The 83,246-nt window shown below is 41.0% G+C and carries 73 protein-coding genes, 1 pseudogene and 3 riboswitches (1 of these 77 cut by a window edge); of the genes and pseudogenes, 17 read left to right on the forward strand and 57 right to left on the reverse strand.

All coding sequences use genetic code 11. The features are described 5' to 3' along the window. The 3 genes from uvsE to BLV55_RS05585 form a co-directional block, all read right to left on the reverse strand. Positions 1–305 carry the 5' end (the start) of a UV DNA damage repair endonuclease UvsE gene (gene uvsE, locus BLV55_RS05575; protein ID WP_176968276.1) on the reverse strand. Its footprint begins 583 nt before the window's first position, so 305 of the gene's 888 nt are visible here — the first part of the coding sequence; it begins with the start codon at positions 303–305; the stop codon falls past the left edge of the window. 47 nt (positions 306–352) lie between these two features. After that, complete coding sequence (locus BLV55_RS05580) at positions 353–862, reverse strand: nitroreductase family protein (RefSeq protein WP_093312119.1); 510 nt, start codon at positions 860–862, stop codon at positions 353–355. A gap of 155 nt (positions 863–1,017) precedes the next feature. Then, the gene (locus BLV55_RS05585) at positions 1,018–3,003 is read right to left on the reverse strand and encodes a methyl-accepting chemotaxis protein (protein ID WP_093312122.1); all 1,986 of its coding nucleotides are present in this window, start codon (positions 3,001–3,003) and stop codon (positions 1,018–1,020) included. A gap of 426 nt (positions 3,004–3,429) precedes the next feature. Between BLV55_RS05585 and BLV55_RS05590 the strand changes: the two genes are divergently transcribed. Beyond that, the gene (locus BLV55_RS05590) at positions 3,430–3,993 is read left to right on the forward strand and encodes an ion transporter (protein WP_093312123.1); all 564 of its coding nucleotides are present in this window, start codon (positions 3,430–3,432) and stop codon (positions 3,991–3,993) included. Between the two features lie 53 nt (positions 3,994–4,046). Here the strand turns inward: BLV55_RS05590 and BLV55_RS05595 are convergent. The 10 genes and pseudogenes from BLV55_RS05595 to BLV55_RS05640 form a co-directional block, all read right to left on the reverse strand. Continuing rightward, positions 4,047–4,445 (reverse strand): annotated as a pseudogene (locus BLV55_RS05595) (C-GCAxxG-C-C family (seleno)protein); the annotation flags it as partial. Positions 4,446–4,469: 24 nt separating this feature from the next. After that, positions 4,470–4,730: a hypothetical protein gene (locus BLV55_RS05600; protein WP_093312127.1), complete on the reverse strand. Its 261-nt coding sequence runs from the start codon at positions 4,728–4,730 to the stop codon at positions 4,470–4,472. 159 nt (positions 4,731–4,889) lie between these two features. After that, on the reverse strand, positions 4,890–5,921 hold the full coding sequence (locus BLV55_RS05605) for an FMN-binding protein (protein WP_093312129.1): 1,032 nt from the start codon (positions 5,919–5,921) through the stop codon (positions 4,890–4,892). A gap of 356 nt (positions 5,922–6,277) precedes the next feature. Then, a complete protein-coding gene (locus tag BLV55_RS05610) occupies positions 6,278–6,544 on the reverse strand; it encodes a YciI family protein (RefSeq protein WP_093312131.1) in 267 nt (88 codons plus the stop codon). A gap of 177 nt (positions 6,545–6,721) precedes the next feature. After that, the gene (locus tag BLV55_RS05615; RefSeq protein WP_093312132.1) at positions 6,722–7,162 is read right to left on the reverse strand and encodes an Hsp20/alpha crystallin family protein; all 441 of its coding nucleotides are present in this window, start codon (positions 7,160–7,162) and stop codon (positions 6,722–6,724) included. Between the two features lie 274 nt (positions 7,163–7,436). Further along, on the reverse strand, positions 7,437–8,324 hold the full coding sequence (locus BLV55_RS05620; protein ID WP_093312133.1) for a fructose bisphosphate aldolase: 888 nt from the start codon (positions 8,322–8,324) through the stop codon (positions 7,437–7,439). Between the two features lie 142 nt (positions 8,325–8,466). Further along, positions 8,467–11,568: an EAL domain-containing protein gene (locus BLV55_RS05625; RefSeq protein WP_093312136.1), complete on the reverse strand. Its 3,102-nt coding sequence runs from the start codon at positions 11,566–11,568 to the stop codon at positions 8,467–8,469. A gap of 150 nt (positions 11,569–11,718) precedes the next feature. Continuing rightward, a complete protein-coding gene (gene phnE, locus BLV55_RS05630) occupies positions 11,719–13,296 on the reverse strand; it encodes a phosphonate ABC transporter, permease protein PhnE (protein WP_093312138.1) in 1,578 nt (525 codons plus the stop codon). Continuing rightward, positions 13,268–13,999, reverse strand: coding sequence for a phosphonate ABC transporter ATP-binding protein (gene phnC, locus BLV55_RS05635; RefSeq protein WP_093312140.1), 732 nt, complete (start codon positions 13,997–13,999; stop codon positions 13,268–13,270). Before phnC ends, phnE begins: the two co-directional genes overlap by 29 nt. Positions 14,000–14,017: 18 nt before the next feature. Continuing rightward, positions 14,018–14,890 (reverse strand): phosphate/phosphite/phosphonate ABC transporter substrate-binding protein, encoded by an 873-nt coding sequence (locus BLV55_RS05640; RefSeq protein WP_093312141.1) that lies wholly within the window; start codon positions 14,888–14,890, stop codon positions 14,018–14,020. A gap of 196 nt (positions 14,891–15,086) precedes the next feature. Between BLV55_RS05640 and BLV55_RS05645 the strand changes: the two genes are divergently transcribed. After that, complete coding sequence (locus BLV55_RS05645) at positions 15,087–17,330, forward strand: DNA topoisomerase III (RefSeq protein ID WP_093312143.1); 2,244 nt, start codon at positions 15,087–15,089, stop codon at positions 17,328–17,330. A gap of 68 nt (positions 17,331–17,398) precedes the next feature. Here BLV55_RS05645 and BLV55_RS05650 read toward each other — a convergent pair whose 3' ends face one another. Next, positions 17,399–19,408: a methyl-accepting chemotaxis protein gene (locus BLV55_RS05650; RefSeq protein WP_176968277.1), complete on the reverse strand. Its 2,010-nt coding sequence runs from the start codon at positions 19,406–19,408 to the stop codon at positions 17,399–17,401. Positions 19,409–19,734: 326 nt separating this feature from the next. Here BLV55_RS05650 and BLV55_RS05655 point away from each other — a divergent pair, with 326 nt between their 5' ends. Continuing rightward, complete coding sequence (locus tag BLV55_RS05655) at positions 19,735–20,631, forward strand: sensor domain-containing diguanylate cyclase (RefSeq protein WP_093312148.1); 897 nt, start codon at positions 19,735–19,737, stop codon at positions 20,629–20,631. Positions 20,632–20,715: 84 nt separating this feature from the next. Beyond that, positions 20,716–22,500: a sensor domain-containing diguanylate cyclase gene (locus tag BLV55_RS05660; RefSeq protein ID WP_093312150.1), complete on the forward strand. Its 1,785-nt coding sequence runs from the start codon at positions 20,716–20,718 to the stop codon at positions 22,498–22,500. Between the two features lie 16 nt (positions 22,501–22,516). On the opposite strand, the gene BLV55_RS05665 is transcribed toward BLV55_RS05660, so the two are convergent. The 5 genes from BLV55_RS05665 to BLV55_RS05685 all read right to left on the reverse strand — a co-directional run bounded on the left by BLV55_RS05665 (position 22,517) and on the right by BLV55_RS05685 (position 26,666). Then, positions 22,517–22,945, reverse strand: coding sequence for a DUF6773 family protein (locus tag BLV55_RS05665; RefSeq protein ID WP_093312153.1), 429 nt, complete (start codon positions 22,943–22,945; stop codon positions 22,517–22,519). A 1-nt stretch (position 22,946) separates the two neighbouring features. Next, positions 22,947–23,156 carry a helix-turn-helix transcriptional regulator gene (locus tag BLV55_RS05670; RefSeq protein ID WP_330386578.1) on the reverse strand — a complete coding sequence of 70 codons (210 nt, stop codon included), beginning with the start codon at positions 23,154–23,156 and terminating at the stop codon, positions 22,947–22,949. A gap of 141 nt (positions 23,157–23,297) precedes the next feature. Beyond that, the gene (locus BLV55_RS05675; RefSeq protein WP_093312156.1) at positions 23,298–23,702 is read right to left on the reverse strand and encodes a hypothetical protein; all 405 of its coding nucleotides are present in this window, start codon (positions 23,700–23,702) and stop codon (positions 23,298–23,300) included. Positions 23,703–24,026: 324 nt separating this feature from the next. Next, positions 24,027–25,448 carry a YfcC family protein gene (locus BLV55_RS05680; protein ID WP_093312158.1) on the reverse strand — a complete coding sequence of 474 codons (1,422 nt, stop codon included), beginning with the start codon at positions 25,446–25,448 and terminating at the stop codon, positions 24,027–24,029. A gap of 39 nt (positions 25,449–25,487) precedes the next feature. Next, positions 25,488–26,666 carry a M20 metallopeptidase family protein gene (locus BLV55_RS05685; protein ID WP_093312161.1) on the reverse strand — a complete coding sequence of 393 codons (1,179 nt, stop codon included), beginning with the start codon at positions 26,664–26,666 and terminating at the stop codon, positions 25,488–25,490. A gap of 350 nt (positions 26,667–27,016) precedes the next feature. On the opposite strand from BLV55_RS05685, the gene BLV55_RS05690 reads away from it, so the two are divergent. Continuing rightward, positions 27,017–29,044, forward strand: a complete 2,028-nt coding sequence (locus BLV55_RS05690) for a sigma-54 interaction domain-containing protein (RefSeq protein ID WP_093312163.1) — start codon at positions 27,017–27,019, stop codon at positions 29,042–29,044. Here BLV55_RS05690 and BLV55_RS05695 read toward each other — a convergent pair. The 6 genes from BLV55_RS05695 to BLV55_RS05720 all read right to left on the reverse strand — a co-directional run bounded on the left by BLV55_RS05695 (position 29,031) and on the right by BLV55_RS05720 (position 38,958). After that, complete coding sequence (locus BLV55_RS05695) at positions 29,031–29,894, reverse strand: DUF368 domain-containing protein (protein WP_093312166.1); 864 nt, start codon at positions 29,892–29,894, stop codon at positions 29,031–29,033. The genes BLV55_RS05690 and BLV55_RS05695 overlap by 14 nt on opposite strands. A 178-nt stretch (positions 29,895–30,072) precedes the next feature. Further along, on the reverse strand, positions 30,073–31,887 hold the full coding sequence (locus tag BLV55_RS05700; protein ID WP_093312168.1) for a heme NO-binding domain-containing protein: 1,815 nt from the start codon (positions 31,885–31,887) through the stop codon (positions 30,073–30,075). A 133-nt stretch (positions 31,888–32,020) separates the two neighbouring features. After that, a complete protein-coding gene (locus BLV55_RS05705; protein ID WP_176968278.1) occupies positions 32,021–34,129 on the reverse strand; it encodes a PAS domain S-box protein in 2,109 nt (702 codons plus the stop codon). Positions 34,130–34,477: 348 nt separating this feature from the next. Beyond that, positions 34,478–34,539: riboswitch (cyclic di-GMP riboswitch) on the reverse strand. A gap of 7 nt (positions 34,540–34,546) precedes the next feature. Next, positions 34,547–34,639, reverse strand: a riboswitch (cyclic di-GMP riboswitch). A gap of 133 nt (positions 34,640–34,772) precedes the next feature. Continuing rightward, entirely contained in the window at positions 34,773–35,576 is an 804-nt protein-coding gene (gene proC, locus BLV55_RS05710) for a pyrroline-5-carboxylate reductase (protein WP_093312171.1), read from the reverse strand. A gap of 81 nt (positions 35,577–35,657) precedes the next feature. Continuing rightward, positions 35,658–38,039 carry a trans-4-hydroxy-L-proline dehydratase gene (gene hypD, locus BLV55_RS05715; protein ID WP_093312173.1) on the reverse strand — a complete coding sequence of 794 codons (2,382 nt, stop codon included), beginning with the start codon at positions 38,037–38,039 and terminating at the stop codon, positions 35,658–35,660. A gap of 4 nt (positions 38,040–38,043) precedes the next feature. Further along, positions 38,044–38,958 (reverse strand): glycyl-radical enzyme activating protein, encoded by a 915-nt coding sequence (locus BLV55_RS05720; RefSeq protein ID WP_093312175.1) that lies wholly within the window; start codon positions 38,956–38,958, stop codon positions 38,044–38,046. Between the two features lie 440 nt (positions 38,959–39,398). On the opposite strand from BLV55_RS05720, the gene BLV55_RS05725 reads away from it, so the two are divergent. After that, positions 39,399–40,037, forward strand: coding sequence for a helix-turn-helix domain-containing protein (locus BLV55_RS05725; protein ID WP_330386579.1), 639 nt, complete (start codon positions 39,399–39,401; stop codon positions 40,035–40,037). Between the two features lie 137 nt (positions 40,038–40,174). Here the strand turns inward: BLV55_RS05725 and BLV55_RS05730 are convergent, their stop codons facing one another. Then, complete coding sequence (locus BLV55_RS05730) at positions 40,175–40,822, reverse strand: HAD family hydrolase (protein WP_093312176.1); 648 nt, start codon at positions 40,820–40,822, stop codon at positions 40,175–40,177. A gap of 177 nt (positions 40,823–40,999) precedes the next feature. On the opposite strand from BLV55_RS05730, the gene BLV55_RS05735 reads away from it, so the two are divergent. The 4 genes from BLV55_RS05735 to BLV55_RS14755 all read left to right on the forward strand — a co-directional run bounded on the left by BLV55_RS05735 (position 41,000) and on the right by BLV55_RS14755 (position 44,523). Beyond that, a complete protein-coding gene (locus tag BLV55_RS05735; protein WP_093312178.1) occupies positions 41,000–41,509 on the forward strand; it encodes a sigma-70 family RNA polymerase sigma factor in 510 nt (169 codons plus the stop codon). Continuing rightward, positions 41,506–42,408, forward strand: coding sequence for an anti-sigma-V factor RsiV (locus BLV55_RS05740; protein WP_093312181.1), 903 nt, complete (start codon positions 41,506–41,508; stop codon positions 42,406–42,408). Before BLV55_RS05735 ends, BLV55_RS05740 begins: the two co-directional genes overlap by 4 nt. 216 nt (positions 42,409–42,624) lie before the next feature. Then, positions 42,625–44,103: a flavocytochrome c gene (locus BLV55_RS05745; RefSeq protein ID WP_242870041.1), complete on the forward strand. Its 1,479-nt coding sequence runs from the start codon at positions 42,625–42,627 to the stop codon at positions 44,101–44,103. Between the two features lie 39 nt (positions 44,104–44,142). Then, positions 44,143–44,523 (forward strand): FMN-binding protein, encoded by a 381-nt coding sequence (locus BLV55_RS14755; protein WP_242870042.1) that lies wholly within the window; start codon positions 44,143–44,145, stop codon positions 44,521–44,523. A 102-nt stretch (positions 44,524–44,625) separates the two neighbouring features. Here BLV55_RS14755 and BLV55_RS05750 read toward each other — a convergent pair whose 3' ends face one another. From BLV55_RS05750 to BLV55_RS05900, 31 genes are all read right to left on the reverse strand, one after another. Beyond that, positions 44,626–45,189 (reverse strand): zinc ribbon domain-containing protein, encoded by a 564-nt coding sequence (locus tag BLV55_RS05750; RefSeq protein WP_093312182.1) that lies wholly within the window; start codon positions 45,187–45,189, stop codon positions 44,626–44,628. Between the two features lies 1 nt (position 45,190). Next, the gene (locus BLV55_RS05755; protein ID WP_093312185.1) at positions 45,191–45,745 is read right to left on the reverse strand and encodes a zinc ribbon domain-containing protein; all 555 of its coding nucleotides are present in this window, start codon (positions 45,743–45,745) and stop codon (positions 45,191–45,193) included. Between the two features lie 134 nt (positions 45,746–45,879). Continuing rightward, positions 45,880–47,046, reverse strand: coding sequence for a 1-propanol dehydrogenase PduQ (locus BLV55_RS05760; protein ID WP_093312187.1), 1,167 nt, complete (start codon positions 47,044–47,046; stop codon positions 45,880–45,882). Positions 47,047–47,063: 17 nt separating this feature from the next. Further along, complete coding sequence (locus BLV55_RS05765; RefSeq protein ID WP_093312190.1) at positions 47,064–47,516, reverse strand: cupin domain-containing protein; 453 nt, start codon at positions 47,514–47,516, stop codon at positions 47,064–47,066. A gap of 18 nt (positions 47,517–47,534) precedes the next feature. Continuing rightward, a complete protein-coding gene (gene eutH, locus BLV55_RS05770) occupies positions 47,535–48,629 on the reverse strand; it encodes an ethanolamine utilization protein EutH (protein WP_093312193.1) in 1,095 nt (364 codons plus the stop codon). Positions 48,630–48,657: 28 nt separating this feature from the next. After that, positions 48,658–48,951, reverse strand: coding sequence for a hypothetical protein (locus BLV55_RS05775; RefSeq protein WP_093312195.1), 294 nt, complete (start codon positions 48,949–48,951; stop codon positions 48,658–48,660). Positions 48,952–48,975: 24 nt separating this feature from the next. Then, positions 48,976–49,536 carry a BMC domain-containing protein gene (locus tag BLV55_RS05780; protein ID WP_207646030.1) on the reverse strand — a complete coding sequence of 187 codons (561 nt, stop codon included), beginning with the start codon at positions 49,534–49,536 and terminating at the stop codon, positions 48,976–48,978. After that, positions 49,536–50,858: a 4Fe-4S dicluster domain-containing protein gene (locus tag BLV55_RS05785; RefSeq protein WP_176968279.1), complete on the reverse strand. Its 1,323-nt coding sequence runs from the start codon at positions 50,856–50,858 to the stop codon at positions 49,536–49,538. Before BLV55_RS05785 ends, BLV55_RS05780 begins: the two co-directional genes overlap by 1 nt. A gap of 14 nt (positions 50,859–50,872) precedes the next feature. Further along, positions 50,873–51,184: a EutN/CcmL family microcompartment protein gene (locus BLV55_RS05790; RefSeq protein WP_093312200.1), complete on the reverse strand. Its 312-nt coding sequence runs from the start codon at positions 51,182–51,184 to the stop codon at positions 50,873–50,875. 4 nt (positions 51,185–51,188) lie between these two features. Beyond that, positions 51,189–51,788, reverse strand: a complete 600-nt coding sequence (locus tag BLV55_RS05795; RefSeq protein ID WP_093312202.1) for a hypothetical protein — start codon at positions 51,786–51,788, stop codon at positions 51,189–51,191. Positions 51,789–51,823: 35 nt separating this feature from the next. Next, positions 51,824–52,471: a phosphate propanoyltransferase gene (gene pduL, locus BLV55_RS05800; protein WP_242870043.1), complete on the reverse strand. Its 648-nt coding sequence runs from the start codon at positions 52,469–52,471 to the stop codon at positions 51,824–51,826. Continuing rightward, positions 52,452–53,240, reverse strand: coding sequence for a cobalamin adenosyltransferase (locus BLV55_RS05805; RefSeq protein ID WP_207646031.1), 789 nt, complete (start codon positions 53,238–53,240; stop codon positions 52,452–52,454). The genes pduL and BLV55_RS05805 overlap by 20 nt, the downstream gene beginning before the upstream one ends. Before the next feature lie 138 nt (positions 53,241–53,378). After that, a complete protein-coding gene (eutM, locus tag BLV55_RS05810; protein WP_093312208.1) occupies positions 53,379–53,669 on the reverse strand; it encodes an ethanolamine utilization microcompartment protein EutM in 291 nt (96 codons plus the stop codon). A gap of 2 nt (positions 53,670–53,671) precedes the next feature. Then, complete coding sequence (locus BLV55_RS05815) at positions 53,672–55,141, reverse strand: acetaldehyde dehydrogenase (acetylating) (RefSeq protein WP_242870044.1); 1,470 nt, start codon at positions 55,139–55,141, stop codon at positions 53,672–53,674. Then, positions 55,131–55,706, reverse strand: coding sequence for a BMC domain-containing protein (locus BLV55_RS05820; protein WP_093312210.1), 576 nt, complete (start codon positions 55,704–55,706; stop codon positions 55,131–55,133). The genes BLV55_RS05815 and BLV55_RS05820 overlap by 11 nt, the downstream gene beginning before the upstream one ends. Positions 55,707–55,715: 9 nt before the next feature. Continuing rightward, positions 55,716–56,369 carry an ethanolamine utilization microcompartment protein EutL gene (gene eutL, locus BLV55_RS05825; RefSeq protein ID WP_093312212.1) on the reverse strand — a complete coding sequence of 218 codons (654 nt, stop codon included), beginning with the start codon at positions 56,367–56,369 and terminating at the stop codon, positions 55,716–55,718. A 9-nt stretch (positions 56,370–56,378) separates the two neighbouring features. Then, positions 56,379–57,275: an ethanolamine ammonia-lyase subunit EutC gene (gene eutC / locus BLV55_RS05830; protein ID WP_093312214.1), complete on the reverse strand. Its 897-nt coding sequence runs from the start codon at positions 57,273–57,275 to the stop codon at positions 56,379–56,381. 16 nt (positions 57,276–57,291) lie between these two features. Continuing rightward, a complete protein-coding gene (locus BLV55_RS05835; protein ID WP_093312216.1) occupies positions 57,292–58,656 on the reverse strand; it encodes an ethanolamine ammonia-lyase subunit EutB in 1,365 nt (454 codons plus the stop codon). 29 nt (positions 58,657–58,685) lie between these two features. After that, positions 58,686–60,122: an ethanolamine ammonia-lyase reactivating factor EutA gene (eutA, locus tag BLV55_RS05840; protein WP_093312218.1), complete on the reverse strand. Its 1,437-nt coding sequence runs from the start codon at positions 60,120–60,122 to the stop codon at positions 58,686–58,688. A 109-nt stretch (positions 60,123–60,231) separates the two neighbouring features. Continuing rightward, positions 60,232–61,650 (reverse strand): sensor histidine kinase, encoded by a 1,419-nt coding sequence (locus tag BLV55_RS05845; protein WP_176968280.1) that lies wholly within the window; start codon positions 61,648–61,650, stop codon positions 60,232–60,234. Between the two features lie 2 nt (positions 61,651–61,652). Next, entirely contained in the window at positions 61,653–62,228 is a 576-nt protein-coding gene (locus BLV55_RS05850; RefSeq protein WP_093312223.1) for an ANTAR domain-containing response regulator, read from the reverse strand. Positions 62,229–62,258: 30 nt separating this feature from the next. After that, a complete protein-coding gene (locus BLV55_RS05855; protein WP_093312226.1) occupies positions 62,259–62,681 on the reverse strand; it encodes a EutP/PduV family microcompartment system protein in 423 nt (140 codons plus the stop codon). Next, on the reverse strand, positions 62,678–63,025 hold the full coding sequence (eutS, locus tag BLV55_RS05860) for an ethanolamine utilization microcompartment protein EutS (protein ID WP_093312228.1): 348 nt from the start codon (positions 63,023–63,025) through the stop codon (positions 62,678–62,680). Before eutS ends, BLV55_RS05855 begins: the two co-directional genes overlap by 4 nt. Before the next feature lie 365 nt (positions 63,026–63,390). Then, positions 63,391–63,577, reverse strand: a riboswitch (cobalamin riboswitch). Between the two features lie 111 nt (positions 63,578–63,688). Continuing rightward, positions 63,689–65,935, reverse strand: coding sequence for a sigma 54-interacting transcriptional regulator (locus BLV55_RS05865; protein ID WP_176968281.1), 2,247 nt, complete (start codon positions 65,933–65,935; stop codon positions 63,689–63,691). A 193-nt stretch (positions 65,936–66,128) separates the two neighbouring features. Next, complete coding sequence (locus BLV55_RS05870; RefSeq protein ID WP_093312234.1) at positions 66,129–66,641, reverse strand: ECF transporter S component; 513 nt, start codon at positions 66,639–66,641, stop codon at positions 66,129–66,131. Positions 66,642–66,706: 65 nt separating this feature from the next. After that, positions 66,707–68,419, reverse strand: coding sequence for an NADH-dependent [FeFe] hydrogenase, group A6 (locus BLV55_RS05875; protein ID WP_093312236.1), 1,713 nt, complete (start codon positions 68,417–68,419; stop codon positions 66,707–66,709). 13 nt (positions 68,420–68,432) lie between these two features. After that, complete coding sequence (locus tag BLV55_RS05880; protein ID WP_093312239.1) at positions 68,433–69,623, reverse strand: NADH-ubiquinone oxidoreductase-F iron-sulfur binding region domain-containing protein; 1,191 nt, start codon at positions 69,621–69,623, stop codon at positions 68,433–68,435. Between the two features lie 274 nt (positions 69,624–69,897). Next, positions 69,898–70,725, reverse strand: coding sequence for a DUF169 domain-containing protein (locus BLV55_RS05885; protein ID WP_176968282.1), 828 nt, complete (start codon positions 70,723–70,725; stop codon positions 69,898–69,900). A gap of 16 nt (positions 70,726–70,741) precedes the next feature. Next, positions 70,742–71,584, reverse strand: a complete 843-nt coding sequence (locus tag BLV55_RS05890) for a MetQ/NlpA family ABC transporter substrate-binding protein (protein WP_093312243.1) — start codon at positions 71,582–71,584, stop codon at positions 70,742–70,744. A 13-nt stretch (positions 71,585–71,597) separates the two neighbouring features. Further along, positions 71,598–72,275, reverse strand: a complete 678-nt coding sequence (locus BLV55_RS05895) for a methionine ABC transporter permease (RefSeq protein ID WP_093312245.1) — start codon at positions 72,273–72,275, stop codon at positions 71,598–71,600. Then, a complete protein-coding gene (locus BLV55_RS05900; protein ID WP_093312248.1) occupies positions 72,265–73,260 on the reverse strand; it encodes a methionine ABC transporter ATP-binding protein in 996 nt (331 codons plus the stop codon). The genes BLV55_RS05895 and BLV55_RS05900 overlap by 11 nt, the downstream gene beginning before the upstream one ends. Before the next feature lie 387 nt (positions 73,261–73,647). Here BLV55_RS05900 and BLV55_RS05905 point away from each other — a divergent pair, with 387 nt between their 5' ends. The 7 genes from BLV55_RS05905 to BLV55_RS05935 all read left to right on the forward strand — a co-directional run bounded on the left by BLV55_RS05905 (position 73,648) and on the right by BLV55_RS05935 (position 83,069). Continuing rightward, a complete protein-coding gene (locus BLV55_RS05905; RefSeq protein ID WP_242870045.1) occupies positions 73,648–74,469 on the forward strand; it encodes a copper amine oxidase N-terminal domain-containing protein in 822 nt (273 codons plus the stop codon). Between the two features lie 100 nt (positions 74,470–74,569). Continuing rightward, positions 74,570–76,264, forward strand: a complete 1,695-nt coding sequence (locus BLV55_RS05910; RefSeq protein ID WP_093312251.1) for a histidine kinase N-terminal 7TM domain-containing protein — start codon at positions 74,570–74,572, stop codon at positions 76,262–76,264. Between the two features lie 247 nt (positions 76,265–76,511). Continuing rightward, the gene (locus BLV55_RS05915; protein WP_242870046.1) at positions 76,512–77,045 is read left to right on the forward strand and encodes a phage tail protein; all 534 of its coding nucleotides are present in this window, start codon (positions 76,512–76,514) and stop codon (positions 77,043–77,045) included. A 68-nt stretch (positions 77,046–77,113) separates the two neighbouring features. After that, complete coding sequence (locus BLV55_RS05920) at positions 77,114–77,602, forward strand: phage tail protein (RefSeq protein WP_207646033.1); 489 nt, start codon at positions 77,114–77,116, stop codon at positions 77,600–77,602. 15 nt (positions 77,603–77,617) lie between these two features. Continuing rightward, positions 77,618–78,139 carry a phage tail protein gene (locus BLV55_RS05925; RefSeq protein WP_093312254.1) on the forward strand — a complete coding sequence of 174 codons (522 nt, stop codon included), beginning with the start codon at positions 77,618–77,620 and terminating at the stop codon, positions 78,137–78,139. Positions 78,140–78,190: 51 nt separating this feature from the next. Continuing rightward, the gene (locus BLV55_RS05930) at positions 78,191–81,949 is read left to right on the forward strand and encodes an S-layer homology domain-containing protein (RefSeq protein ID WP_093312256.1); all 3,759 of its coding nucleotides are present in this window, start codon (positions 78,191–78,193) and stop codon (positions 81,947–81,949) included. A gap of 19 nt (positions 81,950–81,968) precedes the next feature. Next, positions 81,969–83,069, forward strand: a complete 1,101-nt coding sequence (locus BLV55_RS05935; protein ID WP_093312258.1) for a response regulator — start codon at positions 81,969–81,971, stop codon at positions 83,067–83,069. Positions 83,070–83,246: the final 177 nt, after the last annotated feature.

Raw genomic sequence — 83,246 nt, forward strand, 5'->3', positions numbered from 1 at the left:
CGCATGGAATGAAGCTTTGCATATTCCTTGATTTTTTTGCAGGCCTTTCTGATTTCTTCGTCCTCCTGCCAGGTATAGGTCATCGCCTCATGGGTTGCTAAGGGAACCAAGTCACTGGAAACCCGAAAAAAGAAAATCTGATGCGCCTGATTCCATTCCAGACAGGTCATCACATAGTTCAGATTGTGAAGAATAAGTTCTTTTAGATAAGACGCTCCTCTTTCCTGGTATGTTTTTAGGCGTAAAGATTTCATTTTCATCGGAATACTGGTATTCAAACAGGCATAACCCAATTCAATAGACACTGTCATTCCTCCATTCCGAGATAGGCCCCTGCCTAAAAAAAGATATCTTAAGAATAAGTCTCCCAATGAATTCTGGCATCGTCAAATCGATCCTTAAATCGATTTTTATCCGAGTAGCCAACAGCAAACAACCCAAAAGCTTCCACTTCTTCCGGCAGTGTGCATATTTCTTTTACCTTTTTCTGATATTCCTCGATTGGCGTGATTCCCATCCAAAGAGTGCTAAGACCTAAATCTACGGCCTGTAACATCATATTTTGAACAGCTGCCGAAAGATCCTGCTGCCAGAATGCCTCTACTTTTAATCGGTTACGGTTCATCAAAGCCACTACGCAAGCTGGTGCACCAGCCAGAGGGGCTGTATACTTGTGAACCTGCGACAATTTCACTAATGTTTCCGGTTGTTGAATTACCAGAAATTCCCAGGGCTGTTGATTATGAGCTGAAGGAGCTTGCATTGCTGCTCTCAGCATTTCTTCCAGTTTTTCTTTTTCAACAGCTTCCTTGTTGAAAGTTCTAGCACTGCGTCTCTGCTTAATCCCCTCTTTTAATTCCATCAAAATAGCCTCCTTCTGTCTCTTTTCTTCTTTCCTTACTCACTACTTATACCCAATCCAGTACCCATTAAAGCCCCCAGGGCATATTCATTCCCTAAGGGCTTTTATCACTTGGTAATGCTTCATGAGAAACTAAAGCTTCTGTTTCTAGTTTGTTATAGCTTAAATCGTTGGATCGCCTGATTCATTTCTTCTGCTAAAGTAGATAATTGATGACTAGCGTTGGCAATTTCCGTCATTGATGCTGTCTGCTCTTCCACTGCCGCCGATGCTTCTTCCGTTCCTGCTGCATTTTCTTCTGCAATAACAGATATTTTTTCAATAATACCAAGCATCTCATCTCGCTTATTTTTCATGGTATCACCCGAAAGGTTAAGATCCTTCAGGGATGATTTCATTTCTTCCAAAGAATCTGCAATTCCTCGGAAGTGCTCACTGGTCACTTTAACTTGCTCTTCCTGCTTGATCCCCACTTCGTTTACCTGATTCATTGTTCTTACAGCATCCTGCACTCGTTCCATCAACTCAGCAATAACCGTTGCTATTTCGTCCGTAAAATTATTGGACTGTTCCGCCAGTTTTCGGATTTCTTCCGCTACCACCGCAAAACCACGACCGGATTCACCGGCTCTAGCCGCTTCAATAGCAGCATTAAGGGCTAGCAAATTCGTCTGCTCAGCAATGCTTCGGATCATCCCACTGGCCGTATCAATTTTTTCAGCACTGGCCTGAGTTTCATTAATAACACCTTGCACACTCTGTGTAGCAGCTCTATTTTCTGAAGTAGTGCTTAACAGTCCATTCATCGATTCATGGCCCTTTGACTGGTATTCTTCCACTTTAACCAACTCTTGATTCAAGGATTTCAAGCAAAGCTGATTGTCACCGATCACATCTCCCAGTTCGCTGACTGCCTGAGCACCTGTTGCGGTATCACTGGCCTGCTCTGTAGCACTTTTCGCCATTTCTTCTATGGTTTTAGCCACTTCATCCGCCGCCTGAGAAGACTGATCGCTGGTGGTATTCAAATGTTCTGCTGAAGATGACACGTTTTTTGATGCGGTTAGCACTTGCTGCAATAATTCTACAATATTTGTCTGCATCCTAGTACTCGACCTGATCATGTCACCAATTTCATCTGAACGGTTTTGGTGTTTGTTTACCGAATCCTCTTCCAGACTTCTTAAATCATAATCCGCCATTTTCTCCAGTTTTTCAGCAACGGCTTTTACCGGTTTAATCGTATTTCCACTAATCCACAGGCCTGCCATGACGCTTAAAATAACGGCTACTACCATGATTCCCATCACCGTATTTCTAAAAGCCGCCAGTCCAGAAAACAGTTGAGCTCTAGAAACCTCAACCATCAAATGCCATCCCGGAGTTCCTTCAATGGGTGAATGAAGCAGAATCGTCGTCTGTCCATCTACCTGGATTTCCTGAGATGCTGCCACTCCCTGTTCGATACCGGATAAATCCATATTTCCGTAAGCATCAAGAGAAGACAGGGCTTGTCCTACATATTCCTCCTTTGGATGAGCCAGAATATTTCCATTTTCCGAAAGAATCCATCCAAAACCGGCATCCCCTATATTAATTGCCTCCACCATATCCGTTATATAAGAAAGGTAAATGGATCCGGAAACAGCTCCTACCCGATTCCCGGCATGATCATCAATTCCATGAGCAATAACCGTCAACATTCTTCCATCAATAGAGCTTGGAAAAGGGTCTGTTATGTAATGATCCATCCCTTGCTGAAAAATCGGTTCCATATAGGCACTGCTACTAAAATCGTAAACATTTAAGTCGCTGTCATAGGCCGTCCCATCAGGAAAAACCATCGAAAGAGTTCCATAATCCGACCTTTCAAGTACGGTTTCAATAAATCTTTGTGCCCCTTCCGGGTCCATGTTTTTCACATCTTCATTTTCTGAAACAATCATCCCTTCAGAAATTTTTCTCTCCAACAAGGATTCAATATTCTGAGAAAAACTTCCCATCATTTCTTCATTCAGTTCACCAGCCACATCACTGACCATACTCGATGCCAGATAATAAAGGATAAACCCGGCCCCCAGAAGCAAGGTAATGCTGGTGGCTAAAAAAGTAAGCATCATTTTTGTTTTTAAGCTTTTCATCCCTCTCGTCCCCCTTTATTCAATACACTTATCCGTCACTAAGATCTTACCCCAACACAATCTTGTTTCTTATTTTTACCCACTCCACTTTCCGTCACACAACTTTCCTTTTAAGACAAGCTGTCCACCAATTAGATTAATCAAATTTTTCCATCTAAAATTATAAACCAAATTCGCTTTGCAAAGTATGTAAAAACAACACAATTTCACTGAAATGTTCATTAATTAGGAGTTGCTGCCTATAGAATCCCTGTCTTGCGACTATTTGATCCTTGAAAGGGTATGTGTTATCATCATATAGACCGACCTCCAGATTCCAATCGAATAGCATACTCTTTCGTGACGAATAAATTATTTCAATGGGATCAGGGTTTTATCAGATCTATCTTTTCCTTATCTAAATTTTCGATACAGAAAGGTGCTTTCATGGAAAAAATATGGAAGTTTCTTCATCAAAAAATCAAAGATATTTTTCGTGCGTACAAAACATTGCTCACCATCATTACCGATATTTCAGATAAAACAGCAATCTACGAAACAGTGATGGCGCTATTGATCGTGCTGGTGTTAGGTTTGTCTTTTCTGGATATTTTTGTCATAGACAATCGCCGTTTCAGTCTTTATGTCGAAACCTTCGATCTGGCCGTCTGCGCTATTTTTGCCATCGACCTTTCTTTGAGGTATCGGGCAAGCACTTCTAAAAAATCTTTTTTCAAAAAATCTTGGATTGAGATTCTTGCTATTATTCCTTTTGACGTGGTTTTTCGAGCTTTTCGGATTGTTCGCATTGTCCGCGTTGCCAAAATTACAAGAGCCAGCCGAATCGGCCGATTTGTCAATACCTTTACAAAAGTATTCCGAAACATTGAACGGTTGCCAATGATTGCTAAAATGGCAAACCCACAATATTTTCGCTATAAACGATTCAAAAAATTACTTTTTGGATATGGAAAAAGCAAGTCAGAAGATTCTCCTTCAAAAAAAGAATAACCGCTTAACTTCTCACCCTACGGTGAAAGCCTAAGCGGTTTTTTTGCTCTGTTTTATGCAAATTCCCGGTTAAGAATCATAGCGGTTTGCCTTACTACTTCTGCTGATACTCCTGCACAGCGACTGGATCTTTCTGGAGAGTTAAAAGCAACTCCTTCTTTTTGAATAAATTTAGAAACCGATTCATAACAAGAAGTTGACTCTGCCACCGTTACCTCATGATCCGGAAATTCAGGGTTGTATACCGGTAATTCAGCTTGCTTATACCAGTTAAACAGTTCTTTTACCAACTCATTTTGTCTGTCTTCTGTAAAGAGTCCAATAAATCCAGAAGCTACTGCCAAAGTTCCACAAAGAGAGGCTTCCAAAGCAAACCCTCCAGCAAAGGAACGATACATCCTTGTCGGAATCTTATTATAGGGATAGCCTTCTGCTTCTGCTAAATAGCCGAAAAGACCTTCGGCTGTACCAACACCTCAGCCGCCCTGCTCTTTGTAGTATTTATAAGCTCTCTCTGCCGCCGCATCTGGGTCAATCCGTTTATAAGGTAATGGATGCACTACCGGTTCCATATCCACTCCCGCTGATTCTTTCGCCTCTGTCACTTCCGCTGCACTGGTTTCACCACAGGCTGTAAGAATACCACCTACACCACCCAAAATTGAAACACTTGCCAATGTAGTCCCCATTTTTTTCAAAAAATCTTTACGCGTTATATGATTCATTTCAGCACTCATTTTTCATCCTCCTTTTCCCAAAGCATCATCTTTATCCGATCCGATTCTCCCGTTATCCGTCAGAAACAACAAACGATTAATCCTGCTTATATTTCTTAGATTCCTCATGTTTCCATTTGTTTTCAATATCTACGACCGTAGATTTTAAGTGGATTAACCTCAGCCACCCGCTGCAGGAGCCGGGCCTTCCTCTTCCTCAACTTCCTGTTCTGTAAGATCAATACCGGCTTCATCAATCGCTTGTTGTACAAGTTCTATAATCGCCGTCGAAGTCCATGTGGCTCCTGTTTGCACATCAACTTCTGTGGTCTGCTGATTGACAATTCTTTCCGGCACTACCCGCAAAGCACCATCTCCAAAGCCTTTGGTCTCATTATGCTGGATCACTCTAATTTCTACCAATTCGCTTCCTTCAAAAATAACGTCCAGATACATATCATACCGATCCTGAAAACCTTTTCCAGATACTAAAACACCTTCTGGTTCATAGGTTTCCAGATCATATTCTGCCGCAGGATCTGCCGGCGCTTCGCTCTTAGACACATTTTGACCAGCAGCTTCTGCCACCGCTTTTATCACAGCTTCCGAAGAAACCGTTGCACCTGTTTCGACATCCACATCGGCGCTTTGAGCCTGAAGAATTTTATCAACCATCGATTCGATGGCTACATCGCCAATGCCTTCTGTTTCTTTATGATCTAATACCTTAATGTCCAGAATATCATCACCATCCATGATCACATCAAGAACAATATCCCCACCATAGCCAGGTGCCATGGCAAGAACCCCTTCTGCTTGATAGTCGCTGGCTGATGGTTCTTCTGAATCTTCGCTGGCACTATCCTTCCCCAGGGCCTTATTTACCGCGGCGATCACCGCATTAGAGGAAACGGTAGCACCACTGTGCACGTCAACTTCCGTCGATTGAGCTTCCATTATTTTTGCAACCATTTCTTCAATCGCTACATCGCCAATGCCTTCCGTTTCATTTTGCTCCATCACCCGAATATCAACCACCTCATCACCTTGAAGGTATACTTCCAAATGAATCGGTCCGCCATACCCATCGGCTGTCACTTCATGTTTTGTCGCATCGGCTAAAGCATCATCCCCCATTACACTGAATCCAAAAAGAATTCCAACTGTCAGAACAACAAGAACCAAAGCTCCCGACATTTGTTTTTTGTCCATTCTTCCCCATCCTTCCTCTGTTGATCTTTTAGAAAAAGCTTATGGTAGCGCTAAAGCTTTCCTGCCATCGATAAGTCTGTACGCAATCCAACGCTGGTAATATGTTTTCGTTAAAACCTTATCAAACTTGCGTACGGCTATTCATAAGCTTAATAGTACTATTATTATACCACATAACGCTGAGAATATTCTTATAAAATTTTATTAATTTGTAAAATCATAAAAAAAGTGATTTTCATCTCTTCCACAAGGACATTTATCCCGAAAGAAACAAGCACAAAAAAAGAGCTTGGTTTCAACAGGATATTGAAACTAAGCTCTCCTAAGAATTGTCTTTTCTTCTTACTGACTAATCATCACTCTGGAAACGTGCTTTTCCATTCTTTTAATATCATTTTTCTCGATTGATATTTGATCACCGGATCTTCTTTAGCAATGGCATAAGCTTCTTCTTCATCTTGTACTTTGTAAATAATCAGCCCACCACTATGATCTAAAAAAGGTCCTTTGGCATATATTTTCCCATTGTCCAAGTATTTTTTCAAATAAGCTTTATGCTCATCAAGTAGTTCTGCATCCTTCTTTTTATCAACAGTTTCTAGAAATGCAATAAAATATGGCATTCTTGGGCTCCTTTTCATTTATATTTTAATTTCATCCTATTTTACCACAGGAGCCCCACCAATCACAAGAAGCATCTTGTCAGCGTCTATGCCTTATCAAACCAAAGGCTTACTACTCTAACCAAGTTCCCAGTAATGATTTTCATCGAGAGAAAAAAGGTAACAGGGTAGTACTTGTTATTTAATTTCAATTTGTTTTCTTGTTTCCTTTTGCGGATCTTTAGGGATTGTCACTTTCAGAATACCATTTTCATACTTTGCTTCAATTTTTCCCGGATCAATATCTTTGACATGAAAACTTCGGCTAACCCTTCCCATTTTCCGTTCCCGGCAAATATAGTTGTCTCTTTCTTCGTTCACTTCATCTTCTTTTTCAGCAGAAATAATGAGATGATCATTGTCGTAATGAACATTAATCTGTTCTTTGTCAAATCCTGGAATTTCCGCTTCCATCAAGTATTGATCGTCCTCTTCTTGAATATCCACCTTAATGCCGGACTGAATCGCCGGTGCCATTCGATGATCTCCAAATATAGGATCATTGAAAAACCGTTCAAACAGAGTATCCAAATCCCGTCCTCTTCTTTGATTTCTGAATGGTACCAAATGGTTCATCATAAAAGATCTCCTCCTTTGTTTTATTTTTCTTTTTTGTTTGATTTTATTATAGCGCCAAAGGTCAAAGATAGTCAAAGTTTGCGATCTGGGAATAATTCCTACTATTTATTCTTATCATCATTCTTGAGGATTTATATGGATAATTCTCTTCTATCCTCTTTATTCCTCTCTATTTCATCCTTTTTCAATTCGGTCCCAAAAGAGGATGCTTTGTCCGCAAAAAAAATCCCTTCTGAAATCAAAGGGATTAAGACGTATTGGTTTGGGTTATTTTTTATGTGATCGATGCTTGATATATTTTTTCTATCGATGTATGGAGGACTTGGTCAAAGGCTTCATCGCTTTGCTGTGCTGCCAATCCTCCCAACAATGCCCGTGAGAAACTGGCAATCACACCCGGGTTTTTTTCCAAAAGTTCTACCGCTTCGTCACGGCTATATCCGCCCGAAAGAGCAACCACACGTAAAACCTTTGGATGGTTTACCAGTTCACTGTAGAATGCGTTCTGGCTGGGTATAGACAGTTTCAACATAATTTCTTGTTCCTCTTCCAGCATATTAAGATGTTTCAGGATTTGGGTCATCATGATTTTTTCTGATTCTTCCTTATCCGGGCTGTGAATATCTACCTCCGGTTCTAAAATAGGCATCAACCCAGCATCGATTATTTGTTGACCGTATTCAAACTGTTGACTGATCACCTTTTGAATGCCTTCTGGATTTGCTTCCTTAATGACGGAACGCATTTTTGTTCCAAAAATATTTTTTTCTCTTGCCCGTTTCAGTTGCTTTTCCAGTTCAGGGATCGGTTTCATTAACTGAACCCCTTCGCTTAATGGTTCCAGTCCTTTATCTACTTTTAAGAAGGGGAGAATTCCTTTTTTCTGCCATAAGTAATCCGGCGTTGGCATATTCTCAACTTCCCGCTCCATGGTTTGCTCAAACAAGATCACTCCTACCACTTTATCGCCGGTAAAGGATGGGCTGGTCATCACACGGGTTCGCATCTCATGGACCAAATCAAACATTTCTTCTTCATTTCTGTAGGCATCTTTCTGAACGCCATATTCAGCCAATGCTTTCGGAGTACTGCCTCCACTCTGATCCAAGGCTGCAATAAACCCTTTCCCGTTTCGCATTCTTTCCATTTGCTGGTTTTTCACGTTTCCACCTCGCCTTCTAGTTTTACACTTCACTTATATCCTACTGCTACTATATATATCCTTAATTTCGATCTTCAAACGAGAGGATCATTACCAGATTAACCTCTGATCACCAAAGAAAAGCTTCAATCTGTTCCCCTTTTTATCCGGTGTTTAACTGATTCCTAAACATACCTTCTATTTCTTCTGCCGACATGGGCTGATACAGGTAATGACCCTGAGCTTCATCACAAATTCTATCCGCTAAAAAGGCTAACTGTTCTTCAATCTCCACACCCTCTGCAATAACTTTTAATCCAATGCTTTTAGCCAGATTAATTACTCCTACGGCAATGGCTTCATCTTTTGGTCCTTTTGTGACCGCATGAACAAATTGCATTGCCATTTTAATCCGATCGATAGGCAGTTCCCGGAGTCGGCTCAAAGAAGAATATTCCGTCCCAAAATCATCAATAGAAATCGCAACTCCCAACTCTTTCAGGTCATGCAAGGTTTTGACAATATACTCCGGCTCTTTAATCGCTGTTGTTTCGGTGATTTCCAGCTCTAATAAAGATGGATCCAGTTCTGTTTTTTCCAAGGTTTTTTTCACTACTTCCACCATATTATCTTTACGAAGCTGCTCTACAGAAAGATTAACACTCATAAACATCTTGCCATTACCCATTTTCTGCCACTGTTTACTCTGAAAACAAGCTGTCTCTAACACCCAACGCCCAATCGGTTTAATAAGGCCTGTCTGTTCCGCTAAAGGAATAAACCGCCCTGGCGCTATAAGTCCCTTGGTGGGATGCCGCCACCTAATCAAGGCTTCCAATCCAACAATTTCTTTGGTAGCCACACTCACTTGAGGTTGATAGTGCAGCACAAATTCCTTGCGATCTAAAGCATGGTGCAGGTCTTGAATTAATTCGGCTCTTTCATTAATCTTTTCCTTCATTTCCGGGGTGCAAAAATGAATTTGATTCTTTCCTTGTTCTTTTGACGTGTACATAGATAAGTCTGCATTTTTAATGAGGGTATCTGCCTCTTTTCCATCGAGAGGGTAAATCGAAATTCCACCACTGGCGGTTACATAAAAGGGATGCCCTTCTAATATGACAGGTTGTTTCAAATCATTGATTATTTTTTCTGCCGCTTGCATCACCTGAGTAGCATGATCAATCTGTGGAAACATAATCAGAAATTCATCGCCTCCAAAACGACACACCGTGTCATGCTCTCTGACTCTTTCGGAAATTCTCTTAGCTATCTTTTTTAGCAACTGATCTCCTTTATCGTGGCCCATGGTGTCGTTAACGGCTTTAAATGCATCTAAATCCAGGAACAATACCCCAATCATTTTTTGACTGCGGGCGGCCATTGAAATAGCTTCCGTCAGACGTTGCTTGAACATTCTTCGATTACAAAGGCCCGTAAGGCTGTCATAATATGCCATTTGGCTAATTTCTTTCACCGCTTTCACCTTAATCAGTGCATCGGATATTAAATTCGCCAATATTTGAAGTGCTTCCTGATGGCCTGGTTCCCATTCTTTATGCTCTTTCACAGAGTCAAAACCCAAAAACCCGGTTGTTTTCCCATGGCTACTGACCGGTAAAGACAGTAAGGATTTAATATGTTGCATCTCCAGAATTTCTTTTTCGGCCTGAGCTTCCGGAGGCATTTTGCTTGTGTCCGGTATATAAACAGACCGGTTTCTTTCCAATTGGTTTATCCACCAGGGTACATAAGAAACCGGAAGGGTTCCTATCTGCTGGATTGCTGGCTCAATTCCTTCAGCACACCATTCGTGGGTATAAGTAACGGTACATCCATCTTCTGAAAAACAGAACAGATAACAGCGGTCTACCTGAAAGAAAATCCCTGCTTTTTCCAGCAACCTATTAATTCTTTTATCTAAATTTTCCGGATGGACACTAACAAAATCCAGAGATAGCTCCGCGATCATACGCTGCAGGCGTGTTTTTTCTTCGTTTTCTTTTAAGCGCTGAGCATAGACACGATTAACATATAAGGCTACCACAGCACCTAGCAGATAAATCGTTACCCGCGATAGATGGTCACCTGTGTTCACCATCACTAAATGAGAAGGAACTTTCGTCCAGAAATAGAGTTGACTGATCAGCGCCGAAATCGTAATCATGACCAGCATCATTCTTTTGGTAAACACCGCTGAGATCATCATAAATATCAGCGGTGCCGGCCATATAATATTACTGGACGAAGAATGCAGATAATACAGCATCATCAACGGGATGGAACAGGTCACTAATGTCATCATAACAATGTCTTTGCGATGATTCGCCAGCTCTGTATGAGGCAAGAGAAGGATCGCAATTCCAAAAAGAAATAAAATCCCGCTAAAAAAATTCACCGATAGAAAAGATTCTCCTTTGAATAGATAATCACCATAATTCAAAAAACTCCCTATGATAAAAGCCGTACCCATCATGGTATAAAACTGTACCCGTCTTTTTTCACTCAGTATTTCACCTTCTTCTGCGATACTTGATTTGGGCCGATTTACCATCAGCCCATGCTTTTTCACCGCATAAAAAAACGCTACCGTCATGAGCAGTGCAACCACTGTCCCCAATTGAGGAATTTCATAACCGTAGTATCGACTAAATAATACATCTATTACTGTACCCATTAATATCGTGATTCCAAAAGAAAAAATGATGACCATTACTGTTTTTCGTGCATCTGGATTTTGTTTTGTTTTTTTCCATTTCCAAAGAACCCAAATTCCCGTCAGCGAAAAAATCAGATAATGGGAATGAAAAAAGAGATCCGCTGTACCAGGTTCTGATATGTTTATCCATCCATATTTTGAATATATTAGGTTATAATAACGCTGTGCCCAGGGACTGAAAATCCCAAAAATCCCAATATTGACCAATGCCGGAAGATACAGCGCCACCATCACCCATCTTTTTTTCAACCATTCTTTATGTTCTGTCAACTCGAAAAAAAAGTGCAGTAACACACTATAGACAAAGGCCCAACCAAAAACCCCTATGCGAAACCAGAAATAGGCCGTTTGTTCATTTGGTGCCGAAAAAGCCAAGGCATACGAAAAAGACCATAGGGACAACAGGCTGCATACCACAAGAAACAGCTGATTTAGACGCCCCTTTGGACTTAGGGTCAAGGTATAGGTTCCAAAAATCATGTACAACGCTGCTGAAAAAAGTAACCCTGTCGAAAAAAGGTTTGCTAACGTAAGGGGATTACCCATACTGAGTCCACCTCATATCTTTCCACTCCAGACCTCCACGAACCACCTAAGAACAATAAACGTTTCCTCATGATGAGCCTTTGCTTCTCTTATTCCATAGCCACATAATACCATAAAATAAGAATGGAAGTAAATTTTTTCTATTAATGATTATTTTACCTTTTGACGAAGGTAATTGGAAAGTCGATCAATGAAAATAATCATTATTGATACCCCCAGCAGCAGAAGGCCTACCCTTTCCCAGTTTCTCCAACTAATATTGGTCGTAAGGGCTGTTCCTATACCACCGGCTCCAATGATCCCCAGAATGGTTGAATTCCGTATGTTAGACTCCATTCGATACAATAGCAGGCTAATAAAATTAGAAAATGTCTGTGGAAAAACACCGTGCCGATAGGCTTCCAACCGACTGGCTCCTGTAACCAAAACGCTGTCCCGTACATTGATTGGCATGTTTTCTAGCACCTCGCTGTACATTTTTGTCAGCACGCCAGTCGTATAAATACTAAGAGCTAAGGCACCTGCCAGCGGTCCTGGCCCCACTCCACGAAAAAAAATAATGGCCATGATAATAGGTGGAAAAGTGCGCATTATATTAATGAGTCCTTTTGTCAGCAACGACGCTAACCTGTTGGGAGCTATGGAAGAGGCGGCAAAAAAAGACAGCACCATTGCCAAAAAACCACCCACTATGGTGGCAAAAACAGCAATCATAAAACTTTCCAGCAACCCTTCAAACAATCGGGGATAATAGGAAAAGTCTACCTGCAGCATCCGAAAAACAATGTGACTGCCTTGCCGATATCCGATCATTAATCGTTCCTGAGTAATATTGAGCTGATTAATAATTACTGCGATCAACCCTAAAAATCCTAAAGGAATCGCCATGGATTTTAGAATTTTTCTTTTCCGATAATGCTCAAGACTTTGATCCTTTGGTGTATGCCGGACTAAAAACTTTCTCACTAAAAAACTAAGGGTATCAATGAATAGAATGGTAGCAAACAAGGCCAAAATAATAGTTGCCAAATTATCATATCGAAGATGATTTAAGTCCCGCCACATAATCTGTCCAATACCACCAGCCCCTACCAGCCCCAAGACAGTCGCACTTCTGATATTAGTTTCAAAAACAATAAAAAACACCGATACCGCCATTCCCACCATATTAGGCAATATACAATACCGGAGAACTTCCAGCGAACCAGCACCTACGGATCTAGTAGAGTTGATCTGGTTTTCATTAATAGATTCAATATATTCCCGAAAAAGCTTCAAGGACATTAAAAACGCAATAATGGTAAGCGCAATGATGCCTGAAAATTTGCCAATACTAAAGACAGATACTAAAAGAGCTGCCCATATTAAACTAGGGATCGTTCTAAAAAAAGCAAAAATGGCATTTAATCCTTTGCTTAAAACTAGGCTAGGACTAATATTTTCTGACGTTAGCAGAGAAAAAGGAATGGCCATCATCACACCTGCCAGAGAAGATAAAACGGCAATTTCTACGGTTTCACTGATTTTTTCTAACACTTCTCCCATATAGGAAAAGTTCGGATGAGCCATTCGCCGAAAAAGATCTGCCATCCCTGGCAGGCCAGCAACTACCTTAGCAAAACTGAACTCTACCTGATGCCCCACCAACATCATGATTAAAAACGCTATCAGCAACGAAAGGAGCCGATTCCGGCTCCTCTTATGCATATATTCTTTTAAGGATATCATCTGTTAACTCACCTGCTTTCCCGTCAAAAACCAAGCTTCCTTTTTTAAGCCCGATAATCCTGGAACAGTACGTTTTTGCCAGCTTCACATCGTGTAAATTAATAAGAATCGTAATGTTTTTCTTTTGATTGGCTCGACGGAAATATTCCATAATCAAATGAGCAGTGGCTTGATCCAAGCTTGCTACCGGCTCATCAGCCAGCATTACTTTAGGGCGCTGGCATAAGGTTTTTGCAATGGCTACTCGCTGTTTCTGTCCACCACTTAACTGATCCGCCCGTTCATACATTTTTTCCTCTAGAGCCACATAAGACAACGCTTTTTGAGCTCTCTCATAATCATCTTGGCTAAAAATCCGAAATAAGGACTGAAAAGGAGTTTTATAGGAAAGTCTTCCTATTAAAACATTATCAATAACCGTCGACCGATCGATCAAATTATAATCTTGAAAGATAAAGCCTATCTCTCTTCGGATTTCCCTCAATCCTTTACTCGTCAAACTCATCAGATCCCGGTCATCAAGGCAGATTTTCCCTCCGGTAGGGCGTACTAAGAGATTCATGCATTTTAGCAGCGTAGACTTTCCACTGCCGCTGGAACCAATAATCCCTACAAATTCTCCATGCCCCACCTTCAGGTTTATATCCTGAAGTGCCAATGTTTTATTATCGTATATCACTTTCAGATTCTCTGCCTTAAGCATGCCTTCACTCCTGCTTCGTTAGTTTCCTGCCCTTAAATCAATATTCATAATTTCCGCTGTATCCCGGATCACTTGATAGTCAGCATCTGTAGCCATCGCAAAGCCGTGCATATTAAATAATTCCTGTAACAGCTCTTTTCCTTCTTCTTTTTCAGCAATTCTTAAAAGCGCTTGCTGAATTTCTTCGCTTCGCTTTGCTTCCATAGAACCACTGACAGTGACGCTGATATTTGGTATTTTATCTGTGTATCCTAAAATGCGGCTTTTATCCATAGCCTCAGGAAAATCCTGGCTATACCGTTCCCGGGCATCTACAAAGGTTGCGGCCACATCCACATCTCCATTCAATAATAGCTGCAAGGATTGATCATGGCCCCCGCTGTAACTATACTGAATATCCCTTTCCAGGTCAATCCCTTCTGTCACAAGAAAAGCTCCTGGAAACAGATAACCGGAAGTAGAGGATGGATCAACAAATGCTACTATTTTTCCTTTTATATCCTGAAAATCTTCTATCTCACTATCTTCTCTTACCAAAAACTGAGACTTGTAGAAAGCCTCTCCACTTCGATTCAGAGACGTCAGTATTACCTCAGCATCGCTCTCCTGATTTGCCAGCACATAGGCTAAAGGGGGAATAAACCCAAAGTCTACCTGGCCGGATCCCAGCCCTTCCACTACACCTACGTAATTGGTCGCTGTAAACCCTTTAACCGTTACTCCCAGTTCTTCAGAGAGCATAGCCGTTAGAGGCTCCACGGATTCTATCAGCGCATCGCCATCCCTCATAGGAACAAATCCCATGGTAATTACTTCCTCTTCCTCGTTTCCACAGGCTGGTAAGGCTATCAGTAACGCTATCAATAGTCCTATCGCAATGATTTTTTTCATTTTCTGTTCCTCCCATTTCTTTTTATGATAGAATTGTTTCGTATGATTCTCTTTTAAAGATACTATAAACCATACGACTTATCAATACACTTTAGATACATTTTTTTCATATCTAAAATTGTATGGGTTCGGTTCAGAAAGCGAAATCAAAAAAATCCAAAAGCATCACTAAGAATCAAGAAAGGACTGTTTTTTAATGAGTAAATCATTTGTACTAGCCGAAAAACCTTCTGTCGCCAGAGACATTGCTCGGGTACTAACGTGTACTCGAAAGGGAAATGGATTTCTAGAAGGCGATAAATACGTTGTTAGCTGGGCCTTAGGGCATTTGGTAACGTTAATGGATCCGGAAGGCTACGACAAAAAATACCAACAATGGCGTTTAGAGGATTTGCCGATTCTTCCTAAAGACCTTAAATTAGAAGTGATTCGTCAAAGCCGGCAGCAGTATAACGCTGTTAGCAATCAATTGAAACGTAAAGATATCAAGGAAATTATTATCGCTACGGACGCCGGAAGAGAAGGCGAATTAGTAGCTCGATGGATTCTTGAAAAAGCAGGAAACCGAAAACCTATCAAACGTTTATGGATTTCTTCCGTTACAGACCAGGCCATTCGTCAAGGTTTTCAGCAGTTAAAAGAAGGAAAAGCCTATGAAAACCTCTATGCTTCTGCCGTTGCTCGTTCTGAAGCCGATTGGGTAGTCGGAATCAATGCAACTCGAGCCCTCACCTGTAAACATAATGCTCAGCTTTCCTGTGGCCGGGTACAAACACCAACTTTGGCGATCCTGGCTGATCGACAAAAGGAAATTCAACAGTTTCAACCCAAAACCTATTATGGGCTTTCTGCCGATGCACAGAACCTAAAACTCCTCTGGCGAGATCCTAAGACTAACTCCACCAGAAGCTTTGATCAGCAAGGAATGGAACAAAAACAACAGTCTCTGCTTGGTAAAAAGGCCCGCATCACTTCTGTCAAAAAAACAGCTAAAACAACCTTAGCACCAGGACTTTACGATTTAACCCTTTTACAACGAGAGGCCAATAGCCGCTTCGGCTTCTCGGCCAAAGAAACGCTCTCCTATTTGCAGAAGCTTTACGAAGAACATAAAGTACTCACTTATCCCAGAACCGATTCAAAGCATCTGTCTTCCGATATGATCGGAACCTTAAAAGAGCGGATTAAAGCTTGTAGTATCGGTCCTTATGCCACCTTTGCCGGCACTATTCTTCGCCAAGGAATCAAAACCAATAAGTCTTTCGTTGACGATCGCAAGGTAACGGACCATCATGCCATTATCCCCACAGAAGAAAGCCCTTTTCTGTCTGAACTTAGAGACGGAGAACGAAAGATATACGATATGGTCTTACGCCGGTTTTTATCCGTCTTTTACCCGCCTTTTGTTTATGATGAAACTTTAGTAGAAGCTTCTATCGGAGACGAAACCTTTATTGCCCGAGGCAAGGTAATCAAAGACCTTGGTTGGAAGTCTGTAATGGAAAAAAACAAATCTGGAAACTCCTATGACTCAGATGATCTAGAGGAAGAATCCCTTGAAACGGCTGATTCCTCCAGCCACTTTTATCCAGAGCAGGTATTACCAGTCCTTGAAAAGGGACAGGAATTATTGGTCAAACAGCTTAAGTTAACCACCGGAAAAACCAAGCCACCACCTTTCTTTACAGAAGGAACCTTATTGGCTGCCATGGAAAATCCAGGTAAATATATGGTTTCCAGCGATAAGGATCTAAAGAAAACCTTGCAGGAAACAGGTGGTTTAGGTACAGTCGCTACTCGAGGAGATATTATTGAAAAACTCCAAAAAAGCTTCCTGATGGAAAAACGAGGAAATGCGCTTCACCTTACCTCCAAAGGAAGGCAATTATTGGAGCTGGTGCCGGAAAAAATGAAATCACCATTGTTGACAGCTCAGTGGGAACAGCGCCTAAGTGCCATTGCCAGCGGGAAATTGACAAAAACCAGCTTTGTCAGTGATATGAGGGAATACGCAAAAACCATTGTAAGGGAAATTGGCCATAGTACAACTGTTTTTAAGCATGATAATGTATCCCGAGAAAAATGTCCAGAGTGTGGGAAATACCTTCTTGAAGTTCAGGGAAAAAAAGGAAAAATGTTGGTATGTCAAGATCGGGAATGCGGTCACCGAAAATCTGTAGCGTTGGTTACCAATGCCCGTTGTCCGGAATGTCGAAAGAAATTGGAACTACGTGGCGAAGGAGACGGGCGTATCTTTGTTTGTCGCTGTGGTTACCGGGAAAAACTAAGTGTTTTTGAGGCCAGAAAGAAAAAGCAGGGGCATCAGAAAGTCTCTAAAAAGGAAGTCAACCGATACTTAAAAGAACAGGAAAAGAAAAAGGACGAGCCAATTAACACTGCTTTGGCCGACGCCCTTTCGAAGTTTACTTTTGATGATTAGTTTTTTTGTATCCCCTTTTCATTTCTTTAAGCCCTTTTTGATTCGCAATGTTTTTCTATCAATTGCTTTTATGCTTTGAATTTATATATTTCTTCCTGCAATTCTTGGGCAATGGTTGCCAGTTCACTACTGGAATTGGCAATCTCGTCCATGGAAGCCGTTTGCTCTTCTACAGAAGCCGACGCTTCTTCCGTGCTTGCCGCATTTTCCTCTGCAATTGCCGACAGGTTTTCGATGACAGAAATAATAGAGTCTTTTTGTTTTTCGATTGTCTTTGTGGACTCGTCGAGGGCTTGGATAGATTCCATGGTTCTATGAATGGCTCCATTTATTTCGTTGAAGGTCTGACTGGTGTTTTCAATAGCAGAATCCTGCCTTTCTGCTGCAACTTCCACTTTTTCCATGGTATGAACCGCATCTTTTGTATTCATTGTCAGTTCATCAACGACACTTCCAATATTCTGAGAAAACTGGCTTGATTGCTCCGCTAATTTTCGAATTTCTTCCGCAACTACGGCAAACCCTCTGCCTGCTTCACCCGCACGGGCAGATTCAATAGCCGCATTAAGTGCCAGTAAATTCGTTTGTTCCGCAATGCTATTAATCATTTTACTGGCCTCATGAATTTTTTGACTGCTTTCTTCTGTTTCCCGAATCATGGTTTCAATGCTTTTGATCGCCGTTTTCATTGACTCCGTTTCTTCCAATACGCCTTTCAGCGTTTCAATCCCTTTATCTTTTGAAAGAATGACATTAGATGCCGATTCGTTTAGTTCATTCATTTGAGAAGTATTCATCTCTATCTGACGTCCCAATGCCTCTACATACCCGGCTCCTGATTCTGTATCCTTCGCCTGGTCTGTCGCTCCTTTCGCAATTTCTTCGATGGTTTTGGCCACTTCATTGGCTGCCATGGAAGATTGCTGACTAGTAGCCGTCAACTCTTCCGAAGCAGCCGCCACCTGTTCTACGTGACTGCTGGTTTTTACCAGGAACTCACTGACACTAATTCGCATTTTTACTAGTGCATTAAGCATAATGCCAATTTCATCTTTTCTTTGTAGGTACCGATAACCTGCCTGGTTTTCATCCTTCGCAAAGTCCAGTCTTGCAAATTTTTCAATGGCTGCTGTCGTAGCCACTATCGGTTTTGAAATAGAATTGCTCACAAAATAAGTAATAACGAATCCAAGAAGTAGCGAAATAAGCACCGCCATCATCAAACCATTTCTCAAACTCCCTATTCCTTCCAGTATTTCTTCCGTATGAATCCCCACAGCTATGGTCCATGGCGTGCCTTCGATGGGAGAAAACCCAAGTATTTGATCCACTCCTTGATATGGATAAGCACCAGAACCCGTCTTTCCTTGAACCATTTCTTGTAACACAGCTCTTCGTTGACTTTGCGTTTCGTCCTGAGCCGCTTCCTCTAAAAGATTTACCTGTTGAAGTACAAGATCAATGTTTCTGTCGGCTACAATTCTACCTTCCTGATTGACAATATAAGAAAAACCGGTCTCTTTATACTGCATATTGCTTACAACCTCTGACATTACTTGCGCTGTCCTTCTTCCGTATAGGACTCCCACAACCCGTCCATTATCTTTCACCGGCACAGCATAGTTAAAAATAATCTCGCCACTCTCTACGCTTGCCAAAACATCAGAGACTACCGAATTTCCAGCCATTGCCTCTTGGAAATACTCCCTCTCCCCTACATTTCCACGCTGGTCCACATGATCCATTGACCGAGCACTGCCGTCCGGTTCAACATAAACAAACGCATCATAGCCAGCTCGCTGAGCTTCCCTCACCATAAACTGACTGCGTTCTTCCCAGGATAAGGTTTCATCCATAACGATCGGGTTTTCTGCCAAACCTTCCATATAAGCCAACTGACCTTCTATTAAAGCCTGTACATACTTGGCCTCCGAAGTTGCTACTGTTTCAATTTCTTCAAAGGCATTTTCCATCAGCGCATTCTCTGCAATCCTTAAAGCGTAAAATCCTGTTGCCGCAATCAGTACGATAATAAGTGCTGTAAATACGGCTAATAGTCTTACTTTAATCGATTTCATTTGTATCCTCCATTTTTTTGTTTTGTCTGGTCTCATCGAAAAACTCTTCCTATCATTATTTCCAGACTTGCTTTCCACTCATTATGTAAACACAGATAATTGATATTATATCAGAATTCATTACATTTGAGCACTATGATAGTAGAATTATAAAGAAACACCACCCCAGACTTATTTATTCGCACTTTTCATTTTATTCAGTTTGAGATCCAGAGGTATTTTCCGAATATATGGAATTTTTGGGTTTCTGCTTTTTAATGTGGTATAAATAAGATAATACGCGAAAATCCTGTTGATAGAAAACCAACTTACAAAGAGGTGATCCCGTGAGCACAGAATGGTACCGTCATCGAAAAGAAATATTTTTGGAACAATTGTTTCAACGGTCGCTTTTTGCCACCGCCATATTGAATCGACAGGAAGTCGTTTTAGACATCAATATCCGTTTTACTGAATTATTTGGTTATACGAGAGAGGAAGCTCTTGGCGCTTATATTAACGATCTCATCGTCCCATCAAGATACGAGCTAGAAGCCGGTCGTTTTAAAGCCGTTGTTCTTAATCATCATACGATGCGAGATAAAACAATGAGAAGGCATAAAGACGGAACATTATTGGAAGTTGAGGCCGTTGGTAGTCCGGTCATTATTGATGGAGAGTCTTATGGTTTTTTTGCCATGTATCGGGACATACGAGTAGAAGAAGCTGCATTGAGGGAGATGAACCGTCTATTAAACACCGACAGCCTAACGGGTCTTTTTAACAGGAAGTACATTTATGATCGAATCCGCCATCTTAGTAATCAGTCTCATCAACGGTTTATTATTTACTATTTGGATTTAGATCTTTTTAAAGAAGTAAATGACCTTCATGGTCATGAAGCCGGAGACTATGTGCTTCAAGAAGTTGCCAACAGACTGCTGTCGGTCTTAAAAGATTGTGGTGAAGCCGCTCGGGTAGGAGGTGATGAATTTCTTATATTAGCAACGGACAGTCTTCACTGTTCCTGGGTTGAATTGGAGAACAACATCCGAAAATCTTTGCAGCCTTCTTACTGGTGGAAAGGTCAAACATTAACAGTTCCTGCAAGCCTTGGAATTGCAGTTTTTCCGGAAGATAGCAAGGATGGCGATGGTTTGATTTCCGCTGCTGATAAACGGATGTATGAAGAAAAAAAACAACGAAGAATTCGTCGTATTCCCCTTCGGCAAGATCCGAAGTAATTTGTTCTTCTGCATAGTCAAAGAAAAACTTTTTATGCTATACTTGGTAATAAAGACCTATTTTGTTTTCGGGAGCTGGAAATAATGAAGATGTTCAATATCATTTATCGCCCTGGCGATCACCTTGCCGACTTGCTTCGCAAGCATCACATTACGGACAATCATTTAGCCATTCTGATTTTTGCTGATTTTGAGTTAAAGAAAAAAGCTTCTCTTCAGAGTGAACAAGCTGAAGTTACTCAACTCATCCACCAACTATCAGCACTTTTGCCAAAAGCCGTTATCGCCGGCGCTACCACGGCCGGTGCTTTTAATCATGCCAATATTGAAGATGAACGAATCGTCATTTCCTTCCTTGAATTCGACGCTATGCAACCTATAGGTAGCAGTTATCCCTTGGAAAAATTCCATCCCACCCACATGGCTCGTCAGATCAAAAAGGACCTTATTGTCCCTGAAACAAAATTATTGATCCTTTTCACCGATGGCTACCATACAGATGCTCATTTGTTGCTGGATGAATTGTCACGTTTAGCTCCCCATGTGCCAATTGCAGGTGGCAAAGCCGGTGATGGGCTTCGTTTCAAACATACCAGCGTGTTTTTTGAAAACAAAGCATTCCAACAGGGCGCTGTTGCCATTGCTCTCAATGGTGATTCTCTTAGAATTCATCAATTTTACCGTTTGAACTGGAAAAAAATTGGAAAGACCATGACAATTACAGATGCTTCAGAAAACATCGTTAAGACCATTGATCATGAACCTGCCATCGAAGTATACCGTCGCTATTTAGGACATGATGCTTCGGCTAAACTGACAGAACATGGCGGCTCCGAATTCCCCCTTTTGCTAAAACGTAACGGAATGGTCATCACCCGTAGCGTTATCGGGCAAGGCGAAGACGGAAGTGTCCATTATGCCGGTGATATTAGGCTTGGTGAACGGGTTCAGTTTAGTTATGGTCATATTCCTTTAATCTTCGAAAGCCTTGAAGAAGATTGTCAACAGGCAGCAACTTTTGACCCACAAGGCATTTTGGTATTCTCCTGCGTTGCCAGAAAATCACTTCTCCAGAAAAACGCAGCAACAGAACTTATTCCTTTTGCACGACTCGCTACTTTAAGTGGTTTTTTTACCTATGGAGAATTTTTTCATCTTAATCAGCAGAACCATTTGCTTAATATAAGTATGACCGTAACCTTACTATCTGAAAAAAATGTTTCTTCTAACTTACCTGCAACCGATACCTCGTCTTTAAACATACCGACCGATCGCCAGTATATCCGCATTGTCAAAGCCCTCACTAACTTAGCGGAAGCTGTCACCGCCGAACTGGAGGAGAGCAAACAACAGTTAGAAGAACAAAATTACCTGCTTTCTCAACTGCTTAAGATCGACGGGCTCACCAGGCTTTATAATCATAAGCATTTTCACCAAGCTCTGGAATGGGAAACCAAAGCAGCCCTCCGATACCAGCGTAGCCTTTGCGTGGGAATGTTTGATCTGGATCTTTTTAAGGAAATCAACGACACTTATGGTCACGGCGTTGGCGATCAAGTGCTTATAGAACTAGCTGACTTAATCAAACAAAGCTGTCGAGAAACTGATATTGTCGGTCGTTATGGTGGAGATGAATTTGCCGTGATTCTGCCCGAAACCCGCCTCCAGGAAGGAACCCTTGTTTTCGAACGAGTCAGAGAAAGAGTGGCGTCCTCTTGTTTCAGTGTCCATCAGCTTAAAATTACTTTTAGTTGTGGCATTGCTCAGTTAGATCCTTCCCAGCCTAACGAACTTCTCTCTACTGCCGACAAGCGGCTTTATATTGCCAAGCGAAAAGGAGGAAACCGGGTGATCGCCGCCGATGAGTAAGCAGGCGAGGAAAAAATTATTCCTCCATCTTTTTTTCCCAATAATGAACAATAGTGTTATAAATGACAAAAAGGATGAAGGTTGCCATAAACGCACCTGCAAAGCCACCGATTACTCGCTTGTATCCAACATCTTCCTTTAAAAACATCAATATCATAGCTGTCATAAAACCAGTTGCAAGAGGAAAAATCACCACAAAGTATCTTTGTTCCTTTTGGTTTGAAACAAAAGGATAGGTGATGGGAATCCCTCTTGTTGCCAATGAAAAAAACTGTGCCATTGATGCGATTAACCAAATTGCAAAAACGTCCAAAACCTCTATTAAACTCTGTCCCAGATAAAACCACCGAACTAGCAAGGCACCAAAAATTCCAAACCAGAAAACCGAATACCCTAAACTATTAGCTTGCTTCACATCACTTGTAATCCGTTCATCATTTTTCATTCTAATCCTCCTCTATCCAAAATAACTCCTCTAAAGACTTCCCCAAAACTTTACTAAGGCTAAGGCACAATGCAATGGTTGGGTTGTATTTCTCCTTTTCAATTAATCCAATCGTTTGTCTTGTCACTCCAATTTTTTCCGCCAACTCTTCTTGTGTTATCTGAATCTCTATTCGACTTTTTTTAACCGAATTTTTTATTATCAGACCCACCCCCTAATGCAATATATATGTTACAATTCAATGTAATATATATATTGCATTTTGTCAAGCTTTCCTTATTTAAATCAATACAAAAAACCGCCACTTTTCCTTAAACGAAACAATGACGGTTTTTAACCAGTTCTCTGCTATTTACTTTTTCATTTGATTCCGACAGGCAGGACAAACAACTTTTATCACCTTTTTGCCCTTGTTTTGTGGAACTCGTAACTGTTTATGACATTTCGTACAAACATAGTAGCGGTGACTATGTGCTTGTTTTGTATTTCCTCCTATGCTCTCCACCCAGTGCTTCAGTTTGTTTTTAACAGGGATACTCCTCCGAAGGAATTCACTGTTTTCTCGCCGACGACTCATCATATCTTTGGAAAAAATTCGATAAAACCCTATCCCCATCAAAAGATAGCCTATCAACATAAATAAGCTGACGCCTGTCATCCGTCCTATCCACATAGCAAGGATTGACATTATTAATAAAAAGGCCGAAAGTTGATCTGCCCCATGTCTGCCCACCATAAACCGCTGTATTCGTTTCATCCGAAGCCCTTCTCTCTTTCTGTTTTTGAGTTCTTCCTATTTTTGAGTTCTTCCTAGGTGAACAAACTAACCACCAGTCACCAAACGATACCTTCGGACCATCTCTTCGTCTCGATAACACAACTAATCTTTTGATAGTGTTAACACTCCACGAAAAGCCATAAAATCCGTTTATTTTTAATCAGTTAGTCATGTTTTGTTCGCATCCATTTCCGAAGCACGAATCATTTTATTTCACATTACCATTATGATATAGGAAGAGCAAATACGCAAGCACCTTTCTGCTCTCAAAAGAAAAGAAGAAATTCTCAAAGATATCAACACTTAGAAGGGTCCATAATTGATATTAATCGCTAAAATAATGAATAAAATTTGAAAAACAAATGCAATACCTAAAAAGGGTAATACAAATTTGTAGTATTTGTTCAATGGAATTTTACTCAGAGAACAGGCAATTAAAATAAAACTTGTTGGCCAGATTAGATTCGAAAAACCATCACCAAACTGAAATATTAGTACAGAAATTTGGCGGTTCATTCCAATCAAATCGGCCAAAGGCGCCATAATCGGCATAGATGTTGCCGCCTGACCACTTCCAGAAGGAATTAGAAAGTTTAATAAACTTTGGACAATTAACATTCCTATCCCGCTAAGATATAGCCCAAAATTGGTTAATACACTGGAAGCTGAGTAAATGATGGTGTCCAATATATTTCCTTTGCTGATAACAACCAATATACCTCGGGCCACTCCAACCACTAAAGCTGACAATACCCCTTTAGAAAGTCCTTCTACAAAAACTTCAGCTATTTTATTAGGACTCCATCTGTTAATCAAACCCGAAACAATGGATACAGCCACAAAAATAGCCGCCACTTCATTGATATACCATCCCTGAGTACTAAGGCCATATGCCATGATTCCAACACCAAGTAGCAGCGTTAGCAATGTCATTTTTCTGGCTGTTGTAAATTCTGTAGAAAGTCTCGCTTCATCAATTTCCAATTCACCAAAATCGATTCCAGCAACAATACTTTTCGATGGATCTTTTTTGACACGATTCGCATACCACAGTACATAAACAACAGTCAATGTACTCATCACAGCTAAAATGATCAGTCTAAGAGCAATTCCCGAAAACAGCGGGAGTTCGGCAATCCCTTGAGCCACACCGATAGTGAATGGATTTACAGTAGAGGATGCGAACCCCATCCCTACAGGCAAAAAAGACATTCCTAATCCAACCAAAGGATCATAACCCAAAGCAATAGCAAGTGTACAAAAGATCGGAATAAAGGCTATTATTTGTTCGTAAGAAATTGTTCCTGTAGATCCCCAGGCTGCTAATACGTATATAATGAAAGCAATGGTTATGCTCGAAAGCTTTTCATTCTTTTTTGTTTTCCTAACCATCAAAGCAATACTCGCATCGACAGCGCCTGTTTCTTGAACCAAATATAAAGATGCAAAAGCCATAAACACCAAAAACGTTATAGGAGCTGCTTGGATCAAACCTTCTTGTACGCTTAGTAGCATAGCAAAAGGTCCCACCGGCGTCTTTTCAACATATTCAAAGGATAATGGATCTATAATCGTTTGCCCTGTCGCTTCATCAACTATCCTTTCATAGTTTCCCGCAGGTACAATATAGGTTAATACCGTAGCAATAATGATCACACTCATCAAAATCACAAACAAATGTGGAAAACTTCTCTTTTCTTTCTTCTCTTTTTCTTGCAATACCATCAGTTCCACTCCTTTTCTATATTTCCCGTGATCTACACTTTAATTCCACACATCCATCAGTGTTTGTATAAAAATTTTCGTTCCATTAATCAAAGCTTTTTCATCAAAATCAAACTGCGGATGATGCATCACATAGTCCATTCCTTTTTCTTTGTTTCCAGCGCCTATCCAATAAAAAGCACCAGGTACTTCTTCTAAGTAATAGGCAAAGTCTTCCGCTCCCATATTAGGTTTTTCCAGAATAAAAACCTTCTCTTTTCCCAGCACTTTTGTTGCTGCATTTTTCACCATCAAGGAAGAGGATTCATGATTTACCAGTGGTGGTAACCCTCTTTCAATTTGGACATTGCAGCGCCCTCCTTCGCTTTCTGAGATGAAATTCGCTTTATCTTCCAATTGCTGAATAATTTTTTCACGAATATTTTTCGACTGTGTTCTTACCGTTCCTGTTAACACCGCTTTATCTGCTATCACATTAGTTGCAACTCCACCATTAACCGTCCCTACGCTAATGACCAAAGGTTCTAACGGATCATTATTCCTACTAACCATCAACTGAATTTCCTGATACATTCTAAAAACCAGAGCAATTGCATCAATGGATTCATGAGGCAAGCCTGCATGACCTCCTTTTCCAATCATTTCTATTGAAAAATTATCCGTCGAGGCCATCATATTTGTCAGATTGATGCCAGCGGTCCCCACTGGATATAGGCTGTGTAAATGCGCTCCAAAAATATAATCGACCCCTTCCAAAACACTTTCATCAATCATCGGAGCTGCGCCCCCTGGTGATGGACCTTCTTCCGCTGGTTGAAAGATAAACTTGATGCTTCCTTTCAAAAATTTGCGATGAAACGCCATTACCTTGGCCACTCCCAACAAAATAGCCATATGTCCATCATGAGCACAAGCATGCATTTTTCCAATGTTTTCTGATTGATAGTCCGTTTCTTTCGTTTCCGTTATTGGCAATGCATCCATATCCGCTCTTAAGGCAATTGTTTTCCCTTCTCCACCTTTGAGAAAACCTACCACCCCTGTTCTACCTACATTTTTCGCAACTTCCAGACCCCATTCTTCCAGATGCTCAGCGATATAGTTCGCCGTATTTTCAACTTCAAATCCTACTTCAGGATACCGGTGAAAGTGTCTTCTCCACCTAATAATATTTTCCTCCTCTTTTTGAACAGCTTCTAACAGTTCTACTTTTTCCATCTTCTACCTCCTTCACTGTTTTAATGATATATTTTCCGAATCATCATTATTAAATGCAAATCACATGCCATCCAAAAATGAATTTTCTTACTTTTTATACATTTCATCCCATAAGCGTAAAAGTCTTCATTTTAGAACATTCTTACCATCATCTTTAATAGGTGCACGAATGAACTATTTGTGATAAAGTGGCTTTAATAGGTCTTTTATTCCATATTGTCCCATTTCGTCCATTTTTGAGTATTCTAGTTTAACTATGGTCTTTTAGTTAGCAATCCTTTGATACCGTGCTGCTAGCATTACCCTAAAACACACTAAGCCTAAGAAGAGAACCCAAAAGGAGGATCATCATGAAGCAGGAAATTGCCATCGGAGCCAAATACGACTATTCTAGATATTTCTACGAACATCTACTAAAAGATATATTAGGTCCAGATTTCAATATTTCTTCTTACAACTTGTCAGAACCACAAAATCATATTATTCACCCAGATATTTTCCTAATATCCACACCTTTTATCGCTAACGAAATGAAGCCACTTATTCATCCTAAAACAAAAGTAATCGCTATTAATCGTACTTTTTCTAGAGAGAGCTATCGTTTACTAAAAACAATTCCTTCTGATAAAGACATACTCGTTGTCAACAACGGTATCGACGTTACCTTCGAAACTATTTCATTAATCTATGCTTTAGGATTTAATTTCAAGCTATATCCTCATTATCCCGATGCAACTAAGCCCTTAGACATCCAAGTAGCCATTACGACAAATGAAACGCACCTGGTGCCAGATTCCATCTCTCAAAGCTACAATATCGGACATATGGTTTATTCTTTATCAACTATCAACGAAGTGCTAGAAAACTTAGACATCGAACAATCAGTAAAAAACAAAATACTTTATCGATATGAAAAGCAAGTCGTTTCAAATGAAACAGGTGTCTATAAACTTTTAGGCAAAAATGTCGCTAGTCAATATGAGTTACAGGCCGTTCTAGACTTAATTGAAGAAGGGGTTATTCGCATCAATACCCAAGACAAAATCACAATGATTAATAATAAGGCGCAACAAATCCTAAATAGGCCGAAAGAATTTCTATATCAGAAACCTTTAGCGGATATTCTTCCATTGCCTTTCAAAATATCAGAAGCTCCTATTCATAATTATTTTTTAAGTATTGGTAACGAACAATTGATTGTTTCTTCTCAACCTACTCATATTTTTGACAATCGAGTTGGTAGTATTATTACCTTAAAAAAAGTAACTGAATTGCGTAAACTAGAAGAACAAGTCCGTCAAAATAACGCTAGAAGGGGCCATACGGCAAAATATACTTTTGACCATATCTTAGGATCCAGCCCACCAATTCTTCAGGCCAAAAAACAGGCACAAAAAATGGCCGTTATCAATTCGACCATTGTAATTATAGGTGAAAGCGGAACAGGAAAAGAGCTTTTCGCCCAGGCTATTCATAAACAAAGCCATCGAAGCAAATTTCCATTTATTGCTATTAACTGTGCCGCTCTGCCAGAAAGTTTAATCGAAAGTGAGCTATTCGGATATGACAGTGGCGCTTTTACCGGTGCTTCCAAAACAGGCAGGTCCGGCTTATTCGAAGATGCCCATTTAGGCACCTTATTCCTTGATGAGATTGGTGACTTAAGCCTTCCCCTCCAATCAAAATTATTAAGAGTATTAGAGTCTCAAGAAGTCATCCGTTTAGGCAGTAATAAAATCAGAAATGTTGATGTTCGAATTATCGCCGCCACTAATAAAGATTTACGTCTTTTAGCTGAGCAAGGTGATATGCGATGGGATTTTTACTATCGATTAAACGTGTTTCCGCTTCGCATCCCACCTTTAAGAGAACGCAAAGAAGATATCAAATTGTTATTTCACCATCTTTTACACAACTTTCATTGTCATAAGTCTATTGCTCCCTCTTTGTTAAAAGTTTTTTTCGACTATGACTGGCCTGGCAATATCAGAGAACTACGGAACATCACCGAGTACTTATCGCAAATGAGCGAAAATTCCATTCAAGTTGACGATTTACCACCAGACTTTGGCGGCTTTATTCTCGAACCAACGAAGCAAAAAGAAAGCCTTAATATTAGTCACTGCATACTAGTACTTCTTCTAAAACGCGAGGAGCAAGGCCTTCGAACTGGTCGTAAAAAAATCCTTCACACTTTAAACGATTGTGGTTTTTTGATCACAGAAAGAATCATTCGCAACCATTTAAAAGATCTCGAAAATCAAGGTTTGATACAGTCCGGCAAAGGCAGACAAGGCTCCTTTTTGACAAAAGACGGAAATCAATTAGCCTTCAAATTATCTCAAAATGAAATTTTTGCAAAAGTTACTCATCCTTAGCATTCTTTTTGATTGTACTTTTTATTCCTTTGATGGTTCTGGCCATTAGGGGGCTATTTTGTCTGTATTTATAATTTCCCCACCGATACACAATGCCCACACCCATTAAGAAGAGCATTGCTGATGAAAGGTTTATTGTTTCCGGAAAAATCATTGTAGAAGATCCAATAATAAGGCCAGAGAAAAAGAACAATACTTCTGACTGATGCTTTTCAAATACGGTTTTCAAGAGTTTAGCCAGTAGAACAGCACCAATCAACGCTCCCAAAAGAAAGATCATTAAATAAGGAACATTCATTTCATTCACTATTTTCAACATGGATTCGTACATTCCTAAAACAATAAGAACCGAACTGCCGGAGATTCCTGGGATCATCATCGTTCCACTAGCAATCACACCACCAAAAAATGTTTCGCCCAGCGACAAATTCTCGCCATCCACCAGTGTAGGCATTTTAGTCAGTCCATAGGCCAGCAGCATTCCCATACCTAATAAAAGCATGTTTTTTTTGGTGCAACCACTACTTCTTTTTAAGATAAAAGGAATCGACATCCATAAACATCCTAGCACAAACGCCTTGGTAGGATTTGCATAAAAAGCAAAAAGATAGGTAAACAAAAAACTGCCAAGAAACACTCCTACCGTCGTGCCTGCAAACATCACAAAATACGGCTTAAAATGCCGTTTCCATATATCTTCTAATATTTTCTCGTAAATTCCAAAAGCAATTAAAATAGTGCCTCCGCTAATTCCCGGCACAATAATACCCATACCTAAAATAAGCCCTTTAATAAATAAAAGGCTTTGATTTCTGCTAAAGGCTATCCCTTGTTCCATCATGCTTTTCATGGTAATAATCTCCTAAACCCATATTTCCTTTTCTCTTTCCAGAGTTAAGTATTCTTTATTATAACAGTTCGCTTTAATGCATCGCAACATTAGAAGCAAAAGGCCATAAAAAAGCCCGAAAAAGATTGCTGACTTCTTCGGGTTTCTCTAATGCTTAGCCTTTATTTATGGCTCCGTATTATATTTGATATCGCTCCAACTCTTTTTTCAGAAACAGTACTACTTTTTCCAAGTCTTCTATGTTATCAGTCAGCACCCTTATTTCCGAAGAAAAACTGGTAACATTAGCACTCATTTCCTCAGAGGTAGCCGAATTTTCTTCGGCAATAGCTGCTAAGGTGTTCATATTATCAAATACTTTATTGATTCGGTTTGTCTCATTAGAAAGACGATTAGAAATATCCACGATAATATCGGATACTTCTTCGATACGGGTAGAGGCTTTACGACTTTCATCCGTGACATGAATCATGGTTTTCGTACCTTCATCTAATTGAATAAACTGTTGGTTTACCTGATTCACCATCTGATTCACTTCTTCAATAAACTGATTCAGACTATGATTAATTGTGCTAACCGCTCCCTTGGAATCTTCTGCCAGTTTGCGGATCTCTTCAGCAACCACGCTGAATCCTCTCCCCATTTCACCAGCCCTAGCCGCTTCGATAGAAGCATTTAATGCCAGTAAATTGGTTTGTTCAGCAATGCTTTCCACGGTACTAACAATCGTGATAATATCTTTTACTTTATGCCCTAAAGCGGTTCCCTGCTCATTAACATGGGCAAACTGGTCTTTCACCTGGTTCAGGTTTTCTGAGACAGCTTCCAGATCTGTAAAGGATACTTCTATTTGATTCACAGCAGCTTCTAAGCTGTCTTTCCCCTCTAGCTCCTGTTGGCTAATTTCGTTAAGAGTTTGAATGTTCTCGGATAAAAGAGCAACGGAACTTTCGGTTTCCGTAGCCTGATGCACAGCACCTTCTGCTACTTCCTGAACCGCATCGGCAATGGTATTGGCCATATCGCCCATATTATTAGCCACGCCGCTAAATTTGTCAATAAACGAATATAAGTCATCCATTCCACCTTTATAGTAGGTGAACTCTTCTCTTAAAGCTTCTTTCACATCTGTTGTTTTCTGATAAAGGGTTTCAATTTCATCACCAGTCTTTACTTTAAGGCTGTTAGAAAAATTCATGGCTTTCATCGATTCTAATTCTTGCTGCATTTCCAGCATTGGTTTTGTTACCACTGTGCCGGTCCACAAGCCGGATAATAAGATAATTCCAGGCACTCCTACCAGTAAGGGAATGCTTTGCATCCCATTAAACAGAAGCACAAAAAGCACTGATACTACTGTTGGAATTAAAACAATCTTAAAGGAAAGATTCTTGAAAATCCCAAAGGACAATAACTGAGAAAAAGGATAGTTTTTGCGCTGTATCGATGATTTTTCGAATTCAATATGAAGTTTTGCTTCATAGGTTCCGTCCTGTGCCCGGTCTTCGCTGACTACTTCTGCAGACAGCCTTTCACCAAAATGCTCAGCTACTCCTTCTAAAAGTCCCAACAAGTAATGATGCAATCCCCTTTTTGACCGATAAGTCATCTCCATCGTATGGTCATCAATCATTTCTGGAATCAGTCGGGGCGGATTTGCCCCAGGAATCATTTTTGTCAGTTGAATATGTACTTTATCCATTAAAAGTAGGAAATTCATTGCGCTACTGGTGCCAAAGTAGGAAGGAAACCAGTCATAAAAAGCCGGGATATTATTTTGCCCTAACTTCCGCCACTGTTCTTCCGGGGATATCCCTTCATTTTTTGCAAAGGCCGCAATCAAATCAAATATTTCCCGATCTTCTATTTCTTCCATCGGGGTAATCACCTTTTGCGGATTCCACCCTTGTTCTGTTAGTATTCTATCTTTTGTATCTTCACCATAAAGCTTCTTCATTGTATTGATCCAAACATTAACAACCGTACCTTTCACTGTCCTCACCCTTTCTTATCAATATAGCTTCTTTCCGGTAATGCTTCACTAGCCTATCCTTTGATTATACTTCATCTAAGAGTAGTAATCAATGAAAGCTATCTCCAAATGCAACAGCAGTTATTACCAGAAGTTAAACATCCCTTTTGTCATTGCCTTCTAACGGCTTTGACAGGTCTATTGCAAAGGAAACACGGGTGCCTTCTCCTTCCTTACTACTAATTTCCATTTTTCCACCCATCATTTCTACAAAATTTTTGGATATTGGCAGCCCCAGACCTGTACCTCCATATTTTTTTTCAATTCTCGAACTGCTTTGAACAAACGGTTCCATAATAGCTTGCAGATGCTCTGGAGGCATTCCAATGCCTGTGTCTAAAACGTCAATGTTCAGCCTTAACATATTCCTGCTAACCTCTCTGCAACTGATGAAAACCTCTACTTTTCCCGTTTCTGTAAACTTTATAGCATTGCTGATTAAATTGCTGATTATCTGTCGGATTTTAATCGCATCTCCCACCACTTCCCGATGACACAGACCGGTTTTATAGGATTGCTCCAGCTTAATCCCTTTCAACTTTGCCTGAGCGCTATAGGATTTAACCGCCGTATCAATACACTGATGCAAGTTAAAAACCGTTTCATTCAGTTCCATTTTTCCGGATTCAGCTTTGGAAATCGTCAATACATCATTAATAACACTGGTCAGAACTTCTGATGCTGAACGCATATGCTCCAAGTATTCTCCTTGTTCCTGATCCAGTTCTGTCATTTCTAAAAGCTGAATAAATCCAAAAAGACCATTTAATGGCGTCCTGATCTCATGACTCATGTTTGCAACAAATTGACTTTTCGCACGATTCGCTTCTTCTGCTTTTATTTTTGCTTCCACCAGCTCTTGCTCTGCTTTCTTCAAGTCGGTAATATCCCTCATTTGTGCAAAGACTCCGATTGGTTTGTCATCCGAGTTGGTGATCTGAGTCATTATCATCCAAGTCGGAAATTCATAACCTTCTTTGGTAACATGCCACACTTCATCACTATAAAAACCTTCTTTTTTTACTTTTTTAACAGAAGGCATTACCTGTTTTTCCAGTTGGGCTCGAGTATGAAATAAAGAAACATGGCGCCCTGTCAGCTCTTCCGAATCATATCCATGCATTTTCTGCCAGGAAGGATTAATAAAAACGACATGCCCATCCATATCAGCAAAGCAAAGACCATCTACCGATTGTTGCAAAGCCGTCATATAAAGCCTAAGTTCTTCTTCCATTTTTTTCCGTTCTGAAATATCCACACAGCTACCTCGGCAAGCAACCATTTCTCCCTCTGTATCAAAGACAGGAACACCACTCGCCATTACCCATAACGTTTTTCCTTCCTTTGTTTGCAATGGTATTTCCAGAGAACGGAAACTTTTCTGTTGAAGAAAAAATTGGTTTATCTGTTGTTCTTCCATACCATTTTCTTTTTCCATCAATTCCAAAAGACTTTTCTGTCCAACAACTTCTTTTTCTGAGTATCCTAAAACCTGTTCAAATATTTCATTAACATACCGAATGACACCATTTTGATCTGTTTCCCAAGTTATGGTTCTGCTTTGTTGGTTGGCCTGACGATACCGTTCTTCGCTTTCACGTAACTTTATTTCGGATTCTTTCAATCTTCTTCTGCTTTTTTCCAGCTTCATAAGTAAAAGCGACAAGATAACAGCAAAAATAACAGCTCCTATTAACATTCCTCTTGTCCGCCATTGTAGTAATGCAGCCGCTCGCTTGCTTGCTGTAATATCCTGAACCGTAAAAATAACCCCTTGTGACAAATCTTCCTGATTAAGAGGAGTGGAGGAAAGAATGATATCTAGTTTTCTTCCATCTTTCGTCAGCCATTGGGTTTCCACACTACCCGTTCCTTTAATACCTATCTGACGATATTTTTCTTCACCAACAAACATATGAGTTTCGTCGTCAGGATAAAGAATGCGAGCATCTTTTCCTAATAACTCGGCTTCCTCATATTCCATTAGTTCAATAATATAATCATTTACCATCACCATCACCCGATCCTCCACCATCCCTATGCCTGTTGGTGCTGTCTGAAGAATGGTTTCAATCATTCTCTCCTGATCAGATGTGTCGGCGTCATTCGTCTTTATATTTTCAGCATAAACAGGCATACTCATTAGTAAAACAAGTACACCCACCATCCATATTGACAACCTTCTCCCAGGTTCATTTTTCATGACTTCACTTCCTTTTAGATGCATCCCCACCCAGCAAACAGGATCTTTATTTACCTCTTGCAGAAGAGAAAGTCTTAGCGGTACTCATCAACGGATAAACAACGTTTTTTCTTAAAGTTTCCTTAATCCTTTACCCATTCTTCCCTATTCTAACCATTGCTTTTCTTTAAGCTTCCTTTATTTTTGAGCAAACAAAAAACCCTTCTCGGTTGCTGGCTATCCTATACAGATCCATCTTTTCTCGAGAAATACTTTTCTTTCTCTTTTGAGAAATACTTTTTCTTTCTCTTTTGAGAAATACTTTTTCTTTCTCTTTTGAGAAATACTTTTCTTTCTTTTTTGAGATGTTTCTGTACTTAGACCCTTTAGTTTTGCGTCCTATTCTTTCGAATAGTTTGCTATTGTACCGAAAGGTTTTCAGGTAGTCCGTCCACCTTACAACTATTACTTTCCGTTGCTTAGGCCGTAACTTTGCGTCCTATCTTTTCAAATAGTTTGCCTTTGATTATAATATACCCGGCGTTGAAAGTTCTAAACATAAATGTTGGAAAATATTTAATATTTCGATAAATACCAAAGCACCACTAATCCTCTTCTTTTACAAAAGAGAGTTTCGCAGTGCTTTATCTCGAGATAAGCGATCCTAATCTTTTTCCATGTTCTGAGATTTTTCAGCGCATGCTGCCATTGCTTCTATAATGCCACTTCGAAAACCTTCAGCTTCCAGTTTTCTAACCGCTTCTATCGTTGTTCCACCTGGCGAGCAAACCATATCTTTTAATTCCGCCGGATGAAGTCCTGTTTCAAGGACCATTTTCCCGCTGCCCATCACGGTTTGTGCGGCAAAGATCCGTGCTTCTCTGCGGCCCATTCCTTTTAGGACAGCTCCATCTGCCAGTGCATCTATTAACATAAATACATAGGCTGGCGCACTACCACTTACGGCCACTACAGCATCCATCATATATTCAGATACCATTTCCACACGTCCAAATCCTTCTAAGGTTTCTTTGACTTTATGAATCTCTTTCTCGGACACCTGATCGTTGGCACACATCGCTGTCATTCCTGCACCTACCATTGCCGGAGTGTTTGGCATTGTTCGTATGATTTTCACTTTTTTTCCAAATGCCCGCTCTACCTCTTCCAGCGTTTTTCCAGGAGCAATTGTAACAACAACGGTTTCTTCCCCAATAACCGAAGTGATCTCTTGAATAACTTCATCATAAAAAACTGGTTTTACGGATAATATGAGTATTTTACTGCTTGATGCAATCTCTTTATTATCGTCGGTAATCTTTATCCCTAACTGCTCACCTGCTTTTTCCAGGTTCGGACGATGCTTATCAGAAGCGATGATCTCTTTTTCCGACACAATCTTAGCTTTGATCACTCCAGCAATCATCGCCTGTGCCATATTTCCACAACCAATAAATCCTAATTTCATTCTAAAAACCCTTCTTTCCTTATCCTATTCTTTTCTTAATGATATCCTTTTATATCACTCATTTTATCAATGACTAGCCTTTTATATTCCGTCAAAAGATTGCTCTGTCCGGCCAATAATTTCATCTTGCAACACTTTGCTTAAGTTTCTAAAATGATCACTATAACCTGCAACACGAACAATCAGATCCTGATATTCCTCCGGGTTTTTTTGCGCTTTAATTAAAGTTTCTCTATCGGTTATATTAAATTGAATATGATGCCCTTCCATATTAAAATAAGCACGAACCAAACTTGCCATATTGTCCAGCCCCTCTTCACCCTTAACGACGGACGGGGTGAACTTCTGGTTTAGCAAGGTGCCTCCCGTACTAAGGTGATCCATTTTCGCTGCTGAACGAATAACCGCGGCAGGTCCAAGGGTGTCCGCTCCTTTTTCTGGCGAAATACCTTCTGAAAGTGGTTTGTGCGCTAAACGTCCATTAGGGCTGGCTAGCATAACTTCACCAAAGTATACATGGCAAGTGGTTGGAAGCATATTAATTCGATATTCTCCCCCTTTCATATTAGACCGTCCATTAACGGTTTCTTTATAAATAGTAAATATTTGTTTCATCACTTCGTCCGCATAATCATCATCATTTCCATATTTAGGTGTTTTGTTTTTCACGAGATGCTTAACCAGATCATGGCCTTCAAAATCATCGCTTATCGCCGCCATCAGTTCTTCCATCGTGCATTTCTGATGATCGTAAATATTATATTTGATGGCTGTCAGTGAATCCGTAATCGTGCCAATCCCGACGCCCTGAATATAGTTAGTATTATATCTGGCACCACCGGCATTATAGTCTTTGCCTTTCGCTATGCAATCATTAGTAATGACCGATAGAAAAGGAGAAGGCATGTATTTTGCGTAGATGGTCTCTATTACATTAGAACCCTGTATTTTGATATTGATAAAATGCTCTATCTGTTTCTTGTATGCTTCTAATAACTCTTCATAACTCTTGAAATCTTCCGCTTTTCCCAGGGCTAATCCCAGCTGCTTTTTTCCTACAGGATCATAGCCATTATGCAGGGTGATTTCCAATATTTTAGGCAAATTGAAGTACCCTGTCAGAATATAGGCTTCGTTGCCAAAAGCTCCCGTTTCTACACAACCACTAGTTCCTCCCAGTCGTGCATCTTCGATGGTTTTGCCTGCATTTAACAGCTCTTGCATGATGGCTTCGGTATTGTAAAAAGCTGGCTGTCCCCACCCTTTTCTTGACACTTCACAAGCTCTCTTCAGAAAGTGCTGTGGTGTTTTTCGGCTAATCTGAACATTGGAGCTTGGTTGTAAAAGTTTCATTTCGTCCATGCAATCCAGTATCAAATAGCTGACATCATTAACACCATCCTGACCATCAGCCGTGATCCCACCCGTATTAATGTTTGCAAAATCTGTATAGGTCCCACTTTCTTTTAAGGTTATTCCTACTTTGGGCGGCGCTGGTTGGTTATTAAATTTAACCCATAGGCATTGCAACAATTCTAAGGCTTCCTCTTCCTTCAAACTTCCTGCTTCCATTTCCTTTTGATAAAAAGGATTTAAGTGTTGATCTAACCTTCCGGGACTAAAAGCATCCCATGGATTCAACTCTGTGCAAACGCCCAGATGGACAAACCAATACATCTGGATTGCTTGCCAATAGGTTTCTGGCTTGTTAGCCGGAACTACCTCACAGTTTTCAGCGATTTGCAGAAGTTCTTTTTTTCGAGAAGGATCCGTTTCCTTTTCAGCTAGTTCTCTGGCATATTGAGCGTATCTTTCTCCCAAAATCATGATAGCATCGCAGGCAATGTCCATTGCTTTTAAGTTTTCTAACTTGCTGTAGGCTTCCGAATCATTCATATAATCTAAGGAAGCGATTCGCTCCTTTATGATTTTTTTGTAATCTTTGAACCCTTTTTCATAGATGGCACCAGAACCTACGGTATGTCCCGGACCTCTTTGCTCCATAAACTCAGTAAATATTCCCAGTTCATAACAATCTTTCCATTCATCAGTCATCGCATCCAGTATTTTTTTTCGAATGGAGCGATCTTTCCAGTAAGGAATTATTTTTTCTTCCTGCAGCGTAAAGTCTTCTTCGCTAACTTTGAATCCAATAAGTTCTCTCTCATTCATGACCTGCATGTCTTCTATCGTATGACAGCATAGCTCCGGAAAGGTTGGTGTTTTTTGGGGTCCATCACCTTTTTCGCCCACAATAAGCTCCCCATCATTAATGCACAGGGTTTTGTTTTCCATAAAATACTTAAAGGCAATGGCTCTCATCTCGGGAATAGAAACAGATCCATCATATTGTTGATAGGCATCTGTCATCAAATCAGCTCGTTCCATGTAAATCCTCGGTTCCGTTGTCACACTTTGCTGCCTAAGCTTCCTTACTCTTTCATTGATTCCTCTAAGCTCCATTTCATCAGCCTCCTATACTAATATTTTGAAACCCATGTTCTATAAAAATGTTTTTTATTGCCTCCATTTTTTCAGGAGAAGGAACACTCATCTTTTTCTTCTCGTAAGAACGACCTAACCGCTGATATTTTATAGACCCTGCTTCATGATACGGTAGCAAATCTATTTTTTTTACTTTGATTTGATTCATCACCAACCATTGAATCATTTCTTGTATTTCCTTTTCCCTATCATTAAACCCGCCAATAACAGCCACCCGAATGGTAATAATCGCATCCATCTTATTGATTTCTATTAAATTATCGAGAATAGTCTCTAACCCATCTCCCACAAATAGTTCATGTTTTTGTTGGTCGATGGTTTTTATATCATACAAAAAAGCGTCCACGTAGGGAACCAACTGTTGATAGGATTCTCTCGGCGCAAGACCACAGGTATCTATGGTAATATGGATGCCCAACCTTTTTAGCTTTTTACATAGTTCCAATAAAAACCCTATCGACTGAGACATAACTTCACCACCAGACAGAGTAACGCCACCTCCTGATTCTTCATAAAGCATTCTGTCCCTTTTCACAATCTCAACCAGTTGATTTGCTGTATATGGTTTCCCCGCTATTTCCAATGCATTATAAACACAATAGTCCAGACAAGTTCCACAAGTATGGCAGTTTTTCCGATCCAATTCGATCTTTCCTTTTACCTCTTTAATCCCTTGATGGGGACAAAAGTTCATACAGGCTTTACAATTTTTACATCTTTCTTCATAGCGTATTATTTGTTTTTGATAACTTTGACTTTCTGGATTGTGGCACCATTTACAATGCAGTCCGCAACCTTTAAAGAATACGGTACTTCTAATCCCTTCACCATCATGGATCGAAAACCGTTGTATATTAAAAACCAAGGCCTCTTTCATCGAAACTCACAACCTTTCTCCTTAGCTTCTTTGTGGCGACCTTTTGGAAGGCGATCTCCTGCTTTGCTCCAATAATAACTTGTTAATTATTTGTCATTTTCAGTATCTCTTAGTTATATGAAAAAGTCAATCCTTTTTGCCTTTTTTATGAAATTATTTTTCTAATAATGTTTTTATCGTGAAATTTATTCATATAAATTCATTTACATTGATGTTTCTTCTTTTAAAAGCAGTCTTTAAGCGCCCTATTTATTTTCAGAACTTCTTAAGCTTTTTAATAATCCCTTCTCTTTTTTGTATGACTTTTCCGTGATTATGGTATAGTATAATGACAACTACAGGTTTTTTCCATTCAATGGATTGTTGACAAAAGCCTTAGCGGCACTAGTCATCGGATAATAGAGGCTTTGGAGCCTAATTTTTCGGCAAGGAGAGGTTAGATGCTTAAAATCGAAACTCAGATCGGCGCAAAAGCAAAGCAATTGCGGCAAGAAAAAAAAATAACGCTGAAGGAACTCAGCGAAAAAACAAACCTGTCTGTTGGATATCTATCCCAGTTTGAGCGAGGAATTAATACCATTGCTATCGATACACTTGCTAAAATCGCTGATGTTTACCAGGTCCACTTAAACTATTTTTTACCTAGTCAGATGGGAGAAAATGCCATTGTCTTAAAAAGCTATGAACAGGAAGTATTAGATGTTATTGGCGAACACTACATCGTTACTTCTCTTGGTACCAACAACTCAAAGCATATTTTATATCCAAGACTCATCGAGATCCTACCTTCCCTAAAAAAAGAAGAACGCCTTCAAACCTATCCTCACAAGGGTGAAGAGTTCATTTACATTCTGGAAGGTATTCTTACACTTTTATATAAGGATGAAAAGCATCATCTTTATCCTGGCGATTCTGCTCAATACGCTTCGGACATTCCTCACAACTGGGCGAACGACACGAACAAAAATGTAAAGTTGCTTTGTATCTCTGTTCCAAACCCTTTTAATGAAAACAATCCTAAAGATAAGGTCGAAGACGATCATCTCCATCAACATATAGGCAGCACCTTAACGGATTAATTGTCTTAAAACTACAAATACCAATAGTGATGAAGTCTTAAGGCCTCTTCCCTATTGGTATTCATCTTCGTTATCTTTTTTATCCTTTTTATCTCTTCTATCCACTTTATACCTTTTTGTCCTACTCTTTTTCAAGATTATCGCAAAATCGTCTCCAGCTCTTCTACTTGGCGAACAATCATTTTTGCACCAGCTTTTTCCAATTCATCCCTATCTCCATACCCATATAACACACCAATAGAATCTACTCCTACCTTTTTCGCCCCTATCATATCATGTTTTCGATCCCCTACCATCACCGCTTTGGAAAGATCTTTCACACCAGCCCTTTCCAGCACATATGCTATCACTTCATTCTTCTGTACCCTGCTGCCATCAAAATGACTTCCTGCCACAAAGGAAAAGTAGTGATGGATTCCAAAATGTTTCAGTATCTGGTTAGCAAAGATTTCCGGCTTTGAAGTGGCTACCAAAAGCGTCTTTTTTCGACTGGCCAACTTTTCCAGCAAAGCCGGGATTCCTTCATAGACTTTGTTTTCAAACAAACCTTTCTCTCTATAATACTCACGATAATACTCTACCGCTTGTTTCGCTTCTTCTTTAGAAAACCCGTAAAAGCTCTCAAAGGATTCCATAAGTGGCGGTCCTATAAATGGATACAAGGTTTCTCTGTCCTCCACTTTAATCCCATATTTTTCCAGAGCATGCATCAGGGCATTGGTAATCCCCATCCCCGGGTCTGTCAAAGTTCCATCTAAATCAAATAAGATGCATTGATAGTTCATTGGTATTCCTCCCATTAATTTCTTTATATTATCCCTCTATTACCATTTTCTTTTTCTTTCCTTACCCTTTTTGACTCAAAAGTATGATATTCTTTTTGAAACTTTTTTCCTCTTTCATACGTTTTACCTATGTCTGACATTATTGGTGCGCACCAATTTCTCTGAAAGGAGCAACAAATGAAGAAAAAAGAACTTGCATCTGAAAAAGAAGTAGAAGCTTATTTGATAGAAAACCAATTAATGCACTATCGCTTAGCTTATAGTTATGTTCGCAATCAGGAAGATGCCCTGGACATTATTCAGGAAGCTTCGTATAAAGCTATTGTACACATAGATTCCTTAAAAAGCATCCACCAAATGAAACCTTGGTTTTGTCGAATCCTCATTAATACAGCCCTGGACTTTCTGCGTAAACGAAAACGACTTCTTGTAATGGACGAAGAGACAATGGAGGCTTTCGACAAAGGATCCGAAGACCGTTATGAAGACATTGATCTTCACCAGGCACTAAGAGAAATGCCGGATCAGTATCGCAGTATCCTTATCTTGCGTTTTTTCGAAGACTTAAAAATTGAAGAAATTGCAGACATCTTAAACGAAAACATCAGTACCATCAAAAGCAGGCTTTATCGTTCCTTAAAAATGCTTCGCCTTGAAATCAAAGAAGATCAGGAGGTTATCCAATGAAGAAAAATCATCTTCACTCTATAAAAAAAGACTATATGAATCCACCTCTCCCTAAGGATATAGAAAGTAGCATCCGAAAAGGAGTGGCACAGGCACAAAGAGAAAAACAGCGTCATCGATTTCAACGTGGAATCAAAAAAACAGCTAGTATTGCCGCTGCTGCATCTATTCTTTTCACCGTTGCCCTTAACAGCAGCCCTGCCTTTGCTTCTTCTTTTTCAGAGATACCTCTCATCAATCGTGTGGTGCAGGTACTTACAGTGAAAGATTATCAATTTGAGCAGGATGGATATACTGCCAATGTCACTACTCCAGCTATTGAAGGGCTTGAAAATAAAAATCTTGAAACCTTATTAAATAAAACCTATTTAAAGGAAAGCAAAGAACTTTACCAGGATTTCTTAAAAGAAATGGAGGAGATGGAAGATTCCGGCGGCGGTCATCTGGGCCTTCATAGTGGTTACGAGGTTGTTACGGATAATGAGCAGATTCTTTCTATCCGACGTTATGTGGTTAATACCGTGGGATCTTCTTCCACAACTTATCAATATGATACCATTGACAAAGAAAACGAACTGTTTCTTACCTTACCGAGCCTGTTTAAGGACGATGCTTACATCGAAGTGATCTCTCAGTCCATCAAAGAGCAAATGATGAACCAACATCGTCAAGACCCTGATCAAATATATTGGCTGGAAGGAATGGTGGAGGATCCGGATCTTGTTGATCTTTTCCAGAAAATTGATCCTTCGCAGAACTTCTATATTAGCGAAGACGCCACTCTGGTCATTTCTTTTGATAAATATGAAGTAGCTCCCGGCTACATGGGAGTAGCTGAATTTCAAATCCCTACGGATATCTTAAAGCCATTGTTAGTCAATAATGAGTATTTGAAGTAAGGTTTCTATCCACTACCAATTGCTACCGAATGCTACGGATTGCCCACCTTTCTGGTGGGCATTTTTGTCTTCAGTCTATCCAGACACACCTGTCAAAGGTTGAAGATACCCAATAATACCAATATTAAAAAAAATTGACAAGGCTTACTTTGCTCTATATAATATCTCTGACCATCTATTAACAAACAACAAGAAAGAAAGAGGAGGAATTGAACGATGATAAAGAAACACAAAAAATGGTTTTCCCTTTTACTAACCCTTCTGCTTACATTAAGCATCTTCACTGGATGCGGAAGTACAGCAGACGATGAGGCAGAGGAAGTAGCTGAAGAAGCTGCAGAAGAAGCCGTTGCGGAAGACTTTACTGATCTTACTACGGATGTATTAGTTGTTGGAGCTGGTGGTGCTGGTTTAGCCGCCGCCATCGAAGCAAGCGATGCAGGCAAAGAAGTAATCGTTATTGAAAAAATGCCAATGGCTGGCGGAAACACCCTTCGAGCTACTGGTGGGTTAAATGCAGCCGGAACTTCTTCACAAGAAGCTTTAGACATTGAAGATGACGCTTCTATTCATTACGAAGATACAATGACTGGTGGTCATGAGTTAAACGACCCTGAACTGGTAGAAATCCTTACTAGCCAAGCAGCACCAGCTGTAGAGTGGCTTATTGAATTAGGTGCTGACCTTTCAGATGTTGGACGATTAGGCGGTTCTTCTAATAACCGTACTCACCGACCAACTGGCGGTGCCCCTGTAGGTGGTCATTTAGTTCAAGTATTACAAGAAGCAAGCCAAGAACGAGGTGTTGAAATTTTACTAAACACTACCGCTATCGAATTACTGATGGAAGATGAGGCTGTCAACGGAGTGCTTGTAGAAGCAGAAAACGGTGAGACTTATTCTATTTTCGCAGACGCTGTTATTTTAGCAACTGGCGGATTTGGTGCTAACGCAACCATGATCGCTGATTTAGATGAAGGCCTAGAAGGTTTCGGAACCACTAATCATCCGGGAGCTACTGGCGAAGGAATCACGATGGCTCAAGAAATCGGAGCTGCTTTAGTGGATATGGTGGAAATCCAAACACATCCAACGGTTGTTCCAGAGATTGGTTATATGATTACAGAAGCCGTTCGTGGTAATGGAGCTATTTTAATCAACCGTTCCGGTGAACGATTTGTTGATGAAATGGGTACCAGAGACGTTGTATCAACGGCTACTTTAGAGCAAGAAGGACAAACCGGTTTCTTATTCTTTGACGAAGAAGTTCGTGAAAGTCTGAGTGCCATCGAAGGCTATATTGAAAGAGATTTAGTAATCGAAGCAGAAAGCTTAGAAGCCTTGGCTGAAAAGATGGAAATGGATATCGATGTATTACAGGCAACTGTAGACAGTTACAACGAAGCGGTTGCTTCTGGATCTGACGAAGCTTTCGGAAGAAGCGACATGCCTGTTAGTCTTGAAAGTCCATCTTTCTATGTGATCGAAGTTGGTCCAGCGGTACATCATACCATGGGCGGCTTACACATTTCAGCTAATGCAGAAGTATTAAACGAAAATGGTGAAGCAATTCCAGGATTATTTGCAGCTGGCGAAATCACTGGTGGAATCCACGGCGGCAACCGTCTGGGTGGAAACGCATTAACAGATCTTATGGTATTTGGTCGAATTGCTGGACAGTCCGCTGCACAGTAAAAATAATTTTACAGGTATTTTTTAGGAGGTACTACGAAAATGATGTCATTCATTCAAAGTAAATCATTCAAATCAGGCATGGCTATCTTGTTTGCATTGCTTCTTGCTTTTACCGTAACCGGTTGTGGGGATACAAGCACAGAAGAAGAAGCACCTGCTGCTGAGCCTCATACCTTAACTGGTTCTGGCGAAGGTTATGCCGGTACCATCACCGTTGAAGTTGAAATGCTGGAAGACGAGATTCAAAGCATCGAAGTAACTGAGTCTTCAGACACTCCAGGTATTGCCGACGGAGCTTTTGATGCGGTTATCGGTAAAATCATCGAAAACCAAGGCACAGAAGATGTTGACGTAGTTTCCGGAGCTACCGGATCAAGCCAAGGTCTTTTAGATGCTGTGGAAGATGCACTTGCTCAGTAACACAAGATGCTTACGGTTTATTAAGCTGTATTGATTGCAGCAAAGTAGAAGCCCTGCCATTGGATCATTCCAAAGGCAGGGCTTTTTTATGGATTCATATGTTTACGCTTCTTTTTTGGCTCCACAACTGGTGCAGAAAATATCTGTTGCTTCTTGCTGACTTCCGCATTGGGTGCAGAATACCTTTGATGTATCGATAGGGTTCACTTCTTTCTTCTCCTCAATCTTCCTGCTTTGATTCTTGTCTGCAAAATGATAATACAGAAAAATACCGCCAGCTCCTATTAATAACAATAAAGCAAGCCAATATCCGATTCTCAGCCTAACAATGGCTGGATAAAATTGCATGGCACTTTCATTGACGCGAGAACGAAACATTAGTAATGAAATAACCCCTATGGCGCCAGCAATTCCAGCAAATAGGTATTTTTTTGAAATCGCCGCAATCAACCCTACCACTACTACGATCACCGTTACTACTATTTCCGGACTTGGATCTACTCTTTCTGCCGCAAATCCGGTTCCCACCTGAGATCCAGTCATTAATTCAACACCCGATAATCGAGCAATGGTTTCTCCTTCGCAGGAGACAGTGATAAAGGGTAGTAAAAAACAAATCAACACAAGGCCAAATAAGGATGGAGATATCTTTTTATACTGATTCATTTTAATCCTCCTTTTGGTCTGAGGAGTTAAAAAAATGTTCTACATTATTCCCGCAACCACCACAAAACTTAGTTCCTTCATTGATCATTTTTCCGCAACTACATTTCATCGATGCACTACTGCTTTCTTCTCTAGTCTCATTTTGCTTTAGAACTTCTTCCACCTTAGCACCACAATGATTGCAAAAAAGAGCTTCCGGATTTATATTTTTTCCACACTTACAGGTTTGAGGTTTCTTTCGATTCATCAGATCCTGCTCTTCTTTATGTATCTTTTCGATTTCATCCTCTTTTAATTGAATCTCCTGGTCAATGGCCTTAATGTTTTCACAGATGGTTTGCAGACGGTTTTGAACATCTTCTGTCTGAATTTCCTCCATGGACCATCCTCGGTAGTATTGAACGCCTAGCTCATTTAACCGAGATTCTTTTTGTCCTTGTAATGTCGAAATCCGGTTCCGTATTTTGGTTGTTTCTATCAAATTTTTTGATTTTACACTGGCGATGGTCACGCCCTCATCCATTTCTTTTCTTAGTTTCTTAAAAAAATCTGCCATTCCTTTCCCTCCCGTTTGTATTGATCTTTAATGATCGTTTTAGTGTTATGCTTTCATCTGAAATTATATCATATTCCTTCTTGTTCTACCAAAAAAACAGCTAAAACCATCCTCCGGACAGTTTTAGCTGTTTTTTAAGTTTTCAGCTCTCCTGAGTAACTCTGGAGCAACAACGTTTCTAATTCTTTTTGTGTCACTTCTCTTGGATTGTCCTTGGTACACACATCTTTGAGGGCTAATGTCGCCATTGATGCTACGGCTGCTTTATATTCACTCTCATTAATCCCATAGTGTTGAAAAGAATCTTCAATTCTCAGTTCTTTTCGATACCTCTCAACAATTCTTACTAATGCTTTTACTTTGTTTTTTGTACCAATATCCGGTATACCTAAGTGAGTCGCCAGTTTTCCGTAGGCTTCCCCTTCCGGTGTAAGTTCTTTATCTGTCAAACCGGCATTATAAGCAATAATGTGAGGTAACAGAATGGCATTGGCCCGTCCATGGCTAATTTTAAACCTGCCGCCAATGGCATGAGCCAGGCTGTGATTAATTCCCAGTCCAGCATTCGTAAACGCCAGACCAGCCATGCAAGAAGCTTCATGCATTTTTTGCCGGGCTTCCCTGTCACTTCCATCCTGATATGCCTTCAATAAGTAGTCAAAAGCTACCTGAAGGGATTTTTCCGCATATACCTGAGAGAACTCGCTGGCTCTTTTTGCCAGACAAGCTTCCAAGGCATGGGTGATCACATCCATGCCAGTGTCGGCTGTTACGGCCGGCGGAACACTGAGGGTCAGTGTGGCATCTAGGATTGCTATATCTGGTAGCATCAGTGGATCTGTTAACGCTACTTTTGTCTGAGTTTCCTCATCTGTAATAACAGAAAAGGAGGTAACTTCCGAACCCGTTCCACTCGTAGTGGGAATGGCAATGAATCGTGGCTTATGAATCGCATCCTTATCTACCAGCATTTCTTTTGATTTGATGCAAAAGTACATCATAGCTTTTGCCGCATCAATAACCGACCCACCACCTAAAGCTATCAACGTGTCTACTCTGTTTTCAACCATCAGTTTCAAACCTTTTTTTACCGTTTCTACCTTAGGATTGGCTTCCACTTCCCGAAAGAGATGATAAGGAGTACCAGCGGACTTCAAGTAATCTTCCAATTGTCTGGCCACTCCAATGGAAACCATTGTCTCATCGGTTACCAGAAACACTTTTTTTGATGGCCATTTATTTACATGAGCCAGTGCATTAATTCCAGACACTATTTCTGTTTTCATTCCAAAAGCCTTCATGCTGTTTCATCTCCTATTTAAGCGTTTTCTGACCAGTTTGCCGGATAGGCTACATATAAGAATCGTGTATGGTGAGGAGTGGAAAAGTGTATCTTGCTGCCTTTGGGAATAAAAATCACATCACCTGCATTTCCTACTACTTTTCGACCTTCAATCAAAATTTCTAAAGTACCTTCAATAATATAAGTCACTTCATCATAGGTCAGCAGCCATTCAAAGCTTGTATCTTTCAGTTCCATAATTCCTGCCCCTAATCGCGGACTCTCTTCCAGAGAAAGAATGTCCGTAATCGCAACCTGGTCACCAGGTTTTCCTGTATCAAAAGGAGCTGGTTGCACTTTTTTTGCCTGAATACTGATGATACCACTTGGATCTACCTGCCGATTATGATCTTGAGCTGCCTTTCCCATTTGCTCTTCGATGACTTTGCGGACAATTTCTTCAATTACTTGCGTTGATATTTCCTGCATATTGATCTCCTTTCCCTGTTATGCTTTTGCCCCTTTTTTCTCCATCAGTTTCAGGAAAAAGATAGCTACCATAACAGCGGTCACTCCACCAACAAATTTCCCGACAATCATTGAAAAAATCATTTCTCTTTCAACACCGGCGGTATACCCCAGATGATCTCCCAAAATAAAGGAAGCACTAACGGCAAAAGCGACGTTGATTACTTTACCTCTCTCGTCCATATCTTTCATCAAACCAAACATAGGGATATTATTCGCAAGGGTAGCAACCATTCCTGCTGCCGCTGCATCGTTCATTCCTAACATTTTTCCCATCCGCATCAGCGGTCGATTCAGTACTTTTGTGATCACATGAACCATTGGAAATGCTCCGGCTAACACAATGGCAATTTCACCTACAACAGCAAATCCTTCGGAAATCGGATCCATCCCCTGAATCACTACAATGCCTGTCAGGGTTTCGATAATGATGGCTGCCAAACCAATGGTAATGACAATCACCACCCCTTTTCCAAAGATGACAAACCCATTGATCATTTTTTGAGGAATAATGGCTAATCCTACGGCTAACAGTCCGGAAACAATAATAATGGGTACTAAGTTCGCCATAATCATTCCAAGAGAAAAGCCTGCTGCCACCCCTCCTGCAAAACAACCTATTGGAATAGTTATAAGTCCTGCTAACACGCCTTTTGCTAAGGCTTTATGATCATCTTTCGAAATAATTCCTAAGGCTACAGGAATGGTAAAAACAATGGTCGGGCCTAGCATAGCACCTAATATAATCCCTGCAAACTGACCTGCTTCCGGTGTTAAGGCTAAACTCATGGCTAAGGGATATCCACCCATATCATTTGCCAGTAATGTCGTGGCAAACATTGCCGGATCGGCCCCTAGTGCCGTATATAGCGGTACCACTACCGGCGATAACCATCTTGCCAGTACAGGAGCCATAGAAATAACTCCGACCATAGCCACCGCTAATGCACCCATAGCCATGATACCTTCTTCAAACTTTTCTCCTAAGCCAAATTTATTGCCAATAATTCGGTCAATGGCTCCTAACACCATAAACCCTACCATAATATACAAAATAATATCGTTAATACTCATTTTTCAGCCTCCCTCAGTCTTTTCATTTTTATTGGCTGTGGATTTTTTTCATTACAGCCTTGATTACTTGTTGTTGTAACTGTGGATCTTTTATCTGAAAATCTTGAATCACTAGTTTCTTTACTTGTTCTACTAAGCACTCTTTCTCTGCTTCTTCTTTTGTTGAACAGATTCCTTGTTTCAGATCAATGGTATATCCTTTTTGACGCAGGTAATCTTTCGCACCGGAGGTGAGAAGCATCTCTTTGTCCATCATAAAACTTTTGCTTTCCGGTTCTAAATACGAATGAATATTATGAATGGTAATCAGCTTTTTTGCCATTCGACTTCCTCCTTTTTCTTCTCCCTACACCAAAGAATCCATCACACCTTGATGAGGACGCGGGATAATCACTTGATTTACCAGAAGGCCTGCTGTCTCGGCTGCATCAGTTCCCACTTCAACAGCTGCTGTTACAGCGCTGATGTCGCCTGTTAGCGTCACAAATGATTTTCCACCTACCGCAAAACCAAGCCTTAGTTCAATCAATTCTACCTGAGCTGCTTTCGCTGCTTGATCGGCGGCGGCAATCCCGCTGACAACTCCGAAAAATTCTAAGACGCCCAGAGATTCGCCCATTTCCATCTGACCGGTGCCAGTAATGGCCGGAATAATTCCAGGATGAATGTTAGCAATCGTTAAATGATCTACCACCCATCCGGCACCTGTTTCCAAACCAGCGCTCATAGCCGCTTTCACGCCGCCTACATCTCCACTGATTAAAACAAGGTATTTCCCGGGACAAATAGAATGTGCTTTCACCAGATCCACATTGCCGGCTTTCAGCATTGTATCGGTAACTAAATAGCCTTTGGCAATACTATTGAGTTCTATCACACCTAAGGTTCGAATCGTCATCGTATGCATCAACTTCTCTCTACCATAATATAATCTTTCTCTACTTTTTTTACAGTTCCATCAAGACTGCTATGGATTTCCGATCCTAAGTCTGTCCCTACAGACGCAATCAGCTGACCAACCACTACTTTGTCGCCATTTTCTACCACTGGCTTCGCAAGCACACCAATATGTTGCTTTAAAGGAATGACCACCTTGTCCGGCGTGAGGCTTTGAAGGGTTTCCGGTACATCTGTTTCATAGATGGATAACCCTAACCGTTGAATTAATCTTTCTGTAGGAATTTTTCGGTAAGACCGCTGAGGATGAACTTCCTGAAAAGCTTCCTCTGTATTAACCCACTTAACGCCTCCCTGCATCAGGGTGGATTTGACAGATTCATTAATCATTTTGGGCGACAAACCCATAGGACAAGCAAAATGTTCACATATCCCACAAGCGCAACATAAAAGGGCTGATTTACTGCTTTCCATGGTTATCTTTCCAAAGGCAACGGACCGCATCACCAGGTGCGGATGCAATGGATGCCCGTTTAAGTATCGGGGACATAAATCGGTACACATACGACACTGAATACACACACTTGCCGCCCGTTTTAGGCAATGAGAAATGCTTAGATGGTGATGCTGGATAATCGGATGATGACTGGGAAGTAGAATAAGGCCTCCCATGGTTTTCGTCACATAGGTACGACTCAACTCAGACCTTGGGCAAAGTTGTCCCATCATAGGACCTCCGGTTAAAGCATGATAATCAGAGATCTTGGGCCCACCAGCCGCTTCAATGCAAGACTGCAGATCTGTTCCAATAGGCACTTTGATCAGACAGGGCTGGTTCACTTCGCCTCCTATGGTCATTACCCGATGCGTTACCGGCTGCTGATGAACAATATCCAGTACGGTTGCGACATTGGTTATGACAACCCCTTTTGAAAGGGGAATCTTTCCCGGAGCTACCGTCTCTGCCATCACTTCCCGAACCAGCATTTGCTCATCTCCGGCTGGATAAAAATCACCTACAGGATGTATTTTAAGCGAAACTTCTCCTGGTTTTAGGCAGCGTTGAAGCTGTTCAATCTCTTTCTTGTTTTTTTCTTTAATCGCAATTACAATGTCCTGTGCCTTTAGATGTTTTCCTATGGCCAAAGCTCCTTGGATAAGTGCTTCCGAAAACCGTCTTATTAAAAACTTGTCAGTCTTCAATAAAGGTTCGCATTCAATCCCATTAATGATCAGGGTTTTTGCCTGGGTATCTAATTTGATATGGGTCGGAAATCCAGCTCCACCGGCACCTACCACCCCGGCCTTTTTGATTCCTTCTAAAAACGTCATCGGAACCGCCTCTTTCACGAACATTCTTCTACTATTTCACATGCATCAATAATGCCAACAATAGTTGCATCAACAGCTTTGCCGTCACCTTCTATGGCTCTCCTGGCAGAACTGCCTGATACCACCAGGACATCATCTCCTATCCCGGCTCCTACAGCATCTGCCGCAACCATTCGCCGGGATTTCTTTTTAGGAAGATCAGAATCTTCCCGGTCAGAGATCTCTATCTGATTTTCAACAACTTGCACCACCAATAATTTTAATCCATTTAAGGATGTTTCCTTTTTTGTTGCCCATACATTTCCTATGACCTTTCCAATAATCATGCTGTCACTCCTTGCACCACTTTATCTGACCTTCCCGCAAAACATCGGCTGCCAAAGGTGTCACAATAGTTTTGGGGTCAATCATTACTTCTTTGACGGCTTTTTGCTTCCAGTTGCGGGCTGTTTTTTCGTTCAGTAATTTTTTTCGGTAGTAAAGAAAGGATTCCGACTGGTCTTTTTCCGCTTCAAAGGCGTTATTTTCCACCAGTTTTAATCCGCTCCCAGTTAGTAGCTCCAAAGCCTCTGTGTGTTTCCGAAGCAAAGGTGAATCTTCATGATTTTCCGGAAGGAAGGTCAGGTCTTCACGCCGAAGGCATACCGTAACTCCTTTAAGCAGGGCTTCCAGACACCAGGTACTCACCCTGTCATCAGGCAATCCATTAGCAATGCTCATCATCTGATAGCGTGTCATACCGGGGAGCCATAAAGTCATTCCTTTTTCCAAGGTTTCAATATCCCTTAGCCATTGAAGATAGCCGGCATTTTTCAAAATTTCTGACGGATATTCCACTTCTTCGATCACAAATGCTTTTTGAATTTTTCCCAGGCGATAAAGTACTTCCTGAACAATCTCATCCATGCTGTTTCCCTTTTCCTTTGTCACTTAACCACCTCACTTCATCACTCAGCATAGCCTTGTTAGGCTTTTTCTCTTTCACCTGTTGATATTATTTTTCCATAAGTGTTTTTTCCCAGGCCAACAGCATTGGCTTCGTCATAATCGATGTGCATTCTTAGCTGATAACGGGGATTTACCCGTACCAACACATCTTCAAAGGTGATTTGTCGCTGGCCATATACCCGCACCGCCACGGTTTCTCCATCCTGTACCTGTAGATGAGTCGCATCCTCCGGTGTCATATGAATATGCCTTTTTGCTACCATTGCTGACGATTTCGCTTCAATCATCTTGTTTTTATACTGAATCCAAAGATCTGCACAGTTTGTTAAATCTCCCGATTCTTTAAGCACCGGTGGTATTCCTAACGCCCTGGCATCGGTCATGGATATTTCTACTTGTGTTTTTTCTCGCAAAGGCCCCAGAACGGCTACATCCTTAAAGCTTCCTTTAGGTCCTATCAAATTCACTTTTTCTTTTGATAAAAACTGTCCCGGTTGCGACAATTCTCTTTCCGGCGTAAGGGTATCTGTTCCGAAAAGTTGTTGGGCATCTTCTTTGCTTAAATGAACATGCCTCCCTGACGCTTCTACTTGCAGGCATTTATCTTTTTTTTCCAGTTCCCGAATCACTTGATTCACAAGATCATCAATCATTTGTTTGTCCACGATTTTCACCTCGCATCCGACACATCAGAATATAGGCGGCACTGCTCATACGATTCAGCACTCGCAGTAAGTCTTCCCTTTCTATCTTCGACCCATTTCTGAACGCATTTATTCCCACTAATTCCAATTCTCGTAAGGACGATCGCAACTGATTGATCAATACCATTTCCTGACCCATTTCCACATTCGGAACAAAATGTTTGATGCCATAATATTTTTGTGGATGATGAGAATGGGCCCGTAACTCCTTGTCCTCTAATCCAAAAAGATTTTTTATTTCATAGGGCGTTTCCATTACTTCTGCTTTTAAAATTTCCCGCATTACCTGAAGCATTTCGTCCAGATTTTCTAACAACCAAAGATACTTTGTATCTTTTAATTGATGCATTGTTACCAGAATCTGACTTTGGATACTGTCTAGTTTTCCCCGGAAAACAATCCTAGAATCATCTTTGTAAACCAACTGATTTCCTGATAAGTGTGTCATCCATTCTGGTTTTTCCTGATAATAGCCTCCATCGTAGTAAGAAACAAATTTCGGTTGAAATCCTGTGTCCACGACTTCAAAGGGTCGGTATTCATTTTCCTGAACCCGAACTTGTTTCACTTCCTTTTTAGGGGTGCTTTCCTCATGACACTGATAGCGTTTCTGTTCTCGAAGGTATTCTTTTGCCGATGGTGTCAGCTTATCTGATTTGTTGATTTTCAGTGGCTGATGAGGATTTTTTTTATCATGTTCTCTTAATAACGCTTCCGTAATTACGCTCATCATATGACGCCTCTCTTAAAAAATAGATGTATTAAACAAGGTCCTATAAGGGATTAAGGGAGTTTTCGCTCCCTTAACCTTTTCTCCTCCAAATGACAGGCTACTTTTAACAGCCTTCTGTTTTTTACCGCCTTTTCGTTATTCCGTTATTTTGCTTTTAGGCAGTATCACTTCCACTTCGCTATGAGGTCTTGGAATAACATGAACAGAAAGTAGTTCTCCCACTCTTTCAGCCGCTGCAGCGCCTGCATCTGTCGCTGCTTTTACAGCACCTACATCGCCTCGAACCATTACGGTTACTAAACCACCACCTACTTGTTCCTTCCCAAGTAATTGAACATTTGCCGCTTTCACCATTGCATCTGCTGCTTCTACGGCTCCTACCAACCCTTTTGTTTCAATCATTCCTAATGCATTTAAAGTTGCCATTTTTATTTTCCTCCTAATGATATATTTTTATTTTGTAATGCTTGCATCACTTGTTGACAAATCTGATCAATATCTACCGTTGCATCTGCTTGCCTTTGTGCTTTGGTTCCCAAAGACTGGTTCATCTCTAAATCATAAGCCATCCACCGGACATTTAATAAATGGAGTGGCGTGACATTATCACTGGTTGCACTGCCGCCTACCGTTCCACAACCCAAAGTCAGTGAAGGTGCCAGTCCCGTAGATAAACCAACGGCTCCATGAGTAGAGGGTGTATTGACTAAAAACCGCGAAACCGGTTTTTCCAACGCAAAAGCCTGGATCACTTTCTCATCACGGGAGTGTATGACTAAGGTATGGCCTAACCCTCCATTTTCAAGAAGTTGATAAGATAAAGAGCATCCTTCTTTCCAATCTTTCACCACATAAAAACCCATCAATTGAGTTAATTTTTCTTTCGAAAAAGGATATTCTTTTCCAACGCCCGGCTCATCGCTCAGTAAAAGCGTTGTGCCCTGTGGTATTTCAATGCCTACCAAGTTTGCAATATAGGCAGCCGAACGGCCTACAATGGCTGGATTCATAGCACCGTTAGGTCGCTCCATAATTCTTTTTACTTTTTCCAAGGCTTCTCCGGTTAAAAAGTATCCACCACGCTGAGTTACGGCTTTCCTGACGTCCTGCTCAATAGGAGCATCTACTACGATAGCTTGTTCAGAGGCACAAACCGTTCCATAATCGAAGTTCTTGGAACGAAAGATTTTTTCTACCGCATCTTCGATATCCGCACTTCTTTCAATAAAAGCTGGCACATTTCCAGGGCCTACACCAAGAGCCGGTGTTCCGGAACTGTAAGCCGCCTTTACCATAGCGGTGCCTCCTGTAGCCAGAATCATATTAATGTCTTTGTGCTTCATGAGTGCTTCGGTTGCTTCCATGGTTGGTTTTGTAATGCAACTTATCAAATCTCTGGAAACACCGGCTTTTTCCAAGGCATCCTGAAGAACTCTAACGGTTTCAGTAATGCAGTTAAGCGCGGACGGATGAGGACTGACAATTAAAGCATTTCCTGCTTTTATCGAAATCAACGCCTTGTAAAGTACCGTAGAGGTAGGATTGGTAGACGGAATTAACCCGGCGATCAACCCCATAGGAACGCCTATTTTCACTACCTTTTTTTCAGTAATGCTTTCCATAATTCCAATGGTTTTCATGGATTTAATGGATTCCCATAAGTCTTTACTGGCTAAGATGTTTTTAGCCATCTTATCTTCCCATTTTCCAAATCCAGTCTCTTCATTGGCCAGCTTTCCTAAGGCTTCGGCATGATCATAGCCGGCCAGGTACAACTGTTCGGTAACCCGATCAATTTGATTCTGATCCAAAGCCGCCAACTGCTTTTGAGCTTTTTTTGCACGTTCTACTAAGTTGCGCACTTCTTGAATAGAAGCTAAATCCCTATCAAGAATCATCATGATCCCCTCCTTTCATATGATGCCTTATGGCATTCACCAGTTGATATTTACTGGCATTTTGTATCCGACGACCGTCAGCCGGTGTAATCCCCAACTTTCTGGCTATTTCCCGGAGAGATGCCACCTTTAATTCATCAATACCGCCTTTTTCAAAGACAGCATAGTTTTCGCCTTTCAATGAAACATAGGCGGACTCTTTGGTGGGCTCTTTGCTGTCTTCCGGCGCCGGCGTTTCTACTTCTTCCTTTTCTATTTCTTCCTTTTTCGCTTCTTCCTTTTCTGGTTGCTTTTCTTCGATCACTAACATAGCTCCTACTTCCGGCGTGATTCTCGGAATCACATGGCTGGTAACTGATATTCCCAGTTTTTTCACCGCTGCTTCGCCAGCTTCGATGGCGGCTTTTATAGCCCCTACATCTCCTTCAAAAGAAAGAGTCACCAATCCTCCGGAAGGACAATTTTTCGAAACTAGTGTTACCGATGCTGCTTTTAATGCCGCATCCGCTCCTACGTAAGCACCAAGAGCTCCGTAGGTTTCCAATAATCCCATTGATGTTCTCATTGCCTTCACCTAATATTTCAAGGGTTGATCGGCTACCTGTATAACAGCGTCCGCAAAGGCTTCACAAGCCGCTTTACACGCTGATTGCGAACCTGTTAAAAGGCCACCGCCAAAGTTGGTTTCTGAGGGAGGGCCGAAAAAAGTAACTAGCTTCACATCGGCGGCTTTCAATGCCGCATCCATGGCATACATAGCTTCGATGGGAGGAGCAATCAAGTAAGCCAGTGGCTCACCTTCCTGTATGTTAGCCGTTTCTGAAAGATAGCTGCCGGTTCGGGAGACACAATGGGCATAATAGGCAATGGAATCATCTTCATTAGCACTATAGAAGCATGCATCCCCTTCAATAAAGTCGATGGCCGCATTTAAGCCACTTTTCACTTCTGCCGGACTGGGACCGGAAATAATTCCGATGAATTCACCCGCCAATTTTGTGCTGGCATTCGCCGCACCGCCATAAAATGATTTTGCATAGACTACATTGATTTCTGCTTTTTTGGTTGCTTCATCCAGTGCTGTATAACCTACATCATCGCAATCCGTTGTAATCATACCAATGGCTCGATGGGCATCTTTCACCCCCAGATTTTTACGCATTTCTTCATCGACATTTGAAATCATTTTGACACTTAAAACATTGACTTTAATCGGATCGTATCGCATGGTAACCTCCTATAATTTTAAATCCACGCCACTTTTTTTCTCATGAAGGATTTTTTGAATAATCTCGGCAATATGTGCTCCTGCTTCCACCGCAGGCGTACCACTTTGATGAATATTACTGATCACTGTTCTGCTGGACTCTGGATTTCCCACTTTGCCCTGGTAAATCATATAGCAGCTCATGGATTCTCCTGTGGCAAGCCCAGGTCTTTCTCCTATTAAAACAGCTGTGACCTGTGCACCCGTAAGTTCTGACACCTGATCCATGGATGGCACCCGTCCATATTTAAGGAAAAAGGGTACTCCCATTTGAATGCCTTGATTTTTCAGCCCCATTTCAATGGTTTTCAGAGCATCTACGGCGTTTGTTTCAATAGCTGTTGAAGACAATCCATCCGCTACATACACCTGAACGGTAGGTGGAGTTGCATTAAGCTTTCGTAAGGCTTCTACCGATTCTTCATCCAGTTTTCTTCCTAAGTCTGGTCTGGTCAGATATTCATCTTTATCCGCTACAAGGGTTTGAAGTTTTTGCCATCCATTGGCTTCGATTAATTCATCACAAACATCGGTAAAAACAGCGTCCTGAGCCACCGCATGATCTGCCCGAAACCTTAAATACGTCGGCGTTGTATAACGGGGACCTGCCCGCCAAATACCAACTCTGGCTGGCGTTGACTTTTTATAATTGGCGTAGGCTTCTTTGTTTTCCGGATCAGGAACCACTAAATAGTCTTCTATCCGGTAACCGGTCACGCTGTCTTTTTCCTTAATGGTTTCAGGAATTTCTGTCATTACTGGCTGAACCGGTGCTGAGGAATGACTTTCTTCCCGACCTGGTTCTTTGCTTAACTGATGTTCCCGAATTACTTCTTCAATAATGGATTTTAATTGATTTTCGTTCATTGTTAACACCACCTTTCTATTTCATAAAAATAGATGCATCGCCAGCTCGTTTAGTCAACTTACCGTCTTTAACAATTTCCATTCGTTCCAGCCATTCTCCAAAAGCTTTAATAGGCTTTTTCCCGCTGATACTTCTTAAGCTGTGCGCGTCATGATAACCGGTACATTGGTAGTTAAGCATAATATCATCCCCTGCGGGTATGGCCATAAAGTAGTTGCATCCGGCCATCGTCAGTAATACCGCTAAGTTTTCAATGTCGTTCTGATCTGTTTTCATATGGTTGGTGTAGCATGCATCGACTCCCATTGGCAATCCATGGAGTTTTCCCATAAAGTGATCTTCTAAACCGGCTCGTGTTACTTGTTTGCTGTCATAAAGATATTCCGGTCCAATAAACCCAACCACCGTATTCACCAGAAAAGGCTTGAAATGGCGGGCTAATCCATAGCATCTGGATTCCATGGTTACCTGATCGGTATCATGATGCGCTTCACTGGACAGCTCAGATCCCTGCCCTGTTTCAAAGTAAAAATAGTTTGGCCCGGTGGCTGTACTATGTTTTTTCATTAAGGATTCTGCCTGCCGAAGCGTATCCACCGTAAATCCAAAAGCTTCATTTCCCTTTTGAGATCCAGCAATGGATTGAAACATTAAGTCTGCCGGTGCACCTTTTTCAATGGCTCCCATTTGCGTGGTCACATGGGCCAATACACAGGTTTGTGTCGGTATCTCCCATTTTCTTTTAAACTCATCGAACATTTTCAAAATGTTTCCAACACTTTCTACGGTGTCAATCACCGGATTCAGTCCTAGTACAGCATCTCCCACTCCGTAGGAAACACCTTCCATCAAGGACACCATAATGCCATCTAAATTGTCGGTGGTATGATTTGGCTGCAATCGGAAAGAGAGGGTTCCCGGTTCTCCGATGGTGGTATTGCAATGAGCCGTTACAATCATCTTTTGGGCTCCCAACACCAAATCCATATTGCTCATTAATTTGGTTACCGCTGCAATCATTTCGGAAGTAAGGCCACGAGAAACACGTCGTATCATATCATTGGTCGTGTCTTCATCCAGAATCCATTCTCTCAGATCAGCCACCGTCCACTCCTTAATCTCTTCATAAATGGGCATGCTGAGATCATCGTAAATTAAACGGGTCACTTCATCTTCGTCGTAGGGAACGGACGGGTGATGATACAGGGTTTCTAAGGTCAGCTGGCTTAACACTTCTTTCGCCGCCACTCGTTCGGTCATCGTTTCCGCTATAATTCCTGCCAGTGCATCTCCTGATTTTTCTTCATTGGCTTTTGCCATCACTTCTTTCACACTTTTGAACAGGTACTGCTGTCCAAACAAAGATGTTCCTAATCTCATTCAACCTAACCTCCTATTCTTTTCTTAGCCTAGTAACCAAAAAGTAAGGTTTTGATTACAATCGGCACTACTTGCCCCTGTGCAATGGGAACTCCTATGTCAATATAATCTCCATTGTCCGCATTAATTGAATCGATACAGATCAGCCCTTGCCCTTTGGGAATCATGCTTCGCAGGCAAAGCCCCAGCGACTTACCGAAGTCACTTTCCAGGATTACTACTAAGGGGTGATCCGATCCATTAATTTTTTCACTGACCATGGCGATATCCTTGGCTAAGGCTTGGATTTCATTAAAGCCGTAACCTCGTTGACCTCTGATTCCTAATGCAACCAAAGAGGTATCGCCTTGTTTTTGAATCCACTCCATTTTTTCACTCATTTTTTGCTGTCGATCAGCCGACGGTAATGCTTCTTCTTCCTCATCCAGTTTGATAAGCGGTATATTCTTTAAGGGCAATAATTCTCCGTCATAATGAACCGTACTGCCACTAACATCTGTACTATGATTGCCGGCACCCACCACCGTTGCTCCTATGGTTTCCGAGCCGTAAAGGATCTGATGGTTTGTTTCGGATGCTGACTGAGCAATGGCATTTCCCAAAAGGATGCCTATATCTCCGTATCTCAACCAGTCGTCTTCCTCAGGGTTTGCAGAGGCTACGCAATCAGCAACGCCGCCAGATAAAAAAGCTTTGTCAATGGAATGGTTTTTTCTTAAACCATGATCTGTAATAAGTAGTTCTTGTATAGGAGAACGGGTGTCAGCATTCATAATTTCTACGATGGTTTCGGCCATTCCCTGACAAAATTGCTTTAAGGCTGTCATCGAAGGTCTTTTTCCTAAAGCTATTTCTAAGCCTAAATGTTTGATCAGAGCCTCCGCCTTTTGAGAAGTATAGGTAATGTGTTGATCTTCTGAAAATTGAATAAGCCTTCCACCAATGTCATAACAAGCCGTATCGATTAATTTTCCATTTTGAAATACAGCTACATTGGTTGTCCCTCCTCCAATATCAAGATTCATTACCGTTGCATTGTGTTCTTTTGAGTAATCACAGGCTCCAGAACCCTTTCCGGCCAACACGCCTTCCAAATCTGGCCCGGCTGTGGCTACTACAAAATCTCCGGCAAAGCCACTGAGCATGGTAAGTACCTGCTCCGCATTTTCTTTTCTTGCTGTCTCTCCGGTGATGATAATGGCTCCTGTATCTACTTCCTCCGGTTTCATTTTTCCTTGTTGATATTCCTTAGCAACGATGTCTTTCAATGCAGCTGCATCAATCACCTCAGCACTGATTAGTGGAGTAAAATATATTTCACTACGATAGATCACTTCCTTATGGGTAATTTGAACGGTAGGAACGGTCCAGGCAGCCGCTGTATTTTCTACGGTTATCCTGGAAAAAACCAATTGAGTCGTGCTGGTACCGACATCGATCCCAACACTTTTTAGCTGTTGTGCCACCGCAAAATCTCCTTTGCAAAAAAATAACGTTAAAAAACTCTCTTGCTGTTCAAGAGTTTTTTAACGTCTTTGTTAAAATACATTCAGTATACATCATTGTATGCTGTTGTTATTCACTTGTCATCTTAAAGTCAAACATTGCCTTTGTTCCCCCTTCTGTGGAAACAAGGGTAAATCGGCCTTTTAGCTTTTCTTCCACCATGCTTTTAACAATACTTAGACCTAAGCTGCCGGAAGTACTGGTTTCGGCATCAAATCCAAAGCCATCATCTCTTACCACCACGCTGGAATACATAATACCCTTTTCAATATTGATCTCTATAAGGCCTTTTTCACGTTCCCGAAAAGCATATTTCATGCTATTCTGAACCAGTTCATTGACAATCAGCGCTACCGTTGTTGCTAAGTCAGAACTTACTTGAAACCGACTGCCTGTAATCTTCAAGGATATCTCACAGTCCTCTTCCAGAGATCCAAAGGTATTAGATACGGCCCGTTCGATGATGGTACGAAGATCTACTTCGTCTACCCCGCTCTGAGCCAGAATTTCATGGGTAGCTGAAATGCTTATCACCCTGCTGATGCTGTCTTCCAAGGCTTGTTTTGCCTTTTGCGAGTCTGTTCGTCTGGACTGAAGCCTTAACAGACTGGCGATGGTCTGTAGATTATTTTTCACACGATGATGAATTTCTTTCATTGCCACAGACTTGGTAATCAATTTTCTTTCAATGTTTTTCTCTTCTGTGATGTCTTTCACAATCATTAATAAGCCACTGAAGTGATCCTTCTCATCTGATAAGGGAGCATATTTCACTTCCATCATCATATCTCCCCGCTTAATTTCCGAGGTTTTCAGATGGATTGTCTCCGCCAACTCCTTAAACCGACTTCCATCCAGAGCCAGATTATCAAAAGGAATACCTACCAGTTCTTCCTGATACCCTAAATAGCGGTACATCCGTGTTGCCACCGGGTTCATTTTCTGTGAAATGCCTTTGCCATTAAAGACAACAATTCCATCGTTCAGATAAGGCTGTAGTAAAATATCTTCCTGTAAGGTGTCCACCAAGGTCTCCGTTAGCTGTTCCGTGGTTTCCGTCAACATTTTCATCTGAGCATTTTCTTTTTCAGCCTGAGAAATGTCATTTTCCATAATTAAGCAGCCAATGGTCTCCTTTGCTTCATTAAAGATAGGTACCACATGTTGTCTTACCCGTTGTTCTTCTTGTGTGATCGCTCTTAAATCTCTGGTGGGCATGCCTATTTCCAATGTTCGGATCGCTGCCGGTTCATGATGTCGGTATGCCAGTTCACCTACTACCGACCTCTGGTAGTTGGATTTTCCCTGACTTGGTTTCGCTTCCGCCACCACCACTGCCACCCCGGCTTCCCTGGTCATTACATCGATAAAGATGTCTCCACCAGACAAGTCGGCCATCAGTTGCAATTGTTCCGCTACTTTTTCCAGTTGTATGATATCGTTTTCATTTAAACAGGTATGGGTTTCACATAATTGTCTTAGTTTCATATTCATCCTTCTATGCTCATTAAAATAGTACTTGCTATTTCTTGCATGCTGCAACGTTTGTCCATGCTCATTTTTCGAATATAATTATAGGCGGCTTCTTCTGACATCTCATTTTGTGACATTAAGGCACTTTTTGCCCGATCCACCAATACTCTTGCTTCCAAACGTCTGGCCGTCTTTTCATGAGCTTTCTTAATGTCTTCAATTTCTCTTCCTCTATGCATCGCAATTTCTGCCGCCGGCAAGAGCGATTCTTTTGTCACTGGCTTTACAACATAGGACAAGACTCCCGCCTGCTTTGCCTTTTCTATGAAGGATTCGCTGCTGTAAGCAGTCAATAACAATACAGCTCCTGCTAAATTTTCCTGCGTTATTTTTTTTGCCGCAGTAATCCCATCCAGAAGAGGCATTTTCACATCCAGAATTGCCAGATCCGGTCTTTGCTTTTTACATATTTCCACAGCATCAAATCCATCCGAAGCTTTGCCTACCACATCGTAGCCTGCTTCTTGCAGCATTTCTGCTACATCCATTCTTGTAATCGGTTCATCGTCAGCAATGACTATCCTCTTACTCATATTAACCTCCGATTTGTTGGGTGATTGTTTTTAAAGGATCTCGGCAACCTGCCCTATCCCTGCACCGGAATAGGCACTTACCTGATAAACAGTGGTTACTCCTGCTTTTCTCAGCCAACCTTCAGAGCGAACTACATCTGCTTCCGAATGATCCGTCTTGGTGATAATTCCCACTACTGATTGATTAAACATGCTGGCAAACTGTGGCGGAAAGTAGTTGTCTCTGGAGGTACTATCATGCACAAAAGCGACTATTTTCGCATCAAAAGATAAGGTAACAATGGCATGATAATATCGTGGATTTTCCAGGTATTCACCTGGAGTGTCGATAATTTTCGGGTGATATTCTACGGCTTGGGTTTTTCGATACACCATTTCGTCATTGGAAAGTCGTTGAATTAAAGTGGTTTTACCTGATCCCTGAGTTCCAACCAGTATCATTGATTTTTTCATGAGCGAGTCATGACGGTGGTTGTGAAGTGAAGTACTTGCCCCAACATGTGAAGTACCTCCTGAATCGCTTCTTCCACGCTTCCTACATCGCCCACTAACACTAGAGATCCGCTAAATCGATCTAAAAACCCTATGCGTACATCAGACGCTTTGGTAGCTACATCACCAGCAATGATCGCCCCCTCGCTCGGTGTAATGGTCAGAATTCCCACGGCACCTGTCTCACTTTCCACTAAACCCAGTTTCTGACATACATCTTCTCTTGGATTTGCAATTAAATGAGCTAATGTCACTTGTTTGCCAGGCACATATTCCTGTACCATTCTTTGCTTTTCATCCTGCATAACGACGCCCCCTACACTAAAAAAGCTCGCAGTCCTCCCTTTGTAACGAAAAAAGGAAACTACAAGCTTCATCGCTTATTATGTTCGTACGCCGTTGTACTGTTTTTGATTATAGCACGACAAAAAGCATTATTCAACCAATTTTTTTGATTTCTCGAAAAAATTGATCAGATAACGCACCCATCCGCTGTTTAGTCACATTGATACATAACTTCTTTCCTTACTCTTGAGCCTAATATATTGAACATAAAAAATCTCTCCAGTCCCACTGAAGAGATTTAAGTAATTAATTTCACCATCACAAACAAGACAAAACGGCTTGTTTGTTTCACATATCACTTATCCCCTTCCTATCTCCCGTAGGAACTTCGGAGTCTTACATGGCAGGTCTCCTGGCTCTGCTTCTCCGTCTTCTGTATCCTTCCCATTGCCTGTGACAACAGTGGTAATTACAGAGACTCAGCATTACAGTGGCGGGACCGCGGAGGAATTACACCTCTCTTCCCTTTTCAACCATTTGAAAAAATGGTCACCATACAAGTATTATTTAGTTGTTCCCATCTTATCATGAAGCGGACCCACCGTCAAGCCAGCCTTTTGCCAGTTTCTTTGTTTTCGAAAGATGTGCCCGAGGCGACAGATCCCAGGACGGTCTTAGGCTGATTAATCGATTCCATATTTCCTAAGTTTTTCATAGAAATTAGATCGTGATACCCTCAATAGATTGGCTGCTTTTGTTCGATTATTATTAGTGCTCTTCAAAGCATTGAGAATGGTTTCCTTTTCTACTTTTTCCAACAAATTTTCCAGAGGCTGCACTTCATTGGCCAAAGGATTAATATTTTCATTTTTCCATAAGTGCAGCGGCACATGTTTCTCTCTGATCTGACTCCCCTCCACCATATTGAGCAGCCTTTCCAATAAATTTTCCAGTTCCCGAACGTTGCCAGGCCATTTATATTCGCATAAAACTTTCATCGCTTCTTTGCTAACGGTTTTAAGCGGTAATTGGTACTTTTTCGTCAGCTTATCCATCAGATACTCTACTAACAAAGGAATATCCTCCGGTCTTTCTCTTAAAGAAGGCACCGTAAAAGTCAGGACATTGATGCGATGGTATAGATCCTCCCGAAAATTTCCTTTCTTGATTTCTTCCTGCAAATCTTTGTTCGTTGCCGTAATAATTTTGACATCCAAAGGAATGGTCTGCTGCCCACCTACCCGTTGTACTTCTTTATCCTGAATAACCTGCAATAGTTTGGCTTGCATGGCAGGACTCATATCAGCAATTTCGTCGAGAAAAATAGTTCCTCGGTCTGCCTGCTGAAATTTACCCGTGCTGCCACCTTTTCTGGCTCCTGTAAAGGCACCTTCCTCATAACCGAAGAGTTCCGCTTCAATCAACTCTTTTGGAATCGCACTGCAGTTAATATGAACAAAGGCTTCATTGCGTCGTTCCCCACAAAGGTGAATGTTATTGGCAATATAGGTTTTTCCCGTTCCACTTTCTCCTAACAGCAAGACATTGGAATTTGTTTTTGACGCATTGACAATAAAATTTTTAATGGCTCTGATCGCATCCGAATGCCCTATGATCCGATCGTCAATCTCCTTAACGCTTTCCATAAAGTTTTCCACTCTTTTTTTATAGTAATACACTTCGTTTTCCTTTTGGCCTAACAAATAAGGCAAACACATCTGCAGTTCTGCGATTCCCCGATAGACAGCAATCGCTTTTTCACGACAGGTTTCATAACCACAAGCTTCACAATTCAACTCATCTTCTTTGCTATACTTCTGGCTTTTTGCCAGTATGTCTCGTATTTCTTCTTCACTTGGGATTGTTCGTTGTTGCTGAAGGGTTTTGTAATACACCCTTCTGGAAATTTGAACTTTATTCTTTTTTACCGGTCTCTCCGGATCGCCGGCTCTTTTGGCGATGCTTTCATTCGCAAATTCGATGACTTTTCTTTTCCGGTATTGAAGAGAGCTGTTATCGTGAAAAAAGTCCGGCCCATCAATACATCCTTTGCAGTAAAGAATATCAATCAGCATTGGTTCCAACTTACCTTCCTCAATAGCCCGAAAAGTTTCCAGCACCTCTTTTTTGCCTTCTACCACCGTGATTTTATTATTCAGTATATCCGTGCTGATTTCAGCCGCCTTTAACAACCCTCCTGCCACAGGAAAAACCTGCCCACGACATTCTTCGTAAAAGTGATTAAAAGCAGCCGGCCTTACTTTTCCCGGATCTATCTCATTTTCATCAAACATCGCTTTCAATTCCGAAAACAAGAGGACATAGTCTACCGTATTTTGGGCGTATTCTTTATCAATTTCTGTTTTTTTCGCAACACAAGGCCCAAAAAAGACAATATCTGAACTTACTTTTTGTTGTTTCTTAATGTAATCGGCCACCGCAATCATCGGAGAAACAATAGGCGCTAAATGATGAATCAATGATGGATAATGGCGTTCCACCATATTGACAATAACCGGACAGGGCGAGGTGAGCATCGGTTTTGAGATGGGCTCCCGATAGAGTTTCGCATATTCCCTTGCTACCATTGACGCACCCTGTGCCACTTCATAAACTTGATCAAAGCCCAATTTTTTTAACGCTCCCACCAATCGATTCGGTTCTTCTTCAAAAGCAGCTACGATAGATGGTGCTAAAATGGCAATGGTAATATTTCTTCGGTTTCTCAAAGATTTTTCAACGGCACTCCTGTCTGATCGAATGACTTTATTTTTCTGAGAACAGACATTGACACAAAATCCACACTGAACACATTCTTCTTTCATTAACTCCGCCTGATCCCCCTCAAAACGTATGGCATTCACAGGACATCCCCGGACACAGGAATAGCATTTTTTGCAAGTTGTTTTTACGTCAGAAACAATCGGCATTAAAACACCTCCGGTACAGCGTATCTTCCAGAAAAACTTATTCATTATATTTTACCACAATTCTTGCAATTCTATCAGAAGCAACGACGCTTTACAAACGACGCTTTACATCTGTTATCATTGATACCTGGTTATTTCCTTACCTGCAAGAAAAGCCCGCTACCCATGGGTAGCAGGCGCTCAGTTGCTTTTTTCAGCTTTTGATATTTTGAGGCAGGTATCGATAAACCACTAATGCCATACCTCCACCAATCATTGCTGTATAAAACTGAGGCATGGAAAAAGCGGCAATCAAAGGCGTTGGAATACCAGAAAAAAAGGTAAAGGCCATTAATCGAATCAATACAGCCATCATAAAAAACTTTCCAACACTGGCAGACAGCACGGCCAGCCACTGATGTTGGGGGTAAAGCCCCTGAAAAAGCAACACCAGCGTTATATTTCCACACATCACCACCGGCAATAAAGGAAATAAGGGCATAATCCCTAGCAGGTAAGCGGCTAAAGGTGTGATGCATCCAATCGTGATGGCTGCTCCAGGACTTACCAGTAATACCGAAAGCATTAGTGTCATATTAACCAAAGGGCCTACCACCGGTTGAGCAAAGGACGCAAGTCCAATTTGAAACATAAGGGTTAAAGCAAGTAATACAGCTGTTTTAGCTAGCGAAGCTGTTTCCGTTCTTCGTTCTGTTATCGTCGACATTGTCCCACTCCTTCTTTTCCTTTTTCAGAAAACAGGCCCCAAAATCAATTTCTTCCGATCTACCTTCAATGTGTATGCAGCAATTCATGAGCTTTGTGCCCACCTGGTTCACCTAAATAGTTTTTATATATTTGCATTATCAGTGGGTTTTCATGAGACCGCCTAATCGCAGCATTTTTATCCATCTGATACATGCCTTCCATCCGATCTTTTATCATTGCCATAGAGTCTTTTAAGGGCGCTCCACCACCATTGATACAGCCACCCGGACATCCCATCACCTCTACAAAATGATAGGCTTTTTCGCCAGATTCAATTTTTTCTAACAGTTTTTTCGCAGCGGCCGTTCCATGAACAACAGCTACCTTTACTTCCATACCAGCTATTTCCAGGGACGCTTCTTTGGCATTTTCCAGACCCCGGACAGCTTCATAGTCAAGGCGGTCAAAAGCTCCCTCTGTCAAGGTCCAAGCTACGGTTCTCAAAGCAGCTTCCATCACACCACCTGTCGTTCCAAAAAGACGGCCGGCACTGGTGTGTTCACCAAGAAAGTCATCATAAGGTGCATCGGCTAGTTTTTTGAAATCTATTTTTTCTAACTTAATCCATCTGGCCAGTTCCCGGGTTGTTAACACCGCATCCACATCCTGTATCCCTTTCACTACCATCTCTTCCCGTTGCGCTTCATATTTTTTTGCGGTACAGGGCATCACCGATACCATAAATATTTTTTTAGGATCTATGCCTTTCAAGCTGGCATAGTAAGATTTTGAAAGCGCTCCCATCATTTGCTGCGGTGACTTGCAGGTAGAAAGATTCTCTGTAAACTGCGGATATTCCGTTTCCACATAACGGATCCAACCGGGAGAACAAGAGGTAAACATCGGTAATTTCCCACCATTTTTTACTCGCTGAATAAATTCAGTTCCCTCTTCCATAATAGTAACATCGGCTGCAAAATCTGTGCTAAAGACTTGATTGACACCTAATTTTTTCAGGGCTGCATTCAGTTTTCCCGATATATCCGTCCCCGGTTTCATTCCAAAGGATTCCCCCAAGGTGTGTTTAACAGCCGGCGCTGTCTGCACCACTACATGAACTTCCGGATCAACTATGGCTTGCATCACCTTCCGAATTTCCTGTTTTTCCACCAACGCACCTACGGGGCAAACTTTCACGCATTGGCCACAGTTGATGCATTTGGTTTCAGCTAAGGGCTGATTTTCTTTTGTGGAGACAAGGGTATCGAAACCCCTCTCCTGATAGTGATAAATACCAATATCCTGAGTTTCCCCACAAACACGAAGGCATTTTCCGCATACAATACATTTGTTCAGATCTCTTTCGATGGAAGGGCTGGATAAATCCAAGGCTTTTTTCTGCTCTATGGTTTTTAATAGTTGTTCTCCCCGAGAAATATCATACTGATAGCATAAATCCTGCAACTGACACTCACCAGAAGTTCGATCGCAGGTCAGGCAGTCGTTAGGATGGTTGGCAATTAATAATTCTAAAGTAGCTCTCCTAGAGTTTATCACTTTTTCACTTTCTGTTTCAATCACCATTCCATCACAGGCTTTTCGATTACAGGATGCGGTTAAGTTTTCTTCCCCGTCAACCTCTACCACGCACAATCGACAATTCCCTTCGTTTCTCAGATCTGGATGGTGGCATAAGGTCGGAATTGCTATTTGATGGTTTTGACATATTTCTAAAATAGATTCCTCCTGATTTGCGGTTATTTCCTTCTGATTAATGGTCAGTTTTATTGTTTCCATACCTACTTTCCCCCTATTCTTTTCCAAAAGAGTAATCAAAAGAATGATTATCTGCCGCTGTTACGATCAAATTGATAGCTGTTTTCCCATAACCGCACAGTGCTGAATGCCGGATGGAATTTCCTAGATACGATATTTTTTCTCTGTTTTGAGGGTTTTCATTTTGATTTTCTGTTTCTAATAAGTCACCTAAGCGTTTAATTCCTTCACGACAAACCGAACATCGTCCGCAGGAGTTTTTATGATTGTTCCTCAGAGCACTCCTAAGTGTTTTTTTCGCTTCCGATTCCTCGGAAATGACTTCTGCCACACCGGAGCCTAGCAACAGTCCCGCTTTTTGAAAAGATGCATCGTCAATTACAAGATCCAGTTCCTTATGTGAAATAAATCCTCCCAAATCTCCTCCTATCTGAAGGGCATACCGATGAGGCAAATCCATTTTTTCTGAAACTTTCTCCATCATTTCCCTTAAAGTCGATCCCATATCGACCTCCATCAAAAATCCTTCCCCTTTGTGTTCCACATAAAATATTTTTGACCCGGCATTTCCTTCTTTACCGCTGGATCGATACCACTGGCTACCATTACGAATCACTAGAGAAATATTCAAAAAAGTTTCCACGTTGCTGATAAAATGTTTTTTTGTCTCCCAGATATCTTCCGTATCCCTGTAGGGTGAACGGGCCTGACTCAGATTTTCCCTATAGTTTGTTAGCAAGGAAATATCTTGCGTATAGTGAATCTGATCATGAGATAATACATGCACGGAAAAACACACCTGATAACTTTTAAAGTATCCCATCTTTTCCAGTTGTCGTATTCGCATATTCAACATCTGAGCAATAAACTGATTCTCTTTACTGACAAACAAAGTTATCTCTTCTGCTAGAGTTGCTTTTGCTGATAAATACATGCCCAATATTAAGGAATAAGGATTTTGCAAAGCCAGCATTTCATCCATTTTCGAGTGAACAATGCTTGTGGTAATGCTTTTTGCTCCTTCGTACATTGATAAGGTTTTCATATAATGACCAACCGATTCGCCTCTACCGTCTCGGCTCTTTAACCCAGCTTCCATGATTTCCGATATAATTTCATAACCAGGAAAATTATAATCTGACATAACTCCATCATTGCTTGCATCACGACTTATCTTTTCAACACTGGTCAACTCTCTTTCATTCAGCCATAAAGCGTTTTCCATAGGTTTTCACTCCTTCTTTTTTTATCCGCAAGCGGTTTTCCTTTATTAAATGCAAATTATGTGCCAACCTGTCTCAGTGGCTATGCTTGCCCATTCGTATGATTCGTCAGAATATATAGCAATTTCACGCACCTTTTTTCTCTTTATACTGTCCTGTTTTCAGGACAAAAATAAAAAGAAACACCTTATCTTTGCTGATAAAGTGTTTCTCAGAGGGGGTTTTTTTGCACCGTCCTGGAAAAAGGACAGTGTCTTGAAAAAAGGACAGTTTTTGCTATTCAACATCCCGTTGTTTTTCTTTTTCCTTTTGTTTAGGTGTTCCATAAGCTCCTCTATAGTAATTATCATTCGGTTTAATCTCTAAAGAGCTCACCAGTCCATTATCCGACAGTCTCCGGGCTATCTTTTTTTTGTTTTTATTATCTTCCATTGGGTTTGTGGTTTGAATCAGCCCGTCTACAATCGGTTCAAAATAATGGTAAGGAAATCCGATACCTAGTTCATTTTCAGACCATTGCCCCACACAACGGGTACCAGAACATAACATGGATATATTCAGAGAATTTGTTTCATAGGGATAGCTGGTGCATTCCTGACATATAGCACACATCCCAGCCATTTTAATGTTTTTCAGCTGTCCAAAATGATAGGCATAACTCTGAACAATCCGCATGGCATTATAGGGGGATGTTACAAGAACCACCACATCCGGCTCGTCCTCCTGATAAGCATCAAGAGGCTTGATTTCAACCCCGGCACAACGATGTTGACAATACACCATATCCTTTGCCACCGACCGGCTGATACATAAGTTTTTATAAACACCTAACTGTTCATGCCTGCTTCCCGAAAGGGATTCCTCGCTAATTTCCGTAAATCCTAAGGCTCTTGAAGCAGCCACACAACTTGAGTTTTCCATATTCATTTTATAGTGAGAACCTTTTGATGCATTTTTGATAGCTGTACAGTAAGGCATCCCATTTTTGTGTTCAAAAGAAGTCGATTTTTCATAATCATTTTCTGTGAGTAAAAATTTTACACCTACAGGCTTTCTGCTGAAGGATAACAATGATTCAATTAAAACACAAGATTTATTTTCCACAGGTATCTTCCTTTTATTAATCAATGTATTCGTATAATCCACCGTAGTAGTCATCGGCAAAAGCTCTTATTTCCTCGCTTCTAAAAGCATCTACCAAATCTTTAGCCCATTGTGCATCTGCATTTTTTTCTTTGACAATGACTCCTTGAGGGTAGTTTTCAGGACGTTGGTCTCTGATAATATAATTGTCAAAATCTTTTCCGGCATTCTTCATATGACTAAAAAAAGCAACTACCGCATCCATATCTTGTAGCGAACGAACGGTTTGAGTCTGATCCATTTCTACAAAGTTCAAGCCCATCGGATTTTCTTCTATATCAAGCAACGTTGCTCGTTCAACATCTTCAGACAATTTTATATAACCAGCATCACTAAAAATCCTCAAGCCTCTGTCCATATTCATTGCATCGTTCATGATCGCAACAGATGCGCCTTCCGGCATTTCTTCTATGCTTTCATACCGTTCCGAAAAGACTCCCATACCCACGGCAAACACATGAGGTTCCATCATTACCAGATCCGCATCATTAGCTTTATTGAAGTTTTCCATAAAAGGCTTATGCACAAGAAACAATCCATCTACGCTTTCATCATTTGTGGCAACCATTGTATTCACATTGTTATCAAACATCTGATACGTCATCTGGTATCCTTTTTCTTCCATCACCGGTATGACAGCATCCACAAGGGCCTGGGTTGTTTCGGCACATGCAATTACAAGATCCAACGGTTCCTTTTCTACTGCTGACTCTTCAGTGGTAACCTCTTCAACAGAAGCCTCTTCATTCGAAGATCCTGAACAGCCTGCCACCAAAGTCATTAATAATAAAACAACAAGCATCATTCCTATTTTTTTCATCCTTGTAACTCCTTTACTTTTTAATTTTTCTATATATCAATTCTCCAATTCCTTGGATTATCAATACCATGACAAATAAAATAATGACAATCGCGTACATCATTACATCATCAAACCGCTGGTATCCATAAGTCAGGGCAACAGCCCCCAAACCTCCGGCTCCTACCGCTCCAGCTAGGGTCGTACTGGCCAGAAACAGGATGGTAGTGGTGGTCAGTCCAGCGACAATAGAAGGTAAGGCTTCTGAGAGTAACACCTTAAAAATAATCTGTGAATCAGAAGCACCAAAAGATTTTGCGGCTATAACCACGTTTCTGTCTACTTCTAGCATACTCATTTCGATATACCTGGCAATCACAGGAAAAGCGGCAATAGTAAGGGGGACAATGGCCGCTTTCTCTCCAACAGAAGTTCCTACAATAACCCTTGTTAAAGGAGAAATTGCAACGATTAATATAATTACCGGAAAAGATCGGATCATATTGATCGTAAAATCTAATACTCTGTAAACTTTCTTGTTTGGCTTAAGCCCATATGGAGATGTTAAGACCAAGAAAACGGCAACAACGCTACCAATAATAAGTCCTAATATCATAGAGAAAAAAAGCATTCTTAGCGTAGCTAACAAAGCTGGCCAGATGACTTTTGGTAAATACTCTATCAATCTTGTGTCTGCAAAGTTAAGAAACATCAATTTCAGCTCCTTTGCCACAGGTATTCACCAAAGTGTATTGAATCCCATTTGCTTCACAATAGGCCTGTGTCGCATCCACCTCATGGTTATGAACGCTGATATAAAGGTGCCCAAATCGGCTGTTTTTCGATTGCTCAATATTGGCTGATACAATGGAAAATTTGATTTGATTTTCAGAAGCCAGTTTCCATAAGAAGTTCTTATCAATATCTGTACTGCGTACCGCCAGCTTTATCACCGTTTGATTTTCCGGAACACTGATTAACTCTTGTCCTACCAAGTCCTTCAGCGCTAAAGATTCTTTTAGAAATATGTTTTCTACCGTATCCTCAGCCACGATACTTCCTCTCGCAATAATAGCTACCTTATCACAGATGCTTTTCACCACGGACATCTCATGGGTTACCACCATAATGGTAATTCCCAGCTCCTTATTGATATCAGCTAATAGCTTCAAGATCGAATCCGTTGTATTGGGATCAAGGGCAGACGTTGCTTCATCGCATAGAAGCACGCTGGGATTTAGGGATAAGGCTCTTGCGATGGCTACTCTTTGCTTTTGCCCTCCAGATAATTCGCTGGGCATGGAATTTTTTTTATCCAACAGTCCCACTAGATCCAGCAACGCTTCAGATCGGGTTTCAATTTCTTTTTTATCATACTTCCAGCACTCCATAGGCAGCGATACGTTTTCAACAACATTTCTTCGATGAAGAAGCGCAAAATCCTGAAAAATCATGCCTATCTTTTTTCTAAAGTTTCTCAGTTCTTTTTCCGTTATGGAAGCTAAATTAACACCCTCAACAATCAAATCTCCCGTATCAAATTTTTCCAATCCATTGACACATCGTAATAGCGTAGATTTACCTGCGCCACTTTGTCCAATAAGGCCATATATTTCCCCTTTTTCGATAGAGAGGTTAATTTTTTTCAGTATGTCACTATGGTGATAGGATTTGTATAAATTGTGTATCTGAATCATTTTCTATTCCCAACCTGTCAAAGCAGTATTTTTAATATTCCTCATTATAGACGATCACAAAAGCGCCGTCTAATATGAATTATTGATACATTTATAAGGTTTATCTATCGATCATTCCCAAGACTTCCTATAGCCCATATCTCGAGGCTATATAATTCTTCCCACTCCCACCTCTTTCCAAAGAATTGCCTGACAATATGCCTAAATAGCCGAATAGCCGAATCGTTCAATTATCTCGATAAAGATTATGCTATAATAAACTTATCCGGAAATACTCCTCACGACAGATCACCGTTTCTTTCTGTCAAAGAAAATAAGGAGTAGGTAGTGCCGAAAGTATATTCGCAAAATTCTATTAACAAGAAGGAATGGAAAGGAAGTGAAAGGATGCATACGAAACCGAAATGCTTGTTAGTTGTTTTAATGGTATTTTTGCATGGCTTTTCCGTGTATAGTCAACCACCGGTATCCGTCCTTGTCAATGGTGTACCAGTTAACTTCGATGTCAATCCCATCAACCTAGAAGGCAGAATCCTCGTTCCCCTACGAGGGATATTTGAATCTTTGGGCGTAAGTCCTCAATGGGATGAGAAAACCCAAACAGTGACGGCACAAACAGAAAACATTCAGGTAACACTTCCTATCGGAAGTAAACATCCTACCGTCAATGGGCAGGTAGTGGAACTGGATGTGGCAGCGATGATCCTTGATGGAAGAACCATGGTCCCAACCAGATTTATTGCCGAAAGCCTTGGCGCTACCGTTGATTGGGATGAAGCCAGTCATACCGTTGTCATTCGTGAATCATCAGTGGAAAAGACAGATGATAGTATCCGTGACAAAGCATATATTCATGAAAAGATGGGATTTCATCTCACCGTTCCATCCCACTGGGAAGGTCGATACCTTATCGAAGAAACAGAGGATTCCGTCTCCTTCTATAGCCAAAGTGTGCGGGATGTAGAAGGCTTCCACTGGGGCGGATGGTTGTTCACTATCTACAGAACAGAGGATACACCAGAAATTCGTGAACAAATCAAAGAGGGCATTACTCCTTCCGAAATCATTGCCGAACAGCATGGGGTTTTGTTTAAAAAGATAGGCCCTTCCGATGTTCAGTTCCCTCATGAAAATCAAAGGGTCACAGAGGAGTATTTTGCCTTGTATGACGAAACTCACCTTATTACCGACAGTTTTGCTTTTCGTTAGCTACAAAGATTTCCCATGACCATTTTTATGATCACGGGAAATCTTTGCCCCTCCTCTCCTCTTCAATCACTAGATATTACCTAAGGATGCGATGAACATAATGAACACAGTTCAATTGACGTACACCCTATTATTATTATCTACCATACTTTGCTCATTTTTCTTGCTTCGATATGCTTATAACAGAAGAAAAATGCCTGCCGCAAAGTATTTTATGATGCTATTGATAATGGCCGCTTTCTATAGTATGGCTTATGTCGGAGAGATAAATGCAAAAGACTTTTCTACGGCCATTTTCTGGTTTAATGTTCAGCATATCCCCATCCCTATCCAACATTACCTGTGGATGCTGATGAGTTTAGAATATTCAGGAGCATCTAAAAAAATAGTTCAACTAGCTAAATACGCAGGACTTTATCATCCAATTTTCTATATACTTATCTTTTTTACAAACAATTATCACCAGCTCTATATTTCCTCTTTTCAATTTGAATCTAACGGATATTTCGAAGTTATAGTTACCACTAAAGGTCCCTTATTTATGGTGTTGGTTGCCTCCGGAACTTTTTTAGGCATTATCTCGATGTTTTTTTATATCAAAGGATTACTGCGTGCTTCAGCCTATCATAAGAATGGCTATGTCATTATGATTATCGCTTCCTTACTACCATGGATGACAGTCTACTTAAATGCCAGTAATAGAAGCTACCTGGGTATCGATTATTTCCCGATTGTATCCGGCTTATCAGGCATTCTCTACATATTCGGAATATTCTATTTTAGAGTTTTCAATACAATTCCCCTCGCAACAGAAATTGTCTATAAACAGTCCAACGAAGGCATACTTTTGATCGATGTCAACGATCATGTCATCGATGTAAATGATACCCTGCTACAACTTTACCCTGACTTAAGGACAAGGCCCCAGCATTATACTTTTACTTCTTTTCTAAATCATCATCCGGAATTAAGAAAGATTAAGGATAGTCATTATCTGCCCCAGTTTACATTACCCATAAAGGGAGGAATTGGTTATTACTCAGCCAAAGTGACCAGCATTTTCGGAGAAAGTCATCTGGAAATTGGTAAAATAGTAACCATTACCGATATCACTCTTTTTATTGAGAATCAAAAGGCTTTAGAATCCATTGCTACTACAGCATTGGACAAAGCCGAAACAAGTGAACTTTCTTTTCTGCAAGCCCAAATCAATCCCCATTTTCTGAACAATACTCTAAGTGTGATTGGCGCCATGATTAATCGAGATCCTGTTGGAGCTAGGGAACTTATTGGAAATCTCGGAGAATACTTGACTAATAGATGCTATTTCGACCATACCAACCCTATGGTTTCGCTAGAGGAAGAGCTGGAAGCCGTGAACACCTATGTTGCTATTGAAAAAGCCAGATTCGGTAACCGGCTCAATTTCCATGTGGTGTGCACTAACGTGCCTCAGGTATATATCCCGAGGTTAATCCTTCAACCCTTAGTGGAAAACGCCATTCAGCACGGTATCCTAAAAAAAGCCGATGGCGGTAATGTATGGTTACTCATCAACAAAAGAAACGACGAAGTATTCTTCGAAGTAAAAGATGATGGTGTGGGTATCGGCGAATCCCAGAAAATACTGTCAGGAAAAAATGGGAAAGGAGTCGGAATCCCCAACATTCACAAAAGACTTCTGAGTCATTACAAAAACGGGCTCACCATTGAAAACACTGAAGAACAGGGAACATCTATTACTTTTTCTGTACCCTATTCCTCAAAGCCAAAGAATCCTTCTGCCGTAAAATAACCGACATGTGTCAGAATCCTGTTAGAATCATATGCTACATTTGTAAGTAAGATTGTATCCTACGATTCATAGTATTTACTTGCATGAAAAGGTATAGTGTGAACCAACTATCCAAAAGTAATTTGTTTCTTATCAAATGAGCCCCTCTGTCTAGTAATAGCAGTAAATACACCACCTGTTTTAGTATAAGAATTTCATGCTCTGACTAACCACCTAAACAGATAAAATATCCCCCGGAGAAAGGAAAATGAATATGGATCAGTATATTGGAGAGATCAGAATGTTTGCAGGTGATTATGCCCCAAAAGATTGGGCGCTGTGCAACGGTCAATTGTTGAATATTAATGAACACAACTTTCTTTATAGCTTAATAAACAAAGCCTACGGCGGAGATGGAGTAACCACCTTTGCATTACCAGACTTAAGAGGGCGAATTCCAATTCATCAAGGAAGAAGCAATAGTGGAAAAACCTATACTCTCGGAGAAACTGGCGGAACAGAAGAAGTAACCTTAACCTATGCACATTTGCCAATTCATAATCACCATATAACAGCTACATCAACAGAAGGAACAGAAATATCTCCAGAAGGAGCATCCCCTGCGAATAAGATACCACAGTATACACAAGAAATCGAAGCGCTAAGCCATATGAGTACAGAGTCAGTTTCCTATGAAGGCGAGAACGATCCTCATAATAATATGATGCCTTATTTGTCAATTAATTATATCATTGCCCTTACTGGTTTGAAACGACAATCCTTTTTTGAGCAGAAAAGGTAAAGAGCATGGCCTATCCCGTTAATATCCAATTAGAGAATGAATCATTTGAAATAAGGAGGTATATTAGAGTGGAATTTTTTTTAGGTGAAATCAAACTATTTCCTTTCCCCTTTGCACCAGAAGGCTGGGCGCTTTGCGATGGTCAATTACTACAAATAAACCAACATTATGCTTTATACTCATTATTAGGTACAGCCTATGGCGGAGATGGAATCACTACCTTTGCACTGCCCGACTTAAGAGGCCGCGTACCTATTCATTTAGAAGCAGGTCAAACCGGAGGAGTAGAAACGCAATGGCTTACAGTGAGTCAAATCCCAAGACATACTCACACCTTTTATGCAAGCACCACCTTTTCAGATGAAAGAGAAGCCGTAGGCAATCTGTTGGCAAGCGATGAAAGAATGCCATACAAGAAAAACCCCATTTCAACGGTTAATATGAGTAATGTGGCTCTATCATACAGTGGAGAAGCTCAAGTCCACAATAATATGCAACCTTATACAGTGTCAAATTTTTGTATTGCATTAGAAGGTGTTTATTCAAATAAAAACTAAAACGGAGGCTCACAAATGACCCCATTAATAGGAGAAATTCGTATTTTTGCAGGAAATCACCCTCCAGAAGGTTGGGCTTTTTGCGATGGTCAAATCCTTGAAGTTTCACAAAATCCTGCATTGTTTTCTATCATAGGCCCTAGATACGGTGGAGATGGGTACAGAACATTTGCATTACCGAATCTAACAGGAAAAGCACCCGTTGGTTGTGGACAGGGAGAAAACTTAACTAAAAGAGAATTAGGGTCTACAGGAGGATCTTCTACCGTAAGATTAAGCAATAGACAATTGCCTAGGCATCATCATATTCCTCAGTGTACTACCATATCGGGCACACCAGTGAGCAGTCCTGAAAATGCGGTTTTTACAAATATAAGAGGAAGACATCCTGCTGCTTATACCACTGTAGCAAATGCGAAACTTGCATCCTACACTGTACAAATAGCCGGTGAAGGAGAACCCCACGAAAACATGCAGCCCTATTTAGGTTTAAGTTTCATCATAGCCCTACAAGGTATATATCCCATTAGGCCGTAGCCTGTTGAATATAATCACACATAGAACTTTATGTAAGAAAGGAAACATGACATGCATAAAAAAATATTTCGAGTTGCTTTATGTATATTGTTATTATTGCTAATAACAGCTGGACATAGCAACTCCTTTGCCAGTGAACTTATAATTGATGTAGAAAGAGATAAGTTTGTAGAGCTTGACAACTACGGACTTTTCTTATCATACCCAGATGGCGTCGATCCTGATACGGCATCGCCGGGACCTAATAACAAGATTTTCGTTGGCTATGATCCTTCTTTTGGTATGGATATAGGCGTCATCGGATTTGATTTAAGTGATATTAACAGAAATAAGACCATCAAAAGTGCAAAGCTGCGTTTTTTTGTAATTAATAACCAACCCCATAGCTTTATTACTATCTATGGGTCCCTTGTCGATGGATGGGCAGAATATGACACGATAATTCCTAATCAGGATTTTTTAATCGTAGAAGGGGATACCGCTTATTCAATCAATCATCAGGTACAATACGATGTAACGAATTATATTAACATGAAAGCCTCTGCTGGTAATCAGGCAACTTTTGTCATCAGCGGTCCCCAATCTGAATTTGGGTATATTACTTTTCCAGATAGAAGCAATATAGATCCTCGATATCAAAATCAGTTCCATAAAACCCATCTGATAATAGAATATGAGCTTGCCCCACCAACAGGAACAGTAAGTATAAATGAAGGGGCCACCTACACAAAAAACAGCAGTGTCATATTGGCCCTTTCGGCCAATGCTTCAGGAGCAGAACCAATAGAAATGAGATTTTCCAACGACAATCTAAATTGGAGCAATTGGGAATCCTACTCAACATCAAAGACATGGACATTGTCAACGGGTGATGGAGAAAAAAATGTTTATGTTCAATACAAGAATAACGAAGACATATTAAGTGTTGATGAAATAAGCGACAGCATTATTTTAGACACCACAGCACCTGTTGGCACAATAGAAATCAATGCTGGCGATACAGAAACCACATCAGCTAATGTCACACTCTCCATAACAGCGGATGATGGAACAGGTGTAGGAAACATTTCCATGCAGTTCTCCAACAATGGTACAGACTGGAGCCAATGGAAGCCCGTGGACGACACCTATCATTGGAGTGTAAGTGACAGCTATGGTATGAAAACCGTGTACATGCGATTGAAGGATGCATTAGGCAATACCAGCGAAGCCTATTCTAATACAATCAGATATAAATCCATACCTGTGCCACATCAAAACAACACTATCTCTGGGAATATCAATGAGTTGTTAGTTTTTCAGGCAGAAGACTTTTTATATGACAACGGGGATGGCAGTCCTATACAAAAGATAAGGATAACTTCCCTGCCTGTAAATGGACAGCTGCTACTCAATAATAATAGCATTACAGTAGATCAAGAAATATTGGTGGAAGATATCCCTTTATTAACGTTTCTTCCAGAAGACCATTGGAGTGGCATTACTACTTTTGAATGGAAATGCAAGGATGCCTCTAATTACTCGATTATCTCAGGAGAAATCACCATAAGCATTGCCGCTTTACCCAACAATACCAACTTAAGTGATCTCGCTCTCTCCAGTGGCACTTTGGATCCAGCGTTTCAAAGTAATACCACCAGCTATACCGCCAGTGTGAGTAATGCGGTCACCAGCATCACCGTCACTCCCACCGCTGAAGATCATCTGGCCACAATCGCTGTTAATGGCACGCCGGTGACCAGCGGTTCAGCCAGTGGGGCTATTGCGCTGCCCGTTGGTACCACCACCATCCAGGTAGTAGTCACCGCCCAGGATGGCTTCACCACCAAAACCTATATCCTAGAGGTGCTCCGACGCCAACCAACCAGTGTCACCGTCAGCCCTGCCAGCGTAACAGGTCATATGGATTTTACACAAACTTTTACCCTTAGCCTGGAACATGAAACGGTGACAGGCGCTGTTTATGCTTCCGATATAAACTTGTCAGGTGCCTTTAACGACCTTACCGTTGACCAGGTCAACCACACTTCTGATACTGTCACCGCTACCCTTACTGGCCAACTGGATCAGGCAGGGGTGGGGAAAATATGGATTCATGAAAATCGGTTGTCCAACAGTACACTGCCTCTCAATGCTGAGGTAATAGTGACGCTTTTAACCATTTCTTACGATGCCAATGGTGCCACCAGTGGTACTGTGCCCGAGAGCCGTTCTTGTGCCACCGGTGCTTCCATCACTGTTTCTGATAACACTGGCAATCTTCATAAGGCGAGCCACCGCTTTGCCGGTTGGAACACCCAGGCCAATGGCCAGGGCATTCACTACACTGCCGGTGAGGTTTTTTACATGGGACCATCTCATCTCACTCTCTACGCCCAGTGGACAGCAACACCTTCCGACACTGACAACGGTGGTGGTTCTGGCGGTGGTTCTGGCGGTGGTTCTGGCGGTGGTTCTGGCGGTGGTTCTGGCGGTGGTTCTGGCGGAAGGTCTTCTAGCACTACCACCGATCCTGCTCAGCCAGCTGTATCGCCAGCGGACGATTCAATGGCGTTGCGGATCAACGGCGAAGCCTATGTGGCAGGAACTGAACGATTAACGACCGTACAAGGAGAACAACTTGTTCAGTTAACCGTCGATACCGAAAAATTTCTGCAATTATTGGATCAAGTGCAGGAGTCTGATAAAAACAACGTGCTAGAACTTCTTTCTGCCACTCCCAACACTACTCGATTAACGGCCCTCTTGCCAGGGGAGATGTTACAGAAGATGGCAGAGCTGAATCTTGATCTGGCTATTGTCACAGAGAATCTGACCTATACGATTCCTGCCAAAGCCATTAACGTGGCAGATGCAGCCTCTGCACTGGGAATCGATGCTGATTCCCTGGAAGATATGGAGATCGAAGTGCAAATAACCTTTTTAAGTAAAGAAAAAGTGAAGGAGATGAAGAAAAAAGCGGAGGAGAATGGCTATGAAATCGTTTTTCCACCAGCATCTTTCAGCGTGGTTGCCACTTCTACTGTTACAGGCGAAAAAAAAGAAATCACCATCACCCAGTTTGACCGTTATGTATCCCGTACCATTTCACTGCCCTCAGGACTAAACCCCGAAACAGTGACAACGGGAGTTGTTTATCATCCTGATGGCTCTTTCTCTCATGTCCCCACCACTATTTTTGAGAAAGACGGTAAATGGTATGCCCAGTTACGTTCTTTAAGCAATTCGACCTATGCTGCCATCCACCATACGGTTACGGTGCCTTCGGTTAAGCACCACTGGTCGAAAGCTCATGTGGAAGATTTGGCTGCAAGGCTAATTATTCCTTCCCCAGAAACCTTTATGCCCGATGAATTGATTACCAGAGGTGACTTTGCCGTCTATGTCACAAAGGCTTTGGGCCTTTCCCATTCTGACATGAGTGAGATAGGTGGTTTTATGGATGTGGATCACACTCACCCCTTATTTAAGGCCATTACCATTGCCTCACACCATGGGATTATTTCCGGTTATCCTGACGGCCGTTTTCGACCAGAGGCCTCCATTACACGTCAGGAAGCCATGGTTATGTTTGCCAAAGCCATGCACCTGGCAGATTACCAGTGTGCAACACCTTCCCGTATCGCTGCTTATACTGATGTCCACACCATGGCTGACTGGGCTTATGCCTACGCTGACGAAACCACTCGGGCAGGAATCTTCACAGGAAGAACGCCTGACACCCTTGATCCGTTGGGTACTTTCACCTATGCCGAGGCTGCCACGGCTCTTCGGAATCTGCTGATACAAGCAAATTTAATTGAACGTTGACGAATGGAGTTGAAAGCCTATGATAAAAGCCATTGTAGTTGACGATGAATGGTATACTTTGGAAGAAATCAGTGATTTTCTTATGAAAACCAAAGATTTTCATGTGGCAGGAAAGTATCAGAACCCATTAAAAGCACTTGAGGAAGTGAAGGCTATCCTTCCTCAAGTGGCTTTTATTGACATTGATCTACCAGAAATGGATGGTATTACTTTATCCGAAAGACTATTAGAACTGCATGCTGACATAATGATTGTTTTTATCACCAGTTACAACCAATATGCTATTCAGGCTTTCGACTTGAACGCCATTGATTATCTTTTGAAGCCTATTAAAGAAGAAAGATTTATCCGTATGGTGGAAAAAGTTAAACAGGTAGTTAGCACTAGAAAGCAACCATCATCCTCATTTCTTGATATTAAAGTGTTTGGTCCATTAACTGTCAGCTTTAGGGATACACCCGTGAAATGGCAACGAAGCAAAGCAAAAGAGGTTTTTGCTTATCTCCTTATGAACCATGGCTGCTATGTGCATAAGGAAACCATTATCGAGGACCTTTGGCCAGACTATGAGCCTAAAAAAGCACTGAGCATATTGCAGACATCCATCTATAAAATCAGAAATCTTTTTACACAAGCAACTCATGTTCTTCAGCTGGATTATAACAACAATGGTTATTGTCTTTCGATTACCGAGGGGTACTGCGATTACTTTCAACTCTTAAAAGCATTATCCAGCTATCGGAAACACGATTCTTCTACTTATGATACTATTGAACAAGCAAGCATTCTATTCGGAAACGGATTTCTTGCTGAAGAAGGATATTTGTGGAGGTTAGAGAAAGATCAACAACTTCGAGATCAGTTGATAATGAGCTTAAAAGAAATGCTTATTGTCCATCAAGAAAACTCCTGTCCAGAAAAAGTTATCACAACATTAAAGAACATTACGCGTTTGGCACCTTTTGAAGAAAGTATGAACTATAGGCTTATAAAAATGTATCTGGAGACGAACAACCGATTGGAAGCGGAACAACATTACCAATGGGTGGAACAAACTTTGAAAAAGTTTTACGATGCAAAACCCTCCAACAAAATACGACTGCTCCTATTAAACCGGTAATCTTCAACCATCCCTCCCTTATTAACCTAGTAGCATACAAACCCCGTTCTAACACAATGTAGACAGGCTCCCCGAATAAATCAAAATACCAGATGCCACTTTTTTCGGCGTCTGGTATTTCTTTTCTTTCTTTTTATCTTTCTTCGTCCTGTCCAACCCTTTCATTTTTATCTGCTG

This window comes from Tindallia californiensis (assembly GCF_900107405.1).
GTDB lineage: Bacteria > Bacillota > Clostridia > Peptostreptococcales > Tindalliaceae > Tindallia > Tindallia californiensis.

Coding starts and splice junctions, on each gene's coding strand:
- BLV55_RS05580 (WP_093312119.1), bottom strand. CDS start 862: ATGGAATTAAAAGAGGGGATTAAGCAGAGACGCAGTGCTAGAACTTTC.
- BLV55_RS05585 (WP_093312122.1), bottom strand. CDS start 3,003: ATGAAAAGCTTAAAAACAAAAATGATGCTTACTTTTTTAGCCACCAGC.
- BLV55_RS05590 (WP_093312123.1), top strand. CDS start 3,430: ATGGAAAAAATATGGAAGTTTCTTCATCAAAAAATCAAAGATATTTTT.
- BLV55_RS05600 (WP_093312127.1), bottom strand. CDS start 4,730: ATGAGTGCTGAAATGAATCATATAACGCGTAAAGATTTTTTGAAAAAA.
- BLV55_RS05605 (WP_093312129.1), bottom strand. CDS start 5,921: ATGGACAAAAAACAAATGTCGGGAGCTTTGGTTCTTGTTGTTCTGACA.
- BLV55_RS05610 (WP_093312131.1), bottom strand. CDS start 6,544: ATGCCATATTTTATTGCATTTCTAGAAACTGTTGATAAAAAGAAGGAT.
- BLV55_RS05615 (WP_093312132.1), bottom strand. CDS start 7,162: ATGATGAACCATTTGGTACCATTCAGAAATCAAAGAAGAGGACGGGAT.
- BLV55_RS05625 (WP_093312136.1), bottom strand. CDS start 11,568: ATGGGTAATCCCCTTACGTTAGCAAACCTTTTTTCGACAGGGTTACTT.
- phnE (WP_093312138.1), bottom strand. CDS start 13,296: ATGATATCCTTAAAAGAATATATGCATAAGAGGAGCCGGAATCGGCTC.
- phnC (WP_093312140.1), bottom strand. CDS start 13,999: ATGCTTAAGGCAGAGAATCTGAAAGTGATATACGATAATAAAACATTG.
- BLV55_RS05640 (WP_093312141.1), bottom strand. CDS start 14,890: ATGAAAAAAATCATTGCGATAGGACTATTGATAGCGTTACTGATAGCC.
- BLV55_RS05645 (WP_093312143.1), top strand. CDS start 15,087: ATGAGTAAATCATTTGTACTAGCCGAAAAACCTTCTGTCGCCAGAGAC.
- BLV55_RS05650 (WP_176968277.1), bottom strand. CDS start 19,408: ATGAAATCGATTAAAGTAAGACTATTAGCCGTATTTACAGCACTTATT.
- BLV55_RS05660 (WP_093312150.1), top strand. CDS start 20,716: ATGAAGATGTTCAATATCATTTATCGCCCTGGCGATCACCTTGCCGAC.
- BLV55_RS05665 (WP_093312153.1), bottom strand. CDS start 22,945: ATGAAAAATGATGAACGGATTACAAGTGATGTGAAGCAAGCTAATAGT.
- BLV55_RS05675 (WP_093312156.1), bottom strand. CDS start 23,702: ATGAAACGAATACAGCGGTTTATGGTGGGCAGACATGGGGCAGATCAA.
- BLV55_RS05680 (WP_093312158.1), bottom strand. CDS start 25,448: ATGGTATTGCAAGAAAAAGAGAAGAAAGAAAAGAGAAGTTTTCCACAT.
- BLV55_RS05685 (WP_093312161.1), bottom strand. CDS start 26,666: ATGGAAAAAGTAGAACTGTTAGAAGCTGTTCAAAAAGAGGAGGAAAAT.
- BLV55_RS05690 (WP_093312163.1), top strand. CDS start 27,017: ATGAAGCAGGAAATTGCCATCGGAGCCAAATACGACTATTCTAGATAT.
- BLV55_RS05695 (WP_093312166.1), bottom strand. CDS start 29,894: ATGAAAAGCATGATGGAACAAGGGATAGCCTTTAGCAGAAATCAAAGC.
- BLV55_RS05705 (WP_176968278.1), bottom strand. CDS start 34,129: ATGAAAAATGAACCTGGGAGAAGGTTGTCAATATGGATGGTGGGTGTA.
- proC (WP_093312171.1), bottom strand. CDS start 35,576: ATGAAATTAGGATTTATTGGTTGTGGAAATATGGCACAGGCGATGATT.
- hypD (WP_093312173.1), bottom strand. CDS start 38,039: ATGGAGCTTAGAGGAATCAATGAAAGAGTAAGGAAGCTTAGGCAGCAA.
- BLV55_RS05720 (WP_093312175.1), bottom strand. CDS start 38,958: ATGAAAGAGGCCTTGGTTTTTAATATACAACGGTTTTCGATCCATGAT.
- BLV55_RS05725 (WP_330386579.1), top strand. CDS start 39,399: ATGCTTAAAATCGAAACTCAGATCGGCGCAAAAGCAAAGCAATTGCGG.
- BLV55_RS05730 (WP_093312176.1), bottom strand. CDS start 40,822: ATGAACTATCAATGCATCTTATTTGATTTAGATGGAACTTTGACAGAC.
- BLV55_RS05735 (WP_093312178.1), top strand. CDS start 41,000: ATGAAGAAAAAAGAACTTGCATCTGAAAAAGAAGTAGAAGCTTATTTG.
- BLV55_RS05740 (WP_093312181.1), top strand. CDS start 41,506: ATGAAGAAAAATCATCTTCACTCTATAAAAAAAGACTATATGAATCCA.
- BLV55_RS05745 (WP_242870041.1), top strand. CDS start 42,625: ATGATAAAGAAACACAAAAAATGGTTTTCCCTTTTACTAACCCTTCTG.
- BLV55_RS14755 (WP_242870042.1), top strand. CDS start 44,143: ATGATGTCATTCATTCAAAGTAAATCATTCAAATCAGGCATGGCTATC.
- BLV55_RS05750 (WP_093312182.1), bottom strand. CDS start 45,189: ATGAATCAGTATAAAAAGATATCTCCATCCTTATTTGGCCTTGTGTTG.
- BLV55_RS05755 (WP_093312185.1), bottom strand. CDS start 45,745: ATGGCAGATTTTTTTAAGAAACTAAGAAAAGAAATGGATGAGGGCGTG.
- BLV55_RS05760 (WP_093312187.1), bottom strand. CDS start 47,046: ATGAAGGCTTTTGGAATGAAAACAGAAATAGTGTCTGGAATTAATGCA.
- BLV55_RS05765 (WP_093312190.1), bottom strand. CDS start 47,516: ATGCAGGAAATATCAACGCAAGTAATTGAAGAAATTGTCCGCAAAGTC.
- eutH (WP_093312193.1), bottom strand. CDS start 48,629: ATGAGTATTAACGATATTATTTTGTATATTATGGTAGGGTTTATGGTG.
- BLV55_RS05775 (WP_093312195.1), bottom strand. CDS start 48,951: ATGGCAAAAAAGCTGATTACCATTCATAATATTCATTCGTATTTAGAA.
- BLV55_RS05780 (WP_207646030.1), bottom strand. CDS start 49,536: ATGCATACGATGACGATTCGAACCTTAGGTGTGATAGAACTCAATAGT.
- BLV55_RS05785 (WP_176968279.1), bottom strand. CDS start 50,858: ATGACGTTTTTAGAAGGAATCAAAAAGGCCGGGGTGGTAGGTGCCGGT.
- BLV55_RS05790 (WP_093312200.1), bottom strand. CDS start 51,184: ATGATTATTGGAAAGGTCATAGGAAATGTATGGGCAACAAAAAAGGAA.
- BLV55_RS05805 (WP_207646031.1), bottom strand. CDS start 53,240: ATGAGCGTAATTACGGAAGCGTTATTAAGAGAACATGATAAAAAAAAT.
- eutM (WP_093312208.1), bottom strand. CDS start 53,669: ATGGCAACTTTAAATGCATTAGGAATGATTGAAACAAAAGGGTTGGTA.
- BLV55_RS05815 (WP_242870044.1), bottom strand. CDS start 55,141: ATGATTCTTGATAGGGATTTAGCTTCTATTCAAGAAGTGCGCAACTTA.
- BLV55_RS05820 (WP_093312210.1), bottom strand. CDS start 55,706: ATGAGAACATCAATGGGATTATTGGAAACCTACGGAGCTCTTGGTGCT.
- eutL (WP_093312212.1), bottom strand. CDS start 56,369: ATGCGATACGATCCGATTAAAGTCAATGTTTTAAGTGTCAAAATGATT.
- eutC (WP_093312214.1), bottom strand. CDS start 57,275: ATGAACGAAAATCAATTAAAATCCATTATTGAAGAAGTAATTCGGGAA.
- BLV55_RS05835 (WP_093312216.1), bottom strand. CDS start 58,656: ATGAGATTAGGAACATCTTTGTTTGGACAGCAGTACCTGTTCAAAAGT.
- BLV55_RS05845 (WP_176968280.1), bottom strand. CDS start 61,650: ATGAAACTAAGACAATTATGTGAAACCCATACCTGTTTAAATGAAAAC.
- BLV55_RS05850 (WP_093312223.1), bottom strand. CDS start 62,228: ATGAGTAAGAGGATAGTCATTGCTGACGATGAACCGATTACAAGAATG.
- BLV55_RS05855 (WP_093312226.1), bottom strand. CDS start 62,681: ATGAAAAAATCAATGATACTGGTTGGAACTCAGGGATCAGGTAAAACC.
- eutS (WP_093312228.1), bottom strand. CDS start 63,025: ATGCAGGATGAAAAGCAAAGAATGGTACAGGAATATGTGCCTGGCAAA.
- BLV55_RS05865 (WP_176968281.1), bottom strand. CDS start 65,935: ATGCCGATTGTTTCTGACGTAAAAACAACTTGCAAAAAATGCTATTCC.
- BLV55_RS05870 (WP_093312234.1), bottom strand. CDS start 66,641: ATGTCGACGATAACAGAACGAAGAACGGAAACAGCTTCGCTAGCTAAA.
- BLV55_RS05875 (WP_093312236.1), bottom strand. CDS start 68,419: ATGGAAACAATAAAACTGACCATTAATCAGAAGGAAATAACCGCAAAT.
- BLV55_RS05880 (WP_093312239.1), bottom strand. CDS start 69,623: ATGGAAAACGCTTTATGGCTGAATGAAAGAGAGTTGACCAGTGTTGAA.
- BLV55_RS05890 (WP_093312243.1), bottom strand. CDS start 71,584: ATGAAAAAAATAGGAATGATGCTTGTTGTTTTATTATTAATGACTTTG.
- BLV55_RS05895 (WP_093312245.1), bottom strand. CDS start 72,275: ATGTTTCTTAACTTTGCAGACACAAGATTGATAGAGTATTTACCAAAA.
- BLV55_RS05900 (WP_093312248.1), bottom strand. CDS start 73,260: ATGATTCAGATACACAATTTATACAAATCCTATCACCATAGTGACATA.
- BLV55_RS05905 (WP_242870045.1), top strand. CDS start 73,648: ATGCATACGAAACCGAAATGCTTGTTAGTTGTTTTAATGGTATTTTTG.
- BLV55_RS05910 (WP_093312251.1), top strand. CDS start 74,570: ATGAACACAGTTCAATTGACGTACACCCTATTATTATTATCTACCATA.
- BLV55_RS05915 (WP_242870046.1), top strand. CDS start 76,512: ATGAATATGGATCAGTATATTGGAGAGATCAGAATGTTTGCAGGTGAT.
- BLV55_RS05925 (WP_093312254.1), top strand. CDS start 77,618: ATGACCCCATTAATAGGAGAAATTCGTATTTTTGCAGGAAATCACCCT.
- BLV55_RS05930 (WP_093312256.1), top strand. CDS start 78,191: ATGCATAAAAAAATATTTCGAGTTGCTTTATGTATATTGTTATTATTG.
- BLV55_RS05935 (WP_093312258.1), top strand. CDS start 81,969: ATGATAAAAGCCATTGTAGTTGACGATGAATGGTATACTTTGGAAGAA.